Source organism: Pseudomonas sp. BRM28 (genome assembly GCF_002939405.1).
GTDB classification, from domain to species: Bacteria; Pseudomonadota; Gammaproteobacteria; order Pseudomonadales; family Pseudomonadaceae; genus Aquipseudomonas; species Aquipseudomonas palmensis.
Map to the genome: position 1 here is coordinate 2,231,512 of NZ_PEFV01000001.1, position 110,155 is coordinate 2,341,666.

Below are 110,155 nucleotides of genomic sequence, written 5' to 3' on the forward strand. Positions count from 1 at the left end.
GTCAACGGTGCCGGCCTGGCCATGGGTACCATGGACATCGTCAACCTGCACGGCGGCAAGCCAGCCAACTTCCTCGACGTAGGTGGTGGCGCTACCAAAGAGCGCGTGACCGAAGCGTTCAAGATCATCCTGTCCGACAGCAATGTCGCGGCCGTACTGGTCAACATCTTCGGCGGCATCGTTCGTTGCGACATGATTGCCGAAGGCATCATCGGTGCAGTGAAAGAAGTTGGCGTTAAAGTGCCGGTTGTTGTTCGTCTGGAAGGCAACAACGCTGAACTGGGCGCCAAAGTACTGGCAGAAAGCGGTTTGAACATCATTGCGGCAACCAGCCTGACCGACGCTGCTCAACAAGTTGTCAAAGCTGCGGAGGGCAAGTAATGAGCGTCCTGATCAATAAAGACACCAAAGTCATCTGCCAGGGCTTCACCGGCTCGCAGGGTACCTTCCACTCCGAGCAAGCCATCGCCTACGGCACCAAGATGGTTGGCGGCGTGACCCCAGGCAAAGGCGGCACCACTCACCTGGGCCTGCCGGTGTTCAACACCGTGAAAGAAGCAGTAGCTGCTACCGGCGCCGACGCGTCGGTCATCTACGTACCGGCTCCTTTCTGCAAGGACTCGATCCTGGAAGCAGCGTTCGGCGGCATCAAGCTGATCGTGTGCATCACCGAAGGCATTCCTACCCTGGACATGCTCGATGCCAAGGTCAAGTGCGACGAGCTGGGTGTTACCCTGATCGGCCCTAACTGCCCAGGCGTCATCACCCCGGGCGAGTGCAAGATCGGCATCATGCCAGGTCACATCCACTTGCCAGGCAAGGTCGGTATCGTGTCGCGTTCCGGCACCCTGACCTATGAAGCCGTGAAGCAGACCACTGACGCCGGTTTCGGTCAGTCCACCTGCGTCGGTATCGGTGGCGACCCGATCCCGGGTTCGAACTTCATCGACATCCTGAAGCTGTTCCAGGAAGACCCGAAGACCGAGGCGATCGTGATGATCGGCGAGATCGGCGGTTCGGCTGAAGAAGAAGCGGCTGCCTACATCAAGGCAAACGTCACCAAGCCAGTGGTTTCCTACATCGCCGGTGTGACTGCCCCAGCGGGCAAGCGCATGGGCCATGCTGGCGCCATCATTTCGGGCGGCAAGGGTACTGCAGACGAGAAGTTCGCAGCCCTGCAGGACGCCGGTGTAAAAACCGTGCGTTCGCTGGCCGACATCGGCAAGGCCCTGGCCGAGCTGACCGGTTGGGAAGTGAAGAAGTAAGCTGCGGCTGACCTTCCACGCTTCGGCAAAGGCCACCCTCGGGTGGCCTTTGTGCTTTCTGGTGTACAACGCTGCCCCCTGTAGGGGCCGGCCTTGCCGGCGAAGCAGACAGCGCGTTCTTGCATAAAAGTCGGTCATCCACGCGACATGCATATTCGCTCATCGGACAAGCACCCCTCTGGCAGTGCGTTTTGCGGCCAGATTCGTTAACCTGTGCCCTCATTTTGTGCCAGCACCCCAAAAGGGAGCTACACGCTAAACGGGTCTGCTCCATCCGGGCAGGCAGCATTTCCCTCACCCAAGGGGAAGTCCCTCTCTAAATCCCGATTTCAGAAGTGTGGTATTTCCTTAATGAAAGTCTTGAAAGGCCAGGACATCCTGGCGCTTGGTTTTATGACGTTCGCGTTATTCGTGGGCGCAGGCAACATCATTTTCCCGCCTATCGTCGGCCTGCAATCGGGCCCCTACGTCTGGTTGGCCGCCCTGGGCTTTCTGGTCACTGCCGTGGGCCTGCCCGTGATCACCGTGGTGGCACTGGCCAAGGTCGGTGGCGGCATGGACGCGCTGAGCAGCCCGATCGGCAAGGTGGCCGGTGGCCTGCTGGCGGCTGCCGCGTACCTGGCCGTAGGCCCGCTGTTCGCCACCCCGCGTACCGCGACCGTGTCCTTCGAGGTAGGTGTTGCACCGCTGACCGGCGAGAGCCCGACCGCGTTGTTCATCTATAGCCTGGTGTACTTTGCCGTGGTGCTGGCCGTGTCCATGTACCCGGGCAAGCTGCTCGATACCGTCGGGCGCTTCCTGGCCCCGCTGAAGATCATCGCGCTGGCCGCGCTGGGCATCGCCGCGTTCATGCTGCCGGCCGGCACCATGGGGGTGGCGCAACCTGAATATGTCGCCGCGCCGTTCTCCCAGGGCTTCATCAATGGCTACCTGACCATGGATACCCTGGGCGCGCTGGTGTTCGGTATCGTCATCGTCAACGCGATCCGCTCGCGTGGCGTCGACTCGCCGCAACTGATCACCCGCTATGCCATCATCGCCGGCCTGATTGCCGGTGTCGGCCTGGCGCTGGTGTACATCAGCCTGTTCCGCCTGGGTGCGGGCAGCCACGAGATCGCCGCCGGTGCGAGCAATGGCGCGGCGGTGCTGCATGCCTATGTACAGCACACTTTCGGTTCGCTGGGCAGTGGCTTCCTGGCTGTACTGATCGCGCTGGCCTGCCTGGTCACCGCCGTGGGCCTGACCTGCGCCTGCGCCGAGTACTTCAGCCAGGTACTGCCGTTGTCGTACCGTATGCTGGTGGTGCTGCTGGCCGGCTTCTCGCTGGTGGTGTCGAACCTGGGCCTGACCAAGCTGATCGCGTTCTCGATCCCGGTGCTGACGGCAATCTACCCGCCCTGCATCGTGCTGGTGGCGCTGAGTTTCTGCGGCAACCTGTGGAACTCCCAGACCCGCATCATGGCCCCGGTCATGGCGGTGTCGCTGCTGTTCGGCGTGATCGACGCGCTCAAGGGCGCCAACCTCGCTGGCTGGCTGCCGGAGTCGCTGGCGCACCTGCCGCTGAGCGAGCAGGGCCTGGCCTGGCTGGTGCCTTCGGTGGCGATGCTGGCTGTTGCCGTGGTGCTTGACCGCATGCTCGGCAAGCCGCGCGAAGCGGTCGCCTGAGTGTCGGCCGCGGCAGGCGAGGGCCACAAGCCATGATCGCCTGCCGGGCCAGCCTCTGAAGAGCCCCGCATCCATTCGGATGCGGGGCTTTTTCGTCTCGGGGCCACGTGTCTTTTTGCCGCTGGCAGCGTCGAAAGGCGGACAATGCACCATCCTGTGCCATTTCTTCGGGAGCGCCATGAGCTTCATCCAGAACAACCTGATCAACCTGTTTGCCGCCTGCTGGTTCGTTGCCTGCTGGGGCGGCTACACCCGCTACGCCAGCTGGAAGGCCCGTGATACCGCCTGCCTGGCCAGCGTCATGCACCTGTACCGCGAGGACTGGATGCGCCGCATGCTGCTGCGCGACAACCGCATCGCCGACGCCAGCGTGATCGGCAACCTGGAGCGCAACGCATCGTTCTTCGCCTCCAGCACCCTGATCATCCTGGCCGGTATCCTCACCGTGCTGGGCGCCTCGGACCGCGCCTGGTCGCTGCTGGCCGACCTGCCTCTGGTACAGCAGACATCCCAGGGCATGTCCGAAATCAAACTGTTATGCCTGGCGATGGTGTTCGTGTACGCCTTCTTCACCTTCAGCTGGTGCATGCGCCAGTACAACTTCGCCGCCGTGCTGGTGGGCTCGGCACCGATGATCGGCGAGCGTCAGGTCAGCGAGCAGGAGCGCAAAGCCTTCGCTCTGCGCGGGGCGCGGGTGATCTCGCTGGCGGCCAACCAGTTCAACTTCGGGCTGCGCTCGTACTATTTCGGCATGGCCTTGCTCAGCTGGTTCATCAGCCCCTGGCTGCTGGTGCTGATGAGCACCGGGGTAGTACTGGTGCTGTACCGCCGCGAGTTTCATTCCGACGTGCTCGACGTGATGGTCTATACCCCTACAGAGGCGCCATTGCCTGAGCCGAACAAGGAACCGGTCGCATGAGTATTCCGTTCTGGTGTGTGTTGATCAGCGCACTGCTGATCTATGTGGCGCGGGTGCCGGTGGCGCGTGCGATGAAGCAACAGGGCAGCTACGACAACCACCTGCCGCGCAGCCAGCAGGCGCAACTGACCGGCATGGGCGCCCGGGCGGTGGCGGCGCACCAGAACAGTTTCGAAGCATTCATGTTGTTCGCCGTAGGTGTATTGATGGCGCACACCACCCAGACCCAGGGTTTTCTGATCGATACCCTGGCGATCATCTTCGTGATCGCGCGGATCATCTACCTGCCGCTGTATTGGTATGACTTTGCGTGGCAGCGCAGCCTGGTCTGGTCGATCGGGCTGATCTGTTCATTGTTGCTGATGCTCAGCCCGACCTTTCGCCAACTTCTGGCCTGACATGAAAAAAACCGACCTGAGTCGGGTTTTTTCATTAAAGCGCAGTTGCTTACTTGGCAGGTTCTGCCGGGGCGGCTTCTGGTGCTGGCGTCACAGGAGCGGCCTGGTTGTTTTCTTCTGCACGCTTTTGTTCGGCTTCAGCACTGTCTTTGGCGGCTTCGGCGTTTTCTTTGGCGGCGTCGTTCATCTTATCCTGAGCGTCGTCCATTTTCTTCTGGGCTTGCTCGGCATGTTCTTGAGCGTCCTGGGCTTTGTTTTCGCTGGCTTTATCGCAAGCAGCGAGGCCCAGGGCGGCGGCCAGCATAACGGCAAAGGCAATGGGTTTACGCATGGGGTGTTTCTCCTTGTGGAATAGAGTTGCTTGAATTATCTGAGTTCAAGTAAGCGACATAAGTTCCGCGTCGTTTGCACATATATAAGTGCCGGATCCATATAGACTTTCCCTCAGGCTTATGCAGCACCTGAGTTATTGCACAAGGAGCTGACCGTGAATGAACCGTCACCGTTGATGGCCCAGGCCGAACGTTTTCTTTCGGCGCTGCGCCATTGCCAGTTGTTGAAGATGCGCGTAGAGCGCGCCGATGCCGACGGCATCACGCTGTGCCTGCCGTACTCGCCGCAGATCGTGGGTAACCCGCAGAGCGGTGCGATCCATGGCGGTGCAATCACCACGCTGATGGACACTGCGCTGGGCATGGCCACCCTGTGCGCCCTGGCCGAGTTCGAGGTGTGCCCGACCCTGGACCTGCGCATCGACTACATGCACCCGGGGCAGGCCGACAAGGCCGTGTATGGGCAGGCGCAGTGCTACCGGGTCACCCGCGATGTGATCTTCATCCGCGGCTGCGCCTACCAGGACGACCCCGGCGAGCCGATTGCCCAGGTGGTGGGCACCTACATGCGCCTGGGCAAGGACATCAAGGGCGGCCTGGGCTTTGGCCGGCAGCTCAAGGCGGTAGCGCAATGATTCCCGCGGACGTGCATGCACAGCTGCGCCAGGCGCATGCCCAGGGCAACTACGCGCCATTGCTGCAACTGATCCCCTACGCCAGCCTGATCGGCATCCAGTGCAGCCGTGACGGCGACGACCTGCTGTTCTGCCTACCGGCCAGTGCCGACAATATCGGCAACCCGTTGCTGCCGGCGATCCATGGGGGGGTGATCGCCGGGTTCATGGAACTGTCGGCGGCGCTGTACCTGCTGATTTTCAGCGAAAGCGCGAGTATTCCCAGGATCATCGACTTTTCCATCGATTACCTGCGCGCCGGCCTGTACCGCGATACCTATGCGCGGTGCCAGCTGTGGCGCCAGGGGCGGCGGGTGACCAACGTCGCGATCACCGCCTGGCAGGGCGACCCGGACCAGCCCATCGCCACGGCCCGTGCGCATTTCAAGATCAAAGAACTGCCCGTGCCCTTGAAATAGATATGCCAGCCCCCATCTGCTGTTCATCCCGCCACGAAAGGCCGGACGCTGCCCCGCGGGGGCCGTCGGCCCGAGTGACTACTGCCATCAGATCGGAGTGTTGAAGACCATGAGTGTGGAAACTCAAAAAGAAACCCTGGGCTTCCAGACCGAGGTGAAGCAGCTGCTGCACCTCATGATCCATTCGCTGTACTCGAACAAGGAAATCTTCCTTCGCGAATTGATTTCCAACGCCTCCGACGCCGTCGACAAACTGCGCTTCGAAGCCCTGGCCAAGCCCGAGCTGCTCGAGGGCGGCAGCGACCTGAAGATTCGCGTGAGCTTCGACAAGGCGGCCAACACCGTCACCCTGGAAGACAACGGCATCGGCATGAACCGCGATGACGTGATCACCCACCTGGGCACCATCGCCAAGTCCGGCACTGCCGACTTCATGAAGAACCTCACCGGTGACCAGAAGAAAGACTCGCACCTGATCGGCCAGTTCGGTGTGGGCTTCTACTCGGCGTTCATCGTCGCCGACCAGGTCGATGTCTACAGCCGCCGCGCCGGTACTCCGGCGAGCGAGGGCGTGCACTGGTCGTCCAAGGGCGAGGGCGAGTTCGAAGTCGCCACCGTGGACAAGGCCGAGCGCGGTACGCGCATCGTGCTGCACCTGAAAAAAGGTGAAGACGAATTCGCCGATGGCTGGCGCCTGCGCAACATCATCAAGAAGTACTCCGACCATATCGCCCTGCCGATCGAACTGCCCAAGGAAGCGACTGCCGCCGAAGGCGAAGAGCAGCCGGCCGTGGAGTGGGAAACCGTCAACCGTGCCAGCGCGCTGTGGACCCGTCCGCGTACCGAGATCAAGGACGAGGAATACCAGGAGTTCTACAAGCACATCGGCCACGATTTCGAAAACCCGCTGGCCTGGAGCCACAACAAGGTCGAAGGCAAGCTGGAGTACACCTCGCTGCTGTACGTGCCGGCCCGTGCGCCGTTCGACCTGTACCAGCGTGAAGCGCCACGCGGCCTGAAGCTGTACGTGCAGCGCGTGTTCGTGATGGACCAGGCCGAATCGTTCCTGCCCTTGTACCTGCGCTTCATCAAGGGTGTGGTCGACTCCAACGACCTGTCGCTGAACGTGTCGCGCGAGATTCTGCAGAAAGACCCGATCATCGATTCGATGAAGTCGGCGCTGACCAAGCGCGTGCTGGACATGCTCGAGAAGCTGGCCAAGAACGAGCCCGAGCAGTACAAGGGCTTCTGGAAGAACTTTGGCCAGGTGCTCAAGGAAGGCCCGGCGGAAGACTTCGCCAACAAGGAGAAGATCGCCGGCCTGCTGCGCTTTGCCTCCACCCATGACGACAGCGGCGAGCAGAGCGTGTCCCTGGCCGACTACCTGGCACGTGCCAAGGAAGGTCAGGACAAGATCTACTTCCTCACCGGCGAGTCCTACGCGCAGGTACGCAACAGCCCGCACCTGGAAGTCTTCCGCAAGAAAGGCATCGAAGTGCTGCTGCTGACCGACCGCATCGACGAGTGGCTGATGAGCTACCTGAGCGAGTTCGACGGCAAGGGCTTCGTCGACGTGGCCCGTGGCGACCTGGACCTTGGCAAGCTGGACTCCGAGGAGGACAAGAAGGCTCAGGAAGAAGTGGCCAAGGACAAGGAAGGCCTGGTCGAGCGTCTGAAAGCTGCGCTGGGCGATACCGTCAGCGAAGTGCGCGTGTCGCACCGCCTGACCGATTCGCCGGCGATCCTGGCCATCGGTGAGCAGGACATGGGCCTGCAGATGCGCCAGATCCTCGAAGCCAGCGGGCAGAAGGTGCCGGACTCCAAGCCGATCTTCGAATTCAACCCGGGTCACCCGCTGATCGAGAAGCTGGACAACGAGCAGAGCGAAGACCGTTTCGCCGACTTCTCGCATATCCTCTTCGATCAGGCCGCCCTGGCGGCGGGCGACAGCCTCAAGGATCCGGCGGCGTATGTGCGTCGACTGAACAAGCTGCTGGTCGAACTGTCGGCGTAAGCAGTTGCAGGAAAGCCCGCTTCGGCGGGCTTTTTTCATTGTGCAAGGAGGGGTTCATGAGCAACGTGACGATCGAGTCGCTGGTGTACAAGCTTGACGGCAAGGTGTACGAAAGCCGCCTGGTGTATACCCACGGCGCCAAGGAACAGCCGGGCCTGGTGATGGCGCCGAACTGGATGGGCATCGGCGAGGGCGCCGAGCGCATTGCCAGGGAGGTGGCGGCCCAGGGCTATGTGGTGCTGCTGGCTGACCTGTATGGGCAGACGCTGCGCCCATCCAACATGGATGAAGCGGGAGCGGCGATGATGCCGCTGAAAAATGATCGGGTCGAGCTGCGCAAACGCATGAAGTCGGCGCTGGATCAGTTGCTGGGGCAATCGAAGGCAGTGCTTGCGCCGGGCAAGCTGGCCACCTTCGGCTTCTGCTTCGGCGGTTGCTGCGCACTGGAGCTGGCCCGTGAAGACCAGCGTCTGCGCGCTGCGGTGTCGTTCCACGGTACGCTGGACACGCCGCTGCCGGCCCAGGAGGGCAAGGTGTCGGCAGCGTTGCTGGTGTTGCACGGTGCAGCCGACCCGCTCGTGCCGCGCGAGCAACTGCCTGCCTTCGAGGCCGAGATGGATGCGGCCAAGGCTGACTGGCAGCTGGTGAGCTACGGAGGCGCGGTGCATTCGTTCACCGACCCCGCAGCGAACGTGCCAGGCAAGATGAAGTACGACGCCAGGACGTCCAAGCGCGCGTTCCAGGCGATGCACACCCTGCTGCGGGAAGTGTTCCAGGCCTGATGGCCTCTTCGCTGGCAAGCCCGCTCCTGCCTCTGTAGGAGCCGGCCTTGCCGGCGAATCTCAAGGCAACTCGATTCGCCCGATCTCGCCCGGTACCACCGGCCAATCCCCGGCCGCCCAGCGTGCCCGTGCCTGCTCGATCAGCGCCGGGTCACTGGCGACGAAGTTCCAGTTCATCCGCCGCGGCCCGTCCAGTGCGTCGCCGCCAATGATCACCAGGTGGCATTCGCTGTCGGCGTACAGGCTCATCGCTTCGCCTTCGGGCAGCACCACCAGGCTGCATGGCTCCAGTGGCTGATCGTCAAGGCTCGCCTCACCGTCGAGTACATAAACTGCCCGTTCAGCGTGTTCGGTGGGAATCAGCAGCGTGCTCGCCGCCTGCATGCGCACCTCGGCATACAGGGTCGCTGACAACACCGGCACTGGCGAGGTCAGGCAAAACCCCGTGCCCGCGATCATGCGGATACTCACCCCCAGCGCATCGCTGCTCGGCAAGCTGGCCGCCGGGTGATGGCTGTAGTGCCCCGGCCCCTGTTCGTGATCCTTTGGCGAGGCCAGCCACACCTGCAGCCCGTGCAGGCGCTTGGGCTGACCCAGCAGCTCCGGCGGGGTGCGCTCGATATGCGCCACGGCGCTGCCGGCGGTCATCCAGCTCACCTCGCCGGCACTCACGCGCTGATCCGAGCCCAGGCTGTCCTTGTGCTGCAACTGGCCTTCGAACAGGTAGGTGAGGGTGGACAGGCCGATGTGCGGGTGCTGGCGAATGTCCATGCCACGCCCGGGCGGGTAGTCGGTCGCCAGCATGTGATCGAAGAACACGAACGGCCCGACGCTGCGCCGCCGTGCCGAAGGCAGCGGGCGCAGGATGGGTTGGCCTTCGACGGATTCGGCGCGCGGGCGGATTACCAGGGGAGGGTTCATCAGGGGCACCAGGGCGATGGAAATAATTGGAAGCATAACCTGCCCGGTGCCCGGGCTGAACCGTTGCGCCCGGCGGCAGGTCTACCCTGGGTCAATTGCACAAGGGGATTGCGATGTGGGCCAGGACGCTGGGGTGCCTGTTGCTGTCGGTGACGCTGTCGGGCATGGCCCAGGCGCGGGAGTACCGCTACAGCGACGCGCACCTGCATTATGTCGATTTCTTTCAGGAAAGCGCCGGCATGGACGAGTTGCTCAAGGCCATGGATGCGGCGCGTATCGATCAGTCGATGATCTCGGGTGTGGCGGTGGCCAAGAAATGGCATGAAGACGAGCCCAAGCGCCCGCGCTACTACGCCGGCGATGATGCCGCAGCCTACTGGTACAGCGCCACCGACATCTATGTGGCAGCGGCGCTGCAACAGTTGCCCGAGCAGCAGCGCCAGCGCTTTCACCCGTTTCTGACCGGCTTCAACCCGGTGGACAAGAACGCGGCCACCCATATCGAGCGCATGCTCGAGCTGTTTCCCGGCCTGTGGCAGGGCATCGGCGAAGTCTTCACCCGCCACGACGACCTGACGGCGTTGACCAGCGGCGACACGCCACGGGCCAACAACGAGGCGCTGGGCCTCATCTATCAGCTGGCGGCCAGGCACGACATGCCGGTGCTGATCCACTCCAACATCACCTCCAAGCGCGAACGCAACCCGCTGTACCTGGAAGAGATCGAGCAGCCCCTGCGCGAGCACCCCGATACCCGTTTCATCTGGGCCCACGCCGGCACCAGCATGGAGATTCACCGCCACCAGACCCAGCTGGACTTTCTGCTGCCGACCCTGACGCGCATGCTCGAGCGTTATTCGAACCTGTACATCGACCTGTCGTGGAGCGTGCTCGAACCCTACCTGCTGGACGACAAGGGCGTGCCACGGCCCGAATGGGTTGCGCTGGTGGAGCGCTTCCCCGAGCGTTTCATGCTCGGTTCCGATGTGGTCGGCCGCTTCGCCAGCCTGGGCGAGCAACTGCACGGGTTCGACCGGTTCCTGGATGCCTTGCCCGAGGCCGTGGCGCACAAGGTGGCCAAGGACAACTTTCTCGCGGTACTGCCCAGGTCACGCTGATGTCATCAGCCTGTCATGCAAGCCCCATAGCCTGCCGCCATCAACCTGATGGAGAGCAGTATGTCGAAGAGTCGTTTGAGCGCCATGGCCGCGCTGATGCTGGTGAGTGCGGTGGCCGGTGCAGAGGTGCGGGTGCAGGGGCCGGTGGAGTACGGCGTGTTCCAGACCCGCCACCAGGACTTCCAGCCCGGTGAACGGGTATTGACCCAGACCAGCCAGACCCTGGAGCACACCGACCGAGTGCCGGCCCGTCTTGGCAGCAAATTCGGCCTGCGCTATCGCCTTGAAGGCAAGGTGGCCGAAGACACGCCCCTGACGCTGCTGTACCTGACCCCCGGGGTGATCACCCCCGACGGCCAGCGCCATGACAAGTTCGAGGTGGTGCAGAAGCTGGTACCGGGGGCCGCGCAGGATGTCATGGCCTATGAATTTACCGAGCACCACGAAGTGGTACCGGGCCAGTGGCACTTCATGGTGTTCCAGGGGGACCGCCTGCTGGCCGAGCAGCGCTTCATCGTGCAATGAGGCATGCGCCGCCTGCGCTCGCAATGACAAGGCGTTTTGATATCACTTTTTCGTCTTACGCAAAAATCTCAAGGGCCGATACCTTCTAATAAGCACGTCAGCTGCATGACCGATGCAGCGCTTTTGGAGGGAACCGGAAGATGAGCTTGAGACGTTTGAACATTGCGCCGCGGGCAGGTCTGGGGTTTGGTCTGGTAGCGTTGCTGGTGTTTGCATTGGGGGCCTTCTCGCTCCTGCAGATGAGCAGCATGCGCCAGCAGTCCGAACAGGTCGACAGCAACTGGCTACCCAGTGTGATCTCGGTGGGGCAGATCAGCCAGGACATGTTCCGGATACGGGCACTGACCCTGCGCCTGCTGCTCAACAGCGACAACGCCGCGCAGCAGCAGACCCATTCACGCATCGAGCAGATCAAGGGCGAGCTGGGCAAGGAACAGCAACGCTACCAGGCCCTGATTGCATTGCCCGAGGAGCAGGCGCTGTTCGACCGCTACCTCAAGCTCGAGCAGCAGTACCTGGGCTATCAGGCACGGGTAGCGCAGATGGCCCTGCAGGGCCAGACAACGGAGGCGGTGGCGCTGGTCAACGGTGAGATGAACCAGCTGGCCGATCAGCTCACCACCACCCTCAACGAGCTGATCGCCCTCAACAACCATCACGCCAACATGGCCACCGAGCTTGCCGGCACGGTGTATGAGCGTGCCCGCGTGTGGGTGGTCGGCCTGCTGGTGGCCGCACTGGTGCTCACCGTGGTGCTGGCGCTGACCCTGACCCGCAGTATCGTGCGCCCGCTGGCGCAATCGCTGCAGGTGGCCGAGGTGGTCGCCACCGGCGACCTGACCCCGCAGATCAACGTGGAGGGCAGTGACGAGCCGGCGCGCTTGCAGGCGGCCCTCAAGCAGATGCAGCAGAGCCTGCGCGACACCATCGGGCGTATTTCCGATTCGTCCAACCAGCTGGCCTCGGCGTCCGAAGAGCTCAGCGCAGTGACCGAGGACGCTACCCGCGGCCTGCACCAGCAGACCCAGGAAATCGAGCAGGCCGCCACCGCCGTGAACCAGATGACCGCCGCGGTGGAAGAGGTGGCGAGCAATGCGGTGGCCACCTCCCAGGCCTCGACCGAGTCCGATCGCATTGCCCGTCAGGGGCGCGAGCAGGTGCGCCTGACGGTGGCGTCGATCGAGGCGCTGGCCGATGGCGTTACCGCCAATGCCGCGGAAGTCGGGCAGTTGGCCGAGCAGGTGCACGGCATCACCAAGGTGCTGGATGTGATCGGTTCGATCGCCGAGCAGACCAACCTGCTGGCCCTGAACGCGGCCATCGAGGCGGCGCGGGCGGGGGATGCCGGGCGCGGTTTTGCAGTGGTGGCCGACGAGGTACGGGCACTGGCCCATCGTACCCAGCAGTCGACACGGGAAATCGAACAGATGATCGGTGGCATCCAGGAGGGTACCGACCGGGCGGTGGAGGGCATGCAGCAGACCAACCAGCGTGCTCAGGGCACCCTGGATGGCGCGCATGCGGCGGGTACGGCGCTGGAAGAGATTGCCACGGCCATCAGCCTGATCAACGAGCGCAACCTGGTGATCGCCAGTGCGTCCGAGCAGCAGGCACAGGTGGCGCGGGAGGTGGACCGCAACCTGACCAACATCCGCGACCTGGCGCTGCAGAGCTCGGCGGGGGCCAACCAGACCAGCGCGGCGAGCCAGGCGTTGTCGCAGCTGGCCATCGAGCTCAATACGCTGGTGGGCAGGTTTTCGGTGTAACGCCTTTGGCCGGCAAGGCCGGCCCCTACAGGCATCGCGTGCCCTGCAGGAGCCGGCCTTGCCGGCCAATTGCCCCGAAAGTCGCAAACAAAAACGCCCCGAACCAGTCGGGGCGTTTCTACAGCAGGGGCGAGCCCTTGCTTACTTGCCAGCCCAGCGCTTGAGCACCAGGGTGGCATTGGTGCCGCCGAAACCGAAGCTGTTGCTCATCACGGTGTCGATCTTGGCATTTTCGCGGGTTTCGCGCAGAACTGGCAGGTCGGCCACTTCCGGGTCCAGCTCGTCGATGTTGGCGGAGCCGGCAATGAAGTTGCCTTCCATCATCAGCATGCAGTAGATCGCCTCGTGAACGCCGGCAGCGCCCAGCGAGTGGCCCGACAGGCTCTTGGTGGAGCTGATGGCCGGGGCCTTGTCGCCGAACACTTCACGCACACCCTTCATTTCGGCAACGTCACCGACCGGGGTCGAGGTGCCGTGGGTGTTCAGGTAGTCGATCGGGGTATCGACGGTGGACAGCGCCTGCTGCATGCAGCGGATCGCGCCTTCGCCACTTGGGGCAACCATGTCGTAACCGTCGGAGGTCGCGCCGTAGCCAACGATTTCGGCGTAGATCTTCGCGCCACGGGCCAGAGCGTGCTCCAGCTCCTCGACCACTACCATGCCGCCACCGCCGGCGATGACGAAACCGTCACGGTCGGCATCGTAGGCGCGCGAGGCTTTTTCCGGGGTGTCGTTGCGCTTGCTGGACAGTGCGCCCATGGCGTCGAACAGGAACGACTGGCTCCAGTGCTCTTCTTCACCGCCACCGGCGAACACCACGTCCTGCTTGCCCATCTGGATCTGTTCCATCGCGGTACCGATGCAGTGCGCGCTGGTGGCGCACGCCGAGGCGATGGAGTAGTTCAGGCCCTTGATCTTGAACGGGGTGGCCAGGCACGCCGACACGGTGCTGCTCATGGTGCGGGTAACGCGGTATGGGCCGACGCGCTTGACGCCTTTTTCGCGCAGGATGTCCAGCGCTTCCATCTGGTTCAGGGTCGAGGCGCCGCCGGAACCGGCGATCAGACCGGTGCGCGGGTTGGACACCTGCTCTTCGCTCAGGCCCGAGTCCTTGATCGCGTCCTGCATCGCCAGGTAGGCGTAGGCGGCAGCGTGACCGACGAAGCGATAGACCTTGCGGTCGATCAGCTCTTCGAGATTGAGGTCGATGGAACCGGAAACCTGGCTGCGCAGCCCCATTTCCTTGTATTCCGGGTTGAAACGGATGCCCGGACGGCTTTTACGCAGGTTTTCGGAGACGGTCTCTTTGTCATTGCCCAGGCACGATACGATGCCCAGACCTGTGATTACGACGCGGCGCATGCGAATAACCCTTAGAAATTTTCAGTGGAGGTAAATACACCGACCCGAAGGCCTTCGGCGGTGTAGATCTCGCGGCCGTCGACGCTGACCGAGCCATCGGCGATGGCCATGTTCAGCTTGCCTTTCAGGACGCGCTTGATGTGGATGTTATAGGTGACTTTCTTGGCGGTCGGCAGTACCTGACCGAAGAACTTCACTTCGCCCGAACCCAGGGCCCGGCCACGGCCTGGCAGGCCTTGCCAGCCCAGGAAGAATCCGACCAGCTGCCACATGGCATCCAGGCCCAGGCAGCCTGGCATCACCGGGTCGCCTTCGAAATGGCAGGCGAAGAACCACAGGTCTGGACTGATATCCAGCTCGGCGACCAACTCACCTTTGCCGTACTTGCCACCCTCTTGGCTGATGTGCGTGATGCGATCCACCATCAGCATGTTAGGGGCGGGCAGTTGCGCGTTACCTGGGCCGAACAGCTCACCGCGACTGCAGCGCAGCAGGTCTTCCCGGGTAAAGGCGTTTTGTTTGGTCATGCGAGCTCCTCAATAGTCACCGTGCGGCACGGGGTAGATCTTCCCGACCGACCCAAAAGCCTCAGGCTTGGGGCGGCAGCCTACACATAGACTATTGCGTTGTAGTGAAAGTCACAGCACAGGGGACGAAGATGTACACTTGTGCACTGAAATTTTTATGACAAGCCCGGCAAGGGCCCGGTTCAGTCTGTAAGACTGCCGCACTTTAGCATTTATCGCCAGTCACAGATGCCTGTGCGGGCAGCCAGCGTTGCAGAATCTGCTGCAGATCAATGCGTTTGAACGGCTTGGTCAGGTAGTCGTTCATGCCGGCGGCCAGGCAGCGTTCGCGATCGCCCTGCAGCGCGTTGGCAGTCAGGGCGATGATCGGCATGGCTGCGGCATGGGGGATCTGGCGGATGCGCCGGGTGGCCTCGTAGCCGTCGATGACCGGCAGGCGGCAATCCATCAGCGTGGCGGCAAAGCGCTGGCGGCTGGCCAGCGCCACCGCCTGGGCGCCATCGGCGGCCACGCACACCTCGAACCCCAGGCTGCGCAGCATGGCCTGGGTCACGGCCTGGTTCACCGGGTTGTCCTCCACCAGCAGGATGCGCCGGCCCTGGCCAGGGTCACTGTTGTCGGCCCTGGGCGCAGGCAGCGTGGGGTTCTGCTGCATGCATAGCGCCAGCGGCATTTCCAGGGTAAAGGTCGAGCCCCTGCCTTCACGGCTTTCGGCACGCAGCGTGCCGCCCATGCGCTCGGTCAGGGTGCGGGCGATAGACAGCCCCAGGCCGGTACCGCCGTAACGTCGTGAAATAGAACTGTCGGCCTGCTGGAAGGCAACGAACATGGTTTCCAGGCGCTCGCTGTCGATACCGATGCCGGTATCGCGCACCGCACAGGTGAACCAGATCAGTTGTCGGTCCAGTACCTGCCAGCGCGGTTCGATCTGCACGCTGCCGTGTTCGGTGAACTTCAGCGCGTTGCCGATCAGGTTCACCAGCACCTGGCGGATGCGGGTCGGGTCGCCGGCCACGCGCAACTGTTCCATGCCCGGCGGCAGTGGCGCCAGCAGCAGCAATCCGCGCTGCTGGGCGACATGCTGGAACGACTGTGTGCAACTGCCCAGCAGCTCGGCCAGGTTGAACTCGATGTGCTCCAGCTCCAGCGTCGTGCGCTCGATCCGCGAGAAGTCGAGGATGTCGTTGATCACCTTGAGCAGATGGCCGGTGGACTCGCTGGCCACGGCCGCGTACTCGCTCTGTTCTTCGCTCAGCGCGGTGGTCTGCAGCAGTTGCAGCATGCCCAGCACCCCGTTCATGGGGGTGCGCAGCTCGTGGCTCATCATCGCCAGGAAGTCCGACTTGGCCTTGTTCGCCTGTTCCGCTTCCTCGCGGGCCTGGATCAGCTGGGCGATGGCCTGTTGCTGCTCGTGGCTGGCCTGTGCCAGGCCGCTGGCCAGGTTGTTGATGTGGCGGGCCAGGTGGCCCAGCTCGCTGTCGTCGACCACCGGCAGCGGCGCGTTGAAGTCGCCTTTCTGGATGGCCTTGACCGCGTGCCCCATGTCGCTGATCGGACGCGACAGGCTGCGCGCCAGGCGCCGTGCGAGGATGAAGGTGAACAGCAGGGCGAACAGGGCCAGGATCGCGGCCTTGATCACGATTTCCTGCTGGCGCTGGTTGAAGGCGTCATCGGACATGCCCACGATCACCCGGCCCAGGTAATCGTCCTTGCGGGTCGAGGCCGAGCCACCGCTGTGCAGAAAATCGCTGTCCAGGAAGATCCGCTGCAGGCGGATAGGCGCCTGGAATACCTCGACCTGCTGGGGGCGGTTCTCGTGCTCGTCGGCCTGCTCGACATACACCAGGATGTGGTTTTCGCTGTCCTGCACTTCGAGAAAGCGCACATGCGGAATGGTCAGGGTGGCGCGCATCAGGCTCTCGAGCACTTCGTCATTGCCCGAAATGACCCCGTATTCCGAGGCCGGTGCCAGCTGGTTGGCGATCAGCTGGCCGGTATGGTTGAGCTCCTGGCGCAAGTCCTGGATGCGCACGAAGGTGAAGAAGCTGATCAGCAGCAACGTCAGCAGCAGGGCCGGCCCCAGGCTGATGATCTGGGTGCGGGTACTGATGTCCCAGGTCAGTTTTTTCATCGGTGCTTCTCTCCTGCGGCCACGGCCTGCTGTGCGGCCACCGGGTCTATTGCCTCGATGCCCAGGGCTCGAGCCACCTGCTGGTTGCCGGCCACGCGAAATCGCTCGGGGTACAACGTCCGCGGCCAGGCCGCCGGCGGCTGGTCGAGCAGGCGGTCGAGCACCGCCAGCCAGTCATGCTGGTCGCTCAGGGTACTGGCCAGCCCGCCGGCGCGCACGAACCCGGCATTCGGACCGATCAGCGGGACCTGGCGTGCATAGCTGCTCAGCAGCAGGTGCTTGGCCGTGGTGGCGTTGTACAGCAGTGGGTCGTCCAGGCCCAGTAGCACATCGCTGTTTTTGAGCACGGCCTGCAGCGGCCGATTGTCACGCGGGTCGGGCCAGGCCTGGGCGATGATCTCAAGGCGCAGCGCCTTGGCCGCCTGGCGCAGCTCGTCGAGCAGGAACCGGCTGTTCTCGGTATATAGCACACCAATGCGCCTGGCCTGGGGCAGCAGGTAGTGGGCCAGGCGCAACTGGCGCGCGGGCGGCGGGTCGCTCCACAGCAGGCTCAGGTAGGACGGGCGTCGGTCGCCCAGGTGCCGGCTGGCCTGTACCCGGCTGACCCGCAAGGCCAGCGTCGGCGGGCCTTCGGCCTGTTTCAGGCGCCAGTCCAGTGCGGCCAGGTCGAGCAGAATCAGGCGCGTGCCCGGCTTGAGCCTGTGCCCGGCAGGCAGTTCTGACACGGCGGTGAAGCGCACGTGATCGGTGGGGCGCTGCGCGCGCAGGGCGGTGACGAAGTCGCGCACGCCTGCATTGCCCTGGGCGGCGGTAACCAGAATGTCTGCGGCCGCCAGTGCGCTCAGCGGCCACGCCAGCATCAGCACCAGGCAAGCGTGCAGCAGGCGCATCAGAATTCCAGCTCCGCGCTCAGGTACAGCACCTGCCGGCTGTCGTAGCGGTTCTGCCAGTTGCTGGTGGGCTCGTCATCCAGGCGTTGCTGAAGCATCCCGGCCAGCTCCAGGCTGGCGTTGCGGATGGGGATGCGCCTGGCCACGCGCAGGTCGACACGCTCGAAGCGGTACTGGTTGAGGGCGTCGTCGCCGTAGTAGAACACTGCGCTCGACCAGCCTCGGCCCCAGTCGCGCAGCCAGCCGGCCGAGCCGCTGTTGCGTGCGCTGAGGTGGCGGTCATCGGGGTTGCTGGCCCAGGCATCCACATAGGCGTAGGTCAGGCGCAGGCGGTCGGTACTGTGCAGTTGCCAGTCCAGTTGCGCCTCGCTGCCGGTGAAACGCGCCTTGTTGGCGTTGCTGGCGATGGGCCGGTTGTTGCGCAGCGGTTCGCTGACCATGCCGGTGAGCTGGTCATGGAACAGCTTGATGTCCAGGCTCAGGCCGATTTCGCTGAAAAAGCCGTTGTAGCCCAGCTCCTGCGAGCGCATGCGTTCCTGGTCGAGATCGCCCGGGCCGCGGGTGGTGACGAAGTACTCGGCGTGGCGCTGGCCGAAGGCGGCCGGGCGCAGGTTGTCGACGCGGTAGCTCCAGTTGACGTTGTTCTCGAACATGTCCGGCGAGCGTACCGCCTCCGAGTACACCGCACGCAGGCCGTGGCGCGGGGTGATCAGGTAGTTCACGGCCAGGCGCGGGGCCAGCGAGCTGCCCGCCAGCCGGGTATCCTCGAACATCGCGCCGCCCTGCACGATCCAGTGTTCGTCGGCGCGCCACTCGAGCTGGCCGAACAGGCGCCAGGTGGTGTCGTCGAGGCTGCCATCGTAGTAGGTCTGCGAGTCGGCCCGGTCGTAGCGGTAGGCGACGCCGCTGACCAGGCGCAGGCTGTCGCTCAGGCTCAGGGTGTCCTGCAGCTCCAGGTCCAGGCGGCTTTCGCGGGTACTCTGGTCGATGTCGCCGCACACCGGGTTGGCACCGCCGTTGTGCCACTGCTGGCGGACCTCGCGGGCCAGCGCCTGCTCCTGGTCGCTGCCGGGAGGAATCGGTGCGTCGATGTTGCGGGCCAGGCGTTCGGTATAGCCCGGGTTGAGCCGCCACAGCTGCGCCAGTTGCGGGCTGAAGGCGATGGCCGCATCGCACGCGCGCCACACCTGCTGGCGATCCCAGTGCAGCGCCGAACCCTGCAGGTACAGGCTGTGCCGCGGGTCCAGGTCGATGTTCCAGCGTACCGAGGCGGCGTAGTCCTTGGCATTCACGTCGGCGTTCGCCCCTGCGCCGCTAACGCCGGGGAACACCGGGGTATAGGCATAGGGGCGCTGCTCGCTGCCTTCCTTGGCGGAAAACTGCCAGTCCAGGCTCTGCTCGGCGTTCAGCGCATGGCTGGCGCTCAGGCTCAGGCGGTTCAGGCGGCGGCCATCGCGGTAGTGCTGGCCCTGCGCGTTGTGGTCAAAGCCGTCGTCCTGCTGGCCCGACAGCGACAGGCGCAGGTCGCCGCCGTCCCAGCCCAGGCCCTGGCTGGCGTACCAGTCGTCGATGCCGCGCTGGCCGCGGATCACCTTGAGCCGCGTGCCATGGCTGTCGGCCGGGCTGCGGGTGAGGATGTTGACCACCGCCATCAGTGCATTGGCGCCATAGCTGACGGTGTTGGGCCCGCGGAACACCTCGATGCGCTCGATATCCTCCAGTGCCAGCGGGATATCGCCCCAGTCCACCGTCGCCAGCCCCGCGCGGTACACCGAACGGCCATCGACCAGCACCTGCATGCGCCGCGCATCGTTGACGCTGCTGCCGTGGTAGTTGGCCGCCGGCTGGTTGCCCGCGCCGTAGCCGACCATCATGCCGGGCACCAGGCGCAGCAGTTCGGGTACGTTGCGCGCGCCGCTGGCGCGGATCAGCTCACTGTCGAGCACGCTCATGCTGCCGGGCACCGCCGCCGGCGACTGCCTGAGGCGGGTGGCGGTCAGGATCTGCGGCAGCGCCTGGCTGTCGACGAACAGGTCGTCCGCCACCGCCGGACCGCCCAGCAGGGCAGTCAGCAGAACCAGCGGGCGCGAGGGGGGAGGGCCAAGATGCACGGCGCGGCCTTGATGGCGGGTATCGAGCGGGCATGTTAACCGAGTAGCCGGCTTTTTCCAGCGATCAAACCCGCATTGCTGCGGTCCAATCGCACATCTGGCGCTGGCCGTGGCCTTAACGCTCCGTATAATGCGGGGGTCGCCACTTTATTGGTTTTAACGGATTGGATATGACTGAACAGCAGCCTGTTGCAGTTCTTGGAGGCGGGAGCTTTGGTACCGCCGTGGCGAACCTGCTGGCCGAGAATGGTGTCGAGGTACGGCAGTGGATGCGCGACCCCGAGCAAGCCGAGGCCATGCGCAACAACCGCGAAAACCCGCGCTACCTCAAGGGCGTGAAGATCCACCCGGGCGTCGAGCCGGTCAACGACCTGATGGCCACCCTGCAGGCCTGCGAGCTGATCTTCGTCGCCTTGCCGTCCAGCGCCCTGCGCAGCGTGCTGGCGCCCCATGCCGAGCTGCTGAGCAACAAGCTGCTGGTGAGCCTGACCAAGGGCATCGAGGCGCACACCTTCAAGCTGATGAGCCAGATTCTCGAAGAGATCGCCCCACAGGCGCGCATCGGCGTGCTCTCCGGGCCCAACCTGGCCCGCGAGGTGGCCGAGCACGCGCTGACCGCCACCGTGGTCGCCAGCGAGGACGAGCAGCTGTGCCAGCGGGTCCAGGCCGTGCTGCACGGGCGTACCTTCCGTGTCTATGCCAGCAACGACCGCTTTGGCGTCGAGCTGGGCGGCGCCCTGAAGAACGTCTATGCCATCATCGCCGGCATGGCGGTGGCGCTGGGCATGGGCGAGAACACCAAGAGCATGCTGATCACCCGCGCGCTGGCCGAGATGACCCGCTTCGCCGTCAGCCAGGGCGCCAACCCGATGACGTTCCTGGGCCTGGCCGGTGTCGGCGACCTGATCGTCACCTGCTCCTCGCCCAAGAGCCGCAACTACCAGGTCGGCCATGCCCTGGGCCAGGGGCTGAGCCTGGACGAGGCGGTCAACCGCCTGGGCGAGGTGGCCGAAGGGGTCAACACCCTCAAGGTGCTCAAGGCCAAGGCCGAGCAAGTGCAGGTGTACATGCCGCTGGTAGCCGGCCTGCATGCCATCCTGTTCGAAGGCCGGACCCTGAGCCAGGTGATCGAGCTGCTGATGCGCGGCGAGCCGAAAACCGACGTCGACTTCATTTCCACCAGCGGTTTCAACTGAATTACAGGAGCAGGGCATGAACGAGTCCCCAAAACAGGCGCAGCGCGAATCGATCATCTTGCGTGTGCTGTGGATGCTGGTGTTCCTACTGGTATGGCAACTGGCCGAGCTGCTGCTCGGTGGCCTGGTGGTGGTGCAACTGGTGTACCGGCTGATCTACGGCGCACCCAGTGCCAGCCTGATGAACTTCGGCGACAGTCTGAGCCAGTTTCTGGCCCAGATCGGTCGCTTCGGCAGTTTCCACACCGACCAGAAGCCCTGGCCGTTCGCCGACTGGCCCACCCCGCGCGCGCCGGAAGGCGAAGCCGCCCACAGCGTGCCGCCTGCGCCACACCCGGCGCGTGACGAAGAGCCCAAGCTGTGAAGCTGTGGGTACTGCGCCACGGTGAAGCCGAGCCCCGCGCCAACAGCGACGCCGAACGCCGGCTGACCGCCCACGGTCGCGAGCAGGTGCTGCGCAGTGCCGCCCAGTTGCTCGGCTGCGCGCCGCAGGTGATCCTGGCCAGCCCCTATGTACGCGCGCAGCAGACCGCTGCGCTGGTCCACGAGGCGCTGGGTTTGGACAAGCCGGTGCAGACCGTGCCCTGGCTCACCCCCGAAAGCGACCCGCAGCAGGTCATCGCCGAGCTGGACAGGCTGGGGGTGGAGCAGGTGCTGCTGGTCAGCCATCAACCGCTGGTGGGCACGCTGGTGTGCCTGCTCGAGCATGGCCACCGCAAGGACCCCGCACCCATGGGCACCGCCAGCCTGGCCGAACTCGACGGCGACCACCCCCTGGCCGGGCTGATGACACTGCGCAGTCTCACTCCCCCCTGATCGCCAACCACGACAAGGAATGCTGCATGAGCCTCTGGAAAACCCAACCCGATATCGACCAGCTCAACGCCCGCCAGAAAGGCACCATCGGCGAAGTGCTGGATATTCGCTTCGAAGGCTTCACCGACGACTCCCTGAGCGCCAGCATGGTCGTCGACCAGCGCACCCACCAGCCGTTCGGCCTGCTGCACGGCGGCGCCTCGGTGGTGCTGGCCGAGAGCGTCGGCTCCATGGCCAGCTACCTGTGCATCGACACCACGCGCTTCTATTGCGTGGGCCTGGAGATCAACGCCAACCACCTGCGCGGTGTGCGCAGCGGGCGCGTCACGGCCACTGCCCGGCCCGTGCACATTGGCCGAAGCACCCATGTGTGGGACATCCGCCTGAGCACCGAAGACGGCAAGCTCAACTGCATCTCGCGCCTGACCATCGCCGTCATCGCGCTGGGCGACAACCCACCGGCGACCTGATATTTCTACCAGTTGTTGCCCATGCCCTGCCTTGCTAGCGTGCCCCCAGGACCCATCGGGGGCGCGAACAGGAGTTTGGCGATGAACACACCGGATCCGGAAATGGCAGGCTCGGCCTACTTCTACGACATCGTGCGCCAGGTCGAGCGTGCCCAGGCGCTGGATTTTGCCGAGTACAACGTGCTCAAGGACAGTGCCGAGGCCAAGCTCGACGAGTTGATGCGACGCCTGGAGGGGCTGCGCGAGCTCAGGCAATTGCGCGAGACGGGCCGCCTGATGGGGCATCAGTTGCAGGCCACCTGCCTGGCACTGCGCCGGGCCGAACTGAGCCGCGAGCACAAGCGCAAGGCACGTGATGCGCTCGAGTACCAGTTGCTGTACCTGCAGGCCTGCCTGCGCCGTTCGATCGCCAGCTTCGACGCGAATTGACCTGATCGTCGTGCTCCCTGGCCTGTACGGATGTTGCCGGGTGTTGCCGTGGCGGGGAAAATGGCCCGATTCCCCTTCGCGGACAGGCGACCATGACGCAGCAGATCTTCTTCGCCCATGCCAACGGCTTCCCCTCGGCCACCTACGGCAAGCTGTTCGCTGCGCTGGCCCCCGATTATCACGTCACCCACCTGCCGCAGCACGCGCACGACCCGCGCTTTCCGGTCAACGACAACTGGCAGAACCTGGTCGATGAACTGATCCATCACCTGGAGCAGCAGCCCGAGCCGGTGTGGGGGGTAGGGCACTCGCTGGGCGGGGTGCTGCACCTGCACGCGGCGATGCGCTGCCCGCAGTACTACCGTGGGGTGGTGATGCTCGATTCGCCGGTGCTGACCCGAGCCGACGAGTGGCTGATCCAGCTGGCCAAGCGCTTTGGCTTCATTGACCGCATCACCCCGGCCGGCCGCACCCTGGGACGCCGCGAGGCGTTCGCCGACCGCGAGAGCGCCCGGGCCTACTTCACCGGCAAGGCGCTGTTTCGCCAGTTCGACCCCGACTGCTTCGAGGCTTATCTGGAACATGGCCTGCAGGACGAGGGCGAGCAGTTGCGCCTGCGCTTCGACCCGGCCACCGAGATCAGCATCTATCGCAGCCTGCCCCACGTAAGCCCCGGCCCGGCCCGCCAGCTGACGCTGCCGCTGGCGATGGTGCGTGGCAGCCAGAGCCGCGTGGTACGCCGCCACCACGCGTATGCCGTGCGCAGCATGCCCAGGGGCGAGTTCCACAGCCTGCCGGGTGGGCACATGTTTCCGCTGGAGCGCCCGCATGACACCGCGAGCCTGATCAAGGGCCTGTTCGATCGCTGGCAGGAAGCGGTGCAATGAGTGGCGTGGAGGAAGTGCGCCTGAACCTGGGGCACATCGAACTGGCAGCGCACCTGTTCGGCCCGCAGCAGGGCATCCCGGTTATCGCCCTGCATGGCTGGCTCGACAACGCCAACACCTTCGCGCGCCTGGCGCCCCGGCTGCATGGGCTGCGCATCGTGGCGCTGGACCTGGCCGGGCATGGCTATTCAGACCATCGGCCGGTGGGCGCCGGCTACGCGCTGTGGGACTACGCCCACGACGTACTGCGGGTAGCCGAGCAACTGGGCTGGCAACGGTTTGCCCTGCTCGGGCACTCGCTGGGGGCGATCATCTCGGTGATCCTGGCCGGTGCCTTGCCCGAGCGGGTCACCCGCCTGGCGCTGATCGACGGGGTGATCCCGCCCGGCGCCGGCCCCCAGGACACGGCCGAGCGCATGGGCATGGCCTTGCAGGCGCAGTTGCGCCAGGGCGGCAAGGGCAAGACCGTCTACCCGACCCTGGAGCTGGCGGTGCAGGCGCGCATGCAGGGCATGGTCGCGGTCACCCGCGAGGCCGCCGAGCTGCTGGCCCAGCGCGGCCTGATGCCGGTGCCGGGTGGCTACACCTGGCGCAGCGACAGCCGCCTGACCCTGCCGTCGCCGCTGCGCATGAGCGAAGAACAGGCGCTGACCTTCGTGCGCCGCATCGCCTGTCCGACCCAACTGGTGGTGGCCGCCGACGGCATGCTGGCGCGCAACACCCCCCTGCTCGAGCAGCTACCCTTCAAGCTGGAACAGCTGCCGGGCGGGCATCACCTGCACCTGAACGACGAGTCGGGCGCCAGCCTTGTTGCAGACTGTTTCAATCGCTTCTTTGCCATTTCTTGACTTGCGGCGGGCAACTGTCGAGGCTTGGCGGGTTGAACAGGGAGACAACCATGACCAAGCGCGACACCGTTGCACCTTTTTTCGCCATCGAGGCCCTTAGCGCCATGGCCCGCCAATGAGTATTTCGCGTCTGATTCGAACAGGCCTTGCCGGCCTGGCCGTGCTTGCCAGCACACCACTGATGGCCGATCAACTGCCGATTCCGGTGGATGCCAAGGTAGTGGGCCAGACCAGTGCGCAGGAACTGGAGCAGGAACAGGAGCGGGTGTACCCCCTCGGTTCGCTGCGCAAGATCAGCAATGTGGTACGCATGGAGGGCAAGGTCGAGGGCCGCGGCAAGGTCAGCTATGCCACCTACCAGCTGCCGGCCGAGCGCAGTGCCAACGAAGCCTTTACCGCCGCCCGCGAAGCCTTGCAGACCGCAGGTGGCTATCCGCTGTTCTGGTGCCAGGGGCAGGACTGCGGTGAAAGCAGCCTGTGGTCGGCGCAGCTGGCCGGGCGATTCAACCTGACCGGTGCCGACAATCAGCAGGCGTTCATTCTGTTGCGCCGCTCCGGCGCCTCCAGCGACACCCTGGTTGCGCTGTACAGCATCACCAAGGGCAATCGGCGCGCGTACCTGCATGTCGAGGAGTTCGTGGCCAACGCACCGCTGGGCGAGGTGTTGCCCACGCCGGCCACCGTGCAGCGCGAACTGCTGAGCACCGGCAAGCTCGACTATGCCGACCTCAAGGGCGAACCGCAGCCGGCCTGGGTCAACCTGCTGTCGCGCAGCCTCAACCTGAACAGTACCTTGCGCGTGACCCTGACCGGCGCCCAGGCCGAGGCCTGGCGCGAGCAACTGGTCAAGGCCGGGGTGCGCGCAGCACGGCTTGAAGTGGGGACGCAGCCGGCTGCCGGGCTGCATGTCGAACTGATCCGCTGACCGGGGCCGCTATGCTCAACAACGATCGCCTGCTGGTACAGATCATCCTTATCGGCCTGCTGGGGGCCGGTCTGTGGGTCATGGCCCCGTTCATTTCCGCGCTGCTGTGGGGGGCGATCCTGGCCTATGCCAGCTGGCCGCTGATGCGCCTGCTCACGCGCGTGCTCGGCGGGCGCGAAACCCTCGCGGCGAGTGTACTGACGGGCGTGTGGATGCTGCTGGTGGCATTGCCGCTGGTGTGGCTGGGCTTCAACCTGGCCGACCATATTCGTGATGCCACCGCGTTCGTGCGCGACGTGCAGGTCGACGGCCTGCCCGATGCGCCGGCCTGGCTGGGCGGCATACCCTTCGTGGGGGAGCGCCTGGTCGGCTTCTGGGACACCCTCGACCAGCAGGGCGCGGCCATGCTGGCGGCGATCAAGCCACACCTGGGGCAGGTGGGCAACTGGTTGCTGGCCCGCAGTGCGCAGATCGGCGGCGGGATTCTCGAACTGACCCTGAGCCTGGTGTTCGTGTTCTTCTTCTACCGTGACGGGCCGCGGCTGTCGGCCTTCGTGCTGCGCCTGCTGAACCGCCTGATCGGCGAGCGCGCCGAATACTACCTGGACCTGGTGGCTGGCACCGTGCAACGGGTGGTCAACGGCGTGATCGGCACCGCAGCGGCGCAAGCCCTGCTGGCGCTGATCGGCTTCCTGATCGCCGGGGTGCCGGGCGCGCTGGTGCTGGGCCTGGTGACCTTCCTGCTCAGCCTGATCCCCATGGGGCCGCCGCTGGCCTGGGTGCCGGCCACCGCATGGCTGGCGTGGCAGGGCCAGTACGGCATGGCGGTGTTCCTGGGGATCTGGGGCACGTTCATCATCAGTGGCGTGGACAACGTGCTCAAGCCCTACCTGATCAGCCGGGGCGGCAACCTGCCGCTGGTGATCGTGCTGCTGGGGGTGTTTGGCGGGTTGCTGGCGTTCGGCTTCATCGGCCTGTTCATCGGCCCCACGCTGCTGGCAGTGGCCTACAGCCTGCTGCTGGACTGGACCCGCAGCGAGCCGCAGCACCCGCCGCGGGCCTGATCGCACCGGCCTGGCTGGCCGGGCCGCCCTTGCCAGGCGCCGGCCCTGCCGGCCAGCGGGGCGCCCCAGCCATGCCGACTTGCTCTCTTTACGCATTCTTTATACCCAACCCTCGCTAGCCCTCTCGCCCCTTTACGCCCCCCCTCCCGACAATCACCGTCAGCGGCACCGTGCCGCGGGACGGAGATTCTTCATGAGCATTTTGGACGGGGTGTCACTGCTGCTGGCAGTGGCGTTGTTTGTGTACCTGATGGCCGCGCTGCTGCGCGCCGATCGCGGTTAGGAGCAGCCATGCACAGTTACGATTACGCATTGCTGCTGGCCTTTTTCGCCCTGGTGCTGCTGCCGGCGCCCTGGCTGGGCCGCTTCTACTACAAGGTGATGGAAGGCCAGCGCACCTGGCTGAGCCCGCTGCTGGGGCCGGTGGAGCGGGGCTGCTACCGGCTGGCCGGGGTCGACCCCGCCACCGAGCAGAGCTGGAAGGCGTACGCCCTGGCGCTGCTTGCCTTCAACCTTGCAGGCTTCGGGCTGCTGTTTGCCGTATTGCTGCTGCAAGGGCACCTGCCGCTGAACCCGCAGCACCTGCCCAGCCAGGAGTGGTCGCTGGCGTTCAACACCGCCGTCAGCTTCATGACCAACACCAACTGGCAGTCCTACAGCGGCGAAGCCTCGCTCAGCTACCTGAGCCAGATGCTCGGCCTCACCGTGCAGAACTTCGTCAGCGCCGCCACCGGCCTTGCCGTGCTGGTCGCGCTGTGTCGTGGCATTGCTCGACGCTCGGCCAGCACCCTGGGCAACTTCTGGGTCGACATGACCCGCGCCACCCTCTACGGGCTGCTGCCGCTGTGCCTGCTGCTGGCGCTGCTGCTGGTATGGCAGGGCGTGCCGCAGACCTTCACCGATTATGTGCATGCACTGACCCTGCAGGGCGCCGACCAGGTGATCCCGCTGGGCCCGGCTGCCAGCCAGATCGCGATCAAGCAGCTGGGCACCAACGGCGGCGGCTTTTTCGGGGTGAACTCGGCGCACCCGTTCGAGAACCCCAGCGCCTGGAGCAACCTGTTCGAGGTGGCCTCGATCATCCTGATTCCGGTGGCCCTGGTGTTCACCTTCGGCCACTACGTCAAGGACCTGCGCCAGAGCCGCGCGATCATCGCCTGCATGCTTGCGCTGTTCGTGATCGGCGGCGCCACCGCGCTGTGGTCGGAGTACCAGCCCAACCCCACCCTGAACAGCCCGCTGGTGGAGCAGACCGCGCCGCTGGAAGGCAAGGAGAGCCGCTTCGGCACCACCGCCAGCGTGCTCTGGAGCGTGACCACCACCGCGGCCTCCAACGGCTCGGTGAACAACATGCACGACAGCCTCAACCCGCTCAGCGGCATGGTCGCGCTGGTCAACATGATGGTCGGCGAGGTGATTTTCGGCGGCGTCGGCGCCGGGCTCTACGGCATGCTGCTCAACGTGCTGATCGCGGTGTTCCTGGCCGGGCTGATGATCGGTCGTACCCCTGAATACCTGGGCAAGAAGCTGCAGGCCCGCGAGGTGCAACTACTGGTCGCCACGCTGCTGGTGATGCCGGTGGGCGTGTTGGTGCTCGGCGCGCTGGCCACCAGCCTGCCGGGGCCTGCCGCCGCGGTCAGCAACCCGGGCCCGCACGGCTTCAGCCAGTTGCTTTACGCCTACACCTCGGCCAGTGCCAATAACGGCTCGGCGTTTGCCGGGCTGGGCGCCAACACCACCTTCCACAACCTGATGATCGGCCTGGGTATGTTGATCGGGCGCTTCGGCTACATCCTGCCGGTGCTGGCCCTGGCCGGCAGCCTGGCGCTGAAGAAGAGCGCACCGGTGGGCCAGAACAGCTTCCCGACCCATGGCCCGCTGTTCGTCACGCTGTTGCTGGTGACCATCCTGCTGATCGGTGGCCTGACCTTCCTGCCGGCCCTGGCCCTGGGCCCGGTTGCTGAATACCTGAGCCTGGGCTTGTGAGGAGCCGACCATGAACCTGCCTGTTTCCGAAGTGAAGGCGGCCCCGTCCGCCACTGCCCGCACCACCTTCGCCGCGCTCTGGCGTCCGGCCCTGGTGCAGGCATTCGTCAAGCTCGACCCGCGCCAGCTCAAGCGCGCCCCGGTGATGCTGGTGGTGGAACTGACCGCTATCTTCACCACCCTGTTGTGCCTGCTGCCCAGCGACGTACCCACCGGCGTATCGGTGCAGATCGCCGTGTGGCTGTGGTTCACCGTGCTGTTCGCCAACTTCGCCGAGGCCCTGGCCGAAGGCCGTGGCAAGGCCCGCGCCGACAGCCTCAAGGCCGGCAGCCAGGGCCTGAGCGCGCGGCGGCGCATGGCCTCGGGCGAGTTCGAGGTGGTGCCGGCCAGTGACCTGCGCAAAGGCGATGTGGTGCGTGTGGATGCCGGGGAGATGATCCCGGGTGACGGCGAGGTGATCGAAGGGATCGCCGCGGTCAACGAGGCGGCAATCACCGGCGAGTCCGCACCGGTGATCCGCGAGTCTGGCGGCGACCGCTCTGCGGTCACCGGCAACACCCGGCTGGTGTCCGACTGGCTGCTGGTGCAGATCACCAGCAACCCGGGCGAGTCGACCCTGGACCGCATGATCGCCCTGGTCGAGGGCGCCAAACGCCAGAAGACGCCCAACGAGGTGGCCCTGGACATCCTGCTGATCGGCCTGACGCTGATCTTCCTGGTGGTAGTGGTCACGCTGCAGCCCTTCGCGCACTTTGCCGGTGGCAGCATCCCGATGGTGTTTCTGGTGGCCTTGCTGGTGACCCTGATCCCCACCACCATCGGCGGCCTGCTGTCGGCCATCGGCATCGCCGGCATGGACCGCCTGGTGCGGCTCAACGTGATTGCCCGTTCGGGGCGTGCAGTGGAAGCGGCCGGCGACGTGCACGTGCTGCTGCTGGACAAGACCGGCACCATCACCTTCGGCAACCGCCGTTGCAGTGCGGTGCACGCCGCCCCCGGCATCACTGCCCGCGAGTTGGGCGAGGGCGCCTTGCTGGCCTCGCTGGCCGACGACACCGCCGAAGGCAAGTCGATCGTCGACTACCTGCGCCAGTTGCATGACTTCACCCCACCCGACGCTGCACACCTGGTGCCGGTGGCCTTCAGCGCCGAAACCCGCCTGTCGGGCGTCGACTTCGGCGCCCAGCGCTACCGCAAGGGCGCGGTGGATTCGGTACTGGCGTTCGTCGGCATGCAGCGCCTGGACCTGCCGGCCGCCCTGGCCCGTGAAGTCGACCGCATTGCCCAGAGCGGCGGTACACCGTTGCTGGTGTGCGTGGACAAGCGCCTGCTGGGCGTTATCCACCTCAAGGACGTGGTCAAGCCCGGCATTCGCGAGCGCTTCGCCGAGCTGCGCAAACTGGGCATTCGCACCGTGATGGTGACCGGCGACAACCCGCTGACCGCCGCGGCGATTGCCGCCGAGGCCGGGGTCGACGACGTGCTGGCCGAGGCCACGCCGGAGAAGAAGCTGGCACGCATTCGCCAGGAACAGAACGACGGGCGCCTGGTAGCCATGTGCGGCGACGGTGCCAACGACGCCCCGGCGCTGGCCCAGGCGGATGTCGGCATGGCCATGAATGACGGCACCCAGGCGGCCCGCGAGGCGGCCAACATGGTCGACCTGGACAGCGACCCGACCAAGTTGCTGGATGTGGTACAGGTGGGCAAGGAGCTGCTGGTGACCCGTGGCGCGCTCACCACCTTTTCCATTGCCAACGACGTGGCCAAGTACTTCGCCATCCTGCCGGCGCTGTTCGCTGCGATCTACCCGCAGCTGGGCGTGCTCAACCTGATGCAACTGGCCAGCCCGCAGAGCGCCATCGTCTCGGCGATCGTGTTCAACGCGCTGATCATCGTGGTGCTGATCCCGCTGGCGCTGCGCGGGGTACGGGTGCAGGCCGCCAGCGCTGCCCACCTGCTGCGGCGTAACCTGCTGATCTACGGTCTGGGCGGGCTGCTGGTGCCGTTCGTGGGGATCAAGCTGATCGATCTGGCGCTCAATGCGCTGCACCTTGTGTGAACTGGGAGATGAACATGACGACGCTAGTACGCCCGGCCCTGAGCCTGATTGTGCTAATGACCCTGATCACCGGCGCGGTGTACCCGCTGGTGGTCACCGGAGTCGCCCAGGTGGCGTTCCCCGAGCAGGCCAACGGCAGCCTGCTGCGCGACGACAGTGGCCAGGTGCGCGGCTCTCGCCTGCTGGCCCAGCCGTTCAGTGGCGCGGGCTGGTTCCAGCCGCGGCCCTCGGCGGCCGACTATGCCACGGTGTCCAGCGGTGCCAGCAACCTGGCGCCGAGCAACCCGGCGTTGGCCAAACGCGTGGGCGAGCAGGCCCAGGCGCTGTATGTGCCGGCACAAGGCCCGGTGCCGCTGGCGCTGCTGACCACCTCCGGCAGCGGCCTGGACCCGCACCTGCCGCCAGCAGCCGTGGCCTATCAGCTGGCGCGGGTGGCAGCGGCGCGGCAATTGCCGCTGCCCACCTTGCAAGCCCTGGTGGAGCAGTCCACCCTGCACCCACTGGTGGGGCCGCCGGTGGTCAATATCCTGGCCCTGAATGCGGCCCTCGACCAGCTCGCACCTGCTTCGAAATAAGGACGTGTGTCGACCATGAGTGATTCTGAACGCGCCGATGCGTTGTTGGCCGAGTTGCCGCGCGAGGGGCGAGGCCGGCTCAAGGTGTTCCTGGGCGCAGCGCCCGGCGTAGGCAAGACCTACGCCATGCTGCAGGCGGCCCATGCGCAGTTGCGCCAGGGGGTGAGGGTGCTGGCGGGCATCGTCGAAACCCATGGGCGCAGCGAAACCGAGGCGCTGCTGGGCGGTTTGCCGCAACAGCCGCTGGTGCGCTCCGAGTACCGTGGCGTGCAGTTGGAGGAAATGGACCTGGACGGCCTGCTCAAGGCCGCCCCGCAACTGGCGCTGGTGGACGAGCTGGCCCACAGCAACGCACCCGGCAGCCGCCACGCCAAGCGTTGGCAGGACGTGCAGGAGCTGCTGTCGGCCGGTATCGACGTGTACACCACGGTCAACGTGCAGCACCTGGAAAGCCTCAATGACCATGTGCGCGGCATCACCGGCGTGCAGGTGCGCGAAACGCTGCCCGACTGGGTGCTGCAGGAAGCCTTCGAACTGGTGCTGATCGACCTGCCGCCGCGCGAGCTGCTCGAACGCCTGCGCGACGGCAAGGTGTACGTGCCGGAGCAGGCGCGGGCGGCGATCGATGCGTTCTTCACCCAGACCAACCTGACGGCCCTGCGCGAGCTGGCGATGCAGACCGCCGCCGCCCAGGTCGATGCGGACCTCGCCCACGGCTACCGCAGCCTGGGCCAGGATGCGCCGGCGCTGCGTGGGCGCCTGCTGGTGGGGGTGGATGGCGATGCCCAGGCCGAGCGCCTGGTACGTCATGCCAGCCGCGTGGCACAGCGCCGCCACCTGCCCTGGAGCCTGGTGCACGTGGACAACGGCCGCCTGCGCGACGAAACCGCACGCCAGCGCCTGCAGGCCGCCCAGCAGCTGGCCGAGCGGCTGGGCGGCGAAGTGGTGGTGCTGCGCGCCGGCGAGGTGGCCAACACCTTGATCCAGCATGCGCTGGAGCGGCGTGCGAGCCTGGTGCTGGTGGGCCAGTCGCGTGATCGGCTGCGTCGGCGCTGGTTCGGTGCCGGTGTGGCGGCGCGCCTGTTGCGCGAGGCCCACGGGCTGGAAATCAACGTGCTCGACCGCGACGCACAGCCAGAACCGGTCAGCGCGCCGGTGGCGCGAGCCTGGGCCTGGCGCCACTACCTGCTGGCGCTGCTTGCCACCGTGCTGGCCAGTGCACTGGCCTGGGGCGTGGCCGGGGTGCTGGCGCTGCCCAACATCTCGCTGGTGTTTCTGGCAGCAGTGCTGCTGGTGGCGGTGCGCAGCAGCTTGGGCCCGGCGCTGGTGTGCGCCGCGCTGTCGTTTCTGGCCTACGATTTTCTGTTCATACCGCCGAATTTCTCGCTGAGCATCCAGCGCGAGGAGGACGTGCTGACCCTGGTGTTCTTTCTGCTGATGGCCGCCCTGACCGGCAACCTGGCGGCGCGCCAGCGGCGTCAGTTGCAGGCGCTGCGCGAAACCCAGGAGCAGACCGGCCAATTGCTGGACCTGACCCGCCGGCTGACCGCAGCCACCGACCGCCAGGCGGTGTTCAATGCCGCCAGCCACCACCTGGAGGGCTGGACGGACGTGCAGATGTGCCTGCTCGAACGCGATGCCGAAGGTCGCCTGCAGGTGGCCAGCGGCGGTGCCCTGCAGTTCAACGACACCGAGCGGGCGGCCGCCGACTGGGCCTGGCAGCATGACCAGGCCGCCGGCCTTGGCAGCGACACCTTGCCCAACGGGCGCTGGTGGTGGTGGCCGCTGTCGGTGGAGGAAGGCCCGCTGGCCCTGCTGGGCGTACGCCCGCGCGAGGGCCAGGTGCTGACGGCCCAGCGCCGGCGCCTGCTCAAGGCCCTCAGCCAGCCATTGGCCCAGGCCCTGGCCCGGGCGCGGCTGGCCGATCAGCTGGAGGCGGCGCGCCTGCACGGCGAAACCGAACAGTTGCGCAGTGCCTTGCTGGCCTCGGTGTCCCACGACCTGCGCACCCCGTTGACTGCCATGCGCGGCAGCATCGACAGCCTGCTGGCACTGGGTGAGGCAATCAGTCAGCACGACCGTCGCGAGCTGCTCGAAGGCACCCGCGACGAGGCCGAGCGCCTGGACCGATACATCCAGAACCTGCTCGACATGACCCGCCTGGGGCATGGCGGGCTCAAGCTCGCGCGGGACTGGGTGGCGCCGACCGACATCGTCGGCAGCGCCCTGAGCCGCCTGCGCGTGGTGCTGGCCCCGTTGCAGTTGCGCACCGAGGTGCCGGCAGAGCTGCCGCTGCTGTTCGTGCATGCCGCACTGATCGAGCAGGCCCTGATCAATGTGCTGGAGAACGCGGCGCGCTTCTCGCCGGCCCACGGGCGCCTCGAACTGCGGGTGAGTGTGGAAGGCGAGCAGCTGTGCCTGGCCGTCGCCGACGAGGGCCCGGGGATTGCGCCGCAGGACCGGGCGCGCATCTTCGACATGTTCTACACCGCTGCGCGCGGGGACCGGGGCGGGCAGGGCACGGGGCTGGGGCTGGCGATCTGCCAGGGCATGATCGGCGCCCATGGCGGGCAGATCCGTGTAGAGGACGGCATCGATGGCCGTGGCACCTGCATCACACTATGCTTGCCGCTTCCGGCCCAACCTGAACTGGACAGCGAGACCCCATGAGCCAGACCGCGACCGTGCTGGTCATCGACGACGAACCGCAGATCCGCAAGTTCCTGCGCATCAGCCTTGGCTCGCAGGGCTACAAGGTGCTGGAGGCGGGCACCGGTGCCGAGGGCCTGAGCCAGGCGGCGCTGGGTCGGCCGGAGCTGGTGGTGCTCGACCTGGGGTTGCCCGACATGGACGGGCAGCAGGTGTTGCGCGAACTGCGCGAATGGAGCCAGGTGCCGGTGCTGGTCTTGTCGGTGCGGGCCAGCGAAGTGCAGAAGGTCGAGGCGCTGGACGGCGGGGCCAATGACTACGTGACCAAGCCGTTCGGCATCCAGGAGTTTCTGGCGCGGGTGCGCGCATTGCTGCGCCAGGTGCCCCAGGCGGTGGCCGAAGAGTCGGCACCGCGCTTCGGCCCGTTGACCGTGGACCTTGCCTACCGGCGCGTGACGCTGGCGGGCGAGGAGGTGGCGCTGACCCGCAAGGAGTATGCGTTGCTGGCGCAACTGGCGCGTCACCCGGGGCGGGTGATCACCCAGCAGCAGTTGCTCAAGGATATCTGGGGCCCCACCCATGTGGAGGACAGCCACTACCTGCGCATCGTGGTGGCGCATGTGCGGCAGAAACTGGGGGACGACCCGACGGCGCCGCGGTTCATCGTGACCGAGCCGGGGGTGGGGTATCGGTTGATCGGGCCGGAGCAGGCTTGAGGGCCTCTTCGCCGGCCTAGCGCCTTTCGGCCTCATAGTTGTCCAGCGTATCGCGTGCAATCTCGCGTCCCAGCGCGATCAGCTCCGGCGCCTTGTAGAACTCGAAGAACCGGCACACCCGCTTGGGCACGTTGATCAGTACATCCGGCGGGTAGCCGGCGATCTTGTACTGCGCCAGCGACGTCTGCATCACCTCGAAGCTCTGGTTGATCAGGTCCAGCAGCGAAGCCGGGCCCACGTTGTCGACAATGAACGAGCCGGCCGCCGATTTCGGCGCGCCGTCAGTCTCGGGCGCCGCCGAGGGCTGCTGCGCCTCGGGCTCGGCCGCATCGCTGAGCCACGGGTTGGGCGCCGCCTGCTCGATGCGGATCAGCCCTTCGGCGGCCTTGCGCCGGAACGGCAGGTGCGAGCCCAGCGAGTTGATCAGGTTGTCGAAGCGCAACTTGAACGCCGCCGGCCGCTCGATCACCGGCAACTGGTAATGCTTCTGGTTGGTGGAGTTGAGGTTCACCGCCACGATCAGGTCGCAGTGGCTGGACACCACCGGGATGATCGGCAACGGGTTGAGGATGCCGCCATCGACCAGCATGCGGTTGCCCTGCACCACGGGGGTGAACAGGCTGGGGATCGCCGCCGAGGCGCGCATGGCCTGGTGCAGGCAGCCTTCCTGGAACCAGATCTCCTGCTGGTTGGTGAGGTCGGCCGCCACTGCGGTGTAGGGGATGCGCAGGTTCTCTATGTTGACCTCGCCGACGATCTTGCGGATCTGCCCGAACACCTTCTCGCCGCGAATCGCGCCCAGCCTGAAACTCACGTCCACCAGGCGCAGCACATCCAGGTAATCCAGGCTCTCGATCCAGCGTCGGTATTCGTCGAGCTTGCCGGCGGCGTAGATGCCGCCGATCACCGCGCCCATCGAACAGCCGGCAATGCAGGCGATGTCGTAGCCGCGCCGCTCCAGCTCCTCGATCACGCCGATGTGTGCATACCCTCGGGCGCCCCCCGACCCCAGCACCAGTGCTACGCGTTTGCTCATGGTCGTTCCTTGCGGCTGTTCTGCTCGTGGGCCTAACAATGCACCCATTCAGGGCTGTGCTTCAATCGTGACAAGCGCTGGGCTACGCTGAGCAGGGCACTTTTCAGCGTGCGTGCCGTCGAAGTGCCACCCCGAACATTTTCCTTTTGAGGTAACACCGATGAAAGCCTGGATCTGCCTGCCCCTGATTGCCCTGGTACTGAGCGGCTGCGCCGGCAAGACGGCGTACCGGGACAGCTGCGCCAATCAGCTGGATTCGGCCTGGAAGGAGCTGGACCTGGCCAAGGCCGAGGGCTTCGCCGGCACGGTCAGCTATTCCAAGGCCCTGTCGCTGCTGACCGGCGCCAAGACCCAGCAGCAGTTCGAAGCCTTCGAAGGCTGCAGCAACAAGGCCGAGAAGGCACGCTTCTACATCCGTGAATCGCGCGCCGGGCGCTGAGGGAGGACCAGGCCATGTCGGCAATGCTCGACCATGTGATCGCCCAGGTGCTGACCCTGCACGTGCGCCTGCTGGCCTGCCAGGCGCGCCTGGCGGCCAATACCGACAGTGAGGCGCTGCATGACCTGCGTACCAGCGTGCGTCGCCTGCGCAGCCTGCTGCGGCCCCTGCGCGGGCTGCCGGGGGTGGACAAGCTGGAGGATGCTGCCGCCGAGCTGGGGCGCCTGACCACGCCGCTGCGCGATCGCGAGGTGCTGGCCGCGCAGTTGCTCGAACGCGGGCTGCCCGAGGTGGCCCGCCAGCAGCTTGGCGACCCGGCCCGCACCTTTGCCCGGGTGGCGGCCAGCGCCGAGCTTGCGCGGCTGCTGGCGATCATCGATGCCTTCCCGATGTTCCTGCGCGCGGCCCAGCGCCAGGGCCTGGTACGCCGCCTGGAGGCGCGGGTGGGCAAGCGCCTGCACAAGCAGTGGCGCAACCTGCAGGCGGCCATGAACGACCCGGCGCACGACCGCCACCGCCTGCGCCTGCTGATCAAGCGGGTGCGTTATGGCGCCGAGGCCTATCCACAGCTCGAACGCCTGCGCCCGGCCCTGCGCCGCGGGCTCAAGCGCGCCCAGGGCGATCTGGGCGACTGGCACGACCTGTTGCAGTGGCTGTTGCAGGCCGAGCAGCAGCCTGGCCTGGCGCCCTGCGTGGCGCACTGGCAGATGCAACAGGCGGCGGCCGAACAACGTGCCGACCGCACGCTGGAGACGCTGCTGAGCGAAATCCAACGTCGATAAGTCGCGTGTTTGGCGCAAATGCGGCCTGTGCGCGGCGCGGCGGCTGGTTAACATCGCCACATTTGCCCACTGGTCGAGGTCCCGATGAATTTTTCCCAACTGCTCACCGCCGTGCGCCTGCAGCCCCAGGCGGTGACCATCCCGGCCGAATGGGCCCAGGGGCGTGCCTGTTTCGGCGGGCTGATGGCGGCGCTGGTGTACGAGGCCATGCACGCCAAGGTCGCCCCGGACCGTCCGGTGCGCTCGCTGGCCATCACCTTCGTAGGGCCGGCCGAGCCTGGGGTGCCGATCAGTTTCGAGGTGGAGCTGTTGCGTGACGGCAAGGCGGTCAGTTCGCTGCTGGGGCGCGCGGTACAGAATGGCCAGGTGGTGACCCTGGTACAGGGCAGTTTCGGTGCCGGGCGCGATTCGGTGGTGCAGGTGTCAGGGCTGGCGCCGGTGCCGATGAAAAGCCTTGCCGAGTCCAGCCCCGAGTTGCCCTTCATCAAGGGCGTGACCCCCGAGTTCATTCGCCACCTGGCCATGCGCTGGGGCATTGGCGGCTTGCCGTTCAGCGGTAGCCGGTCACGCGAAATGGGCGGCTGGGTGCGCCTGCGCGGTGAGGATGTGGTCGAGGAGCCGGTGACCGAAGCCCACCTGCTGGCGCTGGTCGATGCCTGGCCACCGGCGTTGATGCCGCACCTGAGCAAGCCCGCTGCCGGCAGCACCCTGACCTGGACCATCGAGTTCGTGCAGCCGGTGGCCAGCCTGACCACCTTGGACTGGTGCCAGTACTGCGCCCAGATCGACTATGCGCGTGACGGCTATGGCCATGTGGCGGCCGCCTTGTGGAACGGAGCCGGTGATTTGCTTGCCATCAGCCGCCAGACGGTGACCGTGTTCGCCTGAATCACTGGCGCTGGCGCTCCACCGCCACACCGGCCAGCAGGCCGATGACGCCGACGGCCAGGGTGCCCAGGTCGGCGTCGAGCGCGCCGCTCAAGACCAGCAGCGCGCCGATGGCCAGCAGCGGCAGTGCAATCAGCTGCAGCGCGATGTTGGTGGGGGTACGAGGGGCGTGATGCCAGTGGGGCAGGTGAAACAGGTGCTTGTTCATCACGGTTCTCCTCAAGGTGCAAAACGGATAACCCAAGCGTAGTTTGGCCCCCGCCAGGGGGCCAATTGCGCGCGGCTATCGGGTTTATAGCTTGAGTTGACCGATGGCCTTGTTCAGCTCGCCGGCCAGGGTGGCCAGTTCGCTGCTGGTGGTGGCCGAGTCGACGGTCTGCTGCACGGTCTCTTCGGTCACGTCGCGGATGCTCACCACTGCGCGGTTCATCTCTTCGGCCACCTGGCTCTGCTGTTCGGCCGCCACGGCGATCTGGGTATTGCTCTCGCGCATCTGCGCCACCGCGCCGGTGATCTCCGCCAGAGCCTCGCCGGCTTCCTGGGCCTGCTTGACGCAGTCGTCGGCCTTGAACGAGCTCTCGGTCATGAACTCCACCGCATCGCGGGTGCCGGCCTGCAGGGCAGAGACCATGGTGGTGATTTCATCGGTGGAGCTCTGCACGCGCTTGGCCAGGTTGCGCACCTCGTCCGCCACCACCGCGAAACCGCGGCCCAGGTCGCCGGCACGGGCCGCCTCGATCGCCGCGTTGAGGGCCAGCAGGTTGGTCTGTTCGGCGATGCTGTGAATCACCCCGACCACGCTGTTGATCTTCTGGCTGTCCTCGGCCAGTTGACGAATCATCTCGGCTGTCTGCTGCACGCCGGTGGAGAGCCCCGAGATCGACGACTGCACGCGGCTGACCACGTCCTTGCCGCTGCCGGCCAGGGTGTCGGCGCTTTGCGACAGGTCGCGTGTGGCGCCGGCATGCTGGGCGATGTGGTAGACGGTGGCGGTCATTTCGTTGATGGCGGTGGCGGCCTGGTCGGTTTCGCTCTGCTGGCCGAGCATGCCGTGGCGCACCTCGTTCATGCTGGCGGCCAGGCGCGCGGCGCCGGCATCCAGCTGCGCGGCGGTTCGCGCCACGGTGTTGACCACGCGGTGGTAGGTGGTCTGCATGGCGTTGAAGGCGCTGGCCATCTGGCCGATCTCGTCGCCGCAGGACAGCGGCACCCGTGCCGACAGGTCACCGGTCTTCTCGACGTGCAGCATCACGTCCTTGAGGATGTTGAGCTGGCTGAGCAGGAAGCGGATCAGCAACTGCGAGGCGCACAGCATGGCCAGCATCAGGATCAGTACGCACACCGCATAGTTGACGAAGCGGTCGGTGAACACCTGCGCCATGCTCGGGGCCTGGGCCAGTACCGCGATCTGCTGGCCATCGCGCTGGATGACCTGCGCGCCGATCAGCGGGTCGCTGCCCAGCAGCGGCATGCCGTTCAGCTCGACCCAGCCCTGGGCAGTGGCCAGGGCCGGCAACGCCTGGCCATCGAAGGTGGGCGCCTGCCCGGGTGTGAAGCTGACCCAGGTGGCGTTCTGCGGCAAGGCCTGGCCGGCGGGCCAGGCGGCCAGCAGGCGGGCTTCGGATTGCACCCGGGCCTGGGCCGTCTCGGCCCTGGCGCGGGTTTCCAGGTGCACCGCATACAGCACCACGAACAGGGTTGTGACGAAGGCGACTGCGTTCACCGCCCAGAACTTGTACTTCAGTGAGATATTGCTGAGCCAGGCACCCATGGATAGGTCTTCTCTGATTGAGCGGAAACAATTTGGCAAGGTGCCATCAGTGTGCCAGCCAATTCAAAGACAAATCTTGATATGCGTCAAACTATGTCGGGGAGCCCGAAGAAGCGCCGGGCGCAGTCGCTGGTGTGCGCAGCCACCTGCTCGGGTGTCTCGCCCCGGTGCAGGGCCACTTCGCGCAGCACTTCGGGCAGGTAGGCCGGTTCGTTTCGACCGCTTTTGGGTTTGGGGCGCAGGGTCCGGGGCAGCAGGTAGGGGGCGTCGCTCTCCAGCATCAGGCGGCCAGTGGGGATGCTGGCAACCAGCGGGTGCAGGTGGGTACCGCGACGTTCGTCGCAGATCCAGCCGGTGATGCCGATGTGCAGGTCCAGGTCCAGGTAGCTGAACAGGGCGCTGCGCTCGCCGGTAAAGCAGTGCACCACGGCGGCGGGCAGGCGGTCGCGGTAGTCCTTGAGAATCTGCAACAGGCGTTCGTTGGCATCACGCTCGTGCAGAAACACCGGCATCTGCAGCTGCACCGCCAGCGCCAGTTGTTCTTCCAGGGCCTTTTCCTGTTGCGGGCGCGGCGAGAAGTCGCGGTTGAAGTCCAGCCCGCATTCACCCACCGCGTGCACCCGTGGCTGTTCGAGCAGCGCGCGCAGATGGCGCGCGGTGTCGCTGTTCCAGCTGCTGGCATCGTGGGGGTGTACACCGGCCGTGCTGAACAGGCGCCGGGCCTGCGGGTCGAGTTGCTCGCACAGGTGTAGCGCGGCTTCGCTGCCGGCCAGGCTGGTACCGGTCACCAGCATCTGATGCACCCCGGCGGCCTCGGCACGCTGCAAGATGGCCTCGTGCTTGCCGTCGAAACTTGGGTTGGTCAGATTGACGCCGATGTCGATGAGTTGCATGGTGCTACCTCAGGTTGTGCGGCAAAAGCGCTTGGCAGCGCCGAAAAATACCAATAACGCCAAGAACTTCAAGAAGTTGTCGCGGTCTTTTGCGGTCAATTGTCACGGACCGACCGCTCATTATGGCGTCAAATACTCAATCGCGGCCCTTTGCCGGAGACCGGATGACGCGATCACTTTGGCTTTTTTTGCTGTGTGTGGGCCTGCTGTGCGCCGGCCCGGCCCACGCACGCCTGCCCGGCCCGCAGCAGGCGGTGCCTGCGGCCAAGGTGCGCGACCTGGCGCAGATCCGTGAAAGCCGGGTGTTGCGCGTGCTGGTCAACCAGAGCCGCAACAGCTCCGGCGAGGTCAAGGGCCAGCCGGTGGGCATCGAATACCATCGGTTGATCGCCTTCGAGCACTATCTCAACGGGCGTGCCCGTGACGGTCAGCAGATCCGCCTGAAGATCATCCCCAAGGCCAAGGACCAGTTGATCGGCGCATTGCAGCGTGGCGAGGGCGATCTGGTGGCGCCCGGCGAGCTGATCGATTTGAGTTCCACCCGCGGGGTGATGGCCAGCGACCCGGTGCTGGAGAATGTGCCGCTGGTGCTGGTGGGGCGCAAGGGCGAACGGACCTACCAGCGCGTCGAGCAGCTTGCCGGCCGCACCGTGACCCTGACCAGTTCGAGTGCGGCAGGCGATACCCTCCACGAAATCAACCAGCGCCTGGCCCTGCGCAAGCTGGCGCCGCTCAAGGTGGAATGGGCGGACCCCAGCCTTGCGGTGGAGGATGTGCTGGAAATGGTGCAGGCCGGCATCTTCCACCTGACCGTGGTCGAACAGCCGATTGCCCGGCGCTGGGCGCAGGTGATGCCCAAGCTGCTGGTGCAGCGCAAGGTGCAGTTGGCCCAGCCCGAGGCGATGCATTGGTACGTGCGCCGCGACGCGGCGATGCTGCACGCCAGTGTCGATCGCTTCCTCAAGGGGTATCACGCCCCGGCCGATCAGGATGTGGCGTTCGAGCGTATCTACCGGCGCCTGTACAAGGTGCATTACCCGCTGGCCCAGGCCAACCGCCAGCGCCTGGAAAAACTGCGGCCGGTGCTGCAGCGTCACGCCCAGGCCCAGAACCTGGATTGGCTGAACCTGGCGGCACTGGCGTTCAAGGAGTCGGCCCTCGACCCGGCGGCCAGGGGCGCAGGTGGCGCCCATGGGCTGATGCAGATCACCCCCGGTGCGGCGCAGCGGGTGGGGATCAGCGATATCGCCAATGTCGATGGCAATGTACAGGCCAGCGCGCGCTACCTGGCACTGATCCGGCGCAAGTTCTTTTCCAGCAACCAGCTCAACGAACGCGAGCGCATGGCGTTCGTGCTGGCCGGCTACAACCTGGGGCCGGAGCGGGTTCAGGCCATGCGGGCCGAGGCGCGGCGACGCGGCCTGAACCCCAACCAGTGGTTCTTTCAGGTAGAGCGTGTGGCGCTCGAGCAGGTGGGAATGGGGCCGGTCAGCTATGTTAATAGCGTCAACAAGTACTTTCTGGCATTCGACCGCGAACGCGACGCGCTGGAAGCCCGGGGACGAAAAGTGGCCTCACGCAAGTAATCGAAAATTACGATTTGTATGTGCAGATAATCGCGATTTTAACATTTGAAAATATGATTAAGATGGCGACCTCTACCACACACCTGCATCGCTTAAGGAAGACAGCATGAACGCCATCAACTCCGTATTGTTCACCCGCGCCGGCTGGGGCATTACCGTACTGCGCATCTTCATCGGCATCATCTTCATGGCCCATGGCTCGCAGAAGCTGTTCGGCCTGTTTGGTGGCGGCGGGCTGGCAGGCACCGCGCAGTACATGGAAAGCCTGGGGCTGACCCCGCCGACACTGATGGCGGCGCTGTCCGGTGGGGCCGAGTTCTTCGGCGGGCTGGCACTGGTCATCGGCCTGCTGGCACGCCCGGCGGCCCTGGCGCTGGTGGGGTTGCTGCTGGTGGCGATTTTCTCGGTGCACATCGGCAACGGTCTGTTCATGGCCAACAACGGCTATGAGTTCGCCCTGGCGCTGCTGGGTGGCGCGATTGCGGTACTGGTGGAAGGGGCGGGTAGGGCGTCGGTGGACCGCATGATCGCCAAGTGAGCCTTGGCGTTGTGGCAAAAAAAGGGCCTGCATTGCAAGCCCTTTTTTGTGCCCGACCCGGCTGCTTGCTTCTGCGGCAACGCAGGCGCCTTCAGGGGCACCGACAGGTGCAGGAACCGGCGTCGCCGTCGAATGCGAGAAACTCGCTTGTTTTTCCGGCGTCCGGGTCGTTTATCAGACGATGGCATTGTTGACAGCCGGGCCGGCGCTTCTCTAGGATGCTGGCTTGCGCCGATTTAAACAGCTACTTGCGGGGCGCAGGAAGACCACCAGCAGGTCGTCCGAATACCGCTAAAGCGCTGGTTCGGTGACGCCTCGCACCGCAGCCCAGCGGGATCTGCGAGGCACAGAGAAGTACACCATGAGTTGCCCACGTACCAGCGTTTGCCTCACCCCTCTCCCTACCAGCCAGGCGACTCGCACGCCGCGCATTCTGCTGAGCGGCAAACACCAGCCGACCCTGCTGCGCTACCTCGATGGCTGGCCCCGCCCCAAAGGCCGTGCCACGGCGTTCCTGATCCAGTTCGCCGACTCCTGCGAAACCCTCGCCCGGTTCGGCAACGACCGTTTCGACCTGGCCGTGGTGCAGGCGCCCTCGAGGGCCGATGCCGCCGAAGTGATCCACCACCTGACCCGCGTCGCCCGCCAGGGCTTGATCACCCGCGCCTGATCGCTCAGGGGTACTCGATCTCGACGATGTACACCGTCTGTTCGCCAGTCGGTGTCTGCACCCGCACTTCAGCGTCCAGCGCCTTGCCGATCAGGGCGCGGGCCAGGGGCGAATCGATGCTGATCAGGCCCAGTTTCAAGTCCAGCTCGTCGGGCCCGACGATGCGGTAGCGCGATTGTTCGCCGTCTTCGTTCTCGACCGTGACCCAGGCCCCGAAGTACACCTTGTTCGGGTCGCTGGGCCGTTCGCTCACCACTTTCAGGTTTTCCAGGCGCTTGGTCAGGAAGCGCACGCGGCTGTCGATTTCGCGCAGCATCTTCTTGCCGTAGGTGTACTCGGCGTTTTCCGAACGGTCACCTTGCGCTGCTGCCTCACTGACCGACTGGGTCACCTGGGGCCTGCGCACATGCCACAGTTCATGCAGCTCGGCGCGCATGCGCGCCTCGCCCTGTGGGGTGATCAGTGCGGTGCCGGCAGTGCGGGGCGGGCGGTATCGGCTCATGGGCTTCCAGGCTCGGGTAGGTAGCCGCCGAGTCTATCAGCCCTCGCGAAGCACTGTCAGCGGGCTGGCATTGAGCGCCCGGCGCGTGCCGAATACCCCCGCACCCCCCACCAGCAACGCACCGATCACCGGCAACAGCAGCAGCCACGGGTGCGGGCTCCAGTGCAGGTCGAATGCGTAGCGGTACAGCAGCAGGCTGATCAGTTCGGTGCCCAGCGCCGCGAGCAGGCCGCTGGCGGCGCCCAGCAGGCCGAACTCGATGCGCCGGGCCTTGACCAGCAGGCTGCGGCTGGCGCCCAGTGCCCGCAGCAGCGCACCCTGGTGGATGCGCTCGTCCAGGGTGGCCTGCAGCCCGGCGAACAACACGGCCAGGCCCGCCGCCAGCACGAACAGCAGCACATACTGTACCGCCAGGGTCACCTGGGCCAGGATGCTGCGCAACTGCTCCAGCAGCGCATCGACCTGCAGGATGGTGGCTGCCGGGAACGCTCGCGACAGGGCCACCACCTGCTGGTCGTGGCCTGGGGCCAGGTAGAAGCTGGTGAGATAGGTGGTCGGCAGGTCCTGCAGGGTGCCGGGCTGGAAGATCATGTAGAAGTTGGGCTGGAAGCTGTCCCAGTTGACCGTGCGCAGGCTGCTGACCTGTACCTGGCGCTCCAGGCCACCGATGCTGAAGGTCAGGGTGTCGCCCAGCTTGAGCTTGAGGCTCTCGGCCAGCTGCGCCTCCACCGACACGCCGGGCAAGGCATCGGCAGCCGGTTGCGCCTGCCACCACTGGCCGGCGCTCAAGGTGTTGCCCTGGGGCAGGTCGGCGGCCCAGGTCAGGCTCAGGTCGCGCTGGACGGCGCGGTCACCGGTGGATTCCTTGCTGACGATCTCGCGCACCGGCTCGCCATTGATGAGCGTCAGGCGCCCGGGAATCACCGGGAACAACGGCGCGGCATGGACCGAGAATTCGTTCAGGCGCTGGGCGAAGGTGTCCTTGTCGTCCGGCAGGATGTTGAGCACGAAATAGTTGGGAGCATCCTTGGGCAGCTGGTTCTGCCAGGTGTCGAGCAGCTCGGTGCGCAGCAGGGCGATCAGGGCCATGGCCAGCAGGATCATGCCGAAGGCCAGCGACTGGCCTGCCGCCGCCAGCGGATGCTTGAGCAGTTGCCCCAGGCCCAGGCGCCAGGCCAGCGGGGCGCCGGCCAGCAGCCGACGCAGGCTGCGCAGGCCGAGCAGCAGCAGACCGCCCAGTACCAGCGCGGCCACCAGACCGCCGCCGAGCAGGGCGAAGGTCAGCAGCAGGTCCAGGCTCAGGCGCCACATGATGAGGCCCAGGGCCAACAGCGCTGCGCCATACACCAGCCAGCTGCTTGCCGGCACCGGCAGCAGGTCGCGGCGCAGTACCCGCAGCGGCGGCACCCGGCCCAGCGCTGCCAATGGCGGCAGGGCGAAGCCGGCCAGCGCCACCAGCCCGGTGGCGATCCCGGCCAGGGCCGGGGCGATGCCACCTGGCGGCACCTGCGAAGGCAGCAGGCCCTGCAGCAGGGCGAACAGGCCCAGTTGCGCCAGCCAGCCGAGCAGTGCGCCCCCCAGGGCTGCCACGCTGCCCAAAATCGCCAGTTGCAGGCAGAACAGGCTCAGCGCCTGGCGTCGGGACAGGCCCAGGCAGCGCAGCAGGGCGCTGGCATCGAAGCGGCGCATGGCAAAACGGCTGGCCGACAGCGCCACGGCCACGCCGGCCAGCAGCACCGCCACCAGGCTGGCCATGTTCAGGTAGCGTTCGGCCTTGCCCAGTGCACCGCCGATCTGCTGGTTGCCGTCACGCGAGTCGCGCAGTTGCTGGTGGGCGGCAAGACCCGCCTTGGTAGCCTGGGTGTAGCTTGCCAGGGCCTGGGGCTCGCCGCGCCACAGGTCGCGGTAGGTGACCCGGCTGCCGGGCTGCACCACGCCGGTGGCATCCAGGTCGGCGAGGTTCATCAGCACCCGCGGGGTGAGGCTGTAGAAGTTGCCGGCGCGGTCCGGCTCATAGGTCAGCACGCGGCTCAGGCGCAGGGTCTTCATGCCCACGTCGACGCTGTCACCGATCTTGAGGTTCAGCGCCGCCAGCAGGCGCGACTCGACCCATGCTTCGCCCGGCGCCGGACCACCGCCGGCCACCTCCGGCCCGTAGGCCTCGGCGGCACTGCGCAGCTCCCCGCGCAGCGGGTAACCCGTGCCGGCAGCCTTGACACTGGAGAGCTGGATGCCGTTGTCGGTGGCGATCACGCTGGAGAACTCGACCACTTTCGCATGGGCCAGGCCCAGCTGCTCGCCGTTGCGGATCTGTTCCGGGGTGGCCGGGGCGCTGCCCTGCAGCACCAGGTCGGCGCCAAGGAACTCGGTGGCACGCAGCAGCATGGCGCCGTTCAGGCGGGCGCCGAAGTAGCCGATGGCGGTGCTGGCGGCCACGGCCACCAGCAGGGCGAAGAACAGCACGCGCAGTTCGCCGGCGCGTGCATCGCGCATCAGTTGACGCAACGCCAGGCTCGGCAGGCGCAGAAACGACAGGTGTGCCATCTAGGGCTCCAGCGGGGTGACCAGGTGGCCGGCTTCCAGGCGAATCAGCCGGCCGCAGCGGTGCGCCAGGCGTTCATCGTGGGTGACCAGGACGAGGGTGGTGCCGCGTTCCTTGTTCAGTTCGAACAGCAGGTCGCTGATGCGTTCACCGGTGTGGCTGTCGAGGTTGCCGGTGGGCTCGTCGGCGAACAGCACCGCAGGCTCGGCGGCAAAGGCGCGGGCAATTGCCACCCGCTGCTGCTCGCCGCCGGACAACTGGCGTGGCGAATGGCTCAGGCGCTGGCCCAGGCCGACCCGTTCGAGCAGGCTGCGGGCGTGTTCGCGGGCATCGCGGCGTCCGTCCAGCTCCAGGGGCAGCATCACGTTCTCAAGGGCATTGAGGCTGTCGAGCAGCTGGAACGACTGGAACACGAAGCCGACATGCTCGGCGCGGACCTGGGCGCGCTGGTCTTCGTCGAGCGGGCCCAGGTCGTGCCCGGCCAGTGTCACCGAGCCTGCACTGGGCAGGTCGAGGCCGGCCAGCAGGCCGAGCAGGGTGGACTTGCCCGAGCCGGAGGCGCCGACAATGGCCAGGCTGTCGCCCTGTTTCAATTCCAGGCTCAGTTCGTGCAGGATGGTCAGGTCGCCTTCCGCGCTGGGGACCACTTTGCTAAGGTTGCGCGCAGTCAAGATGCTGGGGCCCATGGAGAATCCAATGCGAGTGTGGTTATTGAGTGCAGGCCTGGCCTTGCTGTGCATGGCCCAGGGCGCATCGGCAGGAACGGTGTTGATCGTTGGGGATAGTATCAGTGCCGCTTTTGGCCTGGATACCCGTCAGGGGTGGGTTGCCCTGCTCGAACAGCGGCTCAAGGCCGAGGGTTTCGATGACAAGGTGGTCAATGCCTCGATCAGTGGTGACACCAGTGCCGGGGGCCAGGCGCGGCTGCCTGCGCTGCTTGCAGAGCACAAGCCCAGCCTGGTGGTGGTGGAGCTGGGCGGCAATGACGGGCTGCGCGGGCAGGCACCGGCGCAATTGCAACAAAATCTTGCCTCGATGATCGATCGCTCCCGTGATGCCGGTGCCAGGGTGCTGCTGCTGGGCATGCGCCTGCCACCCAACTATGGCAAGCGCTACACCGATGCGTTCGCACAGGTGTATGCCGATCTTGGCAAGGAAAAGGACGTGCCGCTGGTGCCGTTCTTTCTCGAAGGGGTAGGTGGCGTGCCCGAGCTGATGCAGGCCGATGGCATCCATCCGGGGCAGGGCGCCCAGGCGCAGTTGCTGGAAAATGCCTGGCCATCAATAAAACCGCTGCTTTGACGCTTTTATACTGATCGGCTTTCGGCTAATGTTGCGCCCCCGATTTGGAGCCCCCGATGCCGCGTCCCGCCTGGTCCCTGTATGCCTATCAATTGATCGAGCCTGACGAACAGCTTGACCTGTTCGCCTGCCAGGAGAGTCGCGTCCACCTGATCGCCCGCCAACTCGAACTGGGCGGCTCCGTCGACCGTACCCTGTGTGGCACCCTGTTGCCGGCGCAACCGCGCTGGTCGGGTGTGGAACGCAGCATCTACCGTGACCAGCGCCTGTGCCGCCTGTGCCGGGCGATCCTCGAGGCGCAGCGGCGCGGCACGCGTCCGGTATGGCCCGAGCTGCAGGCCTGACGTCGGATCTTTTACGTTTGGCAAGGGTTCTGTGCCCGGATGCCTCCCGATCCCGCAGGGGGCGGTGTACAATTGCCCGCTTGACCCACCTGAATTAGCGAAGGATTTCCCGGATGTTGCCGCGCTTTCCCGCCGTCACCCGTTGCCTGTCCCTGGCCGCCCTGCTGGCGGCGGGCCCTGTTGCCGCTCTGGAGTTCCCCCTGCCGCCGCCGGGCGAGGATGTCATCGGCCAGGTCCAGGTGATCAAGGCCAAGTATGAGGACACCTTCGCCGACATCGGTACCGCCAACGACCTGGGCTACCTGGAGATGGTCGCGGCCAACCCGGGCGTGGACCCCTGGCTGCCAGGCGCCGGCACCGAGATCGTGCTGCCGACCCGTTTCATCCTGCCGCCGGGCCCGCGCGAAGGCATCGTGATCAACCTTGCCGAATACCGCCTGTACTACTACCCCAAAGGCGAGAACGTGGTGCACACCTTCCCGCTGGGCATCGGCCGCGAAGGCTGGGGTTCGCCTATTGCCAACACCAAGGTCACGGCCAAGACGCCGAACCCGACCTGGACCCCACCGGCCTCGATCAAGGCCGAGCACGCCGCCGACGGTGATCCGTTGCCCAACGTGGTGCCGGCCGGCCCGGACAACCCGCTGGGCCCGTTCAAGTTCACCCTGGGCGTACCGGGCTACCTGATCCACGGTTCCAACAAGAAGTTCGGCATCGGCATGCGTACCAGCCATGGCTGTTTCCGCATGCTCAACAACAACGTGCTGCAACTGGCGAGCATGGCCCCGGTGGGGACTTCGGTGCGTATCATCAACGAGCCGTACAAGTTCGGCCTCAGTGGTGGCAAGGTCTACCTCGAGGCGCATACTCCGCTGGATGACAAGGGCGACCCGTCGGTGGTCGACAAGCACACGGCAGTGATCAATGCCCTGCTCAAGCGCGAAGACCTGGCCAACAACCTGCGCATGAACTGGGACATGGTGCGTGACGTGGTGGCGGCCGAAGATGGTATCCCGGTAGAGATCGCGGTGCCGGGTGACGCCAGTGCGCCGATGGTATCGAGCGTTCCGCTCGAAATGCAGTAACCCGCTTGTGTTTGCACGAGGCCCGCTTCATGCGGGCCTCGTCGTATGCGCAGGACGGTTCTGCAGGCAATAAAAAAGCCGACCCACAGGTGGGTCGGCTTTTTAACAATCCCGAGGGATTATTACTTGCGGCTGGCTTTTTCCAGCATACGCAGAGCGCGCTCGTTAGCTTCGTCAGCAGTTTGCTGAGCTTTCTGAGCGGCGGCCAGAGCGTCATCAGCCTTGCGGTAGGCTTCATCGGCACGAGCTTGTGCACGGGCTGCTGCGTCTTCGGTTGCAGTCAGACGGGCTTCGGTTTCTTTGGAGACGCTGCTGCAACCGGTGGCCAGTACTGCGGCCAGAGCCAGAGCAGAGAATTTCAGAACGTTGTTCATCGTGTTCCCCTTCAAGGACTTTCTATTAAAGAGCCATCTCTCAACAAAGAGAAACTGGCCGGCGTACATAGTACCCATTACTTGTAGTAAGTAAACTGACCGAGCGCAAGAACCGGAAAAAAATTGCGCGGTTGCGCAGGCCGCCCCGGCGGGGGTGTGAAAAGAATGCAGGCGCTTTTGTAGCGGCGCTGAAACACCGCTGTAAATGCGTCTTTGTAGTGAACTAAAAGTGACTCCAAGTGTCATTGTTCGTCTTACCACTACATCATCCGGCTACTGTTGGCAGTGTGGCTCGCTGCCGTGTTCGCATGCTGCAAGTGCAGGTTTTTTACGATCAAGTACCTTGAGCATCTGTGCACTGGGCGCCTACTATTTGTGGGTGCTCAGTTGCCAGAGAACAACCAGGCTGTTCTCGCTGTCCAAACGGGCACGGGGTGGCGTAGAGGTTCCTTCGCCGGACAAACATCGGTAAGGTAAGGGTCTGACGAGAAGACCCGCGAGGAGTAGTGATGAGCGAGGCGTTGTCCATCCACCATGACCAGGCTGGTCATCAGTTCGAGACCAATGTGGACGGTCATCGTGCCTACCTGACCTACATGGACCTGGGTAAGCAGACATTGGATATCTACCGCACGTTCGTGCCCAATGCGCTGCGTGGGCGAGGCATCGCTGCGGCGCTGACCGAAAAGGCCCTCGCCTATGCCGAGGACATGGGCTACACCGTGATCCCCTCGTGCTCCTATGTCGAGCGCTACATGGAACGTCATCAAAAGCATTCCAACAAGGCCTGAGACTGCTGACACCCTGTTGAAAACGAAAACGCCGGGCATTGCCCGGCGTTTTCGTTGATGGCTTTCAGCCGCGGTTGCGCTTGGGCAACACGTCCTTGAGCTTGGCGCGCATGCTGCGCACGGACTTTTCGGTGGCTTCCCAGTCGATGCAGGCATCGGTGATCGACACGCCGTACTGCAGTTCGGCAAGGTCCTTGGGGATGGCCTGGCAGCCCCAGTTGAGGTGGCTTTCGACCATCAGGCCGATAATCGACTCGTTGCCTTCGAGGATCTGGTTGGCCACGTTGTCCATCACCAGCGGTTGCAGGGCCGGGTCCTTGTTGGAATTGGCGTGGCTGCAGTCGACCATGATGTTCGGCTTGATCCTGGCCTTGGCCAGGGCCTGCTCGCACAGGGCGACGCTGACCGAATCATAGTTGGGCTTGCCGTTGCCGCCGCGCAGCACCACGTGACCGTAGGCGTTGCCCTTGGTGGTGACGATGGATACGCCACCTTCCTGGTTGATGCCCAGGAAACGGTGCGGGCTGGAAACCGATTGCAGTGCGTTGATCGCCACGGTCAGGCCGCCGTCCGTACCGTTCTTGAAGCCGACGGCCGAAGACAGGCCCGAGGCCATCTCGCGGTGGGTCTGGGATTCGGTGGTGCGCGCGCCGATCGCCGACCAGCTGATCAGGTCCTGCAGGTACTGCGGGGAGATCGGGTCGAGGGCTTCGGTGGCGGTGGGCAGGCCCATTTCCGCCAGATCCAGCAGCAGCTGGCGACCGATGTGCAGGCCGTCCTGGATCTTGAACGAGTCATCCAGGTACGGGTCGTTGATCAGGCCCTTCCAGCCCACCGTGGTGCGCGGCTTCTCGAAATACACACGCATCACCAGGTACAGGGTGTCGGCGACTTCGGCGGCCAGCACCTTCAGACGCTCGGCGTATTCGTGTGCGGCCTTGAGGTCATGGATCGAGCAGGGGCCGATCACCACGAACAGGCGGTGGTCCTTGCCGTCGAGGATATTGCGTACCACTTCGCGGCCCGCGGTCACGGTCTGCAGGGCGGTGGCGCTGAGTGGAATGTCCTTCTTGAGCTGATCGGGGGTGATCAAGGTCTCGTTGGAGGCAACGTTAAGGTCGTCGATCGGTAAATCAGCCATCGTGTTACTCGTCAGGTCACGGGTGCCGGCCGCCAGCTACCCGCGCGGCGGAGCAGCATGATTGAACGCGGCGGGGTGCCGAACCTTAGCGCGTTACACCGTGATTCGACAATGGGCAGGGCCCGCTTTCCTGCCGCTTTGGCCCATTGGTATGGGGTTTTCTGATCAAAAGTGCCGTCACCCGACACGCTCGCAGGTTGCGGGCGGCAGCGCCCGGCCTGATAGTGTGTCGATTGTTTGACCTTATGGCGCCCGATGCAGGGCAGTGCGGAGCAGAGCGGCGATGAGCAAAGGCCTTGGCGACAAACTGGTGGTAGCCATTTCATCACGGGCACTGTTCGACCTCAGCGAGAGCCATCGGCTGTTCCTGGCCGAGGGGGTCGAAGCCTACCGCCAGTACCAGATCGAGCACGAAGACGAATACCTGCAACCGGGTGATGCGTTCCCGTTGGTGGAAAAGCTGCTGGGCCTCAACGCCAGCCTCGGCCAGGCCCGGGTCGAGGTGGTGCTGGTGTCACGCAACAGCGCCGACACCGGGCTGCGGGTGTTCAATTCCATCGAGCATTATGGCCTGGGTATCTCGCGGGCAGCCTTTGTTGGCGGGCGCAGTCCGTATCCGTACCTGGCCGCCTTTGGTTGCCACCTGTTTCTGTCCACCGATGCAGAAGATGTGCGCCGCGCACTGGACGCCGGCTTTGCCGCTGCCACCATCCTTTCCGGCGGGGCGCGACGTGCGGCCAGCGCGGAGCTGCGTATCGCCTTCGATGGCGATGCAGTGGTGTTTTCCGACGAGTCCGAACGCGTCTATCAGCTCGGCGGCCTGGAGGCGTTCCAGGCCAGCGAGCGCGAGTCGGCCCGCGAGCCGCTGCGCGGCGGGCCGTTCAAGGCCTTCCTGGCGGCGCTCAACGTGCTGCAGAAAGAGTTCCCCAGTGGCGCTTGTCCGATTCGCACCGCACTGGTGACGGCGCGCTCGGCGCCGGCCCACGAGCGGGTCATCCGCACCTTGCGCGAATGGGACATTCGCCTGGACGAGTCGCTGTTTCTCGGCGGCCTGGACAAGTCGGCGTTTCTCGAGGCGTTCGCGGCCGATGTGTTCTTCGACGACCAGGCAGGGCACTGCGAACGCGCCAGTGCAGTGGTCGCCACCGGCCATGTGCCCCACGGCATCAGCAACGAACGTACCCCCGGCTAGGCCGCCTGGCAGGGCGCCGGACGGCTCTGCGCGTCGTTTTGGCGCTGCTAAGCTGAACCTTGCCCTGCCGTATCGGCAGCTAGGAGGTCAAATGATCCGTTCGATGCTGTGTGCCACCGACCTCGGTTGTTACTCCCCTTATGTCATGCAACACGCGCTGGCGCTGGCACGCAGCTTCAGCGCCGAACTGTACGTGGTCCATGCCGTGGAACCGATGGGCCAGTTCGCCGAATCGCTGCTGGAAAGCTACCTTGATGAACATACCCTGTCCCATATGCGCGGCCGGGCGCTCAATACCGTGATGGCGAACATCGAACAGCGGGTGCTGGAGAACTTTCAGGATGAACTGGGCGAGAAGGAGGACCTGGCGCTGATCCGCGCGGTGCGGGTACGCCAGGGCGACCCGGCCGACGTGATCCTGGAGCAGGCCCAGCGCCTGAGCGTCGACCTGCTGATCGTCGGCAGCCACAGCCAGGGCGCCGGTAGCGAGATCCCCTTGGGGCGCACGGCGGTTCGCGTCCTGCAGCTGTCGCCCGTGCCTGTGTACATGGTGCCCCTGGCGCAGTACCTGGGGCGGCGCAAGTCATAGGGGAGGCGGTGTAGGACGTTGTAAGAAAGCTGAAGAAATAGTTCTAGATTTATTCTTCAAACCACTAATATAGTTATAACTCGTCGCTGCTGCCGGTGACGCCCAGTTGATTTGAGGGATACCTATGAAGCTTCAACAATTGCGCTACATCTGGGAAGTGGCGCACCACGACCTCAACGTCTCCGCGACAGCGCAGAGCCTGTATACCTCCCAGCCGGGGATCAGCAAGCAGATTCGCCTGTTGGAAGACGAGCTGGGTGTGGAAGTGTTCGCCCGCAGCGGCAAGCACCTGACCCGCGTGACCCCGGCAGGTGAGCGCATCATCACCACCGCTGGCGAGATTCTGCGCAAGGTCGAGAGCATCAAGCAGATCGCCCAGGAATTCTCCAACGAGAAAAAGGGCACCCTGTCGATCGCCACCACCCACACCCAGGCACGCTACGCCCTGCCGCCGGTGATCAGTTCGTTCATCAAGCAATACCCTGAAGTGGCGCTGCACATGCACCAGGGCTCGCCGATGCAGATCGCCGAGATGGCGGCTGACGGTACCGTCGACTTCGCCATCGCCACCGAGGCCCTGGAGCTGTTCGGTGATCTGGTGATGATGCCGTGCTACCGCTGGAATCGTTGCGTGGTGGTGCCGCAGGGTCACCCCCTGACCAAGCTGCCCAAGCTCACCCTGGAGGCGTTGGCCGAATACCCGATCGTGACCTATGTGTTCGGCTTCACTGGTCGCTCCAAGCTCGACGAAGCCTTCAGCCATCGCGGCCTGACCCCCAAGGTGGTGTTCACCGCGGCCGATGCCGACGTGATCAAGACTTACGTGCGCCTGGGCCTGGGCGTGGGCATCGTGGCCAAGATGGCGGTGGACACCAAGCTCGACAACGACCTGGTGGTGCTCGATGCCAGTGAGCTGTTCGAGTCCAGCATCACCAAGATCGGTTTCCGTCGTGGCACCTTCCTGCGTGGTTTCATGTGCGACTTCATCGAGAAGTTCGCGCCCCACCTGACCCGCGAAGTCATGGCCAAGGCCATCCAGTGCCACAACAAGCAGGAACTCGAAGAGCTGTTCGCTGGCGTCGAACTGCCAGTGCACTAAGCCCTTGCAGTGCCTTCAGGCCGCCAGCACGGTGGCCTGAAGGCGCTCCTGCAGATAGCCCCGCGAGCAGGTAGCCCAGCCACTGGCCGCGATGCCCTTACTGCTGACGCAATGTCTGGCAGGTGGGGCCAGGTGCTGCGCTCAGGGTGTGCATGTTCAGCCCTTGGTAATCAGGTTGCCGGCGTGCAGCCCGCATTCCTTCTGAGTCGACTCCTCCCACCACCAGCGGCCTTCGCGCTCGTGCTGGTTGGGCAGTACCGGGCGCGTGCAGGGTTCGCAGCCGATGCTGATGAAGCCGCGTTCATGCAGGCTGTTGTAGGGCAGCTCGAGCATGCGGATATAGCCCCACACCTCTTCGCTGCTCATCTGCGCCAACGGGTTGAACTTGTACAGGGTGCGCTCGGGGATGGAGAAGGCGCTGTCGATTTCCAGCGCGGCCACCTGGCTGCGGGTGCCCGGGCTCTGGTCGCGGCGCTGGCCGGTGGCCCAGGCGCTGACGGTGCTCAGCTTGCGGCGCAGCGGCTCGATCTTGCGGATGCCGCAGCATTCGCCGTGGCCGTCCTTGTAGAAGCTGAACAGGCCCTTTTCCTTCACGAAGGGGTCGAGTGCACTGCGATCGGGGGAAAGTATCTCGATCGGCAGCTTGTACTGCTCGCGCACCTGGTCGATGAACCGGTAGGTTTCCGGATGCAGGCGGCCGGTGTCGAGGCTGAACACCTTGACGTTCTTGTTCAGCTTCCAGGCCATGTCCACCAGCACCACGTCTTCGGCGCCACTGAAGGAGATCCACAGGTCGTCGCCGAAGTGTTCGAAGGCGAGCTTGAGGATGTCCTGCGGGGACTTGTTGGCATAGGTCGCGGCGAGGGCGGCGACGTCGAAGGGTTGGCTCATCAGGCGGCTTCCGGTCATTGAATGGCGCTTGGCGCTCGTAATGGGCGAATGTTAACAAAAATTGCCGGGTTAGACGGCGCGCCTGTAGAGTGCGCCTTCCATTTTTAGCGTTGTTCGAGGAGTGAGCTGTGGAAATTGCCTGTCTCGACCTGGAAGGTGTACTGGTCCCGGAGATCTGGATCGCCTTTGCGGAAAAAACCGGAATCGAATCGTTGCGGGCCACCACCCGCGACATTCCCGATTACGACGTGCTGATGAAGCAGCGCCTGCGCATCCTGGATGAGCATGGCCTCAAGCTTTCCGACATCCAGGCAGTGATTGCCACGCTCAAGCCGCTGGACGGCGCCATCGAGTTCGTGGACTGGTTGCGCGAGCGTTTCCAGGTGGTGATCCTGTCCGACACCTTCTACGAATTCTCGCAGCCGCTGATGCGCCAGCTGGCTTTCCCGACCTTGCTGTGCCACCGCCTGATCACCGACCAGAGCGATCGTGTGACCGGCTACCAACTGCGCCAGAAAGACCCCAAGCGCCAGTCGGTGCTGGCATTCAAGAGCCTGTACTACCGGGTGATCGCGGCGGGTGACTCGTACAACGACACCACCATGCTGGGCGAGGCGGATGCAGGCATCCTGTTCCATGCGCCGGAAAACGTGATTCGCGAGTTCCCGCAGTTCCCGGCGGTGCATGATTTCGAGGCGCTGAAGAAAGAGTTCATCAAGGCCTCGAACAGGTCGTTGAGCCTGTAATACCGCCTTCGCCGGCAAGGCCGGCTCCTGCACGCTGTAGGAGCCGGCCTTGCCGGCGAAGCGTTCTAGAGGCCCTGCAGGGTCTGGAGCAACACCCTGACCTTGGTGATCGACTCCTCGTACTCCGCCTCCCACTGCGAGTCCGCCACCACCGCACCGCCTCCCCAGCAGCACACCTGGCCGTCCTTCACCAGCAGGCTGCGGATGGCGATCGAGCTGTCCATCTCCCCGCGCACGTCCACATACAGCAGCGAGCCGCAATACAGTGCACGTCGGCTCGGCTCCAGTTCGTCGATGATCTGCATCGCCCGAATCTTCGGCGCCCCGGTGATCGAGCCGCCGGGGAAGCTGCCGGCTATCAGGTCCAGCGCATCCTTGCCCGGTGCCAGGCGTCCGGTCACGCTGCTGACCATGTGGTGCACGTTGGGGTAGCTCTCCAGGCTGAACAGCTCCGGCACCTGCACCGAGCCGGTAGCGCAGCTGCGCCCCAGGTCGTTGCGCAGCAGGTCCACGATCATCAGGTTCTCGGCGCGGTCCTTGGTGCTTGCCAGCAGCTCGGCAGCATTGGCGGCATCCTGCACGGGGTCGCTGCTGCGCGCACGGGTGCCCTTGATCGGGCGGGTTTCGACCTCGCCCTGGCTGACCCTGATGAAGCGCTCGGGCGAGAAGCTCAGCAGCGCGCTGCCATCGGCCAGTACCTGATAGCCGGAGAAGGGCGTAGGGCAGGCAGCCCGCAGCGCCTGGTAGGCCGTCCACGGGTCGCCCTGGCAGGGTGCGCGAAAGCGTTGGGTAAGGTTGATCTGGTAGCAGTCGCCGGCATGGATGTACTGCTGCACCCGCTCGAACGCCTGACGGTAATCCTCGGCTGCGAGGTCGCCGCGCATTGGCGCAGCAAGCCTGAATGCGCCGGCTGCCGTCGGGGCGTCGTGCTCGAACAGTGCCACCAGGCGCTCGCGTTCGGTGGCGGGCAGCGCCGGATGAAACACCAGCTGGCTGCGTTGCAGCTGATGGTCGCTGATCAGTGCCCAGGCATACAGCCCCAGGCTTGCGTCACCCAGCCCCAGGTCGTCGCAGGCAATGGCGGGCAGGCGCTCCAGGCGCCGGCCGAAGTCGTAGCTCAGGTAGCCGATCAGGCCGCCGGCGAACGGCAGCTCGACACCTGCCGGCAAGTGCGCGCGCCCAAGCCCGGCCAGTTGCTCGCGCAGGCGCTGCAGGTAGTGCTGGCCGTCTTCTTCGGCGTCCGGGGTCAGCGTGCACAGTGGCCAGGCGCTGAGCAGGTCGAAGCGCCCACGCACGGCGCCAGGCCGCGCGCTGTCGAGCAGCACGGCGCCAGGTGCCTGGCGGATACGGGCAAAGTAGGCGGCCGGATCGGCCTGGTAGGGCAGGGGGTGAAGTGTGCAGGTCGGCATTCGGGTGAACAGCTGTCGAGGCGGGGCGAGCATTGTAGCCCTGTGCAGGCGATGCTCCTAGCGGATCGGCGACCGCCCTGTGCGCGGCTGCGCCAGGGCGGTGGCAGATTACTGCGCCGGGATGTGGCCGAACAGTTCCTGGGCGAAGCGCACGCGCTCTTCGACGCTTTCCTTGATGCCATTGCTGGCCAGTTCCTCAAGGTGCGCCTCGACGGCGTGGGTGCGCAGGGTCAGGCCGCAATCGTTGGCGATCTGGATGTTCAGGCCGGGGCGGGCGTTGAGTTCCAGGATCAGCGGGCCCTTGTCCTGGTCCAGCACCATGTCCACGCCGATGTAGCCCAGGCCGCACAGTTCATAGCAGCCGGCGGCCAGCTTCATGAAGCCGTCCCAGTTGGGCAGTTGCACGCCGTCCACCGCATTGGTGGTGTCGGGGTGCTTGCTGATGATGTTGTTCAGCCAGGTACCGCGCAGGGTCAGGCCGGTCGCCAGGTCCACACCCACGCCGATGGCGCCCTGGTGCAGGTTGGCCTTGCCGCCGGACTGGCGCGTGGGCAGGCGCAGCATGGCCATGACCGGGTAGCCCATGAGCACGATGATGCGGATGTCCGGTACGCCTTCGTAGCTGATGCTCTTGAAGATCTGGTCCGGGGTTACCCGGTACTCGATCAGCGCGCGGTCGCGATGGCCACCCAGCGAATACAGCCCGGTGAGGATGCTCGACACCTGGTGCTCGATTTCCTCGTGGGTGATGATCTTGCCGGACACCGTGCGGTAGCGGTTCTCGAAGCGGTCGGCGATCACCAGGATGCCGTCACCACCGGCGCCCTGCGCCGGCTTGATGACGAAGTCGCTGCGCCCGCCGATGATCTCGTCGAGCTTGTCGATGTCCTTTTCGGTGGAGATCACCCCGTACATTTCCGGCACGTGGATGCCGGCCTTGATCGCCCGCTCCTTGGTGATGATCTTGTCGTCGACGATCGGGTACAGGTTGCGCTTGTTGTACTTGAGCACGTAGTCCGCGTTGCGCCGGTTGATACCCATGATGCCCCGGGCTTCCAGGGCCTTCCAGGTTTTCCATAGGCCGAACATCAGGCGTCAGCCTTCACGAAGGCCTTGAAGCGCACCAGCTCCGTCAGGCGGTAGCCGCGGTAGCGGCCCATCGCCAGCATGAAGCCCACCAGAATCAGCAGCACCGCCGGGAAGGTGAACACGAAGTACACCAGTTCGGGCACGCTCATCAGCAGGTGCGCGACCGAGGCGGCGAACAGGGTGCCGATGGCGACTTTCATGGCATGGCCGCCGCCGCGTTCCTCCCAGGTGATCGACAGGCGTTCGATGGTCATGGTCAGAATCACCATCGGGAACAGTGCCACCGACAGCCCGCGCTCCAGGCCCAGCTTGTGGCTGAACAGGCTGATGGCCGCGATCAGCACCACCACGAAGGTCAGTACCACCGACAGGCGCGGCAGCATCTGCAGCTTCAGGTGTTCGAGGTAGGAGCGCAGGGTCAGGCCCAGCGCGGTGATCACCGTGAACAGGGCGATACCGAAGCCCAGCTGGGTCTCACGGAAGGCCAGGGCGATCAGCACCGGGGTGAAGGTACCCAGGGTCTGCAGGCCGATCAGGTTGCGCAGCACCAGGATCACCAGCACGCCGATCGGGATCATCACCATGATCATGAAGGTCTGCTGGGTCTGCAGCGGCAGGCCGTACAGCGAGTATTCGAGGAAGTCGGCGTCGGTGTTCTCGTCGGTCAGCTTGGCCAGGCGGATGGCGTTCATCTCGCTGTTGTTCAGGCTGAAGCTGACGTTGACCTTCTTGCCGCCATCGACGGTGATCAGCGGGTCATCGCCGGTCCACCACAGCAGGCGGTCGGCCGGCAGGCCCTGCTCGCCGGTGTCCGGGTTGAAGTACAGCCAGTCGTTGCCGTTGAAGCTGCGCAGCCACAGTTCCGGGCTCTGCGGCTGGTCGGCCAGCAGGCGGATGGTGTGCACCTTCTCCACCGGTACGTGGGCGATCGACAGCAGCAGGTCGATGACCTTGGCCTTGTTCAGCGAAGAGGCATCGCCGGCCAGCAGCAGCTTGACGTTGTCGTCGTTGGGGTTGTTGACCCGCTTGATGGTCTCGCTGACGAAGGTCTCGACGTCGGCCGAGTGCTGGCGGATAGGTGCCATCAACGCTTCGGCGGCGATCTTCTCCGGCCCTTCGACCGGCTGGCTGTCACGGAAGGTCGGGCCCTTGATCTTGACCTTTTCGCTGCTGTAGCGCTTGGTCAGTACCAGGCGGTAGTAGAGGGTCTGGTTGCCCTTGGCGCGCCGCGCCGACCAGGTCACCTTGCGGTTGCCATCGACACGGTTGACGCTCACGCCGTAGTTGTTGGAGATGAAGCTCTCATTGAGGCTGACGTAGTCGTTGCTCAATGGCGGCACGAACATCTGGATCTTGATCGGGTCCTTGGGGCTGGCGACGAACTCGACCTTGGCATCGATGTTCCACAGGTCGTCGGTTTCGTCTTCGGTCACCGGGATGCCGAGCATGAAGATCTGGTACGCCGTGATCGACACACCCAGCAACACCAGGAGGGTGATCAGGACTTTCAGATGAAGGGTAAGAGAGCGCATCGAAATTACTCTGCGGTATGAGCGTCAGTGGCGCAGGCAGGTTTGCCGGCAGCGTATTTAAGGCTTGGGTCGACCAGCGCGTCGAAGTGCTTGAGCGCCTCGGAGCCGATCAGTAGCGGGTACTGGAAGGCACTGCGGTCGGTCAGGTTCACTTCGATGCTGCGCAGGGCCGTACCCATGCAGATATTCAGCGCGATCACCGGGCGGGAGGTATAGGCCTTGCCTTCGTCCGGGTTGTAGTCACCGGCGCGTCGCTTGATCTTGCTGACACGAGCCAGTGGTCGTTCTATCGGATGCGAATGGGCTGCGTCAATTGCCAGATAGAAGCGCACCCACGATTCGCCGTTGCGCTTGAAGCGCTTGATATCGCGCGCGCTCAGCGAGGCGGTCTTGGCCCCGGTGTCGAGCTTGGCCGCAACCTCGAGGTCGATATCGACAAGGCGGGCATATTCATTGAGGCCATAGACAGTCTTGTCTGCCGCCTGGCTCAGGGCAGGCAGCCCACAGAGGCTGAGTAACAGTAGAAAGGGTGTGAGTCTCATAAATCCTGACGCGATGCTGTGGGGGTTTGCCCCCTCAGAGGCGGCGGCATTCTACCACGCTGGTGTGTCGATGCCAGCGGCTGGAGTCAGACAACACCGACAGACACGAAGTTCGTTCTTAGACGATTGTCGACAATATTGAATTTGTCTTTGACTGGGGTGGCTTAATTAGCTAGTTTTGGCCCTACAGATTTTCAAGGTGTCGACAATATGCTGGATGCAGCCCAAGCCTCCGCCCCTCTTCAGGAAGATTCGGAGACGCTTTCCGAAAACGTCTTCCGGCGCATCCAGGCCGCGATCGTCAAGGGCGAGATCGCCCCCGGCAGCAAGATCTCCGAGCCGGAGCTGGCGCGTACCTACGGCATCAGCCGCGGCCCGCTGCGCGAGGCCATCCACCGCCTGGAAGGCCAGCGCCTGCTGGTGCGGGTGCCGCACGTAGGGGCGCGGGTGGTGTCGCTGAGCCATGCCGAGCTGATCGAGCTGTACGAGATTCGCGAGTCCCTCGAGGGCATGGCCTGCCGCCTGGCCGCCCAACGCATGAGCGTAGCCGAGATCGACGAGTTGCGCCGGGTGCTCGACACCCATGAGCGTGATGCCGCGTTCCAGGCCGGGGTGGGCTACTACCAGCAGGAGGGCGACTTCGACTTCCATTACCGCATCATCCAGGGCAGCGGCAACCGCACCCTGGTGCAGATGCTGTGCGGCGAGCTGTACCAGCTGGTGCGCATGTACCGCATCCAGTTCTCCGCCACGCCCAACCGCCCGCACCAGGCGTTCGCCGAACACCACCGGATTCTCGATGCCATCGCCGACCGTGACGGCGAGCTGGCCGAATTACTGATGCGCCGCCACATCGGCGCATCCAAGCGCAATATCGAGCGTCATTACAAAGACGCCACCGCCCCTAGCCCACGAGGTGAGTCATGAGTCAGAAAAGCAGTCCCGGCCAGCGTTTTCGCGATGCAGTCGTCGCCGAGCACCCGCTGCAGGTCGTCGGCGCCATCAATGCCAACCATGCGCTGCTGGCCAAGCGCGCCGGGTTCAAGGCCATCTACCTCTCCGGTGGCGGTGTGGCGGCAGGCTCGCTGGGCCTGCCCGACCTGGGCATCACCGGCCTGGATGACGTGCTGACCGACGTGCGCCGCATCACCGACGTGTGCGACCTGCCGCTGCTGGTGGACGTGGACACCGGGTTCGGTTCGTCGGCGTTCAACGTGGCGCGCACGGTCCGCTCGATGATCAAGTTCGGCGCCGCCGCCATTCATATCGAGGACCAGGTGGGCGCCAAGCGCTGCGGCCATCGTCCGAACAAGGAAATCGTCTCGCAACAGGAGATGGTCGACCGCATCAAGGCGGCCGTGGACGCGCGTACCGACGACAGCTTCGTGATCATGGCGCGTACCGACGCCCTGGCGGTAGAAGGCCTGGAGGCCGCGCTGGATCGCGCTGCGGCGTGCATCGAGGCCGGTGCCGACATGATCTTCCCCGAGGCCATCACCGAGCTGTCGATGTACAAGACCTTCGCCAACCGCGTGAAGGCGCCGATCCTGGCCAACATCACCGAATTCGGCGCCACGCCGCTGTACACCACCGAAGAGCTGGCCTCGGCCGACGTGTCGCTGGCGCTGTATCCGCTGTCGGCGTTCCGCGCCATGAACAAGGCGGCCGAGAACGTCTACACCACGCTGCGCCGTGACGGCACGCAGAAAAACGTCATCGACACCATGCAGACTCGCATGGAGCTTTACGATGCCATCGACTACCACGTGTTCGAGCAGAAGCTCGACGCACTGTTCGCTCAGAAGAAGAGCTGAACCGCAGCACACCGCAATTAGCCGATTCCCATAACAAATTCAAAAGTGGAGAAAACCAATGGCCGAAGCAAAAGTACTCAGTGGTGCCGGCCTGCGTGGTCAGGTGGCCGGGCAAACCGCACTGTCGACCGTGGGCCAGGCCGGCGCCGGCCTGACCTACCGTGGCTATGACGTTCGCGACCTGGCCGAGCACGCGCTGTTCGAAGAGGTCGCCTACCTGCTGCTGTACGGCGAGCTGCCGACCCAGGCCGAGCTGAGCGAGTACCAGCACCAGCTCAAGGCGCTGCGCGACCTGCCCCAGGCGCTCAAGGAAGTGCTCGAGCGCATTCCGGTCACCGCCCACCCGATGGATGTGATGCGTACCGCCTCCTCGGTGCTCGGCACCCTGGAGCCGGAGCTCAACTTCGGCCTGCAGCACGAGAAGACCGACCGCCTGCTGGCGCTGTTCCCGGCGGCCATGTGCTACTGGTACCGCTTCAGCCACCATGGCGTGCGCATCGACTGCACCAGCGACGAAGACACCCTGGGCGGGCACTTCCTGCACCTGCTGCACGGCAAGAAGCCGAGCGAGCTGCACGTCAAGGTGATGAACGTTTCGCTGATCCTGTACGCCGAGCACGAATTCAACGCCTCGACCTTCACTGCCCGGGTGTGTGCCTCGACCCTGTCGGACCTGTACTCGTGCGTGACGGCGGCCATCGGCTCGCTGCGCGGGCCGCTGCACGGTGGTGCCAACGAGGCCGCGATGGAAATGATCGAGCGCTTCAAGACCCCGCAGGAAGCCGTTGCCGGCACCCTCGGCATGCTCGAGCGCAAGGACAAGATCATGGGCTTCGGGCATGCCATCTACAAGGAGTCCGACCCGCGCAACGAAGTGATCAAGGGCTGGGCGAAGAAGCTCGCCGACGAGGTGGGCGACACCGTGCTGTACCCGGTGTCCGAAGCCATCGACAAGACCATGTGGGAGCAGAAGAAACTGTTCCCCAATGCCGACTTCTACCATGCCTCGGCCTACCACTTCATGGGTATCCCGACCAAGCTGTTCACCCCGATCTTCGTCTGCTCTCGCCTGACCGGCTGGGCGGCGCATGTGTTCGAACAGCGTGCCAACAACCGCATCATCCGCCCGAGCGCCGAATACACCGGCGTCGAACAGCGCAAGTTCGTGCCAATCGAACAACGCTGAGACTGGCGTGCAGTACCTTTGATATGGCCCTGCCGAACCTGGTGGGAGCGGGCTTGCCCCGCGATAGCCGCTGCGCGCAGTAGCTGATACCGCGCCGATGCCATCGCGGGTCGAGCCCGCTCCCACAGGGGGCGGGGTATGCCATCAGGGGGACTGCGCACCGCCGACTTATCCGTGATTGAGTCCCGCGTCCATGAATACTGAATTTCGCAAGCACCTGCCGGGCACCACGCTCGACTACTTCGACGCCCGCGCCGCCATCGACGCCATCAGCCCCGGCGCCTACGACAAGCTGCCCTATACCTCCCGCGTACTGGCCGAAAACCTGGTGCGCCGCTGCGACCCGGCAACCCTCGATGCCTCGCTCAGCCAACTGATCGAGCGCAAGCGCGACCTCGACTTCCCCTGGTACCCGGCCCGCGTGGTGTGCCATGACATCCTTGGCCAGACCGCACTGGTTGACCTTGCCGGCCTGCGTGACGCCATCGCCGACAAGGGCGGCGACCCGGCCCAGGTCAACCCGGTGGTGCCGGTGCAACTGATCGTCGACCACTCGCTGGCCGTGGAGTGCGGCGGCTTCGACCCGCAGGCGTTCGAGAAGAACCGCGCCATCGAAGACCGTCGCAACGAAGACCGCTTCCACTTCATCAACTGGACCAAGAAGGCGTTCAAGAACGTCGACGTGATCCAGCCCGGCAACGGCATCATGCACCAGATCAACCTGGAGAAGATGTCGCCGGTGATCCACGCCGAGCAGGGCGTGGCCTATCCCGATACCTGCGTCGGTACCGACAGCCACACCCCCCACGTGGATGCCCTGGGCGTGATCGCCATCGGCGTCGGCGGCCTGGAGGCCGAGAACGTGATGCTGGGTCGTGCGTCCTGGATGCGCCTGCCGGAAATCGTCGGCGTGCAGCTCACCGGCAAGCCGCAGCCAGGCATCACCGCCACCGACGTGGTGCTGGCGCTCACCGAGTTCCTGCGCAAGGCCAAGGTGGTAGGCGCCTACCTCGAGTTCTACGGCGAGGGCGCCCGTGCGCTGACCCTGGGCGATCGCGCGACCATCTCCAACATGGCCCCCGAATACGGCGCGACGGCGGCGATGTTCTCCATCGACCAGCAGACCATCGATTACCTCAAGCTCACCGGTCGTGAAGACGCCCAGGTCAAGCTGGTGGAAACCTACGCCAAGGTCGCCGGCCTGTGGTCCGACAGCCTGGTCAATGCCGAATACGAGCGTGGCCTGCAGTTCGACCTGTCGAGCGTGGTACGCAACATGGCCGGCCCGTCCAACCCGCATGCGCGGGTGGCCACCAGCGAGCTGGCTGCCAGGGGCATTGCCGGGCAATGGGAAGAGGTGCCGGGGCAGATGCCTGACGGCGCGGTGATCATCGCTGCCATCACCAGCTGCACCAACACCAGCAACCCGCGCAACGTGATCGCTGCCGGGCTGCTGGCGCGCAATGCCAACAGACTGGGGCTGACGCGCAAGCCGTGGGTCAAGTCGTCGCTGGCGCCAGGCTCCAAGACCGTGGCCCTGTACCTCAAAGAGGCGGGCCTGGAGGATGAGCTGGAGCAGCTGGGCTTCGGCATCGTGGCGTTTGCCTGCACCACCTGCAACGGCATGTCCGGCGCTCTGGACCCGGTGATCCAGCAGGAAATCATCGACCGCGACCTGTACGCCACCGCCGTGCTGTCGGGCAACCGCAACTTCGACGGGCGTATCCATCCGTATGCCAAGCAGGCCTTCCTGGCCTCGCCGCCGCTGGTGGTGGCCTACGCCATTGCCGGCACCATCCGTTTCGATATCGAGAAGGACGTGCTGGCCGTGGTGGACGGCAAGGCAATCCGCCTCAAGGACATCTGGCCCAGCGACGAAGAGATCGATGCAGTGGTCAAGGCTGCGGTCAAGCCGGAGCAGTTCCGCCAGGTGTACATCCCGATGTTCGCCGTGCACGAAGACACCGGGCCCAAGGTCGACCCGCTGTACGACTGGCGCGCCATGAGCACCTACATCCGTCGCCCGCCGTACTGGGAAGGCGCGCTGGCAGGCGAGCGCTCGCTCAAGGGCATGCGCCCGCTGGCGGTGCTGCCGGACAACATCACCACCGACCACCTGTCGCCGTCCAACGCGATCATGCTCGACAGCGCCGCAGGCGAGTACCTGGCGAAGATGGGCCTGCCCGAAGAGGACTTCAACTCCTACGCCACCCACCGTGGCGACCACCTGACCGCGCAGCGCGCGACCTTCGCCAACCCCAAGCTGTTCAACGAGATGGTGCAGGAGAACGGCAAGGTCAAGCAGGGTTCGCTGGCGCGTATCGAGCCGGAGGGCAAGGTGACGCGCATGTGGGAGGCCATCGAGACCTACATGCAGCGCAAGCAGCCGCTGATCATCGTGGCCGGTGCCGACTATGGCCAGGGCTCGTCACGCGACTGGGCGGCCAAGGGCGTGCGCCTGGCCGGTGTCGAGGCCATCGTGGCCGAGGGCTTCGAGCGTATCCACCGTACCAACCTGGTGGGCATGGGCGTGTTGCCTCTGGAGTTCAAGCCGGGCACCGACCGCAAGACCCTGGGTATCGATGGCAGCGAGACCTATGACGTGGTGGGGCAGCGGACACCGCGGGCCACCTTGACCCTGGTGATCACGCGGCGTGACGGCGAGCGCCTGGAGGTGCCGGTGACCTGCCGTCTGGACACGGCGGAAGAGGTGTCGATCTACGAGGCGGGCGGTGTACTGCAGCGCTTTGCCCAGGACTTCCTCGAGTCGTCGGTGGCTTGACGTACACCTGACCTGTAGGAGCCGGCTTTGCCGGCGAAGGGAGCGACGCAGGGTGCATTGATGTACCAGCCCCTTCGCCGGCAAGGCCGGCTCCTACACAGGATTGTGTTGTATTCCAGAGGACACATGTTTCCATGCCACACGTACCCCAGATCAGAATCCCCGCCACCTACATCCGTGGCGGCACCAGCAAAGGCGTGTTCTTCAACCTCGAAGACCTGCCCGAAGCCGCACAGCTCCCCGGCGCCGCGCGCGATGCGCTGCTGCTGCGGGTTATCGGCAGCCCCGACCCCTACGGCAAGCAGATCGACGGCATGGGCGGGGCCACCTCCAGCACCAGCAAGACGGTCATCCTGTCGCGCAGCATCAAGCCCGGGCACGACGTCGACTACCTGTTCGGCCAGGTCGCCATCGACAAGGCCTTCGTCGACTGGAGCGGCAACTGCGGCAACCTCTCGGCGGCAGTCGGCTCGTTCGCCATCAGCGCCGGCCTGGTCGACGCCAGTCGCATCCCGCGCAATGGTGTGGCTGTGGTGCGCATCTGGCAGGCCAACATCGGCAAGACCATCATCGCCCACGTACCGATCACCGAAGGCGAAGTGCAGGAAACCGGCGACTTCGAACTCGACGGCGTGACCTTTCCGGCCGCCGAGGTGCAGCTCGAATTCCTCGACCCGGCCGCCGACGAAGACGGCGCGGGCGGCTCGATGTTCCCCACCGGCAACCTGGTCGACGACCTGGTGGTGCCCGGTGTCGGCACCTTCAAGGCAACCCTGATCAACGCCGGCATCCCGACCATCTTCATCGACGCCCAGGCCCTGGGCTACACCGGCACCGAGCTGCAGGACGCAATCAACGGCGACCCCGAGGCCCTGGCGCGTTTCGAAACCATCCGTGCCCACGGCGCTGTGCACATGGGCCTGATCGAGCACGTCGAGCAGGCCGCGCAGCGCCAGCACACGCCCAAGGTGGCGTTCGTGGCACCGCCGGCCGACTACCAGTCCTCCAGCGGCAAGACCGTGGCAGCGAGCGATATCGACCTGCTGGTGCGTGCGTTGTCGATGGGCAAGCTGCACCACGCGATGATGGGGACGGCAGCGGTGGCCATCGGCACCGCGGCGGCCATCCCCGGCACCCTGGTCAACCTTGCTGCCGGTGGCGGCGAGCGCAGCGCCGTGCGCTTCGGTCACCCCTCGGGCACCTTGCGCGTGGGCGCCGAGGCGCGCCAGGTGAATGGCGACTGGACCGTTACCAAAGCAATCATGAGCCGCAGCGCTCGCGTGCTGATGGAGGGGTGGGTACGCGTACCTGGCGATACCTTCTAGAGGCAGCGGTGCTCGGCTCTCCTTTCACCCCATGTGAACAGAGAGACGACAATGAGTGCCAATGTTGACCTGAACGACCGCCCCGACTACGACCGGGTCCTGCAGGACATTGCCGACTATGTCCTGCACTTCAGGGCCGAGCCGGGGGAGGCGCTGGACACGGCGCGCAACTGCCTGATGGACACCCTGGGTTGCGGCCTGCTGGCGCTGCGCTTTCCCGAGTGCACCAAGCACCTGGGGCCGCTGGTGGAGGGTACCGTGGTGCCCCATGGCGCGCGGGTGCCCGGCACCGCGTACCGCCTCGACCCGGTCAAGGCGGCCTGGGACATCGGCTGCATCGTGCGCTGGCTGGACTACAACGATACCTGGCTGGCCGCAGAATGGGGTCATCCCTCCGACAACCTCGGCGGCATCCTCGCGGTGGCCGACCACCTCTCGCAAAAGCGCGTGGCCAACGGCGACGCGCCGCTGACCCTGCACACGGTGCTCGAGGCCATGATCATGGCCCACGAGATCCAGGGCGTGCTCGCGCTGGAAAACGCTTTCAACCGGGTGGGCCTGGACCACGTGCTGCTGGTCAAGGTCGCATCCACGGCGGTGTGCGCCCGGCTCATGGGCGCCAATCGCGAGCAGTTGCTGGCGGCCCTGTCCCAGGCCTTTGTCGATGGCCAGGCGCTGCGCACCTACCGCCATGCCCCCAATGCCGGCTCGCGCAAGTCGTGGGCGGCCGGTGATGCGTCGAGTCGCGGGGTGCGCCTGGCGGACATCGCCCTGCGCGGCGAGATGGGCATCCCCGGCGTGCTCACCGCGCCGCAGTGGGGCTTCTATGACGTGCTGTTCAGCCATACCAACAAGGACCTGGCGCTCAAGCCCGAGGGCAAGCGCGAGTTCAGCCTGTCGCAGCCGTTCGGCAGCTACGTGATGGAGAACATACTGTTCAAGATCAGCTTTCCGGCCGAGTTCCATGCGCAGACCGCCTGCGAGGCGGCGGTGACCCTGCATCCGCAGGTGCGCAATCGCCTGCATGAAATCGAGCGCATCGTGATCACCACCCATGAGTCGGCGATTCGCATCATTTCCAAGGTCGGCACGCTGGCCAACGCAGCGGACCGGGACCACTGCCTGCAGTACATGACGGCGGTGCCGCTGATCTTCGGCAATCTGGTGGCCGAGCATTACGAAGATGATTTCCATGCGGCGCACCCGACCATCGACCGCTTGCGCGAGAAGATGGTGATCGTCGAAGACCCGCGTTTCAGTCGCGAGTACCTGGAGGCCGACAAGCGCTCGATCGCCAACGCGGTGCAGGTGTTCTTCACCGACGGCTCGAGCACCGAGCAGGTGGTGGTGGAGTACCCCATCGGGCACCGGCGCCGACGCGCCCAGGGCATCCCGCTGCTGGAGGACAAGTTCAAGGCCAACCTGGCGACGCGGTTTACTGCGCAGCGTTCGGCCGAGATCCTTGCGTTGTGCAAGGATCAGGCGAAGCTTGAGGCGACGGCGGTGCATCGGTTCATGGATCTGTTCGTGATCTGAGGGGCGAAGCTTTTCAGAAGACAACAAAAAGCCCCGCCAATTGGCGGGGCTTCTTTTCACGCTAAGTCAGCTTACGCTTGAACGACAGGGATATTGGCGTTCGCAGCGGCTTCACGGAACTCGGCGATCTGGTCGAAGCTCAGGTAGCGGTAGATGTCGGCAGCCATGCTGTCGATATTCGCCGCGTACTCCATGTACTCCTCGACGGTTGGCAGCTTGCCCAGGATCGAGGCAACGGCAGCCAGTTCGGCGGAGGCCAGGAACACGTTGGCACCATCGCCCAGACGGTTCGGGAAGTTACGGGTCGACGTCGACACAACGGTCGAGTTCGGCTCTACGCGTGCCTGGTTACCCATGCACAGCGAGCAGCCCGGCATTTCCATGCGCGCGCCAGCCTTGCCGTAGATGCCGTAGTAGCCTTCCTCGGTCAGCTGGTGAGCGTCCATCTTGGTCGGCGGCGACAGCCACAGACGGGTTGGCAGCTGACCCTTGACCTTGTCCAGCAGCTTGCCGGCAGCGCGGAAGTGACCGATGTTGGTCATGCACGAACCGATGAACACTTCGTCGATCTTCTGGCCCTGGACGCTGGACAGCAGGCGAGCGTCGTCCGGGTCGTTAGGAGCGCAGAGAACCGGCTCCTTGATATCGGCCAGGTCGATCTCGATGACTTCGGCGTACTCGGCATCGGCGTCGGCCGACAGCAGCTCGGGCTTGGCCAGCCAGGCTTCCATCGCCTGTGCACGGCGCTCCATGGTGCGCGCATCGCCGTAGCCTTCGCTGATCATCCAGCGCAGCAGGGTGATGTTCGACTTCAGGTACTCGGCAATGGCTTTTTCAGGCAGCTTGATGGTGCAACCGGCAGCCGAACGTTCGGCCGAGGCGTCGGACAGTTCGAATGCCTGTTCCACGGTCAGGTCGTCCAGGCCTTCGATTTCCAGGATGCGGCCGGAGAAGGCGTTGATCTTGCCTTTCTTCTCGACGGTCAGCAGGCCTTTCTGGATGCCGTAGTAAGGGATGGCGTGAACCAGGTCACGCAGGGTGATGCCTGGGTTCAGCTTGCCCTTGAAGCGCACCAGTACCGACTCCGGCATGTCCAGTGGCATCACGCCAGTGGCAGCGGCGAAGGCGACCAGGCCGGAACCGGCCGGGAACGAGATGCCGATCGGGAAGCGGGTGTGCGAGTCACCACCGGTACCGACGGTGTCCGGCAGCAGCATGCGGTTCAGCCAGCTGTGGATGATGCCGTCGCCTGGACGCAGGGACACGCCGCCACGGGTGCGGATGAAATCCGGCAGGGTGTGGTGGGTGGTCACGTCGATCGGCTTCGGATAGGCCGCGGTGTGGCAGAACGACTGCATGACCAGGTCGGCCGAGAAGCCCAGGCACGCCAGGTCTTTCAGTTCGTCACGGGTCATCGGACCGGTGGTGTCCTGGGAGCCGACGGTGGTCATCTTCGGTTCGCAGTAGGTGCCAGGACGAACGCCCTTGCCCACTGGCAGGCCGCAGGCCTTGCCGACCATCTTCTGGGCCAGGGTGTAGCCCTTGCCGGTGTCGACAGGTGCTTCAGGCAGCTTGAACAGGTCGGTCGGGCCCAGGCCCAGCTCGGCGCGCGCCTTCTCGGTCAGGCCACGGCCGACGATCAGCGGGATACGACCACCGGCGCGGACTTCGTCCAGCAGCACGGGGGTTTTCATCTCGAAGGTGGTGATGACTTCGTCGGTACCGTGCTTGCACACCTTGCCGGCGTGCGGGTACAGGTCGATCACGTCGCCCATGTGGATGTTCGACACGTCGAATTCGATCGGCAGGGCGCCGGCGTCTTCCATGGTGTTGTAGAAGATCGGGGCGATCTTGGAGCCGAAGCAGAAACCGCCAGCGCGCTTGTTCGGCACGTAAGGGATGTCGTCGCCGAAGAACCACAGCACCGAGTTGGTCGCCGATTTACGCGAGGAACCGGTACCGACCACGTCACCGACGTAGGCGATCGGGAAGCCTTCGTTGCGCATCTGCTCGATCTGCTTCATCGGGCCGATGGCGCCTTGCACGTCCGGCACGATGCCGTCGCGGGCCATTTTCAGCATGGCCAGGGCGTGCAGCGGGATGTCAGGGCGCGACCAGGCGTCCGGGGCAGGGGACAGGTCGTCGGTGTTGGTTTCGCCGGTGACCTTGAAGACGCGCAGGCTGATCTTGTCGGCCAGGGTCGGACGCTTCTTGAACCACTCGCCGTCAGCCCAGGACTGCAGTACCGCCTTGGCGTGAACGTTGCCGTTCTTGGCTTTTTCGGCCACGTCGTGGAAGGCGTCGAACATCAGCAGGGTGTGCTTGAGCTGTTCGGCGGCAACGGCGGCCAGTTCGGCGTCGTCCAGCAGCTCGACCAGGGTGGCGATGTTGTAGCCGCCCTGCATGGTGCCCAGCAGTTCAACGGCGCGCTGCTTGCTGATCAGCGGGGAGGTGGCTTCGCCCTTGGCGACCGCCGACAGGAAACCGGCCTTGACGTAGGCGGCTTCGTCCACTCCTGGTGGTACGCGGTTGGTGATCAGGTCGACGAGGACGGCTTCTTCGCCAGCGGGGGGATTCTTCAGCAGCTCGACCAGGCCTGCGGTTTGTTCGGCGTTAAGCGGCTGGGGCACGATACCCTGGGCGGCACGCTCTTCGATGTGTTTGCGGTAGGCTTCAAGCACAGTTATTACCCTCATCAGTGGTCCCAAATGGGTGTCCGGGACGCTCATCCAGAATGGCCGGCACCCATGCGCAATACGGCTTTTTGAGCCGCGTAGCCAGGGTTGCAGGACATCCTTACAGAAGCTGCTTTCAAAGTTTTACGCCTGTAGAACGGAGGCTGATGAGGGCTGGCGCGGTGCATTCGATGTTCGAATACCCCGAGCCAACGCCGTTCTACCGGATCAACTGTGCTCGTGACGCTTTGAAAACAGCTTCTAACGGACATTGCTGCCTTAAAAAGGCCGGGTGATTCTACGGTAAAAACGCGCCAAAGGTAAGGCGATTGCAACGACTTTACGGCGTGACCCCCGTTAGACAAAGGGCTAACATGGCCGTCTGTTCCATCGCCATGCCGTTGAATCTTTCATGTCCAATCAGTCAATAAAAACGCCTTGTGTCGGCCTGTGTTCCACGGTTTACGGGGACCTGGTGTGTCGCGGGTGCAAGCGTTTTCACCATGAGGTGATCCACTGGAACGGCTACAACGACGATGAAAAGCGTGCGGTGTGGCTGCGCCTGGAACACCTGCTGGTGCAGGTGATGGCGGCCAAGCTGGAGGTGTTCGACGCCGACAAGCTGCGCGGCCAGCTGGAGCTGCGCAAGATTCGATTCGTGCCGCATCAGTCCGAGTACTGCTGGGCTTATCAGCTGATTGCGCGGGGCGCGCGGGTGATCCGCGAGCTGGAAGCGTACGGGATGGTGCTGCTGCCGGAGTTTCGCGACTGGGAGCTGCCCGAACTGCGCGATGCCATCGATCGGGAATTCTTTCTGTTGTCCGAGGCGCACTATCAACGCTACATCGCGCCGGGCTTTCTCAAGGATGCGCTGGGTTAAGCGGTGTTCCCATCGCGGGTCACGCCCGCGCCCACTGGATCACCGCTTACCCTGTGGGCGCGGGCTTGACCCGCGATGGGGTCTTCAGCCTCTGGCCAGCTCGTCCAGGTGCTTCACCTGGTCCTCGGTCTTGAGCACCAGCACATCGCATTCCAGCGAATCGAGCACCACCTCGGCGGTGTTGCCGATCAGCGCACCGGTAATCCCGCTACGCCCCACCGTACCCATCACCGTCACCACGGCTTCGTACTTTTTAGCCGTGTGCGGAATCAGCACGTCCGCCGGGCCTTCGGCCACATGCAGGCGATCGTCGGCGATATCGAATTCGGCCTGGAACGCAGCGCATTCGTCGCGGTACTTCTTCTCGATGGTGTCCTTGAGCTGGTACACCGGGTCCGCCGCCGAGAGCATGGGCGAGGGGTGGGCGCTGATCACGTGCAGGTTGCCCTTGGCCACGCTGGCAATGGCATAGCCGTGATCGATGATGCTGGCGTGCAGCTTGCGATGCTCCTGATCGTCGTTGCCCACGTCCACCGCCGCCAGAATCACGCCACCGGTCCAGGGGCGCTCGGTCTTGACCATCAGCACCGCGCACGGGCACTGGCGCAGCAGTTTCCAGTCCGAAGGCGTCAGCAGGAACTTCTTCAGCGCGTTTTCCGGCCGGTGTTCCTTGATTACCAGCTCACAGCCTTCGGCTTTCTGCACGTCGATGATCGACTCGTGCAGGGTGTCGTGCCAGGCCTGCTCATAGGTGACATTGTCGTAGCCATCGTCGTGCAACTGGCTGGCGAGCAGGCTGAGCAGGGCACTGTGGTCCTGCTTCTTGTCGCACATCAGCAGGTGCAGGCGTGCCTTGGTGACGCCGGCGATCAGCTTGGCGCGGGTCAGGGCCTTGCTGTGGGCGTGGTCGGGGTCGAGCACCACCAGGATGCTGCGAACTTCTAAAAGCATGAGGGAGAACTCCTTCGACAATGGCATGCGATGCCTGACTATAGTCGGCGCCCCGGATGCGGTGGATGTTGATGTGCATCAAGCATAGTCACTGGTGATCGCCACTGCCGCCGGTATAATCGCCGGTCTTGTCGACACCCCATGCCCGTTTGTGAGCCTATGTCCCTTATTCCCGAAATCGAAGCCTTCCTCGCCTGCCGCACCCCGGATGCCTGGGTCGATGCCGCCCTGGCCGACCAGGAGACGATGCTGATCGATCACAAGAACTGCGAGTTCAAGGCCGCCAGCACGGCGCTGAGCCTGATTGCCAAGTACAACACGCATGTCGACCTGATCAACATGATGTCGCGCCTGGCCCGCGAGGAGCTGGTGCATCACGAGCAGGTGCTGCGCCTGATGAAGAAGCGCAAGGTGGCCTTGCGCCCATTGTCGGCAGGGCGCTATGCCTCGGGGCTGCGCAAGGTGGTGCGCGCGCACGAGCCGGTGAAGCTGGTGGACACGCTGGTGGTCGGCGCGTTCATCGAGGCGCGCAGCTGCGAGCGCTTTGCTGCGGTGGTGCCGCACCTGGACGAGGAACTGGGAAAGTTCTACCACGGGCTGCTCAAGAGCGAGGCGCGCCATTACCAGGGGTACCTGAAGCTGGCGTATCAGTATGGCGAGGCGGCGGATGTGGAGCGCACCGTGGAGCGGGTGCGCGAGGTGGAAGCCGAACTGATCACCACGCCGGACGTGGAGTTTCGCTTCCATAGCGGCGTGCCGGCCTGAAAGCGTCGCGGGCCAAGCCCGCTCCCACAGGCTGATGGACCCATCCTGTGGCAGCGGGCTCGACCCGCGATACGGGCGCCGCAATACCTCCTTTTGTCGACCAAATAGAAAGCAAGCTAATTAATGCTTGGCCATTCGCTGCCTGAGCAGTAATATCTGCGGCATCCACTGCCTAAGCAGGTATCTCCCTTCATGCAGCACTTCACCCCCGAAAACTTCCAGTCCTGCACCATCGGCATGCTCCTGGGGCGCGCCGCACTGGTGAAGGACCGCATTCTGGACAGCCACCTGCAGGACTTCGGCGTCACCGCCGCGCAGTTCAAGGTGCTGATCATCGTGTCCCAGTACGGGGTCGATACCCCCGCCGAACTGTGCCGTTTCCTCAGCCTGGACAGCGGGTCGATGACGCGCATGCTCGATCGTCTGGAGCAGAAGGGCCTGATCGCCCGCAGCCGCTGCCCGCAGGACCGCCGCCAGGTACGCCTGGAGCTCACCGCCGATGGCGATGTGCTGGCCGGCCAGTTGCCCCAGATCGGTGCCTCGGCGATGAACGAGCTGGTTGGCGTGCTGGCCCCGGACGAGCTCAAGACCCTGGAAAAAATTCTGACCAAGGTGCTGCTGGCGGCCGGCGATGCCGTCACCGCTCTGCGCGTGGAGGCCCAATGAAACCACGAGCCCTGCGTGCCGGTGCAAGCCTGCTGGTGTTTGCCCTGAGCCTGGCCGGTTGCGCCAACTACAGTGGCCTCGATACCCAGGGCCGGCGCCTCGGCGCCGCCGACCTGCAGGCTGGCAAGACCCTCGGCGGCGTTGCCCTGTCGCCTGCGGCCTGGCCCAAGGGCGACTGGTGGACCCGCCTTGGCGACCCGCAACTGAACAGCCTGATCGGCGAGGCCTTGCGCGACAGCCCAGACATGCAGGTTGCCAGCGCCCGTGCCCATCAGGCCAGCGCCGCGGCCTACGCTGCCGACGCCGAGCGCATGCCCACGCTGGATGCCAGCGCCGGGGTCAGCCGCTCGCGCCTGGCCCGTGACCAGGACCCGACGGGGCAGGGCGGCAGCTACTCCACCCTGCGCAGCCTGAGCGCGACCTTCAACTACACCTTCGATCTCTGGGGTGGGCAACGCGATGCCTGGGAAGCCGCCCTGGGCCAGGCCCGTGCCGCCGAGGTGGACCGCCAGGCCGCACAACTGACCCTGGCCGCCGACGTTGCCCGTGCCTACAGCCAGCTGGGCCAGGCGCACATCGTCAACGACCTGACCCAGGAAGACCTCAAGCGTACCCGCCAGATGCTCGAACTCAGCCAGCGCCGGCTGGCCTCGGGTATCGACAGCCAGTACCAGCTGCAGCAGACCGAAAGCCTGGAGGCCAGCTCCCAGGAGCAGGCCATCAATGCCAAGAAGCAGCTGCGCAGCGCGCAGATCGCGCTGGCGGTGCTGCTGGGCAAGGGCCCCGACCGTGGCCAGCAGATCGCCCGCCCCAATGTGCTCAAGCCTGCTGCGGTGGCGCTGCCCTCGGTGCTGCCGGCCGAGTTGCTGGGCCGGCGTCCGGACCTGGTGGCCGCGCGCTGGCGGGTCGAGGCGGCGAGCAAGTCGATCGATGCGAGCAAGACACGCTTCTACCCCAACCTCAACCTGAGCGCCGCCGCCGGCACCCAGGCACTGCTGGGCGATGCGATCTTCGGCGCGCCGAGCCGCTTCTTCAACATCGCCCCGACCGTGTCGCTGCCGATTTTCGACGGCGGGCGCCTGCGCGCCGACCTCGATGCCCGTAATGCCGACTACGACCTGGCCGTGGCGCAATACAACAAGAGCCTGGTGCGTGCACTGGGCGAGGTCAGCGACAGCATCGACCAGCTGCATGCACTGGGCCAGCAGATTGCAGCCAAGCAACGTGCCACCGACATCGCCCAGCAGTCCTACGACACCGTGATGCAGCGCTATGGCTCCGGTATCGGCAACTACCTGGATGTGCTGAGCATCGAACAGCAGTTGCTGCAGTCGCAGCGTCAGCTGGCCGAACTGAACGCCGAACAGATCGACCTGTCGATCCAGTTGATGCAGGCGCTGGGGGGCGGCTACCAGGCCGACACCCAGGCCGCCGCATTGCCCTCGACTTCCCGCAATCAATAAAACGCCAAGGTATTTCTCATGGCCACTGCATCCTCCCCGGACACTGCCCCTACCGAGCAGGACCTCAACAATCAGCGCAAGCGCAAGACGCTGCTGCTCGGGCTGCTGGTGCTCGTACTCGTGCTTGGCGCCGGTGTGTGGGCCTGGCACGAGCTCTACGGGCGCTGGAGCGAAAACACCGACGACGCCTATGTGAACGGCAACGTGGTGGAAATCACCCCGCTGGTCACCGGCACCGTCACCAGCATCGGCGCCGACGATGGCGACCTGGTGCACGCCGGCCAGGTGTTGATCCAGTTCGACCCGAGCGACACCGAGGTCGGCCTGCAGAGCGCCGAGGCCAAGCTGGCCCGCGCCGTGCGCCAGGTGCGTGGGCTTTACAGCAACGTCGACGGGCAGAAGGCCCAGGTGGCGGCGCGCAAGGCCGAACTGCAGAAGGCCCAGGAAAACTACAACCGACGCAAGACCCTGGCCGCCGGCGGGGCGATTTCGCAGGAGGAGCTGTCCCACGCCCGTGACGACCTGGCATCGGCACAAAGCGCGCTGAGCAATGCCCAGCAGCAGCTCAACACCACCACCGCGCTGGTCGACGACACCGTGGTCTCCTCGCACCCCGAAGTGCAGGCTGCCGCCGCCGACCTGCGCCAGGCCTACCTGGACAATGCCCGCACCACCCTGGTGGCGCCGGTCACCGGCTATGTGGCCAAGCGCACGGTGCAACTGGGCCAGCGCCTGCAGCCGGGCACCGCGACCATGGCGGTGATTCCGCTGGACCAGCTGTGGATCGACGCCAACTTCAAGGAAACCCAGCTGCGCAACATGCGTATCGGTCAGCCGGTGGACATCGTTGCCGACCTGTACGGCAGCGACGTGAAGTACAGCGGCACCATCGACAGCCTGGGCGCCGGTACCGGCAGCGCCTTCGCCCTGCTGCCGGCGCAGAACGCCACCGGCAACTGGATCAAGATCGTCCAGCGCGTGCCGGTGCGGATCCACATCAACCCCGAGCAACTGGCCGAACACCCGCTGCGGATCGGCCTGTCGACTCAGGTCGACGTCGACCTGCACGACCAGAGCGGCCCGGTGCTGGCGCAACAGCCGCCGCAGAAAGCCTCGTTCGCCACCCAGGTGTACGACCGCCAGCTGGTGGAGGCCGATACCCTGATCGCGCGCCTGATCCATGACAACAGCGCCGCCAGCGGCAAGACTGCGCAGCGATGAGCGGGCAGGCTTCGTTCACCCCGCCAAGCCTGCTGCTGACCACCATTGGCCTGTCGCTGGCGACGTTCATGCAGGTGCTCGACACCACCATCGCCAACGTCGCCCTGCCTACCATCTCCGGCAACCTGGGGGTGAGCTCGGAGCAGGGCACCTGGGTCATCACCTCGTTCGCGGTGAGCAACGCGATAGCCTTGCCGCTGACCGGCTGGCTGAGCCGGCGCTTCGGCGAGGTGAAGCTGTTCATCTGGGCCACTCTGCTGTTCGTGCTGGCGTCGTTTCTGTGCGGTATCTCGCAATCGATGCCCGAGCTGGTCGGCTTTCGCGTGTTGCAGGGCGTGGTGGCCGGGCCGTTGTACCCCATGACCCAGACCCTGCTGATTGCGGTGTACCCCCCGGCCAAGCGGGGTATGGCCCTGGCGCTGCTGGCGATGGTCACGGTGGTGGCGCCGATTGCCGGGCCGATACTCGGTGGCTGGATCACCGACAGCTACAGCTGGCCGTGGATCTTCTTCATCAACGTGCCGATCGGCCTGTTCGCTGCCGCCGTGGTGCGTCAGCAGATGCGTACCCGGCCGGTGAGCACCAGCCGCCAGCCGATGGACTACATCGGGCTGTTGAGCCTGATCGTCGGGGTGGGGGCATTGCAGATCGTGCTCGACAAGGGCAATGACCTGGACTGGTTCGAGTCCAGTTTCATCGTCATCGGCAGCCTGATTTCGGTGGTGTTCCTGGCGGTGTTCATCATCTGGGAACTGACCGACAAGCACCCGGTGGTGAACCTGCGCCTGTTCGCCCACCGCAACTTTCGCATCGGCACCATTGTGCTGGTGGGCGGGTATGCGGGGTTCTTCGGCATCAACCTGATCCTGCCGCAATGGCTGCAGACCCAGATGGGCTACACCGCCACCTGGGCGGGGCTGGCGGTGGCGCCGATCGGCCTGCTGCCGGTGCTGATGTCGCCGTTCGTGGGCAAGTACGCGCACAAGTTCGACCTGCGCGTGCTGGCGGGGCTGGCGTTCGTGGCAATCGGTGCCAGCTGCTTCATGCGGGCAGGGTTCACCAACGAAGTGGACTTCCAGCACATCGCCCTGGTGCAGCTGTTCATGGGTATCGGCGTGGCGCTGTTCTTCATGCCCACCTTGAGCATCCTGCTTTCGGACCTGCCGCCGCAGCAGATCGCCGACGGCTCGGGGCTGGCGACCTTCCTGCGGACCCTGGGCGGCAGCTTTGCCGCGTCGCTGACCACCTGGATCTGGATTCGCCGGGCCGACCAGCACCATGCGTACCTGAGCGAAAGCATCAGTACCTATGAGCCGGCCACCCGTGACATGCTCGGCCACCTGGGCGGGGCGAACGGGCAGTCGTATGCGCAGCTGGAGCAGATGCTCAACAGCCAGGCGTACATGATGTCGACGGTGGATTACTTCACGTTGATGGGCTGGGTGTTCGTCGGGCTGGTGCTGCTGGTGTGGCTGGCCAAGCCGCCGTTCGCGGCCAAGGCCGGGCCGGCATCGGCCGGGCACTGAAAAAGGCTTCGCCGGCAAGGCCGGCTCCTACAGGATTACGCAAAACCTGTAGGAGCCGGCCTTGCCGGCGAAGGGGTCAGGCAAAGTCGAAGGGTGCCAGCTGGAACCCTTGTTCATCCACCTGCAGCGCCCACCCCTGGCGATCCCAGTCGCCCAGCACGATACGCCGCGCCGGCGCATCGCCCACCATCAGCTTGTGGATCGCCGGGCGATGGGTGTGCCCATGCACCAGGGTGCGCACGCCATGCTGCTGCATCACCCGCGGTACCTCCTCGGGCGTCACATCGACAATGTCATTGGCCTTCATGCGCGTCTGCGCGCGGCTTTCGCTGCGCAGCTTGCGCGCAAGCTTGTGCCGCGTGCGCAACGGCAGGTGGCGCAGCACCCACAGGCTCACGGGGTTGCGCAGGTAACGGCGCAGCTTCATGTAGCCTTCGTCACGGGTGCACAGGCTGTCGCCATGCATCAGCAGCACCGGTTCGCCGCCCAGCTCGACCACGCTGGGGTCGGGTAGCAGGGTGGCGCCTGCGGCCTTGCAGAACGCCTGGCCGATGAGGAAGTCGCGGTTGCCGTGCATCAGGAACACCTGGGTGCCCGTGTCGCTCAGCGCACGCAAGGCCTGGCAGATCGACGCCTGGTAGGGCGTCATGGCATCGTCGCCGATCCAGGCCTCGAAAAAGTCCCCGAGAATGTACAGCGCTTGCGCGCTGCGGGCACGGGTGGCCAGCAGATCAAGAAACGCCCGGGTAATGTCCGGGCGTTCTTCTTGCAGGTGCAGATCGGAGATCAGCAGTATCACCCAATGATCTCGGCTTTCTCGATGATCACGTCTTCGGCTGGCACGTCCTGGTGGCCGGCTTTGGAACCGGTGGCAACGGCCTTGATCTTGTCGACCACGTCGGTGCCTTCGGTGACTTTGCCGAACACTGCATAACCCCAGCCCTGCACGTTCTTGCCGCTGTGGTTGAGGAAGCTGTTGTCGGCGACGTTGATGAAGAACTGCGCCGAGGCCGAATGCGGCTCCATGGTACGGGCCATGGCGATGGTGTACTTGTCGTTGCTCAGGCCGTTGTCGGCTTCGTTCTGGATGCTCGGGCGCTTGTCTTTCTTCTCTTTCATGCCCGGCTCGAAACCGCCGCCCTGGATCATGAAGTTGCCGATGACGCGGTGGAACACGGTGTTCTCGTAGTGACCGGCTTTGACGTACTCGATGAAGTTGGCCACGGTGATCGGGGCTTTCTCGGCGTTCAGCTCGATGACGATGTCACCGTGATTGGTGGTCAGTTTGACTTGGGTCATGCTCAAATTCTCGCTTTTCAGGCATTCAAGAAATGGGTGCGCAGGATCGCGTAGTAACCCTGACGCACAGTTTACAGGCCACGATACGCACGTCACGGCAGTTTTTTTGCCCGGCCAGCCGAATATAGCGCCAGTTTGTCGGCGCTGCCCTGTCGGCAGCTCGGGCGCTTGGGCTATGATAAGCGCTTTGATTCAGTCGGCCTACCCGGGCCGTGTACCGGTATTTCAAGGATCCTATGAGCAAGCCCACCGCTGACAACGCTCCCAACGCCGCTGCCAAAGGCGCGCCCGCCGTCCCTGTGAACTTCCTGCGTCCGATCGTGCAGGCCGACCTGGATTCGGGCAAGCACACCAGCATCGTCACCCGTTTCCCGCCGGAGCCCAACGGCTACCTGCACATTGGTCACGCCAAGTCGATCTGCGTGAACTTCGGCCTGGCCCAGGAATTCGGCGGTGCCTGTCACCTGCGCTTCGATGACACCAACCCGGCCAAAGAGGACCAGGAGTACATTGACGCCATCCAGCGTGACGTCAAGTGGCTGGGCTTCGAGTGGACCGGCCCGGTGCGCTATGCCTCGCAGTACTTCGAGCAGTTGCACGCGTGGGCGGTCGACCTGATCAAGTCGGGCAATGCCTATGTGTGCGACCTGACCCCGGAGCAGGCCCGCGAGTACCGCGGCAACCTGACCGAGCCGGGCAAGAACAGCCCGTTCCGCGAGCGCAGCGTCGAGGAAAACCTCGACCTGTTCGCGCGCATGAAGGCCGGCGAGTTCCAGGATGGCGAGCGCGTGCTGCGCGCCAAGATCGACATGGCCTCGCCGAACATGAACCTGCGCGACCCGATCCTGTACCGCATCCGCCATGCCCATCATCACCAGACCGGCGACACCTGGTGCATCTACCCGATCTACGACTTCACCCATGGCCAGTCGGACGCCATCGAGGGCATCACCCACTCGATCTGCACCCTGGAGTTCGAAAGCCATCGTCCGTTGTACGAGTGGTTCCTCGACCACCTGCCGGTGCCGTGCAAGCCGCGCCAGTACGAGTTCAGCCGCCTGAACCTGAACTACACCATCACCAGCAAGCGCAAGCTCAAGCAACTGGTGGACGAGCAGCACGTACAGGGCTGGGACGACCCGCGCATGTCCACGCTGTCGGGCTTCCGCCGTCGTGGCTACACCCCGGCGTCTATCCGCAATTTCTGCGAGATGGTCGGCACCAACCGTTCCGACGGCGTGGTCGACATGTCGATGCTCGAATTCAGCATCCGTGACGACCTGGACCGCACCGCGCCACGGGCCATGTGCGTACTGCGCCCGCTGAAGGTAGTCATCACCAACTACCCCGAAGGCCAGGTCGAGCAGCTCGAACTGCCGCGTCACCCCAAGGAAGACATGGGCGTGCGTGCACTGCCGTTCGCCCGCGAGATCTACATCGACCGCGACGACTTCATGGAAGAGCCGCCCAAGGGCTACAAGCGCCTGGAGCCGGCCGGTGAAGTGCGCCTGCGTGGCAGCTACGTGATCCGCGCCGACGAGGCGATCAAGGATGCCGAGGGCAACATCGTCGAGCTGCGCTGCTCGTACGACCCCGACACCCTGGGCAAGAACCCCGAGGGCCGCAAGGTCAAGGGTGTGATCCACTGGGTGCCGGCCGCGGCCAGCGTCGAGTGCGAAGTACGTCTGTATGACCGCCTGTTCCGTTCGGCCAACCCCGAGAAGACCGACGACGGCGGCAGCTTCCTTGACAACATCAATCCCGATTCGCTGCAGGTGCTGAGCGGTTGTCGTGCGGAACCTTCGCTGGGCCAGGCCCAGCCCGAAGACCGCTTCCAGTTCGAGCGCGAAGGCTACTTCTGCGTCGACCTGAAAGACTCCACGCCGGGTAAGCCGGTGTTCAACCGCACCGTGACCCTGCGCGATTCGTGGGGCAGCTAAGGAACTCTACGTGCTAAGCATCTACAACACCCTGAGCAAGACCAAGGAAGTTTTCGTTCCGCTCGATGGCAACAAGGTTCGCATGTACGTGTGCGGCATGACCGTGTACGACTTCTGCCACCTGGGCCATGGGCGCAGCATGGTCGCGTTCGACCTGGTCACGCGCTGGCTGCGCTACAGCGGCTACGACCTGACCTATGTGCGCAACATCACCGACATCGACGACAAGATCATCAACCGCGCCAACCAGAACGGCGAATCGTTCGAAGCGCTGACCGCGCGCATGATCGACGCTATGCACGAGGACGAGCGCCGTCTGAACATCCTGCCGCCGGACCAGGAGCCGCGTGCCACCGACCACATCGCCGGCATGCACGCGATGATCCAGACCCTGATCGACAAGGGTTATGCCTACGCGCCGGGCAATGGCGACGTGTACTATCGCGTCGGCAAGTTCGTCGGCTACGGCAAGCTGTCGCGCAAGAAGATCGAAGACCTGCGCATCGGTGCCCGCATCGAGGTCGACGAGGCCAAGCAGGACCCGCTCGACTTCGTGCTGTGGAAGGGCGTCAAGCCCGGCGAGCCGAGCTGGGAATCGCCGTGGGGCCCGGGCCGTCCGGGCTGGCACATCGAGTGCTCGGTGATGTCGACCTGCTGCCTGGGCGAGAGCTTCGACATTCACGGTGGCGGCAACGACCTGGAGTTCCCGCACCACGAGAACGAGATTGCCCAGAGCGAGGCGGCCACCGGCAAGCAGTACGCCAAGGCGTGGATGCATTGCGGCATGATCCGTATCAATGGCGAGAAGATGTCCAAGTCGTTGAACAACTTCTTCACCATTCGCGACGTGCTCGACAAGTATCACCCGGAGGTGGTGCGCTACCTGCTGGTGTCGAGCCACTACCGCAGCTCGATCAACTACTCCGAGGACAGCCTGCGCGAAGCCAAGGGCGCCCTGGAGCGCTTCTACCATGCGCTGCGCGGCTTGCCGCGCGTGGCCGCACAAGGTGGCGAGGCGTATGTCGAGCGTTTTGCCGCGGCCATGAACGACGACTTCGGCACGCCTGAAGCCTGTGCGGTGCTGTTCGACCTGGTGCGCGAGATCAACCGCGTGCGCGAGGCCGAGCCTGAGGTGGCCGCTGGCCTGGCGGGCCGTTTGCGCGAGCTGGCCGAGCTGCTGGGCGTGTTGCAGCTGGAGGCCGACGACTTCCTGCAGGCGGGCGCCGAAGGCAAGGTCGATGCGGCTGAAGTGGAGGCGTTGATCCAGGCGCGTCTGCAGGCACGTACCGACAAGAACTGGGCCGAATCGGACCGCATCCGCGACCAGCTGACCGCCATGGGTGTGGTGCTGGAAGACGGCAAGGGCACGACGACCTGGCGTCTGGCTGACTGATCGGCGCTGAACTTTTCGCCGGCGAGGCCGGCTCCTGCACAGGTTGCTTTAGGAGCCGGCCTTGCCGGCGAAAGGGCCCTAACTGGCCACCTTCGGCCGACACTGCAACACCAGCCGCGCCCCGCCCAATTCGCTGTCTCCTACCTCCAGCTCAAACCCATGCAGGTCGACGATCGCTGCAACGATCGAAAGCCCCAGCCCGAACCCGTTGTGCCGATGACCTTCCTCGCTGCGGTAGAACCGCTTGAGCACGGCCTCGCGCTCGTCCGCCGGAATCCCCGGCCCGCTGTCCTCCACCTCGATCAGCACGCCCTGGGCGTCTTCACGGGCTCGCATCCGCACCTGACCACCGGCCGGGGTGAACTTGATGGCATTGCCCAGCAGGTTGGCCAGGGCCTCGAACAGCAGCTCGCGGTCGCCCTTGAGCGCCGGCAACTGGTCGGGCAGTACCAGGGTCAGGCGAATTTCGCCGTCCTCGGCCAGCGGCAGGTAGAAGTCATGCAGCTCCACCAGCAGGGCACGCGGGTCCAGCTCGACGAAGCCGGCACGGCGCTGGCGGTCTTCCAGTTCGCTGATGCGCAGCAACCCGCGAAAACGCGCCATCAGGGTGTCGGTTTCGCTGATGGCCTGGTCCATCTGGTCGGCCTGGATCGAGTCGTCGCCGACCTGCTGGCGGATCCGGTACAGCTGGGCCCGCAGGCGCGTCAGCGGGGTGCGCAGGTCGTGGGCAATGTTGTCGCACACGCCTTTGACCTCATGCATCAGCCGCTCGATGCGGTCGAGCATGGCGTTGACGATGGCTGCCAGCATGTCCAGTTCGTCACGGCGTGACGACAGCGGCAGACGGTGGGTGAGGTCGCCGGCCACGATCAGCTCGGCACTGGCCTGGATCGCCCTTATGCGCTTGAGCGGGCGGCGACGCAGCAGGTACCAGCCGGCGATGCCGGGAATGATGGTCAGCGACAGCCCCCACAGCAACGCATGCAGAATGATCCGCGTGACCACGAACAGCGAACCGTTGTCGCGTACCAGCACCAGCCAGCGGCCATCGCGCACCTTGAGCGCCACGGCATCACAGCTGTCTTTTGGCATGCGCGGGTCATCGGCATCCAGGCAGCGGCTGAGCTCGTGGATCCTGCCATCCAGGCCCAGCTCGGCCGGGATCTGGCGGATCTGCCCGCCCAGTGGGTTGAACTGCGCGTCGAACAGCCCGTAGGCATCGAAGCTGCGTTCGTCGAAGGCCTGGCTGGCGATCAGGGCGTCGTCGAGCTGCTTGCCGCTCATGTGTGCGAACAGATGCTGGCGCTGCAACAGGGAATGGCGGGTGAGCTTGTTCAGGTAGCCGGACACCTCGAAGTACAGCACCCCCATGAGGATGCTGCTCCAGGCCACGAACAGAAAGCTGTACAGCGCCAGCAGGCGGCTGGTGGACGAACTCCAGCCCTTAGACGGGTTCGGCAATGGCATAGCCGGAGCCCCGCACGGTGCGAATCAGCGGGGTTTGCCCGGCGGCGTCGATCTTCTTGCGCAGACGCCCGATGTGCACGTCGATCAGGTTGGTGCCGGGGTCGAAGTGGTACCCCCAGACTTCCTCGAAGATCATCATGCGGGTGATGACCTGGCCGGCGTGGCGCATCAGGAATTCCAGCAGCTTGTACTCGGTGGGCAGCAGGTTGAGGGTCTGCTCGCCGCGCCGGGCCTCGTGGCTTATCAGGTCCAGCTCCAGGTCGGCGACCTGCAGGCGGGTCTGGGCCATCGGCACGCTGTTGCGGCGCAGCAGCACTTCCACGCGCGCCGCCATCTCGTCGGAGGCAAACGGCTTGGTCAGGTAGTCGTCACCACCGGCGCGCAGGCCGCGCACGCGTTCGTCGACATCGGAGAGGGCGCTGATCATCAGGATCGGCGTGGCGATCTTGAGGTTGCGCAGGGTGGTGACGATGGTCAGGCCGTCGACTTCGGGCAGCATGCGGTCGAGGGTGATCAGGTCGTAGCCGCCGGCGATTGCCTTGGCCAGGCCTTCACGACCGTTGTCGGCCCAGTCGACCTCAAGGCCGTGGCTGGAGAGTTCGGCGACGATTTCCTGGCCGGTGACGGCATCGTCTTCGATAGTCAGTACGCGGGGCATGCTCTTACCTGGGCGGCGTGTGGAGACTCGATTGTGCCAAAGAATAGGCGGTGCCCGGGTTAAAGAAAAATTCATCTTGAAAAAGGGCTGCTGCGCAGCCAGTCACGGGTCGAGCCCGCTCCCACAAGGTTGCGATGAACCTGTGGGAGCGGGCTTGACCCGCGATGCATTCAGGCGACCTTGACGATCCAGCCCGCCGGCGCTTCGACGTCACCGCTCTGGATACCGGTCAGCTCGGCGTAGAGCTTCTGGGTCACCGGACCGACTTCGGTCTCGCTGTGGAACACGTGCAGCTTGCCGTTGTACTGGATGCCGCCGATCGGGGTGATCACCGCAGCGGTGCCGCAGGCACCGGCTTCGATGAAGCGGTCCAGCTGGTTGATCAGCACGTCGCCCTCGATCACCTTCAGGCCCAGGCGCGATTCGGCCAGTTGCATCAGCGACAGGCGGGTGATGCCCGGCAGCACCGAGGCGGATTTCGGGGTCACGAACTCGTTGTTGGCGGTGATGCCGAAGAAGTTGGCCGAACCCACTTCCTCGATCTTGCTGTGGGTCAGCGGGTCGAGGTAGATGCAGTCGGCAAAGCCGGCCTTCTTGGCCTCATAGCCTGGTTGCAGGCTGGCTGCGTAGTTGCCACCGACCTTGGCGGCGCCGGTGCCCTGGGGCGCGGCACGGTCGAAATCGGAGATCAGGAACTTGTGCGGGGTCATGCCGCCCTTGAAGTACGAGCCAACCGGGATGGCGAAGATCGAGAAGATGAACTCCGGCGCGGTGCGTACGCCGATGTTGTCACCCACGCCGATCACGAACGGACGCAGGTACAGGGCACCCTTGCCGTGCGGCGGTACGAAGCGTTCGTTGGCCTGGACCACCTGCTTGCAGGCCTCGATGAACTGTTCGGTCGGCACCCGCGGCATCAGCAGGCGATCGCAGCTGCGCTGCATGCGCAGGGCGTTCTGGTCGGGGCGGAACAGGTTGATCGAGCCATCCTTGCAGCGGTAGGCCTTCATGCCTTCGAAGCATTGCTGGCCGTAGTGCAGCGCGGTGGAGCCTTCGCTGATGTGCAGTACGTTGTCTTCGGTCAGGGTGCCCTTGTCCCACTCGCCATCACGGAAGTAGGAAAGGTAGCGCTTGTCGGTCTTGATGTAGTCAAAGCCCAGCTTGTCCCAGTTAATGCTCTCGTTACTCATGGCACCCTCGATCGGTTGGCAAATGCCTGTATGGTCAGGCCACGCATATTGCGCAAGCAGCCACGATAATACATCCCGTGCAGATCGGAAACGGGCAGATGCCGATTGCGCCGGTGCCCGGCCGCCAGCGCTTCAGGTCCGGCGTGACGAGCGTGAGTGGTCGCGCCGCCAGGGGCTTGACCGACGCAGGGCTCGTGGAGCATTGTGCGTGACATGAATATCGACCTGTTGACCTCGACCCGCACCACCACGACCGCCATCGGCGGGCGATGGGTGGCTGTGTAAAGCGAACGCAGCAGGTCACCCAAGGCCCCGCCAGCAATGGACGGGGCCTTTTGGTTGGCGCGTCCGGCTGGCATCTTAAGGAGAGACACCATGCCCGTACGGCGCGCGTTACTGATTCTGGATATGCAGGTCGGCCTGTTCCATGGCCCCGAACAGCCCTGGCAGGGCGAGCGGATACTGGCCAACATCAACCGCCTGATCGGCACCGCACGGGCGGCCCGGGCGCCGATATTCGTCGCGCGCCACACCGGCCCGCAGGGTTCGCCGATCGAGGCCGGCAGCACACCCTGGCAACTGCTCCCGGCGCTGGAGGTAGACGAGCAATACGACCGTGTGTTCGACAAGTTCCGGCCCAGTGCCTTCTGGAACACGCCGCTGCGTGAGTGGCTGCAGCAGGCGGGCGTTGAAGAGCTGGTGGTGGTCGGCATGAAAACCCAGTACTGCGTCGATACCAATTGCCGCGTTGCTGCCGAGCTGGGCGTGCGCCCGGTACTGGTCAGCGACGCGCACACCTGCATGGATACCCCCGGCCTAGGCGCCGAGGCCATCGTCGCCCATCACAACCTCACCCTGGGCAGTGGCTTTGCCACCTTGTGCGTCACCGAAGCCGTGCAGTTCTGATTGCGGCATGCACAGCTGCCCCTGCAACTGCAGGTGTTGCAGGAACACCAGGTCATGGGACGCCACCAGCAGGGTCCCCTGATACTGGCAGAGCATCTGTTCCAGGGCCTGCAACGATGGCAGGTCGAGGTGGTTGCTGGGTTCGTCGAGCAACAGCAGTTGCGCTGGCTGGTCGCTGTAGAGTACCGCGGCCAGCGCTGCCTTGAGCCGTTCGCCGCCACTGAGCAGGCCGCTGGGCAGGGTGATGCGGTCTGCATCCAGGCCCAGTTGTGCCAATCGGGTGCGCACGCTGCTCTGGTCGAGTTCACGGCACGCCTCGCGCACATGCTCCAGCACGCATACGCTCGGGTCGAGCAGGCTGCACTGCTGGTCCAGGTACGCAACGCTGGCGCGGGTCTCGCATTCACCCTTGCGGGGCGGCAGTTGCCCGGCCAGCACCTTGAGCAACGTGGATTTGCCGCTGCCGTTGGCGCCGGTGAGGGCAAGGCGCTGGCCGACGTACAGCACCAGGTCGAGCGCGTGCGGATGCTCGATGTGGGGTAGCTCAAGGTCACGCAGCCAGGCGATCTGGCTGCCTGGCGGCAACTGACGTGCCGGCGCGTGCAGTACCACCGGCTGCTGTGGGTCCAGGCGTTGAGCGGCTTCACGCACCTGGGTGTCCATGGCCTGGCGCGTGGCCAGGTGGTTGCGCTGCTGCCTGCCTGCGGTGGCCTCGCTGCGTTGCTGTTGACGGTCGAGCAGGATCTTCGCCTGGTTACTGTGCCTGGCCTCGTGGCCGGCTCTGGCCTGGTGGCGTTCGAGGCGCTCGTGTTGACGCCGCAGGTCGCGGGCCTGGCGCTGGCGTTCGAGCTTCAGACGTTCGAGATTGCGCTCGGCCAGTTCGGTGTCGCGGGCCTTGCAAGCGGTGAATGCGCTGTAGTCGCCCCCGTAGCTGTGCAGGCCCGAGGGCGACAGCTCGACGATGCGCTGCATGCTGGCGAGCAGCGTGCGGTCGTGGCTGATGACCAGCAGCCCCTTGTTCCAGCGTTCGAGCATGATCATCAGCGCGGCGCGGCTGGGGGCGTCCAGGTGGTTGGTGGGCTCGTCGAGAATCAGGTAGTCGGCGTCGCCGAGAAACGCACCCAGCAGTGCCACGCGCATGGCCTGGCCGCCGCTCAGCGTTTCGGCGGGGCGATCCCAGCGCAGCATGCCGAGCTGCTCGCGGGCCAGGTGGCTGTGCAGTTGCTCGCGTATGTTCCAGCGTTCGCCGACAGTCTCGAAGTCGCTCGCGGCGGTACTGCCAGCCTCGATGCGTTGGAGCGCTTCTATCACCTGGCGTACCTGGGCCAGGTCGGCGACCGTGGTGCGGGAGGCGATCGGCTGTTGAGCGAGGTAGTGCACGCGCCCCTGGCGCAGGCAGCGGCCATCGCTGGGCTCGAGCTGACCGGCCATCAGGCGTGCGAGTATGGATTTGCCCACGCCGTTGCGCCCCACCAGGCCGGTGCGGCGCTGGTCGAAACGTTCGGTGAGGTTGGAAAACAGCAGCCTGCCGTCTGGCAGTGCATAGGTGACGCTGTCCAGCGTCAGGGATGACGTGTTCGTCATGCGAACCTCCAAGGATGCCTGGTGCTTCCCCCGGTGAAGGGGCTGAAGACGGGCCGTCTGAAACGACGGTGGCATCAATGGCGCATTGGACGAATACCTCGGGATGCGGGAAAAGGCCTGTAGTCTAAGGGGATAGCGGCAGTCGGTAAAGGCCCTCCAGTGCCATTACCGGTCGAGTTTTTCATAGCCTATCGCGCCCGAGACGGGTTGTGCCCGGCTGATATCGAAGGCGTGTTCGAGTAGCGGTCTGGCTTGCTCCCATTGCGCGGCGCCCGTACCGTCGCGCCCTGTTACCGAGAGTGCGATCAGCTGTGCACTGAGGTGCTTCAGATCAAGTGGCTGGGCGTCATTGGCCGTTTCCGGCAGCCTGTCTGCCACCTTGTGGCGGCTCGAGTCCTGTTTGGCATAGTTGCCGAACTGTTCGACGCCCTGCACCCCTGCCAGCCGAGAGACGTGCTCATCATGCAGGGGGAAGCGCCGTACATGGCTGTCGGAGAAGGAGTCCTGCAGCAGGTGCAGCAACGAGCCCAACGCCAGGTTCTGGATGGTGCTGGCAGCATGCTCATTGTGCGAATCGTCACAGCGCGACTCTGTCCAGCCGTGTCCTCGCAGCATTGCCTTGAGTGCGGGCATACGCGTGCAGTTCCTGCTGAAAAGGTCTTCGGGCTGCCATAGCAGCCGTCGGGTGTTGCTGTGGGTGAGCGACTGGCTGAACTGCTCGCCACCTTCGGGGCTCATCAGTTGCGGCACGCTGCGAAAGTAGCGGTTCTTGGGGATTTCTCCGGTGGAAACACGGAATGTGAATTCGGCCCACATCATGATTCTGGCGCGTGTTTGTGTCGTGGTTTCCAGAGCGCTTGAGGCCATGGCGTGAAGGTACTGCATGTCGCCGCAGTGGGTGCGATACATGAGGTCCCAGGTGGGATTGATCTGTGTTGAACGCTTGCAGGAGTCTTTGAACGACAGGTAGAAATCCACTGGTACACCCGTCTTCATGAAACCCAGCGGATCATCGTTCCAGCGTGCGCCCGCGATGAGGCTTTCGATGAAGTTCTGATCCGCTTTAAGGGCATCGGGAATCGCTGCCTGCCTGATCGATGCCAGGGTCAGGTTTTCGTGTACCGCCTCGCTGAAGACACGAGTGTAGGCACCATTGTTCACCTTGCCGTAGGGTGACAGTTGGAAAGCGCTGGCCGATGCACTGACCAGGCACAGTGTTGCGGCGGACAGGATACGGTAGGCTCGCACGCTCGAACTCCCTTTCAGTGTGCCGGCAGGCTTTTGAGCAGCGTAGACGAGTTGCGTCTAGTGCGCGCGGGCTGAACGGCCCCTTTGGTCTATCCGGCAACGAGTACTTTGAAAGGGCGGTGCAGGTCAACGCTGTTGCACCAGGAAGGCTTCACCGCGGCTTGCCATACGCCTGGGTGATGCGGTCGATCACGATCGCCAGCGCAACGATGGCCAGCCCGGCCTCGACCCCCTTGCCCACGTTCAGTGTCTGGATGCCGGCCAGCACGTCCTCACCCAGGCCGCGCGCGCCGATCATCGAGGCCACCACCACCATCGACAGCGCCATCATCACCGACTGGTTCAGGCCGGCCAGGATGCTCGGCAGCGCCAACGGCAACGCCACCCGGCGCAAGCGCTGCCAGCGGTTGGCGCCCAGCCCCTGGGCGGCCTGGGTCAGTGACGGGTCCACCTGCGACAGGCCCAGTTCGGTGAGGCGTACCAGCGGCGGCAGGGCATACACCAGGGTGGCGAAGATCGCCGGCACCTTGCCCAGCCCGAACAGCATCAGCACCGGGATCAGGTACACGAAACTGGGCAGGGTCTGCATCACGTCCAGCACCGGCATCAGCAACCGGCGCGCCAGTGGCCGGCTGGCCAGCAAGATGCCGAACGGGATGCCGATCAGGAGGCACAGGCCGGTACTCACCAGCACCAGCGCGCAGGTCTGCAGCAGCTTGTCCCACAGGCCGACCACCCCGATCAGAAACAGCAGGCCGCTCAGCAGCAGCGCCCGCCGCACACTGCGTGTGGCGTGCCAGGTCAGCAGTGCCACCAGCGCCAGCAGCAACCACCACGGCGTGGCGCGCAGCAGGTTTTCCAACCCTACCAGCAGTTGCAGCAGGCCGTCCGAGACCGCCCGAAGCTGGTCGCCGTAGGCCAGCACCAGCCAGTCGACGAAGCGATTGACGCTGTCTGCGAACGAAACGTGCAGCGCCTCGGGAAAGCCCGTACTCACAGGGCCGACTCGACCCTGGTCGCCACCTCGGCGGGCAGCCAGGCCTTCCAGATGCTCGGGTTCGCCTTGAGAAAGGCCTGCGCTGCAGCGTCCGGCGCCTGGCGCTGCTCGCTCATCGTTGCCAGGGCGCTGTTGAGGGTGGCGATCGGCAGATCGACCTTGGCGAAGAATGCCACCAGCTCCGGGTACTGCTGGCGAAACGGCGCCGATACGCCGATCGACAGCCTGGCCGGCAGCGAGCGGGTGCCTTTGGGCTCGGTGTTGCCCGGGTCGGTGAGGGTGGCCCAGGCCTGGGCGTCGAATGGCGGCTCTTCAAGGCGCACCAGCTCGTAGCGGCCCATCAGCGGGGTGGGCGACCAGTAGTAGAACAGCACCGGCTTGCCACGGCGGATGGCGGAGGTGATTTCGGCGTCCAGCGCCGCGCCCGAGCCGCTGCGAAAGTTCACGTACTGCCCGTCCAGCCCGTAGGCCTTGAGCTTCTGGCTGTTGACGGTCTCGGAGGTCCAGCCGCTGGGGCTGTTGAGAAAGCGGCCCTTGTCGGGTGACTCGGGGTCCTTGAACAGTGGGGCATGGCGCTTGAGGTCCTGGACGGAACGCAAGTCCGGGGCCAGTGCCTTGAGGCCGCGCTGTTCATCGCCCTTGATCACGTAGGCGGGCACGTACCAGCCTTCGTCGGCGCCCTTGACCGTGTCCCCGATGCTGAACACCTGGCCGGCCTGCTCGGCCCTGGTCCAGGCCGGGCTGCGGCCAGACCACTCCTCGGCGATCACCTGGATGTCGTTGCGCGCCAGCGCCACCTCCATGCTCACGGTGCTGCCGGGCAGGGTGTCGGTGGGGTAGCCGTAGCCTTTCTCGACGATAAAGCGCAGCAGTTGCGTGGTCAGGCTGCCGCTTTCCCAGGTGATGTCGCCAAAGTGGATGGGGGCCGCAGCGGGCGCCGCCAGGCTCTGGGAGGCTAGGCCCAGTGCCAGCAGGGCGCCGCCGATCAATTGTGTCAGTCGCTTCATGTCGTCTCACTTGCCGCGCCGCTTCAAGGTCAGGCAAGTGTAGTAGACCCGCGCCAGGGGTTTAGCGCAGTACCGCCAACTTGATGCTGAAGCCCACCAGGCACATGCCGGCCAGGCGTTCGAGCAGGTTCGAGACCTTGGGGTTGGCGCGCAGGCGGGCGGCCAGGTTGTGGGTCAGCAGCACGGCCACCAGGCCATACAGGAAGGTCAGCACGGCAATGGTCACCGCCATGAAGCCGAACGTCACGAAGCCCTGATGCCGGACCGGGTCGACGAACAGCGGAAAGAACGCCATGTAGAACATGATCGCCTTGGGGTTGAGCAGGGTGATCATCATGGTCTGGCGCAGGTAGTGCTTGGACTTCATCGGCCGTACCGGCGTGCTGCCGGGTTTGGCCAGGGCCATGCGCAGGCCCAGGTAGGCCAGGTACGCTGCACCCAGCCATTGCACGGTATGGAACGCTGCCGGGTAGGTGGTGAGCAGCGCTGCCACACCGGCCACGGCCAGCCACAACAGCACCTGGTCACCCAGGATGACGCCGAAGGTGGCGCCCAGGCCGCCTTTGATGCCGCCCTTGCCGGTGGCAGTGATCAGCGCGAAATTGCCCGGCCCCGGGATCGCCAGCAGCACCAGGAAGGCAATCACGAAGGCACCGTAGTCCGTTACGCCAAGCATGGGGAAACTCCGTGTTACCTATCAGGATTCGAGTGCATACGATACGCCTGCGCTGCGCCGGTGCGAACCCCGTGTTGTGCATCTGGCCCGAACAATCGCACAGCGATGTGCGCCTGCTGCCAGCCCGGCAGGTCACGCCCGGGCCCGTGCAACTTCCGGTTTCTCACGTACACGCTGGGCTTTGCCCGGCTGATCCGGCCGGGCTGCGCTGTTCTACTGGGGGCTCTTTGTACCTCTGGAGCAGGCGATGCAACTTTGTTACGCAGCCAACATGCACGGCATCTTCAACCGTGCTTTCCCTACCGAGTCGCAGCCTGTGGCTGGCGGTTGCCGGGTAGTCGTACACCGGGGCGTGCTCTATTGCGCCTACAACGCCGACGGCAACGTGGCCGAATTCGTCGCGAAAGTGAGTGGCATCGACGTATGGACGACGCCGGCGGTGCTGCCACTGATGGTGACCCCGAGCAGGTCACTGGCGCTTTTTGTGTTCAAGGACAAGGTCCATGCGTTTCGAAGCGATGACCAGGGTGAATACACCCTGGCCTCCTACAACGACACGCTCATGGGGTTCGAGCCCATGACGTTGAGTCAGCCCATGCACGGCTCGCCGTCGCTGGTGGAGTTTCAAGGGCGGTTGCACGCCTTCTATCGGCAGGGCCACACGAGGCAGATCGAGTGCCTGAGCAGCGAAGACCTGGAAAACTGGGGCAATGGCCCGGTGCTCAGGGCCAGGGGGGTAGCGGTGACCACCCCCGACGACCCGATCGCCATTGTCTACCAGGGCCTGATCCACCTGTTCTACAAGGATGGCGATGGTCGGACCCTGTTGGTGAAGTACGACGGCAAGCAGGCCTGGACCGAGCCACGGGTGTTCATCGAGCAGGCCTACCCGTTCATGCCGGGTGTGACGGTTCACGCGGGGCTGCTCAAACTCGCCTTCACCCGCAGCATTGCCAATGCCGACGGTCGCGCGCTCTATCAATACGCCTATGACGGCAATGCCCTCAGCCCGGCAACGGTCAGCAGCAACCTGGCCGCTACCGAGCGGGTGGGGCTGGGCGTGCTCGATGGCGAGCTGTTTGCGCTGTTCCAGAAGGCCTGACCCGGTGGAGGTGTTCCCATGCCCGTTGATCGTGTCATTGGCCTGTACATCGACAACAATCTGGTGCCCGACATGCCGGCCGTTGCGTTCGAAGAGCAGGTCGACGTGGTGTTCATGGACGCGGTGGCGCTGCTCGCCGCCGCCAGGCCCCGGGACTGCGTGCATACCCTGGTCTACTTGAACTACATCGTTTCGGCGCGCCTGATACGCAGCAGCAACCATGAGGCACAGGCCGGCTATGGGGCATGCATGACCACCCTGTTGCGCCGCTGGTACAGCGACACCACGGTGCTGCAGCATCTTCAGGCCTCGCCAGGGCTGTATCGTCATGGCGTGATGATCGGGCTCTACCGTGTGCACCATGCCCTGGTCATGAATGGCCTAAGGAGCGTACAGGGGCCACACCTGCTGGATCCTGGCGACCCCTTGCGCATGCTCCAGCACGGGGTCATGGCCATCTTCGGCCCGTGGCATGCGCACATTCGCCTGCATGGGCGCATTCGTGATTACTACCACAGCCGAGTGAACACTGCAGGGCCCTCGGCACAGATCGAAATAGGTCGCAGCGCGCGCACTGAGGTGCCGATACGGGTGGCCACCTGGAACCTGCAGGGCGCATCGGTCAGCACCGAGAGCAAATGGTTGACCGGGGTCCTGCCGCTGCTGCGCAGCAACGATGTGGTGGTTCTGCAGGAGGTCGGCGTTGCCCCGCATTCTGCGGTGTTCAACCGCACCGAACGGGTGGCCGACCAGTTCGGCAGTCACCACGACATCCATGTCTACAGCTGGCAGGCCGGCACCCGCAGCCGGCCCGAGCGCTACCTGATCTACTTCCTCGATGTGCAGCGGTTGCGGGTGAACCTGGCGATCGTGATGCCTGACCCCGGCGAGTTCATGGTCAGCCAACTGGCCATCATCTCGGACGGGCAATTGCCGGTGGCAGGCCCGCCCCTTTACCGCCCGGCCATGGGGGTGCGTGTGAGGCGACGAGCGCTGGCGGGCAACACGCCGGAGCTGGCGATCTTCAACCTGCATGCCATTTCCGGCGGGGGCGTCAACGCCGCGCGCATGTTGAGGGAGATCAGCTGGCACACCGATACGCCGTTCGCGCTGCTGGGGGATTTCAACCGCGATCCGCGACCGACCACTCCCCCGGTGCCGACGCGTGGCAACTGGGTGTCGCCCGAAGACATCGCCCGTATCGAGCTGGCGGGCGGCAGCACCCACCCCAGCGTGGCGCCGAGCAACATGCTGGACTATGCGGTGACCAATGGCACCTCGCAGGTGCCGGCGCCGGGGAACGTTTCTGCGCCGGGGGCATCGGACCACCGCTCGGTGCATTACAACCTGACCTTCAACTGCTAGCGCCGGCACGTGCCGCGGGATTTTCCCAGCGTCGCTAATTTATCCGCACGCCGCTTCGTCTCCTCCAGTAGCGCCCGTACGCCTCCCGCGCCACGAGCCTCATTCAACCAAGGAGACAGGCAATGACTTCCGTATTCGATCGCGACGATATCGTGTTCCAGGTTGTGGTCAACCACGAGGAACAGTACTCCATCTGGCCGGACTACAAGGCTATCCCCAACGGCTGGCGCACCGTCGGCAAGAGCGGTTTGAAGGCTGAGTGCCTGGCGTACATCGATGAGGTATGGACCGACATGCGCCCGCTGAGCCTGCGCCAGAAGATGGCCGAAACCGCTGCGGCGCAGTGAGGGGCGGCACGTGTCGTCACTGACCCTGTTGTGCCTGCCGTACTCGGGTGCCAGCGCCATGGTCTTCAGCCGCTGGCGGCGCAAGGTGCCCGCCTGGTTGAACGTGCGCCCGGTGGAGCTGCCAGGGCGGGGTGCACGCCTTGGCGAGCCGTTGTACACCGACATGCAGGCCCTGGCCCGGCAACTGGCCGCCGAACAGAGCCTTGTCGCCCACCAGCCCTACGCGGTGCTGGGGCACAGCCTGGGGGCGCTGCTGGCGTTCGAGCTGGTGCACGAGCTGCAGGCGCTGGGCTGCCCGCCACCGGTGGCGTTGTTTGCCAGCGGTACGGCGGCGCCGACCCGTCGTGAAGGCTACGACGACGAAAGCTGGCGCGAACCCAAGAGCGACCCGCAACTGATCGAAGAGTTGCGCACCCTGGGCGGTACTTCGGAGGAAGTGCTGGGCAACGAGGAACTGATGAGCCTGACCCTGCCGGTGTTGCGCGCAGACTTTCTGTTGTGCGGACGCTACGCCTATCGGCAGCGCCCGGCACTGCGTTGCCCGCTGCATGTGCTCGGGGGCGAGGAGGATCGCGCGACCCAGGAGCAGTTGCTGGCCTGGCGTCAGGAGAGCCAGGGTGATTTCTCGCTGGCGCTCTTCCCCGGCGGGCACTTCTTCATCCATGAGCATGAAGAACAGGTGCTGGGCGTGCTCAGCCAGGCCCTGGAGCCGCACCGCCTGACCGCATGAGCCTCGCGTGGTAGCATCCGACCGGGCCCGGGCAGCCATCGCGCTGCCCGGGTTTCTGTCCGCAAGCCGCCTGGCGGTGACACCCATCGCCCCGGCGCCCGCCATGGAGCGCACGCAATGCTGATCGACCCTACCCAGGCCACGCTGCTGGTCATCGACGTTCAGGAAAAACTCATCGGCGCGGTCAGCGACCCTGCCGGCACGCTGGCCCGCACCCGCTGGTTGCTGGCGGCGACGGCCGAACTGGGGTTGCCCACGGTGATTTCCGAACAGTATCCCAAGGGCCTCGGGCACACCGTCGGTGCGCTGCTCGAGGCGGCGCCCGCTGCCGAGGTGGTGGAAAAGGTGCACTTTTCCTGCGTGGCTGCCGACTGCCTGCCCGCCAGCCTGCTGGCCCGCCACCAGGTGATTGTGTGCGGCATGGAAACCCACGTGTGCGTGCTGCAGACAGTGCTCGGCCTGCTGGCGCTGGGCAGGCAGGTGTTCGTGGTGGAGGACGCCTGCGACAGCCGCAGCCTGCTCAGCAAGAGCGCCGGCCTGCAGCGCATGCGTGATGCCGGCGCGCAGATCGTGACTCGCGAGATGGTGCTGTTCGAGCTGCTGGGCAGCGCCGGCCACGAGAAATTTCGCCACATCAGCAAGACCTTCCTGGTCGGCGAGCAACCTTGAGGGTGGGCGGATCATGTTGTTCGTGGTGATGCTGGGGGGCAAACACCCCCGGGCCCGCATCGAAGTGCACGATGTGGTGTTCGTGGTGGCCCCGACCCTCGAAGCGGCCTACCCGCAATTGCGCGAGCAATGGTTCGGCAGCGCCAGGGGCGTGCACATCGATTCCTGGCTGGAGGTCGACGGGGTCGACGGCTACAAGCTGCACTGGTCGGACATGCAGCCGGCTGCCGGCGAGCCACGCCTGTATTTCATCAACCTGGGCGGCTACGAGCCCGGTGCGTTCGGCGAGGCGCACCAGTACCTGTTGGTGGTGGCCACCAGCAAGGCCCAGGCCAAGGCCATCGGCAAGCAACGCATGGCACGTCACTGGAGCCAGGCGCACACCGATGCAGTGATGGACGTGGATGACTGCATCGCCATCGACCAGCTCGGTGGCCGATACGTGCGCCTGATTGCAGGCGAGCATGCCCCGCTGGTGCAGCGCAGCGACTACATCGTGCTGGGCTGATGGGCGAGCTTGATGGCTATTTGCCGTTAGCCTGGATTACAGTACGCGCTTCATTTTCTGCCCTTACAGGATGTTCCGATGCGTTCACGTGCACTGTCTGGCTTCTGCTGCGCACTCACCCTCAGCGCTCTGCCGAATCTGGCCCTGGCCCAGGCCACGGTGGCCCAGGTGTTCAATGGCGAGATGCTGGGCACCAACCTGCGTTTCTTCGAGTCGGTAGCCGGTGTTGCGCGTACCTCGTTCGGCGACACCCATACTTACAAGGTGCAAGGCTGCGAAATCACCGCCACGGCCGGCGGCGGCACGGTCAGCGAGCTGCGCATGGAGCTCTCGCCCACCTGCAAGGCAGACCTGAGCACGTTCATCGGCGACTTTGCGCCGCCGCCCGCGCAGCCCCTGACGTTCGGTGCAATGGCCAGGTCTTCGGGAGGCGGGCTGGAGTTCTACGCCAGTTGCCTGAGCATGTGCGGCAATGCCGCCGACCCGTCGGTGTACGCGCTCTGGCAAGGACCGCGAGCAGTGGGGTTTACCGAAGTGCTGCTGGAGGTGGTGCTGGTGGATGATGAGGCCAGCGCGGCGGCCGGTCACTGGAGCGAGGCCATGCAGAAGGCCAAGGGTGACGACTTTGTGGTGGACACCCGCTTCAACTGCGAGCGCACCTTCGATGAAGTGGCGCAGGCCAGCTTCGACAAGGTCAAGGTCAATGCGGTCACCATCGGCACCGAGTTGACCAAGCCGGGCTGCTGACGGTTTGCACGGGCCGGCCCCGGCTGTGTACTGTGGGGCCCTCGACCGATAGCCGGGGGCTGTATGCCTTTACGCGGATGGATGGTGCTGGCCACGCTGGCGCTGCTGTTGCAGGGGTGCGCCGGCCAGCGTGGGGCGCAACAGGCCACGCCGGCCCAGGTGCGCGCCACGGTGGTTGCACTGATGCCAGCCGCCACTGGCGACCGTGAAGGGTGGGCGGCGGACATTCAGACGGCGTTTGCCGCACAGAAGCTCGACCCCAGCCGCAGCAACCTGTGCGCGGTGCTGGCGGTGACCGAGCAGGAGTCGACCTACCAGGCCGACCCGCAAGTGCCCGGCCTGGGGCGCATTGCCCGCGCCGAGATCGACCGGCGTGCGGCGCGTCTGCATGTACCGCAGCGGCTGGTGGAGGCCGCGCTGCAAACCCACTCGCCCGATGGCAGAACCTACAGCCAGCGACTGGCGGCGGTGCGCAGCGAGAAGCAACTGAGTGCACTGTTCGACGACCTGATCGGTTCGCTGCCGCTTGGGCGTACCTTGCTCGGCGACCTGAACCCGGTGCGCACCGGGGGGCCGATGCAGGTCAGCATCGCGTTCGCCGAACGCCACGCCCAGGACTACCCCTATGCCTACAGCGGCACCCTGCGCCAGGAAGTGTTCACTCGGCGCGGCGGGCTGTACTTCGGCATCGCCCATCTGCTGGGTTACCCAGCCAGCTACGAGCAGCCGCTGTATCGGTTTGCCGACTTCAATGCAGGCTGGTACGCAAGCCGCAACGCGGCGTTCCAGCATGCGGTCAGCCAGGCGTCGGGCGTGGAACTGGCGCTGGACGGCGACCTGATCGCGCCAGGGGCGATTTTTCCGGGGGCCACCGAACAGGCGGTACGGCGCCTGGGTGACAGGCTCGGCCTGCGCAACCCGACCATTCGCAGTCAGCTGGAGGAGGGGGACAGCCTGGCATTCGAGCGCACGCGGCTGTATCAGCGGGTGTATGCACTGGCCGAGGCGGCTGCGGGCAAGCCGTTGCCGCGGGCACAGTTGCCAGGCATCGAACTCAAGAGCCCCAAGATCACCCGAAAGCTGACCACGGCATGGTTTGCCAAACGGGTGGATGAGCGCTATCGGCGCTGCATGCAGCGCTGATAGCACGGGGCAGGCTCAGGCGCTGGCCAGGGTCGCGCTGGCGCGGGCGTTGCTGGCGCGCTGGCCCAGGCTCTGGTACAGCGACTGGCCGATCTCGGCTGCGCGCACTGGCAGTACCGACAGCAGGGTATCGCTCAGGCCGTGTGACGCTTCGCAGAAGCCCTGCAGGTATACCGCTGCGTTGAGCTCCGGGCTGGCCAGCACGCGATAGTCGCGGTCCACTTCGAAGTCCTTGAGGTGCTGTTGCAGCGGCGCCAGCAGCTCGCGATGGGAGCGGCGCTCATAGCCGGTGGCAAGAATCACCGCGTCGTACACGTGGGTCTGCTGGATGCCGGTGGCCAGGTCGCGCAGGGTCAGCTCGATACCCTTGTCGGTGCTGACGGCGGCCTCGATGTTGCGTCGGCACAGAACGGCGTGACGGTACTGATGGGCGACTTTCTGACGGTAGAGCATGCCGTAGATGCGTTCGATCAGGTCGATGTCCACTACCGAGTAGTTGGTGTTGTGGTACTCGGAGATCAGCTTGGCACGCTCGGCCTGGGGCTGGTTGAACACCAGGTCGGTGTAGTCGGGGGTGAAGACCTCGTTGACGAACGGGCTGTCATCGGCCGGCTTGAGTGCCGAGCCGCGCAGGATCATGTCGGCCTTGACCGACGGGTAGCTGTCGTTCAGGTCGATCAGGGCCTCGGCGGCGCTTTGCCCCGAGCCGATGATCGCGATGCGCATGGGCTTGCCCTGGGTGCACGGCAGTTGTTCCAGGCTGTTCAGGTACTGGGAGTGGTGGAACACGCGCGGATCGTCCTTGAAGGGCGCGAATACCGGCGGGATCTTCGGCGTGCCGCCGCTGCCCACCACCACCGAGCGTGCCCGGCGCAGGCGTTCATGGCCCTGGGCGCTGCGGGAGATCACGCGCAGGTGGTCGATACGCCCGTCCAGCAGTTCAGGTTCCACGCGCAGGATCTCCTCGCCATACACCGCCTGGGTGGCGAAGTGCTCGGCGGCCCAGCGCAGGTAGTCGTTGTACTCCAGGCGGCAGGGGTAGAAGGTGCCCAGGTTGATGAAGTCGGCCAGGCGCTTCTTCTGGTGCAGGTAGTTGACGAAGCTGTAGGGGCTGGTGGGGTTGCGCAGGGACACCAGGTCCTTGAGGAAGGAAATCTGCAGTTCGCTCTGGGTGGCCAGGGTGTTGCCGTGCCAGCGGTAGTCGCTCTGCTTGTCGATGAACAGCGCATCGAGGGCATGGCCGTTGGTCTGGGCGAGTTCTTCCAGGGCGATGGCCAGGGCCAGGTTGGAGGGGCCGAAGCCGACGCCGATCAGGTCGTGGATTGTTTCGGATGTTGAGGGCTGGTTCATGGGTGCGGCTCCCGTGTGTGGTCGAGGTGGGGCGCCAGTTTTTTGCGCCCCTGATCCTGCTCAGGTACTCCGATAGAACGAGCTGTGAGGCTTGGAATTTACCGCTGACCCTGCTTCAGGAAGCCCTGCCGCCCGGCGGCAGGGCTGGAAACGGGCTCTGTCAGAGGTATTGGGTCAGCAGGGCCATGGCCCGATCGATCTGCTGTTCGTCGTTGAGCAGGCCGGGTGCGAAGCGGATCACCGGCCCGGCATCGCGGGAGACGGCATCGACCATCACGCGGTTGCGTACCAGGTGGGCGGCCACGGCGCGGGCGTCGTGGTCCTTGATGCGCAGGAAAGTAAACCCGGCGGAGTACTCGGTGCTCAACGGTGTCACCAGCTCGATCGCCTTGTGTTCGAGCAGGCGCTGTTTGAGCGCGGTGTTGAGCTGGTGGATGCGTGCCTGCACCTGCGCCTTGCCCAGTTGCAGGTGCAGTTCGAAGGCCTTGCCCAGTGCCCATCGATGCTCGAAGGCGTGGTAGCCCCCGGGGGTCATGATGGTGGCGAAGTCCTCATCCTCGGAGAAGGTCGCGAAGGTGGGCACCAGATGCTGCATTTTTTCCGAGGCGGCGCAGATGATTCCCGTACCCCGCGGACCGAACATCCACTTGTGGGTGCCAGCGATGAAATAGTCGCAGTTGAAGTCGTCGAAGCGCTGGTTGTCCACGCCGAACCCGTGCACGCCGTCGATCACATACAGGATGCGGTCCTGCTCGCTGCGTTCGCGATTGTGGCGGCGCACCAGAGCGCCGATCTCGCCCACCGGCAACTTGACCCCGCTGCCCGAGTGCACCCAGGTCATGCCGAGCACGCGGGTGTTGGGGCGGATATTCTGGTCGATTGTGCTCAGCACCTGGTCGGTGGACACCTGCCAGGGCTGCTCGAACAGGCGCAGTTTGCGCACGGACGTGCCCTGGCGCTGGTGGCGGAAGGCCAGGCATTTATGCGTGGAGTAATGCTCGTGCTCGGTGGTCAGGATCTCTTGCCCGGGGCCCACCTGCAAGCCACCGTAGATCATGCCCAGCCCTTCGGTGGTACTGCCGGTAAGGGCGATCTGGCGGGGCTTGACCTCCAGATAACAGGCCGCCCAGTTGCGCACTTCGCCTTCACGCTTCCACTCGTTCTGGCTTTCCCAGTCCATCTGCTCGGCGGGATTGAGATCGACTTCGGCACGAAACCGATCGATGGCCTCCTGTACCGGCCTGGGGTGGGCGGTGACCAGGAAGTTGGCGAAGTGGGCCACATTCGGGTCCAGCGGGAACAGTTGACGCAGGTTTCGCCATTTGTCCGGGCCGTTTAGCTGCGCGGTAGGGGCCGCCTGGGCAGCAGGCAGCAGGCTGGTGCCTAGCGGCAGGCTGGCGGCAAGTACCCCGGCCTGCTTGAGGAATGTACGACGGTCGGTCATGTCGGCGCTCGATAAGGGTCAGGGGGCTAGCGTGGCAACGGGTTGTGCGGCTTTCTGCACCTGGGCCCACACGCGCAGGAAGTTGCCACCCCACAGCTTGGCGATGTCTGCTTCGGAGTAGCCGCGGCTGAGCAGTTCGGCAGTCACGTTGCGGGTTTCGCTGGCGTCCTTCCAGCCGTCCAGGCCGCCACCGTCGTTAAAGTCCGAGCTGATGCCCACATGGTCGATGCCGATCTTCTTCACGACGTAGTCGATTGCATCGCCGAAATCCTTGAGGGTGGCCTTGGGCTCCTCATCGATGATGCCGTAGAGGTTGCCGGCATAATCGCCAAAGCGCGCCTCGGGCCAGATCGCAATCACCGCATCGCCCGGCATCAGCGCATTGGCCAGCCCCTGCAGGGGCTGCAGGTCGAAGCGGGCGCGCAGAGCCTCGAGTTTGTCCAGGGTCGGTTTGCTCAGGGGCTTGAGATAGGTGCCGAAGCCGACGACCTGGACCACGCCGTCGCTGTCCCTGATCAGTTTCAGTTCCTTGTCGCTGAGGTTACGCGGGATATCCACCAACGCCCGTGGCGCCGAGTGCGAGGCCACGATCGGGGTGCGGCTCAGGCGAGCCACGTCCTCCAGGGCCAGGGTCGACATCTGCGAGACATCGATGATCACCCCCAGATCGTTCAGGCGCTTGACCGCCTGCTTGCCGATTGGCGACAGCCCTCCCAGGGCGTCAGCGGTGTCGTTGAAGAACGGCAGCGGCCGCGAGGAGTCCGCCCAGTCATTGTTGCCGGTGTAGCTGAAGCCGAACATGCGCATGCCACGGGCCGCCCACAGGTCGAGCTGGGACAGGTCGTTTCCCAGTGGGTAGGCGTTGAGCATGCTGATGAAGATGGCGAACTTGCCCTCGCCATGCAGGCGGCGCATGTCGTCGGGGGTGTAGGCGATGCCGATCTGGTTGGGGAAGTCGCGCACCATGGCGCTGATGATCTTGTAGCGCACCTCCTGTTGGTGGCGGGCCTCGTCGACAAATCCCGGAGTGGGGCGGTGGGGCGCATTCGGGCCGTTCCACAGTTCGGGCCAGCCGAAGATCGTCAGCGCCGCGCCGGATAGTCGCCCCTGGCCGGCCTTGACCAGATCGAGCTGGCCGCCGCTGTTCTTGTCCACCTCGTGGCCAGCGGTGCCCATGTCCAGCGGTACGGTGATGTGGCTATCGAAGGACAGCATGTGCTCGTGCAGGGCATTGGCCTGCTCGACGATCTCGCGGGGGTAGGCAGGCCCTTGCTTCCAGTACAGGTAGCCAGCGGCGGCTGCGCCCACGACTGCTGCCAGGGCAAGCGGCAGGCCGATGTACAGGGCTTTTCGGGAACGGGTTCTGGTCATTGCCATCTCGGTCGCAGTACTGATCGGTCCGACGGCCTGGCTGTGTCAGGCGAAGGTCGGGTGTCAGGGGAAGGACGATTGATGGAGGGCTAAATTTACAACCTCCGGCGCGCGCTCGGAGTTGTGGCTTCACGATCTTGGCGGGTGGGGTGTCTGCCGTGCGCGAGGCACGGCAGTGTGTGCGATCAGTCGACCGCAGGGCGGTTCTGGCTGCGTTCGGCCTTGTAGCGGATCGCGACGGCCGGGGCGGGTTTGGCGTCGCCGGTTTCCAGCCATTGGCGCATGCGGCTGGCATCGGCGAAATGGGTGTACTTGCCGAAGGCATCGAGTATCACCATGGCCACCGGGCGATTGTCCATCCGCGTCAGCAGCACCAGGCAATGGCCGGCCTCGTTGGTGAAGCCGGTCTTGGTCAGCTTGATGTCCCAGTTGCTCTTGTTGACCAGGTGGTCGGTGTTGCGAAAGCCCAGGGTGTAGTTGGGTTTCTTGAAGGCCACGGTCTTTTCGCGGGTGGTGCTCAGCTCGCTCAGCAGCGGGTAGCTGCGCGCGGCCAGCAGCAGCTTGCTCAGGTCGCGAGCGGTGGACACGTTGCTGGTCGACAGGCCGGTGGGTTCCACATAGCGGGTATGACTCATGCCCAGGGCCTTGGCCTTGGCGTTCATGGCCTTGATGAAGGCGGTGTAGCCACCGGGGTAGTGGTGCGCAAGGGTCGCGGCGGCCCGGTTTTCCGAGGACATCAGGGTAATCAGCAGGGTGTCGCGACGGTTCAGCTCGCTACCCAGACGAACCCGCGAGTACACGCCCTTCATTTCCTTGGTCTGGGCGATGGTGATGGTCAGGGGTTCGTCCATGGCCTGCTTGGCATCGAGCACCACCATCGCGGTCATCAGTTTGGTGACCGAGGCGATCGGCACCACACGGTCCGGGTTGCTCGCATAGAGCACCTTGTTGGTCTGCAGGTCGATCAGCAGTGCACTGCCCGAGGCCAGGTGCAGCTTGGCAGGGTCGCGCTGGACCTGGGGGGCCGGTTGGGCAACAGCGTTCGACGTGACGCTGGCAGTGCCAGTGAGCATCAGCAGCAGGCTGAGAATAGACAGGGAGGTTTTCACGTTGGTGCTCACTAAATGTAGGTATGTCGTTGGCTGTGCACGGGTTTTTTATTACAAGCCGTTACATTCTAGGAGTATGGTCGAGTCTGTGTCGATTGCCCCGTAAACATTGGGCGAACTATGAAATTTATTTAACCCTGGGCTTCGTTTGCAGCGGCTGGATCGGCGTGCCGAACCAGCCGAGCGGGACCTTAGCGGGACTTGAGGTAGCCGGCGGTGACGGCCTTGAGCAGCTCGTGACCTGCCTCGGCCGCCTTGGCGGGCGTCTGTGGCAGCTTGTACTGGCCGCTGAGGATGATCGCCAGGGTCATCTGCTGCGCGGCGGCAAGGGGGTGTTGGGCTGGGTCGAGCGGGGCTGGAAATCCTTTTTCAGCGGTCATGCGAACTCCTGGGTTCAGGCTGTGAGGGTATGCCAGCCTAGGCCTGAACGGCGATCAAGCCAATGCGGGCGGTTTCCCCGACAGCCAGCGCCCTGCCCGCAGGCAGGGCGCAGGGCCGGTGCTACCAGCGGGGCGGTCCGTAGTACACCGGTGGCGGGCCGTAGTAGCGCTCGCGGTAATACGGCGGCGGCACCGGTACGTAGCGCTCCACAACCGGATACGGCGGGTACGGCTGGTAGTACACCGGCGGCGGCGGGGCCTGGACATACACCGGCGGGGGGCCGTAGTAGGCCGGCTGGCGCTCGACGTAGACGGTACGGTCGTGGTTGCCGGACACCACCGCACCCACCACGGCACCGACGACGGCCGCGCCAAGCACCGGGCCGGCACCCCCGTGCCAGCCGCCGCCACCACCGTGGGCGGCCGCTTGCCCGCAGACGGCCAGGGCGCCAACCAGCAGGGCGATTCTCGGGATGTGACGGTTCATGAAGACTCCTCGGTTTGCAGCCCCGGCGCTGGTGCTGTCGAGACACCCAAGACGTGGCGCGGGGATACCCATAAGACCGCAGCCCCCGGAAAAATGGCACGGGCGTTGAGTAAAGGTTGTGTAAGCCCCGATCAACGGTTCGGTGGGCAGTGAGTGCATACTGGTGCCCCTGCCGTTTTCAGGAGCCAATCGATGACCCCCAGCAAAGACACCGTTTTGTGCATGTCCCTGGCCGGGCGCCCCGGTACCTTCGGCGTGCGCTTTCATAACCATCTGTACCAGCAGCTGGGGCTGGATTACTACTACAAGGCCATGACCACCACCGACCTGCCGGCCGCCGTGGCCGGCATTCGCGCGCTGGGTGTGCGTGGGTGCGGTGTGTCGATGCCGTTCAAGGAGGCCTGCATCGCGTTGCTCGATGAACTGGACCCCTCGGCGGCGGCCATCGATTCGGTGAACACGCTGGTCAACACCCAGGGGCATCTCAAGGGCTTCAACACCGATTACCTGGCGGTGCGTCAACTGATTCACCAGCATCGCCTGGACCCTGCATGGAGCGTGGCGCTGCGCGGCAGCGGCGGCATGGCCAAGGCGGTGGCGTGCGCGCTGCGCGATGCCGGTTTCAGCGACGGCACGATCGTTGCGCGCAATCGCGAGGCCGGCGAGCGGCTGGCCCGCACCTGTGGCTATCGCTGGCAGGCCGAGCCACACGGTGTGCGGGCCCGGTTGCTGGTGAACGTGACACCGATCGGCATGGCGGGCGGGGCCGAGGCGCAGCAACTGGCCTTCGAGCACGAGCAGATCGAGGCGGCGCAGGCGGTGTTCGACGTGGTGGCGATGCCGGCGCAGACGCCCTTGATCGTGGCCGCCCAGGCTGCTGGCAAACCAGTGGTTACCGGGCTGGAGGTGATTGCGTTGCAGGCGCTGGAGCAGTTCGTGCTGTATACTGGGGTGCGCCCCGATTCACGGCAGATCGCCGAAGCGGTGGCGTTTGCGCGGGGCGATTGAGCCCTGCAGGCAGGTTCGCGCCAGGCAGTGAGCGGGAGCGGCTGAACGTGCTCCCGCAAAGCATTGCTCGACCCTGTGCCGAGCTGGCTACTCCAGCTGCGCCAGGCGTTCTTCCAGCGCCGCGATACGCGCCTCCAGTGCCTCGATGCGCTCGGCCGACACGCCGCCGACAGGGCGTTCCGCGCCTTGCTGGCGTGCCGCCAGAATCGCTTCGATGTCGGCCGGGTCGCCGAAGGCATGGGTGTAGCGGTCTTCGCGCTGGCCGGGCTGGCGCGGCAGGTGCAGGGCAAAGCCCCGGGCTACCAGGCGCTCCAGCTGATGCAGCACCTGTTCGGCATCCTCGAATTCATGCATGCGGTTGCTGCGCGTCAGCAGCTCGCTGACCGTCTGCGGCCCGCGCAGGAACATCAGCCCCAGCAGCACCTGTTGCGCTGGTACCAGCTCCAGCGCCTTGTCGACGCGGTGCTCCCAGCGGTCGGCCCGGCTGCCCATCTGCAGGCGCGCCAGGCCCTGGCTTTCGAGGGCACGCAGGCTCTGGCCGACCTGGCCCTGGGTCAGGTTCATCACCGGCTCGCGGCTGGTCTTCTGGTTGCAGGCCAGCACCACGGCGTTGAGGGTGAGGGGGTAGGTTTCGGGGCTGGTGGCCTGCTTTTCGATCAAGGCGCCGAGGATACGGATTTGCGTGCTGTCGAGGCGTTGCTCGTCAACGGGGGTGTCCAACTCAGTGCTCATCGCGCGTTCCCTATGCTGTGGAAGGCAACTAGCCTAATCCTTGCAGAATAAAAGACAAGCCGCCGGGCGCCGCCAAGCGTGTCTATAATCGGCCACGCTCAATCCATCACCCAGCGAGACTGTCATGACCATTTCCCTGTACGCCGCCTCTGTTCCCGTTTTCAAGCAGATGCTCAATGCCCTGAGCGATGTGCTGGGCAAGGCCCAGGCGCACGCCGAGGCGAAGAATATCGACGCCAATGTCTTCCTGCAGGCGCGCCTGTACCCCGACATGTTCCCGCTGGTTCGCCAGGTGCAGATTGCCGTGGACTTCGCCAAGGGGGTTTCGGCCCGCCTGGCCGAGGTCGAACTGCCCAAGTACGACGACACTGAAACCACCTTTGCCGAGCTGCAGGCGCTGATCGCCAAGGTGTTGGCCTTCGTCGAGCAGATCGAAGCGAAGCAGATCGACGGCAAGGAAGGCATCGAGATCATCACCCGTCCGGGTACGCCGAAAGAAAAACGCTTTACCGGCCAGAGCTACCTGCTGACCTACGGCCTGCCGCAGTTCTTCTTCCACGTGACCACGGCCTACGCCATCCTGCGCCACAATGGCGTGGAGATCGGCAAGCGCGACTACATGGGCGCGTTCTGATTACCCAGGCATGAAAAAAGCCCGGCAAGGTCAACGCCTTGCCGGGCTTTTTCATGCCTGCCAGGATCAGCTCGCCTGGCGTTCCTCGGCCTCGCACGCGGCGGCCGTGAACAGCACGTCGGTGGACGAATTGAGCGCCGTTTCGGCCGAGTCCTGCAGGATGCCGATGATGAAGCCTACCGCCACCACCTGCATGGCCACCTCGCTGGGAATGCCGAACAGGCCGCACGCCAGCGGAATCAGCAGCAGCGAGCCGCCCGCCACACCCGAGGCGCCGCATGCGCACACGGCGGCGACCACGCTGAGCAGGATGGCCGTGGGCAGGTCGACGCTGATGCCCAGGGTATGCACCGCCGCCAGGGTCAGCACGGTGATGGTGATGGCCGCGCCGGCCATGTTGATGGTCGCACCCAGCGGGATCGACACCGAGTAGGTGTCTTCATGCAGCCCGAGCTTTTCGCTCAGGGCCAGGTTGACCGGAATGTTGGCGGCCGAGCTGCGGGTGAAGAACGCGGTGATGCCGCTTTCGCGCAGGCACAGCAGCGTCAGCGGGAATGGGTTGCGACGGATTTTCCAGTACACGATCAGCGGGTTCATCACCAGCGCCACGAACAGCATGCAGCCGATCAGCACCGCCAGCAGGTGCAGGTAGCCCAGCAGGGCCCCCAGGCCGGATTCGGCCAGGGTCGCCGCCACCAGGCCGAAGATCCCCAGAGGCGCGAAACGGATGACCATGCGCACGATCAGCGTTACGCCCTTGGACAGGTCGTCGACCACGGTGCGGGTGGTTTCACCGGCATGTCGGATAGCCACGCCCAGGGCGATCGCCCAGGCCAGGATGCCGATGAAGTTGGCCTCCATCAGCGCAGTCACCGGGTTGGCCACCACGCTCAGCAGCAGGCCTTGCAGCACTTCGCTGATGCCACCAGGCGGGCTCATCGCCACATCATGAGTGGCCAGCACCAACTGGGAGGGGAACAGCATGCTGGCGACCACCGCCACTACCGCTGCGGAAAAGGTGCCGAAAAGATAGAGCACCAGAATAGGGCGGATATGGGTTTCCTGGCCGTGCCTGTGGTTGGCGATGGAAGCCATCACCAGGATGAACACCAGAATGGGTGCCACCGCCTTGAGTGCACTGACAAATACCTTGCCGATAAATGCCAGGTTCAGCGCGGCGGCTGGCCAGAGCAGCGCCACGGCAATGCCGGCCACCAGGCCGATCACGATCTGCAGTACCAGACTGGTACGGTTCAACAGGTTCAGAAGTGGGGTCATGACAGGTGTTTCTCGTTCTTGTGCAAGGTCCGGGAGGCCCGGATAGCGTAGCAAAGGCATGCCGCGGGCTAGCCCTGCGGCGAAAGGGGCGGGACTTTAGCACAGCACGCGGGCCCTGACCGCAGCACACTGCCTGGCGGTAGGTGGGGCGTGTTGTCGCGATGCGTCGGCGCGTCCTTCTATCGACGGTTCGGGCCGTGGAATGTTTAGGCCCGGGATGTGATGTCGGTGCCGTGTGTCTCTCAGGGCGCAGGCCAGTTGAACAGCTCGCGGCGGGCACCTTCGGTGATCGCGACGATGCCCGGGTGCTTGACCTTGCGCTCTACCGAAATGGCATAGAACGACTCGGTGACGGCATCGGTCTGGCCGATCAACTCCACC

At 65.0% G+C, this 110,155-nt stretch carries 108 protein-coding genes and 1 pseudogene (2 of these 109 running past the window's edge); 66 read left to right on the plus strand and 43 right to left on the minus strand.

Annotated elements, in window-relative coordinates; genetic code table 11:
• The 5 genes from sucC to CR917_RS10705 form a co-directional block, all read left to right on the plus strand.
• Window positions 1–381, plus strand: the 3' end of a protein-coding gene (sucC, locus tag CR917_RS10685) for an ADP-forming succinate--CoA ligase subunit beta (RefSeq protein WP_043863134.1). Its footprint begins 786 nt before the window's first position; 381 of the gene's 1,167 nt are visible here — the last part of the coding sequence; the start codon falls outside the window, past its left edge; it ends in the stop codon at window positions 379–381.
• The gene (gene sucD / locus CR917_RS10690) at window positions 381–1,265 is read left to right on the plus strand and encodes a succinate--CoA ligase subunit alpha (protein WP_038613108.1); all 885 of its coding nucleotides are present in this window, start codon (window positions 381–383) and stop codon (window positions 1,263–1,265) included. Before sucC ends, sucD begins: the two co-directional genes overlap by 1 nt.
• Window positions 1,266–1,616: 351 nt before the next feature.
• Window positions 1,617–2,930, plus strand: coding sequence for a branched-chain amino acid transport system II carrier protein (gene brnQ, locus CR917_RS10695; RefSeq protein ID WP_043863133.1), 1,314 nt, complete (start codon window positions 1,617–1,619; stop codon window positions 2,928–2,930).
• Window positions 2,931–3,108: 178 nt separating this feature from the next.
• Window positions 3,109–3,849 carry a DUF599 domain-containing protein gene (locus tag CR917_RS10700; protein ID WP_054915669.1) on the plus strand — a complete coding sequence of 247 codons (741 nt, stop codon included), beginning with the start codon at window positions 3,109–3,111 and terminating at the stop codon, window positions 3,847–3,849.
• Complete coding sequence (locus CR917_RS10705) at window positions 3,846–4,247, plus strand: MAPEG family protein (protein ID WP_054915670.1); 402 nt, start codon at window positions 3,846–3,848, stop codon at window positions 4,245–4,247. The genes CR917_RS10700 and CR917_RS10705 overlap by 4 nt, the downstream gene beginning before the upstream one ends.
• 49 nt (window positions 4,248–4,296) lie before the next feature.
• Here the strand turns inward: CR917_RS10705 and CR917_RS10710 are convergent, their stop codons facing one another.
• Window positions 4,297–4,578 (minus strand): hypothetical protein, encoded by a 282-nt coding sequence (locus tag CR917_RS10710; protein ID WP_043863130.1) that lies wholly within the window; start codon window positions 4,576–4,578, stop codon window positions 4,297–4,299.
• Between the two features lie 177 nt (window positions 4,579–4,755).
• Here CR917_RS10710 and CR917_RS10715 point away from each other — a divergent pair, with 177 nt between their 5' ends.
• The 4 genes from CR917_RS10715 to CR917_RS10730 all read left to right on the plus strand — a co-directional run bounded on the left by CR917_RS10715 (window position 4,756) and on the right by CR917_RS10730 (window position 8,468).
• Entirely contained in the window at window positions 4,756–5,214 is a 459-nt protein-coding gene (locus CR917_RS10715; protein ID WP_078480455.1) for a PaaI family thioesterase, read from the plus strand.
• Window positions 5,211–5,672 (plus strand): PaaI family thioesterase, encoded by a 462-nt coding sequence (locus CR917_RS10720; RefSeq protein WP_043863128.1) that lies wholly within the window; start codon window positions 5,211–5,213, stop codon window positions 5,670–5,672. The genes CR917_RS10715 and CR917_RS10720 overlap by 4 nt, the downstream gene beginning before the upstream one ends.
• Before the next feature lie 109 nt (window positions 5,673–5,781).
• On the plus strand, window positions 5,782–7,686 hold the full coding sequence (htpG, locus tag CR917_RS10725) for a molecular chaperone HtpG (RefSeq protein WP_054915672.1): 1,905 nt from the start codon (window positions 5,782–5,784) through the stop codon (window positions 7,684–7,686).
• A gap of 56 nt (window positions 7,687–7,742) precedes the next feature.
• On the plus strand, window positions 7,743–8,468 hold the full coding sequence (locus CR917_RS10730) for a dienelactone hydrolase family protein (RefSeq protein WP_104572266.1): 726 nt from the start codon (window positions 7,743–7,745) through the stop codon (window positions 8,466–8,468).
• A gap of 60 nt (window positions 8,469–8,528) precedes the next feature.
• Here the strand turns inward: CR917_RS10730 and CR917_RS10735 are convergent, their stop codons facing one another.
• The gene (locus CR917_RS10735; RefSeq protein WP_100634692.1) at window positions 8,529–9,389 is read right to left on the minus strand and encodes a pirin family protein; all 861 of its coding nucleotides are present in this window, start codon (window positions 9,387–9,389) and stop codon (window positions 8,529–8,531) included.
• Window positions 9,390–9,502: 113 nt separating this feature from the next.
• Between CR917_RS10735 and CR917_RS10740 the strand changes: the two genes are divergently transcribed.
• From CR917_RS10740 to CR917_RS10750, 3 genes are all read left to right on the plus strand, one after another.
• Window positions 9,503–10,507: an amidohydrolase family protein gene (locus CR917_RS10740; protein ID WP_104572267.1), complete on the plus strand. Its 1,005-nt coding sequence runs from the start codon at window positions 9,503–9,505 to the stop codon at window positions 10,505–10,507.
• A gap of 60 nt (window positions 10,508–10,567) precedes the next feature.
• Window positions 10,568–11,032 (plus strand): DUF3859 domain-containing protein, encoded by a 465-nt coding sequence (locus CR917_RS10745; protein WP_104572268.1) that lies wholly within the window; start codon window positions 10,568–10,570, stop codon window positions 11,030–11,032.
• A 140-nt stretch (window positions 11,033–11,172) separates the two neighbouring features.
• Window positions 11,173–12,798, plus strand: a complete 1,626-nt coding sequence (locus tag CR917_RS10750; RefSeq protein ID WP_104572269.1) for a methyl-accepting chemotaxis protein — start codon at window positions 11,173–11,175, stop codon at window positions 12,796–12,798.
• A 141-nt stretch (window positions 12,799–12,939) separates the two neighbouring features.
• On the opposite strand, the gene fabB is transcribed toward CR917_RS10750, so the two are convergent.
• From fabB to CR917_RS10775, 5 genes are all read right to left on the minus strand, one after another.
• Window positions 12,940–14,160, minus strand: coding sequence for a beta-ketoacyl-ACP synthase I (gene fabB / locus CR917_RS10755; RefSeq protein WP_054915677.1), 1,221 nt, complete (start codon window positions 14,158–14,160; stop codon window positions 12,940–12,942).
• 11 nt (window positions 14,161–14,171) lie between these two features.
• Window positions 14,172–14,687 (minus strand): 3-hydroxyacyl-[acyl-carrier-protein] dehydratase FabA, encoded by a 516-nt coding sequence (gene fabA / locus CR917_RS10760; RefSeq protein ID WP_043863120.1) that lies wholly within the window; start codon window positions 14,685–14,687, stop codon window positions 14,172–14,174.
• A 205-nt stretch (window positions 14,688–14,892) separates the two neighbouring features.
• Window positions 14,893–16,818 (minus strand): ATP-binding protein, encoded by a 1,926-nt coding sequence (locus CR917_RS10765; RefSeq protein WP_104572270.1) that lies wholly within the window; start codon window positions 16,816–16,818, stop codon window positions 14,893–14,895.
• A complete protein-coding gene (locus CR917_RS10770) occupies window positions 16,815–17,708 on the minus strand; it encodes an ABC transporter substrate-binding protein (RefSeq protein ID WP_043863118.1) in 894 nt (297 codons plus the stop codon). The genes CR917_RS10765 and CR917_RS10770 overlap by 4 nt, the downstream gene beginning before the upstream one ends.
• Window positions 17,708–19,819 (minus strand): TonB-dependent siderophore receptor, encoded by a 2,112-nt coding sequence (locus CR917_RS10775; protein ID WP_104572271.1) that lies wholly within the window; start codon window positions 19,817–19,819, stop codon window positions 17,708–17,710. The genes CR917_RS10770 and CR917_RS10775 overlap by 1 nt, the downstream gene beginning before the upstream one ends.
• A gap of 170 nt (window positions 19,820–19,989) precedes the next feature.
• On the opposite strand from CR917_RS10775, the gene CR917_RS10780 reads away from it, so the two are divergent.
• From CR917_RS10780 to CR917_RS10850, 15 genes are all read left to right on the plus strand, one after another.
• On the plus strand, window positions 19,990–21,015 hold the full coding sequence (locus tag CR917_RS10780; protein WP_104572272.1) for an NAD(P)H-dependent glycerol-3-phosphate dehydrogenase: 1,026 nt from the start codon (window positions 19,990–19,992) through the stop codon (window positions 21,013–21,015).
• 16 nt (window positions 21,016–21,031) lie between these two features.
• Entirely contained in the window at window positions 21,032–21,379 is a 348-nt protein-coding gene (locus tag CR917_RS10785) for a DUF4389 domain-containing protein (protein ID WP_043863115.1), read from the plus strand.
• Window positions 21,376–21,831, plus strand: a complete 456-nt coding sequence (gene sixA / locus CR917_RS10790; protein ID WP_100634700.1) for a phosphohistidine phosphatase SixA — start codon at window positions 21,376–21,378, stop codon at window positions 21,829–21,831. The genes CR917_RS10785 and sixA overlap by 4 nt, the downstream gene beginning before the upstream one ends.
• A gap of 26 nt (window positions 21,832–21,857) precedes the next feature.
• Window positions 21,858–22,301 carry a hotdog fold thioesterase gene (locus CR917_RS10795; protein WP_043863113.1) on the plus strand — a complete coding sequence of 148 codons (444 nt, stop codon included), beginning with the start codon at window positions 21,858–21,860 and terminating at the stop codon, window positions 22,299–22,301.
• Window positions 22,302–22,382: 81 nt separating this feature from the next.
• Window positions 22,383–22,730, plus strand: a complete 348-nt coding sequence (locus tag CR917_RS10800) for a hypothetical protein (protein WP_043863112.1) — start codon at window positions 22,383–22,385, stop codon at window positions 22,728–22,730.
• Window positions 22,731–22,822: 92 nt separating this feature from the next.
• Window positions 22,823–23,617: an alpha/beta fold hydrolase gene (locus CR917_RS10805; RefSeq protein WP_054915681.1), complete on the plus strand. Its 795-nt coding sequence runs from the start codon at window positions 22,823–22,825 to the stop codon at window positions 23,615–23,617.
• Window positions 23,614–24,465 carry an alpha/beta hydrolase gene (locus CR917_RS10810; RefSeq protein ID WP_100634702.1) on the plus strand — a complete coding sequence of 284 codons (852 nt, stop codon included), beginning with the start codon at window positions 23,614–23,616 and terminating at the stop codon, window positions 24,463–24,465. Before CR917_RS10805 ends, CR917_RS10810 begins: the two co-directional genes overlap by 4 nt.
• 115 nt (window positions 24,466–24,580) lie before the next feature.
• Window positions 24,581–25,390, plus strand: coding sequence for a DUF4892 domain-containing protein (locus CR917_RS10815; protein WP_043863109.1), 810 nt, complete (start codon window positions 24,581–24,583; stop codon window positions 25,388–25,390).
• Window positions 25,391–25,401: 11 nt separating this feature from the next.
• A complete protein-coding gene (locus CR917_RS10820; protein ID WP_043863108.1) occupies window positions 25,402–26,454 on the plus strand; it encodes an AI-2E family transporter in 1,053 nt (350 codons plus the stop codon).
• 193 nt (window positions 26,455–26,647) lie between these two features.
• Window positions 26,648–26,737 (plus strand): K(+)-transporting ATPase subunit F, encoded by a 90-nt coding sequence (kdpF, locus tag CR917_RS10825; RefSeq protein ID WP_043863107.1) that lies wholly within the window; start codon window positions 26,648–26,650, stop codon window positions 26,735–26,737.
• 8 nt (window positions 26,738–26,745) lie between these two features.
• Window positions 26,746–28,440 carry a potassium-transporting ATPase subunit KdpA gene (kdpA, locus tag CR917_RS10830; RefSeq protein WP_104572273.1) on the plus strand — a complete coding sequence of 565 codons (1,695 nt, stop codon included), beginning with the start codon at window positions 26,746–26,748 and terminating at the stop codon, window positions 28,438–28,440.
• Window positions 28,441–28,450: 10 nt separating this feature from the next.
• Window positions 28,451–30,502, plus strand: coding sequence for a potassium-transporting ATPase subunit KdpB (gene kdpB, locus CR917_RS10835; RefSeq protein ID WP_104572274.1), 2,052 nt, complete (start codon window positions 28,451–28,453; stop codon window positions 30,500–30,502).
• Window positions 30,503–30,516: 14 nt separating this feature from the next.
• The gene (gene kdpC / locus CR917_RS10840; protein ID WP_054915735.1) at window positions 30,517–31,077 is read left to right on the plus strand and encodes a potassium-transporting ATPase subunit KdpC; all 561 of its coding nucleotides are present in this window, start codon (window positions 30,517–30,519) and stop codon (window positions 31,075–31,077) included.
• Window positions 31,078–31,092: 15 nt separating this feature from the next.
• A complete protein-coding gene (locus tag CR917_RS10845; protein ID WP_043863104.1) occupies window positions 31,093–33,747 on the plus strand; it encodes a sensor histidine kinase KdpD in 2,655 nt (884 codons plus the stop codon).
• On the plus strand, window positions 33,744–34,442 hold the full coding sequence (locus CR917_RS10850; protein ID WP_043863103.1) for a response regulator: 699 nt from the start codon (window positions 33,744–33,746) through the stop codon (window positions 34,440–34,442). The genes CR917_RS10845 and CR917_RS10850 overlap by 4 nt, the downstream gene beginning before the upstream one ends.
• 16 nt (window positions 34,443–34,458) lie before the next feature.
• Here CR917_RS10850 and CR917_RS10855 read toward each other — a convergent pair whose 3' ends face one another.
• Window positions 34,459–35,478, minus strand: a complete 1,020-nt coding sequence (locus CR917_RS10855) for a patatin-like phospholipase family protein (protein ID WP_043863102.1) — start codon at window positions 35,476–35,478, stop codon at window positions 34,459–34,461.
• 160 nt (window positions 35,479–35,638) lie between these two features.
• Here CR917_RS10855 and CR917_RS10860 point away from each other — a divergent pair, with 160 nt between their 5' ends.
• The 3 genes from CR917_RS10860 to CR917_RS10870 all read left to right on the plus strand — a co-directional run bounded on the left by CR917_RS10860 (window position 35,639) and on the right by CR917_RS10870 (window position 37,587).
• Window positions 35,639–35,917 (plus strand): hypothetical protein, encoded by a 279-nt coding sequence (locus CR917_RS10860; protein WP_043863101.1) that lies wholly within the window; start codon window positions 35,639–35,641, stop codon window positions 35,915–35,917.
• A gap of 14 nt (window positions 35,918–35,931) precedes the next feature.
• Window positions 35,932–36,699 (plus strand): CHAD domain-containing protein, encoded by a 768-nt coding sequence (locus CR917_RS10865; RefSeq protein ID WP_104572275.1) that lies wholly within the window; start codon window positions 35,932–35,934, stop codon window positions 36,697–36,699.
• 84 nt (window positions 36,700–36,783) lie between these two features.
• Complete coding sequence (locus CR917_RS10870) at window positions 36,784–37,587, plus strand: acyl-CoA thioesterase II (protein WP_043863099.1); 804 nt, start codon at window positions 36,784–36,786, stop codon at window positions 37,585–37,587.
• Between the two features lies 1 nt (window position 37,588).
• Here the strand turns inward: CR917_RS10870 and CR917_RS10875 are convergent, their stop codons facing one another.
• From CR917_RS10875 to CR917_RS10885, 4 genes and pseudogenes are all read right to left on the minus strand, one after another.
• Window positions 37,589–37,795: a hypothetical protein gene (locus CR917_RS10875; protein ID WP_052504289.1), complete on the minus strand. Its 207-nt coding sequence runs from the start codon at window positions 37,793–37,795 to the stop codon at window positions 37,589–37,591.
• 84 nt (window positions 37,796–37,879) lie between these two features.
• The gene (locus CR917_RS28055; protein WP_371917320.1) at window positions 37,880–38,428 is read right to left on the minus strand and encodes a methyl-accepting chemotaxis protein; all 549 of its coding nucleotides are present in this window, start codon (window positions 38,426–38,428) and stop codon (window positions 37,880–37,882) included.
• A gap of 366 nt (window positions 38,429–38,794) precedes the next feature.
• Window positions 38,795–39,358, minus strand: a pseudogene (locus CR917_RS28060) (methyl-accepting chemotaxis protein); the annotation flags it as partial.
• 86 nt (window positions 39,359–39,444) lie between these two features.
• Window positions 39,445–40,251, minus strand: coding sequence for a TatD family hydrolase (locus CR917_RS10885; protein ID WP_043863097.1), 807 nt, complete (start codon window positions 40,249–40,251; stop codon window positions 39,445–39,447).
• A 164-nt stretch (window positions 40,252–40,415) separates the two neighbouring features.
• Here CR917_RS10885 and CR917_RS10890 point away from each other — a divergent pair, with 164 nt between their 5' ends.
• From CR917_RS10890 to CR917_RS10900, 3 genes are all read left to right on the plus strand, one after another.
• Entirely contained in the window at window positions 40,416–41,837 is a 1,422-nt protein-coding gene (locus CR917_RS10890) for a transglycosylase SLT domain-containing protein (protein WP_043863096.1), read from the plus strand.
• 106 nt (window positions 41,838–41,943) lie between these two features.
• A complete protein-coding gene (locus CR917_RS10895; protein WP_043863095.1) occupies window positions 41,944–42,375 on the plus strand; it encodes a DoxX family protein in 432 nt (143 codons plus the stop codon).
• Between the two features lie 361 nt (window positions 42,376–42,736).
• Entirely contained in the window at window positions 42,737–43,045 is a 309-nt protein-coding gene (locus CR917_RS10900; protein ID WP_100634712.1) for a hypothetical protein, read from the plus strand.
• A 4-nt stretch (window positions 43,046–43,049) separates the two neighbouring features.
• Here the strand turns inward: CR917_RS10900 and greB are convergent, their stop codons facing one another.
• Genes greB through CR917_RS10915 form a run of 3 tightly spaced genes read right to left on the minus strand, consistent with a single transcriptional unit; the run spans window position 43,050 to window position 46,775 of the window.
• Entirely contained in the window at window positions 43,050–43,547 is a 498-nt protein-coding gene (gene greB / locus CR917_RS10905) for a transcription elongation factor GreB (RefSeq protein WP_043863093.1), read from the minus strand.
• A gap of 36 nt (window positions 43,548–43,583) precedes the next feature.
• Window positions 43,584–46,091, minus strand: a complete 2,508-nt coding sequence (locus CR917_RS10910) for an ABC transporter permease (RefSeq protein WP_104572276.1) — start codon at window positions 46,089–46,091, stop codon at window positions 43,584–43,586.
• On the minus strand, window positions 46,092–46,775 hold the full coding sequence (locus CR917_RS10915) for an ABC transporter ATP-binding protein (protein ID WP_043863091.1): 684 nt from the start codon (window positions 46,773–46,775) through the stop codon (window positions 46,092–46,094).
• A gap of 10 nt (window positions 46,776–46,785) precedes the next feature.
• Between CR917_RS10915 and CR917_RS10920 the strand changes: the two genes are divergently transcribed.
• The 3 genes from CR917_RS10920 to CR917_RS10930 all read left to right on the plus strand — a co-directional run bounded on the left by CR917_RS10920 (window position 46,786) and on the right by CR917_RS10930 (window position 48,820).
• Window positions 46,786–47,391 carry an arylesterase gene (locus tag CR917_RS10920; RefSeq protein ID WP_043863090.1) on the plus strand — a complete coding sequence of 202 codons (606 nt, stop codon included), beginning with the start codon at window positions 46,786–46,788 and terminating at the stop codon, window positions 47,389–47,391.
• A gap of 56 nt (window positions 47,392–47,447) precedes the next feature.
• Window positions 47,448–47,735, plus strand: a complete 288-nt coding sequence (locus tag CR917_RS10925; protein WP_043863089.1) for a hypothetical protein — start codon at window positions 47,448–47,450, stop codon at window positions 47,733–47,735.
• A gap of 113 nt (window positions 47,736–47,848) precedes the next feature.
• Window positions 47,849–48,820, plus strand: coding sequence for a L,D-transpeptidase family protein (locus CR917_RS10930; RefSeq protein WP_043863088.1), 972 nt, complete (start codon window positions 47,849–47,851; stop codon window positions 48,818–48,820).
• Between the two features lie 122 nt (window positions 48,821–48,942).
• Here the strand turns inward: CR917_RS10930 and oprI are convergent, their stop codons facing one another.
• Window positions 48,943–49,194 carry an outer membrane lipoprotei OprI gene (gene oprI, locus CR917_RS10935; RefSeq protein ID WP_037058464.1) on the minus strand — a complete coding sequence of 84 codons (252 nt, stop codon included), beginning with the start codon at window positions 49,192–49,194 and terminating at the stop codon, window positions 48,943–48,945.
• Between the two features lie 509 nt (window positions 49,195–49,703).
• Here oprI and CR917_RS10940 point away from each other — a divergent pair.
• Complete coding sequence (locus CR917_RS10940; protein ID WP_043863087.1) at window positions 49,704–49,985, plus strand: GNAT family N-acetyltransferase; 282 nt, start codon at window positions 49,704–49,706, stop codon at window positions 49,983–49,985.
• A 64-nt stretch (window positions 49,986–50,049) separates the two neighbouring features.
• Here the strand turns inward: CR917_RS10940 and CR917_RS10945 are convergent, their stop codons facing one another.
• Window positions 50,050–51,126 carry a 3-deoxy-7-phosphoheptulonate synthase gene (locus CR917_RS10945; protein WP_043863086.1) on the minus strand — a complete coding sequence of 359 codons (1,077 nt, stop codon included), beginning with the start codon at window positions 51,124–51,126 and terminating at the stop codon, window positions 50,050–50,052.
• Window positions 51,127–51,409: 283 nt separating this feature from the next.
• On the opposite strand from CR917_RS10945, the gene CR917_RS10950 reads away from it, so the two are divergent.
• The 3 genes from CR917_RS10950 to cysB all read left to right on the plus strand — a co-directional run bounded on the left by CR917_RS10950 (window position 51,410) and on the right by cysB (window position 54,006).
• Window positions 51,410–52,318 carry a 5'-nucleotidase gene (locus tag CR917_RS10950; protein ID WP_043863085.1) on the plus strand — a complete coding sequence of 303 codons (909 nt, stop codon included), beginning with the start codon at window positions 51,410–51,412 and terminating at the stop codon, window positions 52,316–52,318.
• A gap of 91 nt (window positions 52,319–52,409) precedes the next feature.
• Window positions 52,410–52,907 carry a universal stress protein gene (locus CR917_RS10955; protein ID WP_043863084.1) on the plus strand — a complete coding sequence of 166 codons (498 nt, stop codon included), beginning with the start codon at window positions 52,410–52,412 and terminating at the stop codon, window positions 52,905–52,907.
• Window positions 52,908–53,031: 124 nt separating this feature from the next.
• The gene (gene cysB, locus CR917_RS10960) at window positions 53,032–54,006 is read left to right on the plus strand and encodes an HTH-type transcriptional regulator CysB (protein WP_043863083.1); all 975 of its coding nucleotides are present in this window, start codon (window positions 53,032–53,034) and stop codon (window positions 54,004–54,006) included.
• Between the two features lie 156 nt (window positions 54,007–54,162).
• On the opposite strand, the gene CR917_RS10965 is transcribed toward cysB, so the two are convergent.
• Window positions 54,163–54,897 carry a phosphoadenylyl-sulfate reductase gene (locus CR917_RS10965; protein WP_104572277.1) on the minus strand — a complete coding sequence of 245 codons (735 nt, stop codon included), beginning with the start codon at window positions 54,895–54,897 and terminating at the stop codon, window positions 54,163–54,165.
• A gap of 128 nt (window positions 54,898–55,025) precedes the next feature.
• Between CR917_RS10965 and thrH the strand changes: the two genes are divergently transcribed.
• The gene (thrH, locus tag CR917_RS10970) at window positions 55,026–55,643 is read left to right on the plus strand and encodes a bifunctional phosphoserine phosphatase/homoserine phosphotransferase ThrH (protein ID WP_104572278.1); all 618 of its coding nucleotides are present in this window, start codon (window positions 55,026–55,028) and stop codon (window positions 55,641–55,643) included.
• Window positions 55,644–55,708: 65 nt separating this feature from the next.
• On the opposite strand, the gene pabB is transcribed toward thrH, so the two are convergent.
• The 4 genes from pabB to CR917_RS10990 form a co-directional block, all read right to left on the minus strand.
• The gene (gene pabB / locus CR917_RS10975; RefSeq protein ID WP_104572279.1) at window positions 55,709–57,052 is read right to left on the minus strand and encodes an aminodeoxychorismate synthase component I; all 1,344 of its coding nucleotides are present in this window, start codon (window positions 57,050–57,052) and stop codon (window positions 55,709–55,711) included.
• Window positions 57,053–57,160: 108 nt separating this feature from the next.
• A complete protein-coding gene (locus CR917_RS10980) occupies window positions 57,161–58,141 on the minus strand; it encodes an alpha-L-glutamate ligase-like protein (protein ID WP_043863079.1) in 981 nt (326 codons plus the stop codon).
• Entirely contained in the window at window positions 58,141–59,673 is a 1,533-nt protein-coding gene (locus tag CR917_RS10985; protein WP_043863078.1) for an inactive transglutaminase family protein, read from the minus strand. Before CR917_RS10985 ends, CR917_RS10980 begins: the two co-directional genes overlap by 1 nt.
• A gap of 5 nt (window positions 59,674–59,678) precedes the next feature.
• On the minus strand, window positions 59,679–60,215 hold the full coding sequence (locus CR917_RS10990) for an ATP-dependent zinc protease (protein WP_043863077.1): 537 nt from the start codon (window positions 60,213–60,215) through the stop codon (window positions 59,679–59,681).
• 210 nt (window positions 60,216–60,425) lie between these two features.
• Here CR917_RS10990 and CR917_RS10995 point away from each other — a divergent pair, with 210 nt between their 5' ends.
• The 6 genes from CR917_RS10995 to prpD all read left to right on the plus strand — a co-directional run bounded on the left by CR917_RS10995 (window position 60,426) and on the right by prpD (window position 68,858).
• Window positions 60,426–61,142, plus strand: coding sequence for a GntR family transcriptional regulator (locus CR917_RS10995; RefSeq protein ID WP_043863076.1), 717 nt, complete (start codon window positions 60,426–60,428; stop codon window positions 61,140–61,142).
• Window positions 61,139–62,029 (plus strand): methylisocitrate lyase, encoded by an 891-nt coding sequence (gene prpB / locus CR917_RS11000; RefSeq protein ID WP_104572280.1) that lies wholly within the window; start codon window positions 61,139–61,141, stop codon window positions 62,027–62,029. The genes CR917_RS10995 and prpB overlap by 4 nt, the downstream gene beginning before the upstream one ends.
• A 58-nt stretch (window positions 62,030–62,087) precedes the next feature.
• A complete protein-coding gene (gene prpC, locus CR917_RS11005; RefSeq protein WP_043863074.1) occupies window positions 62,088–63,215 on the plus strand; it encodes a 2-methylcitrate synthase in 1,128 nt (375 codons plus the stop codon).
• Between the two features lie 193 nt (window positions 63,216–63,408).
• Window positions 63,409–65,997, plus strand: a complete 2,589-nt coding sequence (gene acnD / locus CR917_RS11010; protein WP_104572281.1) for a Fe/S-dependent 2-methylisocitrate dehydratase AcnD — start codon at window positions 63,409–63,411, stop codon at window positions 65,995–65,997.
• A 134-nt stretch (window positions 65,998–66,131) separates the two neighbouring features.
• Complete coding sequence (prpF, locus tag CR917_RS11015; protein WP_104572282.1) at window positions 66,132–67,322, plus strand: 2-methylaconitate cis-trans isomerase PrpF; 1,191 nt, start codon at window positions 66,132–66,134, stop codon at window positions 67,320–67,322.
• 51 nt (window positions 67,323–67,373) lie between these two features.
• Entirely contained in the window at window positions 67,374–68,858 is a 1,485-nt protein-coding gene (prpD, locus tag CR917_RS11020) for a 2-methylcitrate dehydratase (protein WP_100634724.1), read from the plus strand.
• Between the two features lie 71 nt (window positions 68,859–68,929).
• On the opposite strand, the gene acnB is transcribed toward prpD, so the two are convergent.
• Complete coding sequence (gene acnB, locus CR917_RS11025) at window positions 68,930–71,539, minus strand: bifunctional aconitate hydratase 2/2-methylisocitrate dehydratase (protein ID WP_054915695.1); 2,610 nt, start codon at window positions 71,537–71,539, stop codon at window positions 68,930–68,932.
• Between the two features lie 406 nt (window positions 71,540–71,945).
• Between acnB and CR917_RS11030 the strand changes: the two genes are divergently transcribed.
• On the plus strand, window positions 71,946–72,413 hold the full coding sequence (locus tag CR917_RS11030) for a DUF1289 domain-containing protein (RefSeq protein WP_043863069.1): 468 nt from the start codon (window positions 71,946–71,948) through the stop codon (window positions 72,411–72,413).
• A gap of 84 nt (window positions 72,414–72,497) precedes the next feature.
• Here CR917_RS11030 and CR917_RS11035 read toward each other — a convergent pair whose 3' ends face one another.
• On the minus strand, window positions 72,498–73,364 hold the full coding sequence (locus CR917_RS11035; protein WP_043863068.1) for a universal stress protein: 867 nt from the start codon (window positions 73,362–73,364) through the stop codon (window positions 72,498–72,500).
• Window positions 73,365–73,523: 159 nt separating this feature from the next.
• Here CR917_RS11035 and CR917_RS11040 point away from each other — a divergent pair, with 159 nt between their 5' ends.
• The 5 genes from CR917_RS11040 (at window position 73,524) to CR917_RS11060 (ending at window position 79,005) form a co-directional block, all read left to right on the plus strand.
• The gene (locus CR917_RS11040; protein ID WP_043863067.1) at window positions 73,524–74,129 is read left to right on the plus strand and encodes a tRNA-(ms[2]io[6]A)-hydroxylase; all 606 of its coding nucleotides are present in this window, start codon (window positions 73,524–73,526) and stop codon (window positions 74,127–74,129) included.
• Between the two features lie 192 nt (window positions 74,130–74,321).
• A complete protein-coding gene (locus CR917_RS11045) occupies window positions 74,322–74,795 on the plus strand; it encodes a MarR family winged helix-turn-helix transcriptional regulator (RefSeq protein WP_043863066.1) in 474 nt (157 codons plus the stop codon).
• Window positions 74,792–76,258 (plus strand): efflux transporter outer membrane subunit, encoded by a 1,467-nt coding sequence (locus CR917_RS11050; RefSeq protein ID WP_104572283.1) that lies wholly within the window; start codon window positions 74,792–74,794, stop codon window positions 76,256–76,258. The genes CR917_RS11045 and CR917_RS11050 overlap by 4 nt, the downstream gene beginning before the upstream one ends.
• An 18-nt stretch (window positions 76,259–76,276) precedes the next feature.
• Window positions 76,277–77,479 (plus strand): HlyD family efflux transporter periplasmic adaptor subunit, encoded by a 1,203-nt coding sequence (locus CR917_RS11055; RefSeq protein WP_043863064.1) that lies wholly within the window; start codon window positions 76,277–76,279, stop codon window positions 77,477–77,479.
• Complete coding sequence (locus CR917_RS11060; RefSeq protein WP_043863063.1) at window positions 77,476–79,005, plus strand: DHA2 family efflux MFS transporter permease subunit; 1,530 nt, start codon at window positions 77,476–77,478, stop codon at window positions 79,003–79,005. Before CR917_RS11055 ends, CR917_RS11060 begins: the two co-directional genes overlap by 4 nt.
• A 76-nt stretch (window positions 79,006–79,081) precedes the next feature.
• Here CR917_RS11060 and lpxH read toward each other — a convergent pair whose 3' ends face one another.
• Window positions 79,082–79,804: a UDP-2,3-diacylglucosamine diphosphatase gene (gene lpxH, locus CR917_RS11065; RefSeq protein ID WP_043863062.1), complete on the minus strand. Its 723-nt coding sequence runs from the start codon at window positions 79,802–79,804 to the stop codon at window positions 79,082–79,084.
• Window positions 79,801–80,304: a peptidylprolyl isomerase gene (locus tag CR917_RS11070; protein WP_043863061.1), complete on the minus strand. Its 504-nt coding sequence runs from the start codon at window positions 80,302–80,304 to the stop codon at window positions 79,801–79,803. Before CR917_RS11070 ends, lpxH begins: the two co-directional genes overlap by 4 nt.
• Window positions 80,305–80,540: 236 nt before the next feature.
• Here CR917_RS11070 and CR917_RS11075 point away from each other — a divergent pair, with 236 nt between their 5' ends.
• On the plus strand, window positions 80,541–82,244 hold the full coding sequence (locus CR917_RS11075; RefSeq protein ID WP_043863060.1) for a glutamine--tRNA ligase/YqeY domain fusion protein: 1,704 nt from the start codon (window positions 80,541–80,543) through the stop codon (window positions 82,242–82,244).
• Between the two features lie 10 nt (window positions 82,245–82,254).
• Window positions 82,255–83,637, plus strand: a complete 1,383-nt coding sequence (gene cysS, locus CR917_RS11080; protein WP_043863059.1) for a cysteine--tRNA ligase — start codon at window positions 82,255–82,257, stop codon at window positions 83,635–83,637.
• 78 nt (window positions 83,638–83,715) lie between these two features.
• Here the strand turns inward: cysS and CR917_RS11085 are convergent, their stop codons facing one another.
• The 3 genes from CR917_RS11085 to CR917_RS11095 form a co-directional block, all read right to left on the minus strand.
• A complete protein-coding gene (locus tag CR917_RS11085; RefSeq protein WP_104572284.1) occupies window positions 83,716–85,104 on the minus strand; it encodes a HAMP domain-containing sensor histidine kinase in 1,389 nt (462 codons plus the stop codon).
• Window positions 85,082–85,762 (minus strand): response regulator transcription factor, encoded by a 681-nt coding sequence (locus tag CR917_RS11090; RefSeq protein WP_043863057.1) that lies wholly within the window; start codon window positions 85,760–85,762, stop codon window positions 85,082–85,084. Before CR917_RS11090 ends, CR917_RS11085 begins: the two co-directional genes overlap by 23 nt.
• Before the next feature lie 170 nt (window positions 85,763–85,932).
• Entirely contained in the window at window positions 85,933–86,952 is a 1,020-nt protein-coding gene (locus CR917_RS11095) for a branched-chain amino acid aminotransferase (protein WP_043863056.1), read from the minus strand.
• A 375-nt stretch (window positions 86,953–87,327) separates the two neighbouring features.
• Here CR917_RS11095 and CR917_RS11100 point away from each other — a divergent pair, with 375 nt between their 5' ends.
• On the plus strand, window positions 87,328–87,858 hold the full coding sequence (locus tag CR917_RS11100; protein ID WP_043863055.1) for a cysteine hydrolase family protein: 531 nt from the start codon (window positions 87,328–87,330) through the stop codon (window positions 87,856–87,858).
• Here the strand turns inward: CR917_RS11100 and CR917_RS11105 are convergent.
• The 5 genes from CR917_RS11105 to CR917_RS11125 all read right to left on the minus strand — a co-directional run bounded on the left by CR917_RS11105 (window position 87,769) and on the right by CR917_RS11125 (window position 93,370).
• The gene (locus tag CR917_RS11105) at window positions 87,769–89,442 is read right to left on the minus strand and encodes an ABC-F family ATP-binding cassette domain-containing protein (RefSeq protein ID WP_104572285.1); all 1,674 of its coding nucleotides are present in this window, start codon (window positions 89,440–89,442) and stop codon (window positions 87,769–87,771) included. The two genes, CR917_RS11100 and CR917_RS11105, sit on opposite strands and share 90 nt — an antisense overlap.
• 165 nt (window positions 89,443–89,607) lie before the next feature.
• A complete protein-coding gene (locus tag CR917_RS11110; RefSeq protein ID WP_104572286.1) occupies window positions 89,608–90,690 on the minus strand; it encodes a hypothetical protein in 1,083 nt (360 codons plus the stop codon).
• A gap of 151 nt (window positions 90,691–90,841) precedes the next feature.
• Window positions 90,842–91,687: a proline/glycine betaine ABC transporter permease gene (locus tag CR917_RS11115; protein WP_043863053.1), complete on the minus strand. Its 846-nt coding sequence runs from the start codon at window positions 91,685–91,687 to the stop codon at window positions 90,842–90,844.
• On the minus strand, window positions 91,684–92,694 hold the full coding sequence (locus CR917_RS11120) for an ABC transporter substrate-binding protein (protein WP_104572287.1): 1,011 nt from the start codon (window positions 92,692–92,694) through the stop codon (window positions 91,684–91,686). The genes CR917_RS11115 and CR917_RS11120 overlap by 4 nt, the downstream gene beginning before the upstream one ends.
• A gap of 61 nt (window positions 92,695–92,755) precedes the next feature.
• Window positions 92,756–93,370 (minus strand): LysE family transporter, encoded by a 615-nt coding sequence (locus CR917_RS11125; RefSeq protein WP_043863051.1) that lies wholly within the window; start codon window positions 93,368–93,370, stop codon window positions 92,756–92,758.
• A gap of 247 nt (window positions 93,371–93,617) precedes the next feature.
• On the opposite strand from CR917_RS11125, the gene CR917_RS11130 reads away from it, so the two are divergent.
• From CR917_RS11130 to CR917_RS11165, 8 genes are all read left to right on the plus strand, one after another.
• Window positions 93,618–94,472, plus strand: coding sequence for a glycoside hydrolase family 32 protein (locus tag CR917_RS11130; RefSeq protein ID WP_146095002.1), 855 nt, complete (start codon window positions 93,618–93,620; stop codon window positions 94,470–94,472).
• Between the two features lie 18 nt (window positions 94,473–94,490).
• Entirely contained in the window at window positions 94,491–95,837 is a 1,347-nt protein-coding gene (locus tag CR917_RS11135; protein WP_104572289.1) for an endonuclease/exonuclease/phosphatase family protein, read from the plus strand.
• A 122-nt stretch (window positions 95,838–95,959) separates the two neighbouring features.
• Window positions 95,960–96,184, plus strand: a complete 225-nt coding sequence (locus CR917_RS11140) for an MbtH family protein (RefSeq protein WP_043863048.1) — start codon at window positions 95,960–95,962, stop codon at window positions 96,182–96,184.
• A 10-nt stretch (window positions 96,185–96,194) separates the two neighbouring features.
• Window positions 96,195–96,914, plus strand: a complete 720-nt coding sequence (locus CR917_RS11145; protein ID WP_043863047.1) for a thioesterase II family protein — start codon at window positions 96,195–96,197, stop codon at window positions 96,912–96,914.
• Window positions 96,915–97,031: 117 nt separating this feature from the next.
• Window positions 97,032–97,583 carry a hydrolase gene (locus CR917_RS11150; RefSeq protein ID WP_043863046.1) on the plus strand — a complete coding sequence of 184 codons (552 nt, stop codon included), beginning with the start codon at window positions 97,032–97,034 and terminating at the stop codon, window positions 97,581–97,583.
• Window positions 97,584–97,596: 13 nt separating this feature from the next.
• Window positions 97,597–98,091 (plus strand): DUF1543 domain-containing protein, encoded by a 495-nt coding sequence (locus CR917_RS11155; protein WP_043863045.1) that lies wholly within the window; start codon window positions 97,597–97,599, stop codon window positions 98,089–98,091.
• Between the two features lie 78 nt (window positions 98,092–98,169).
• The gene (locus CR917_RS11160) at window positions 98,170–98,838 is read left to right on the plus strand and encodes a hypothetical protein (protein ID WP_104572290.1); all 669 of its coding nucleotides are present in this window, start codon (window positions 98,170–98,172) and stop codon (window positions 98,836–98,838) included.
• A 63-nt stretch (window positions 98,839–98,901) separates the two neighbouring features.
• Complete coding sequence (locus tag CR917_RS11165) at window positions 98,902–99,981, plus strand: DUF1615 domain-containing protein (protein ID WP_104572291.1); 1,080 nt, start codon at window positions 98,902–98,904, stop codon at window positions 99,979–99,981.
• A 15-nt stretch (window positions 99,982–99,996) separates the two neighbouring features.
• On the opposite strand, the gene CR917_RS11170 is transcribed toward CR917_RS11165, so the two are convergent.
• From CR917_RS11170 to CR917_RS11195, 6 genes are all read right to left on the minus strand, one after another.
• A complete protein-coding gene (locus tag CR917_RS11170) occupies window positions 99,997–101,331 on the minus strand; it encodes a lysine N(6)-hydroxylase/L-ornithine N(5)-oxygenase family protein (protein ID WP_104572292.1) in 1,335 nt (444 codons plus the stop codon).
• A 160-nt stretch (window positions 101,332–101,491) separates the two neighbouring features.
• Window positions 101,492–102,775, minus strand: coding sequence for an aminotransferase class V-fold PLP-dependent enzyme (locus CR917_RS11175; RefSeq protein ID WP_104572293.1), 1,284 nt, complete (start codon window positions 102,773–102,775; stop codon window positions 101,492–101,494).
• Between the two features lie 18 nt (window positions 102,776–102,793).
• Window positions 102,794–104,146 (minus strand): pyoverdine-tailoring dipeptidase-like protein PvdM, encoded by a 1,353-nt coding sequence (pvdM, locus tag CR917_RS11180; RefSeq protein WP_104572294.1) that lies wholly within the window; start codon window positions 104,144–104,146, stop codon window positions 102,794–102,796.
• A gap of 185 nt (window positions 104,147–104,331) precedes the next feature.
• Complete coding sequence (gene pbpG, locus CR917_RS11185; RefSeq protein ID WP_058541931.1) at window positions 104,332–105,255, minus strand: D-alanyl-D-alanine endopeptidase; 924 nt, start codon at window positions 105,253–105,255, stop codon at window positions 104,332–104,334.
• Window positions 105,256–105,446: 191 nt separating this feature from the next.
• The gene (locus tag CR917_RS11190) at window positions 105,447–105,635 is read right to left on the minus strand and encodes a hypothetical protein (protein WP_043863041.1); all 189 of its coding nucleotides are present in this window, start codon (window positions 105,633–105,635) and stop codon (window positions 105,447–105,449) included.
• 121 nt (window positions 105,636–105,756) lie between these two features.
• On the minus strand, window positions 105,757–106,122 hold the full coding sequence (locus tag CR917_RS11195; RefSeq protein ID WP_054915708.1) for a hypothetical protein: 366 nt from the start codon (window positions 106,120–106,122) through the stop codon (window positions 105,757–105,759).
• Between the two features lie 192 nt (window positions 106,123–106,314).
• On the opposite strand from CR917_RS11195, the gene CR917_RS11200 reads away from it, so the two are divergent.
• Window positions 106,315–107,130, plus strand: a complete 816-nt coding sequence (locus CR917_RS11200; RefSeq protein WP_043863039.1) for a shikimate 5-dehydrogenase — start codon at window positions 106,315–106,317, stop codon at window positions 107,128–107,130.
• A gap of 87 nt (window positions 107,131–107,217) precedes the next feature.
• Here the strand turns inward: CR917_RS11200 and CR917_RS11205 are convergent, their stop codons facing one another.
• On the minus strand, window positions 107,218–107,862 hold the full coding sequence (locus CR917_RS11205; RefSeq protein ID WP_043863038.1) for a YceH family protein: 645 nt from the start codon (window positions 107,860–107,862) through the stop codon (window positions 107,218–107,220).
• Window positions 107,863–107,986: 124 nt separating this feature from the next.
• Between CR917_RS11205 and CR917_RS11210 the strand changes: the two genes are divergently transcribed.
• On the plus strand, window positions 107,987–108,496 hold the full coding sequence (locus CR917_RS11210; RefSeq protein ID WP_043863037.1) for a DUF1993 family protein: 510 nt from the start codon (window positions 107,987–107,989) through the stop codon (window positions 108,494–108,496).
• A gap of 66 nt (window positions 108,497–108,562) precedes the next feature.
• On the opposite strand, the gene sstT is transcribed toward CR917_RS11210, so the two are convergent.
• Together sstT and nhaR are read right to left on the minus strand one after the other, a co-directional pair.
• The gene (sstT, locus tag CR917_RS11215; protein WP_043863036.1) at window positions 108,563–109,774 is read right to left on the minus strand and encodes a serine/threonine transporter SstT; all 1,212 of its coding nucleotides are present in this window, start codon (window positions 109,772–109,774) and stop codon (window positions 108,563–108,565) included.
• A gap of 242 nt (window positions 109,775–110,016) precedes the next feature.
• Window positions 110,017–110,155: the 3' end of a transcriptional activator NhaR gene (gene nhaR, locus CR917_RS11220; protein ID WP_043863167.1), read on the minus strand. 767 nt of this gene lie beyond the right edge of the window; only the last 139 of its 906 coding nucleotides appear in the window; its start codon lies off the right edge, out of view; it ends in the stop codon at window positions 110,017–110,019.

What these genes read in the sequence shown, in the direction of transcription:
- sucD (WP_038613108.1), top strand. Translation starts at nt 381, where the DNA reads ATGAGCGTCCTGATCAATAAAGACACCAAAGTCATCTGCCAGGGCTTC.
- brnQ (WP_043863133.1), top strand. Translation starts at nt 1,617, where the DNA reads ATGAAAGTCTTGAAAGGCCAGGACATCCTGGCGCTTGGTTTTATGACG.
- CR917_RS10700 (WP_054915669.1), top strand. Translation starts at nt 3,109, where the DNA reads ATGAGCTTCATCCAGAACAACCTGATCAACCTGTTTGCCGCCTGCTGG.
- CR917_RS10705 (WP_054915670.1), top strand. Translation starts at nt 3,846, where the DNA reads ATGAGTATTCCGTTCTGGTGTGTGTTGATCAGCGCACTGCTGATCTAT.
- CR917_RS10710 (WP_043863130.1), bottom strand. Translation starts at nt 4,578, where the DNA reads ATGCGTAAACCCATTGCCTTTGCCGTTATGCTGGCCGCCGCCCTGGGC.
- CR917_RS10715 (WP_078480455.1), top strand. Translation starts at nt 4,756, where the DNA reads ATGGCCCAGGCCGAACGTTTTCTTTCGGCGCTGCGCCATTGCCAGTTG.
- CR917_RS10720 (WP_043863128.1), top strand. Translation starts at nt 5,211, where the DNA reads ATGATTCCCGCGGACGTGCATGCACAGCTGCGCCAGGCGCATGCCCAG.
- htpG (WP_054915672.1), top strand. Translation starts at nt 5,782, where the DNA reads ATGAGTGTGGAAACTCAAAAAGAAACCCTGGGCTTCCAGACCGAGGTG.
- CR917_RS10730 (WP_104572266.1), top strand. Translation starts at nt 7,743, where the DNA reads ATGAGCAACGTGACGATCGAGTCGCTGGTGTACAAGCTTGACGGCAAG.
- CR917_RS10735 (WP_100634692.1), bottom strand. Translation starts at nt 9,389, where the DNA reads ATGAACCCTCCCCTGGTAATCCGCCCGCGCGCCGAATCCGTCGAAGGC.
- CR917_RS10740 (WP_104572267.1), top strand. Translation starts at nt 9,503, where the DNA reads ATGTGGGCCAGGACGCTGGGGTGCCTGTTGCTGTCGGTGACGCTGTCG.
- CR917_RS10745 (WP_104572268.1), top strand. Translation starts at nt 10,568, where the DNA reads ATGTCGAAGAGTCGTTTGAGCGCCATGGCCGCGCTGATGCTGGTGAGT.
- CR917_RS10750 (WP_104572269.1), top strand. Translation starts at nt 11,173, where the DNA reads ATGAGCTTGAGACGTTTGAACATTGCGCCGCGGGCAGGTCTGGGGTTT.
- fabB (WP_054915677.1), bottom strand. Translation starts at nt 14,160, where the DNA reads ATGCGCCGCGTCGTAATCACAGGTCTGGGCATCGTATCGTGCCTGGGC.
- fabA (WP_043863120.1), bottom strand. Translation starts at nt 14,687, where the DNA reads ATGACCAAACAAAACGCCTTTACCCGGGAAGACCTGCTGCGCTGCAGT.
- CR917_RS10765 (WP_104572270.1), bottom strand. Translation starts at nt 16,818, where the DNA reads ATGAAAAAACTGACCTGGGACATCAGTACCCGCACCCAGATCATCAGC.
- CR917_RS10770 (WP_043863118.1), bottom strand. Translation starts at nt 17,708, where the DNA reads ATGCGCCTGCTGCACGCTTGCCTGGTGCTGATGCTGGCGTGGCCGCTG.
- CR917_RS10780 (WP_104572272.1), top strand. Translation starts at nt 19,990, where the DNA reads ATGACTGAACAGCAGCCTGTTGCAGTTCTTGGAGGCGGGAGCTTTGGT.
- CR917_RS10785 (WP_043863115.1), top strand. Translation starts at nt 21,032, where the DNA reads ATGAACGAGTCCCCAAAACAGGCGCAGCGCGAATCGATCATCTTGCGT.
- CR917_RS10795 (WP_043863113.1), top strand. Translation starts at nt 21,858, where the DNA reads ATGAGCCTCTGGAAAACCCAACCCGATATCGACCAGCTCAACGCCCGC.
- CR917_RS10800 (WP_043863112.1), top strand. Translation starts at nt 22,383, where the DNA reads ATGAACACACCGGATCCGGAAATGGCAGGCTCGGCCTACTTCTACGAC.
- CR917_RS10805 (WP_054915681.1), top strand. Translation starts at nt 22,823, where the DNA reads ATGACGCAGCAGATCTTCTTCGCCCATGCCAACGGCTTCCCCTCGGCC.
- CR917_RS10810 (WP_100634702.1), top strand. Translation starts at nt 23,614, where the DNA reads ATGAGTGGCGTGGAGGAAGTGCGCCTGAACCTGGGGCACATCGAACTG.
- CR917_RS10815 (WP_043863109.1), top strand. Translation starts at nt 24,581, where the DNA reads ATGAGTATTTCGCGTCTGATTCGAACAGGCCTTGCCGGCCTGGCCGTG.
- CR917_RS10820 (WP_043863108.1), top strand. Translation starts at nt 25,402, where the DNA reads ATGCTCAACAACGATCGCCTGCTGGTACAGATCATCCTTATCGGCCTG.
- kdpF (WP_043863107.1), top strand. Translation starts at nt 26,648, where the DNA reads ATGAGCATTTTGGACGGGGTGTCACTGCTGCTGGCAGTGGCGTTGTTT.
- kdpA (WP_104572273.1), top strand. Translation starts at nt 26,746, where the DNA reads ATGCACAGTTACGATTACGCATTGCTGCTGGCCTTTTTCGCCCTGGTG.
- kdpB (WP_104572274.1), top strand. Translation starts at nt 28,451, where the DNA reads ATGAACCTGCCTGTTTCCGAAGTGAAGGCGGCCCCGTCCGCCACTGCC.
- kdpC (WP_054915735.1), top strand. Translation starts at nt 30,517, where the DNA reads ATGACGACGCTAGTACGCCCGGCCCTGAGCCTGATTGTGCTAATGACC.
- CR917_RS10845 (WP_043863104.1), top strand. Translation starts at nt 31,093, where the DNA reads ATGAGTGATTCTGAACGCGCCGATGCGTTGTTGGCCGAGTTGCCGCGC.
- CR917_RS10850 (WP_043863103.1), top strand. Translation starts at nt 33,744, where the DNA reads ATGAGCCAGACCGCGACCGTGCTGGTCATCGACGACGAACCGCAGATC.
- CR917_RS10855 (WP_043863102.1), bottom strand. Translation starts at nt 35,478, where the DNA reads ATGAGCAAACGCGTAGCACTGGTGCTGGGGTCGGGGGGCGCCCGAGGG.
- CR917_RS10860 (WP_043863101.1), top strand. Translation starts at nt 35,639, where the DNA reads ATGAAAGCCTGGATCTGCCTGCCCCTGATTGCCCTGGTACTGAGCGGC.
- CR917_RS10865 (WP_104572275.1), top strand. Translation starts at nt 35,932, where the DNA reads ATGTCGGCAATGCTCGACCATGTGATCGCCCAGGTGCTGACCCTGCAC.
- CR917_RS10870 (WP_043863099.1), top strand. Translation starts at nt 36,784, where the DNA reads ATGAATTTTTCCCAACTGCTCACCGCCGTGCGCCTGCAGCCCCAGGCG.
- CR917_RS10875 (WP_052504289.1), bottom strand. Translation starts at nt 37,795, where the DNA reads ATGAACAAGCACCTGTTTCACCTGCCCCACTGGCATCACGCCCCTCGT.
- CR917_RS28055 (WP_371917320.1), bottom strand. Translation starts at nt 38,428, where the DNA reads ATGATTCGTCAACTGGCCGAGGACAGCCAGAAGATCAACAGCGTGGTC.
- CR917_RS10885 (WP_043863097.1), bottom strand. Translation starts at nt 40,251, where the DNA reads ATGCAACTCATCGACATCGGCGTCAATCTGACCAACCCAAGTTTCGAC.
- CR917_RS10890 (WP_043863096.1), top strand. Translation starts at nt 40,416, where the DNA reads ATGACGCGATCACTTTGGCTTTTTTTGCTGTGTGTGGGCCTGCTGTGC.
- CR917_RS10895 (WP_043863095.1), top strand. Translation starts at nt 41,944, where the DNA reads ATGAACGCCATCAACTCCGTATTGTTCACCCGCGCCGGCTGGGGCATT.
- CR917_RS10900 (WP_100634712.1), top strand. Translation starts at nt 42,737, where the DNA reads ATGAGTTGCCCACGTACCAGCGTTTGCCTCACCCCTCTCCCTACCAGC.
- greB (WP_043863093.1), bottom strand. Translation starts at nt 43,547, where the DNA reads ATGAGCCGATACCGCCCGCCCCGCACTGCCGGCACCGCACTGATCACC.
- CR917_RS10910 (WP_104572276.1), bottom strand. Translation starts at nt 46,091, where the DNA reads ATGGCACACCTGTCGTTTCTGCGCCTGCCGAGCCTGGCGTTGCGTCAA.
- CR917_RS10915 (WP_043863091.1), bottom strand. Translation starts at nt 46,775, where the DNA reads ATGGGCCCCAGCATCTTGACTGCGCGCAACCTTAGCAAAGTGGTCCCC.
- CR917_RS10920 (WP_043863090.1), top strand. Translation starts at nt 46,786, where the DNA reads ATGCGAGTGTGGTTATTGAGTGCAGGCCTGGCCTTGCTGTGCATGGCC.
- CR917_RS10925 (WP_043863089.1), top strand. Translation starts at nt 47,448, where the DNA reads ATGCCGCGTCCCGCCTGGTCCCTGTATGCCTATCAATTGATCGAGCCT.
- CR917_RS10930 (WP_043863088.1), top strand. Translation starts at nt 47,849, where the DNA reads ATGTTGCCGCGCTTTCCCGCCGTCACCCGTTGCCTGTCCCTGGCCGCC.
- oprI (WP_037058464.1), bottom strand. Translation starts at nt 49,194, where the DNA reads ATGAACAACGTTCTGAAATTCTCTGCTCTGGCTCTGGCCGCAGTACTG.
- CR917_RS10940 (WP_043863087.1), top strand. Translation starts at nt 49,704, where the DNA reads ATGAGCGAGGCGTTGTCCATCCACCATGACCAGGCTGGTCATCAGTTC.
- CR917_RS10945 (WP_043863086.1), bottom strand. Translation starts at nt 51,126, where the DNA reads ATGGCTGATTTACCGATCGACGACCTTAACGTTGCCTCCAACGAGACC.
- CR917_RS10950 (WP_043863085.1), top strand. Translation starts at nt 51,410, where the DNA reads ATGAGCAAAGGCCTTGGCGACAAACTGGTGGTAGCCATTTCATCACGG.
- CR917_RS10955 (WP_043863084.1), top strand. Translation starts at nt 52,410, where the DNA reads ATGATCCGTTCGATGCTGTGTGCCACCGACCTCGGTTGTTACTCCCCT.
- cysB (WP_043863083.1), top strand. Translation starts at nt 53,032, where the DNA reads ATGAAGCTTCAACAATTGCGCTACATCTGGGAAGTGGCGCACCACGAC.
- CR917_RS10965 (WP_104572277.1), bottom strand. Translation starts at nt 54,897, where the DNA reads ATGAGCCAACCCTTCGACGTCGCCGCCCTCGCCGCGACCTATGCCAAC.
- pabB (WP_104572279.1), bottom strand. Translation starts at nt 57,052, where the DNA reads ATGCCGACCTGCACACTTCACCCCCTGCCCTACCAGGCCGATCCGGCC.
- CR917_RS10980 (WP_043863079.1), bottom strand. Translation starts at nt 58,141, where the DNA reads ATGTTCGGCCTATGGAAAACCTGGAAGGCCCTGGAAGCCCGGGGCATC.
- CR917_RS10985 (WP_043863078.1), bottom strand. Translation starts at nt 59,673, where the DNA reads ATGCGCTCTCTTACCCTTCATCTGAAAGTCCTGATCACCCTCCTGGTG.
- CR917_RS10990 (WP_043863077.1), bottom strand. Translation starts at nt 60,215, where the DNA reads ATGAGACTCACACCCTTTCTACTGTTACTCAGCCTCTGTGGGCTGCCT.
- CR917_RS10995 (WP_043863076.1), top strand. Translation starts at nt 60,426, where the DNA reads ATGCTGGATGCAGCCCAAGCCTCCGCCCCTCTTCAGGAAGATTCGGAG.
- prpB (WP_104572280.1), top strand. Translation starts at nt 61,139, where the DNA reads ATGAGTCAGAAAAGCAGTCCCGGCCAGCGTTTTCGCGATGCAGTCGTC.
- prpC (WP_043863074.1), top strand. Translation starts at nt 62,088, where the DNA reads ATGGCCGAAGCAAAAGTACTCAGTGGTGCCGGCCTGCGTGGTCAGGTG.
- acnD (WP_104572281.1), top strand. Translation starts at nt 63,409, where the DNA reads ATGAATACTGAATTTCGCAAGCACCTGCCGGGCACCACGCTCGACTAC.
- prpF (WP_104572282.1), top strand. Translation starts at nt 66,132, where the DNA reads ATGCCACACGTACCCCAGATCAGAATCCCCGCCACCTACATCCGTGGC.
- prpD (WP_100634724.1), top strand. Translation starts at nt 67,374, where the DNA reads ATGAGTGCCAATGTTGACCTGAACGACCGCCCCGACTACGACCGGGTC.
- CR917_RS11030 (WP_043863069.1), top strand. Translation starts at nt 71,946, where the DNA reads ATGTCCAATCAGTCAATAAAAACGCCTTGTGTCGGCCTGTGTTCCACG.
- CR917_RS11035 (WP_043863068.1), bottom strand. Translation starts at nt 73,364, where the DNA reads ATGCTTTTAGAAGTTCGCAGCATCCTGGTGGTGCTCGACCCCGACCAC.
- CR917_RS11040 (WP_043863067.1), top strand. Translation starts at nt 73,524, where the DNA reads ATGTCCCTTATTCCCGAAATCGAAGCCTTCCTCGCCTGCCGCACCCCG.
- CR917_RS11045 (WP_043863066.1), top strand. Translation starts at nt 74,322, where the DNA reads ATGCAGCACTTCACCCCCGAAAACTTCCAGTCCTGCACCATCGGCATG.
- CR917_RS11050 (WP_104572283.1), top strand. Translation starts at nt 74,792, where the DNA reads ATGAAACCACGAGCCCTGCGTGCCGGTGCAAGCCTGCTGGTGTTTGCC.
- CR917_RS11055 (WP_043863064.1), top strand. Translation starts at nt 76,277, where the DNA reads ATGGCCACTGCATCCTCCCCGGACACTGCCCCTACCGAGCAGGACCTC.
- CR917_RS11060 (WP_043863063.1), top strand. Translation starts at nt 77,476, where the DNA reads ATGAGCGGGCAGGCTTCGTTCACCCCGCCAAGCCTGCTGCTGACCACC.
- CR917_RS11070 (WP_043863061.1), bottom strand. Translation starts at nt 80,304, where the DNA reads ATGACCCAAGTCAAACTGACCACCAATCACGGTGACATCGTCATCGAG.
- CR917_RS11075 (WP_043863060.1), top strand. Translation starts at nt 80,541, where the DNA reads ATGAGCAAGCCCACCGCTGACAACGCTCCCAACGCCGCTGCCAAAGGC.
- CR917_RS11085 (WP_104572284.1), bottom strand. Translation starts at nt 85,104, where the DNA reads ATGCCATTGCCGAACCCGTCTAAGGGCTGGAGTTCGTCCACCAGCCGC.
- CR917_RS11090 (WP_043863057.1), bottom strand. Translation starts at nt 85,762, where the DNA reads ATGCCCCGCGTACTGACTATCGAAGACGATGCCGTCACCGGCCAGGAA.
- CR917_RS11095 (WP_043863056.1), bottom strand. Translation starts at nt 86,952, where the DNA reads ATGAGTAACGAGAGCATTAACTGGGACAAGCTGGGCTTTGACTACATC.
- CR917_RS11100 (WP_043863055.1), top strand. Translation starts at nt 87,328, where the DNA reads ATGCCCGTACGGCGCGCGTTACTGATTCTGGATATGCAGGTCGGCCTG.
- CR917_RS11105 (WP_104572285.1), bottom strand. Translation starts at nt 89,442, where the DNA reads ATGACGAACACGTCATCCCTGACGCTGGACAGCGTCACCTATGCACTG.
- CR917_RS11120 (WP_104572287.1), bottom strand. Translation starts at nt 92,694, where the DNA reads ATGAAGCGACTGACACAATTGATCGGCGGCGCCCTGCTGGCACTGGGC.
- CR917_RS11125 (WP_043863051.1), bottom strand. Translation starts at nt 93,370, where the DNA reads ATGCTTGGCGTAACGGACTACGGTGCCTTCGTGATTGCCTTCCTGGTG.
- CR917_RS11130 (WP_146095002.1), top strand. Translation starts at nt 93,618, where the DNA reads ATGCAACTTTGTTACGCAGCCAACATGCACGGCATCTTCAACCGTGCT.
- CR917_RS11135 (WP_104572289.1), top strand. Translation starts at nt 94,491, where the DNA reads ATGCCCGTTGATCGTGTCATTGGCCTGTACATCGACAACAATCTGGTG.
- CR917_RS11140 (WP_043863048.1), top strand. Translation starts at nt 95,960, where the DNA reads ATGACTTCCGTATTCGATCGCGACGATATCGTGTTCCAGGTTGTGGTC.
- CR917_RS11150 (WP_043863046.1), top strand. Translation starts at nt 97,032, where the DNA reads ATGCTGATCGACCCTACCCAGGCCACGCTGCTGGTCATCGACGTTCAG.
- CR917_RS11155 (WP_043863045.1), top strand. Translation starts at nt 97,597, where the DNA reads ATGTTGTTCGTGGTGATGCTGGGGGGCAAACACCCCCGGGCCCGCATC.
- CR917_RS11160 (WP_104572290.1), top strand. Translation starts at nt 98,170, where the DNA reads ATGCGTTCACGTGCACTGTCTGGCTTCTGCTGCGCACTCACCCTCAGC.
- CR917_RS11165 (WP_104572291.1), top strand. Translation starts at nt 98,902, where the DNA reads ATGCCTTTACGCGGATGGATGGTGCTGGCCACGCTGGCGCTGCTGTTG.
- CR917_RS11170 (WP_104572292.1), bottom strand. Translation starts at nt 101,331, where the DNA reads ATGAACCAGCCCTCAACATCCGAAACAATCCACGACCTGATCGGCGTC.
- CR917_RS11175 (WP_104572293.1), bottom strand. Translation starts at nt 102,775, where the DNA reads ATGACCGACCGTCGTACATTCCTCAAGCAGGCCGGGGTACTTGCCGCC.
- pvdM (WP_104572294.1), bottom strand. Translation starts at nt 104,146, where the DNA reads ATGACCAGAACCCGTTCCCGAAAAGCCCTGTACATCGGCCTGCCGCTT.
- CR917_RS11190 (WP_043863041.1), bottom strand. Translation starts at nt 105,635, where the DNA reads ATGACCGCTGAAAAAGGATTTCCAGCCCCGCTCGACCCAGCCCAACAC.
- CR917_RS11195 (WP_054915708.1), bottom strand. Translation starts at nt 106,122, where the DNA reads ATGAACCGTCACATCCCGAGAATCGCCCTGCTGGTTGGCGCCCTGGCC.
- CR917_RS11200 (WP_043863039.1), top strand. Translation starts at nt 106,315, where the DNA reads ATGACCCCCAGCAAAGACACCGTTTTGTGCATGTCCCTGGCCGGGCGC.
- CR917_RS11205 (WP_043863038.1), bottom strand. Translation starts at nt 107,862, where the DNA reads ATGAGCACTGAGTTGGACACCCCCGTTGACGAGCAACGCCTCGACAGC.
- CR917_RS11210 (WP_043863037.1), top strand. Translation starts at nt 107,987, where the DNA reads ATGACCATTTCCCTGTACGCCGCCTCTGTTCCCGTTTTCAAGCAGATG.
- sstT (WP_043863036.1), bottom strand. Translation starts at nt 109,774, where the DNA reads ATGACCCCACTTCTGAACCTGTTGAACCGTACCAGTCTGGTACTGCAG.